General features: G+C 62.7%; 102 protein-coding genes, 3 tRNA genes and 1 riboswitch (2 of these 106 running past the window's edge). Of the genes, 51 read left to right on the plus strand and 54 right to left on the minus strand.

Annotation, left to right across the window (positions count from 1 at the left end):
• The 8 genes from VZC39_RS04035 to VZC39_RS04070 form a co-directional block, all read left to right on the plus strand.
• Positions 1-1427: the 3' portion of an N-acetylmuramoyl-L-alanine amidase gene (locus VZC39_RS04035; protein ID WP_434665902.1), read on the plus strand. Its footprint begins 97 nt before the window's first position; the window shows 1427 of its 1524 coding nt (coding positions 98-1524); its start codon lies off the left edge, out of view; its stop codon occupies positions 1425-1427.
• Positions 1428-1523: 96 nt separating this feature from the next.
• Positions 1524-3410, plus strand: a complete 1887-nt coding sequence (gene mutL / locus VZC39_RS04040) for a DNA mismatch repair endonuclease MutL (RefSeq protein WP_349921168.1) — start codon at positions 1524-1526, stop codon at positions 3408-3410.
• A 48-nt stretch (positions 3411-3458) separates the two neighbouring features.
• Complete coding sequence (miaA, locus tag VZC39_RS04045; RefSeq protein ID WP_349921169.1) at positions 3459-4391, plus strand: tRNA (adenosine(37)-N6)-dimethylallyltransferase MiaA; 933 nt, start codon at positions 3459-3461, stop codon at positions 4389-4391.
• Between the two features lie 73 nt (positions 4392-4464).
• Positions 4465-4728, plus strand: a complete 264-nt coding sequence (gene hfq / locus VZC39_RS04050; protein WP_011704864.1) for an RNA chaperone Hfq — start codon at positions 4465-4467, stop codon at positions 4726-4728.
• Between the two features lie 63 nt (positions 4729-4791).
• Positions 4792-6078 (plus strand): ribosome rescue GTPase HflX, encoded by a 1287-nt coding sequence (gene hflX, locus VZC39_RS04055; protein ID WP_349921170.1) that lies wholly within the window; start codon positions 4792-4794, stop codon positions 6076-6078.
• Positions 6079-6169: 91 nt separating this feature from the next.
• Positions 6170-7321 (plus strand): FtsH protease activity modulator HflK, encoded by a 1152-nt coding sequence (gene hflK, locus VZC39_RS04060; RefSeq protein WP_349921171.1) that lies wholly within the window; start codon positions 6170-6172, stop codon positions 7319-7321.
• 3 nt (positions 7322-7324) lie between these two features.
• On the plus strand, positions 7325-8209 hold the full coding sequence (gene hflC, locus VZC39_RS04065) for a protease modulator HflC (protein WP_349921172.1): 885 nt from the start codon (positions 7325-7327) through the stop codon (positions 8207-8209).
• A gap of 97 nt (positions 8210-8306) precedes the next feature.
• On the plus strand, positions 8307-8495 hold the full coding sequence (locus VZC39_RS04070) for a DUF2065 domain-containing protein (RefSeq protein ID WP_349921173.1): 189 nt from the start codon (positions 8307-8309) through the stop codon (positions 8493-8495).
• 84 nt (positions 8496-8579) lie between these two features.
• On the opposite strand, the gene ispB is transcribed toward VZC39_RS04070, so the two are convergent.
• Complete coding sequence (gene ispB / locus VZC39_RS04075; protein WP_349921174.1) at positions 8580-9551, minus strand: octaprenyl diphosphate synthase; 972 nt, start codon at positions 9549-9551, stop codon at positions 8580-8582.
• A 242-nt stretch (positions 9552-9793) separates the two neighbouring features.
• Here ispB and rplU point away from each other — a divergent pair, with 242 nt between their 5' ends.
• The 4 genes from rplU (at position 9794) to VZC39_RS04095 (ending at position 13518) form a co-directional block, all read left to right on the plus strand.
• Positions 9794-10105, plus strand: coding sequence for a 50S ribosomal protein L21 (rplU, locus tag VZC39_RS04080; RefSeq protein ID WP_005304210.1), 312 nt, complete (start codon positions 9794-9796; stop codon positions 10103-10105).
• 17 nt (positions 10106-10122) lie between these two features.
• Complete coding sequence (gene rpmA / locus VZC39_RS04085; protein ID WP_005911261.1) at positions 10123-10380, plus strand: 50S ribosomal protein L27; 258 nt, start codon at positions 10123-10125, stop codon at positions 10378-10380.
• Positions 10381-10569: 189 nt separating this feature from the next.
• The gene (cgtA, locus tag VZC39_RS04090; RefSeq protein ID WP_434665914.1) at positions 10570-11775 is read left to right on the plus strand and encodes an Obg family GTPase CgtA; all 1206 of its coding nucleotides are present in this window, start codon (positions 10570-10572) and stop codon (positions 11773-11775) included.
• 372 nt (positions 11776-12147) lie between these two features.
• Positions 12148-13518, plus strand: coding sequence for a YjiH family protein (locus VZC39_RS04095; RefSeq protein WP_434665916.1), 1371 nt, complete (start codon positions 12148-12150; stop codon positions 13516-13518).
• 132 nt (positions 13519-13650) lie between these two features.
• On the opposite strand, the gene VZC39_RS04100 is transcribed toward VZC39_RS04095, so the two are convergent.
• Together VZC39_RS04100 and VZC39_RS04105 are read right to left on the minus strand one after the other, a co-directional pair.
• Positions 13651-16575, minus strand: coding sequence for an HD domain-containing phosphohydrolase (locus VZC39_RS04100; RefSeq protein ID WP_434665919.1), 2925 nt, complete (start codon positions 16573-16575; stop codon positions 13651-13653).
• Positions 16576-16705: 130 nt separating this feature from the next.
• On the minus strand, positions 16706-17146 hold the full coding sequence (locus VZC39_RS04105) for a DUF1842 domain-containing protein (RefSeq protein WP_434665922.1): 441 nt from the start codon (positions 17144-17146) through the stop codon (positions 16706-16708).
• 312 nt (positions 17147-17458) lie between these two features.
• Here VZC39_RS04105 and VZC39_RS04110 point away from each other — a divergent pair, with 312 nt between their 5' ends.
• Positions 17459-18448: a luciferase-like monooxygenase gene (locus VZC39_RS04110; protein ID WP_434665925.1), complete on the plus strand. Its 990-nt coding sequence runs from the start codon at positions 17459-17461 to the stop codon at positions 18446-18448.
• Between the two features lie 128 nt (positions 18449-18576).
• A complete protein-coding gene (locus tag VZC39_RS04115; protein ID WP_434665928.1) occupies positions 18577-19062 on the plus strand; it encodes a 2TM domain-containing protein in 486 nt (161 codons plus the stop codon).
• 64 nt (positions 19063-19126) lie between these two features.
• Here the strand turns inward: VZC39_RS04115 and VZC39_RS04120 are convergent, their stop codons facing one another.
• The 6 genes from VZC39_RS04120 to lptD are packed head-to-tail and all read right to left on the minus strand — an operon-like array spanning position 19127 to position 25928.
• The gene (locus tag VZC39_RS04120; protein ID WP_434665931.1) at positions 19127-19948 is read right to left on the minus strand and encodes a symmetrical bis(5'-nucleosyl)-tetraphosphatase; all 822 of its coding nucleotides are present in this window, start codon (positions 19946-19948) and stop codon (positions 19127-19129) included.
• Positions 19949-19954: 6 nt separating this feature from the next.
• Positions 19955-20317 (minus strand): Co2+/Mg2+ efflux protein ApaG, encoded by a 363-nt coding sequence (gene apaG / locus VZC39_RS04125; protein ID WP_434665934.1) that lies wholly within the window; start codon positions 20315-20317, stop codon positions 19955-19957.
• A gap of 4 nt (positions 20318-20321) precedes the next feature.
• Entirely contained in the window at positions 20322-21134 is an 813-nt protein-coding gene (gene rsmA, locus VZC39_RS04130; RefSeq protein ID WP_349921183.1) for a 16S rRNA (adenine(1518)-N(6)/adenine(1519)-N(6))-dimethyltransferase RsmA, read from the minus strand.
• A gap of 1 nt (position 21135) precedes the next feature.
• Entirely contained in the window at positions 21136-22119 is a 984-nt protein-coding gene (gene pdxA / locus VZC39_RS04135) for a 4-hydroxythreonine-4-phosphate dehydrogenase PdxA (RefSeq protein ID WP_434668341.1), read from the minus strand.
• A gap of 50 nt (positions 22120-22169) precedes the next feature.
• Entirely contained in the window at positions 22170-23462 is a 1293-nt protein-coding gene (surA, locus tag VZC39_RS04140) for a peptidylprolyl isomerase SurA (protein WP_349921184.1), read from the minus strand.
• Positions 23463-23492: 30 nt separating this feature from the next.
• On the minus strand, positions 23493-25928 hold the full coding sequence (gene lptD / locus VZC39_RS04145) for an LPS assembly protein LptD (RefSeq protein ID WP_349921185.1): 2436 nt from the start codon (positions 25926-25928) through the stop codon (positions 23493-23495).
• A 174-nt stretch (positions 25929-26102) separates the two neighbouring features.
• On the opposite strand from lptD, the gene VZC39_RS04150 reads away from it, so the two are divergent.
• The 3 genes from VZC39_RS04150 to djlA are packed head-to-tail and all read left to right on the plus strand — an operon-like array spanning position 26103 to position 28621.
• Positions 26103-27110, plus strand: coding sequence for an aminoglycoside phosphotransferase family protein (locus tag VZC39_RS04150; RefSeq protein WP_434665938.1), 1008 nt, complete (start codon positions 26103-26105; stop codon positions 27108-27110).
• Complete coding sequence (gene murU, locus VZC39_RS04155) at positions 27107-27793, plus strand: N-acetylmuramate alpha-1-phosphate uridylyltransferase MurU (protein WP_434665940.1); 687 nt, start codon at positions 27107-27109, stop codon at positions 27791-27793. Before VZC39_RS04150 ends, murU begins: the two co-directional genes overlap by 4 nt.
• Before the next feature lie 3 nt (positions 27794-27796).
• Complete coding sequence (gene djlA / locus VZC39_RS04160) at positions 27797-28621, plus strand: co-chaperone DjlA (protein WP_434665943.1); 825 nt, start codon at positions 27797-27799, stop codon at positions 28619-28621.
• A 98-nt stretch (positions 28622-28719) separates the two neighbouring features.
• Here djlA and VZC39_RS04165 read toward each other — a convergent pair whose 3' ends face one another.
• From VZC39_RS04165 to VZC39_RS04190, 6 genes are all read right to left on the minus strand, one after another.
• Positions 28720-30063, minus strand: a complete 1344-nt coding sequence (locus VZC39_RS04165; protein ID WP_434665946.1) for an NCS2 family permease — start codon at positions 30061-30063, stop codon at positions 28720-28722.
• Positions 30064-30313: 250 nt separating this feature from the next.
• The gene (locus VZC39_RS04170; RefSeq protein WP_434665949.1) at positions 30314-30649 is read right to left on the minus strand and encodes a hypothetical protein; all 336 of its coding nucleotides are present in this window, start codon (positions 30647-30649) and stop codon (positions 30314-30316) included.
• A 186-nt stretch (positions 30650-30835) separates the two neighbouring features.
• Positions 30836-32503: an energy-dependent translational throttle protein EttA gene (ettA, locus tag VZC39_RS04175; protein ID WP_349921191.1), complete on the minus strand. Its 1668-nt coding sequence runs from the start codon at positions 32501-32503 to the stop codon at positions 30836-30838.
• A gap of 308 nt (positions 32504-32811) precedes the next feature.
• On the minus strand, positions 32812-33660 hold the full coding sequence (locus VZC39_RS04180; RefSeq protein WP_434665951.1) for a lytic transglycosylase domain-containing protein: 849 nt from the start codon (positions 33658-33660) through the stop codon (positions 32812-32814).
• Between the two features lie 425 nt (positions 33661-34085).
• A complete protein-coding gene (locus VZC39_RS04185; protein WP_434665953.1) occupies positions 34086-35084 on the minus strand; it encodes an NAD-dependent epimerase in 999 nt (332 codons plus the stop codon).
• On the minus strand, positions 35081-36460 hold the full coding sequence (locus VZC39_RS04190) for a UDP-glucose dehydrogenase family protein (protein ID WP_434665955.1): 1380 nt from the start codon (positions 36458-36460) through the stop codon (positions 35081-35083). The genes VZC39_RS04185 and VZC39_RS04190 overlap by 4 nt, the downstream gene beginning before the upstream one ends.
• A gap of 296 nt (positions 36461-36756) precedes the next feature.
• Between VZC39_RS04190 and VZC39_RS04195 the strand changes: the two genes are divergently transcribed.
• Entirely contained in the window at positions 36757-37365 is a 609-nt protein-coding gene (locus VZC39_RS04195) for a YitT family protein (RefSeq protein ID WP_434665958.1), read from the plus strand.
• A gap of 65 nt (positions 37366-37430) precedes the next feature.
• Here the strand turns inward: VZC39_RS04195 and VZC39_RS04200 are convergent, their stop codons facing one another.
• From VZC39_RS04200 to VZC39_RS04210, 3 genes are read right to left on the minus strand one after another with little or no spacing between them, the layout of a single operon-like run.
• Positions 37431-38225, minus strand: a complete 795-nt coding sequence (locus VZC39_RS04200; RefSeq protein ID WP_434665960.1) for a heme ABC transporter ATP-binding protein — start codon at positions 38223-38225, stop codon at positions 37431-37433.
• A 15-nt stretch (positions 38226-38240) separates the two neighbouring features.
• Entirely contained in the window at positions 38241-39272 is a 1032-nt protein-coding gene (locus VZC39_RS04205) for a FecCD family ABC transporter permease (protein ID WP_434665962.1), read from the minus strand.
• A complete protein-coding gene (locus VZC39_RS04210; protein ID WP_349921198.1) occupies positions 39269-40117 on the minus strand; it encodes a heme/hemin ABC transporter substrate-binding protein in 849 nt (282 codons plus the stop codon). The genes VZC39_RS04205 and VZC39_RS04210 overlap by 4 nt, the downstream gene beginning before the upstream one ends.
• A gap of 164 nt (positions 40118-40281) precedes the next feature.
• On the opposite strand from VZC39_RS04210, the gene hutX reads away from it, so the two are divergent.
• Together hutX and hutZ are read left to right on the plus strand one after the other, a co-directional pair.
• Positions 40282-40794, plus strand: coding sequence for a heme utilization cystosolic carrier protein HutX (hutX, locus tag VZC39_RS04215; protein WP_349921199.1), 513 nt, complete (start codon positions 40282-40284; stop codon positions 40792-40794).
• The gene (gene hutZ, locus VZC39_RS04220; protein ID WP_434665967.1) at positions 40791-41348 is read left to right on the plus strand and encodes a heme utilization protein HutZ; all 558 of its coding nucleotides are present in this window, start codon (positions 40791-40793) and stop codon (positions 41346-41348) included. The genes hutX and hutZ overlap by 4 nt, the downstream gene beginning before the upstream one ends.
• Positions 41349-41430: 82 nt before the next feature.
• On the opposite strand, the gene VZC39_RS04225 is transcribed toward hutZ, so the two are convergent.
• The 3 genes from VZC39_RS04225 to VZC39_RS04235 form a co-directional block, all read right to left on the minus strand.
• On the minus strand, positions 41431-41838 hold the full coding sequence (locus VZC39_RS04225; RefSeq protein ID WP_434665970.1) for a hypothetical protein: 408 nt from the start codon (positions 41836-41838) through the stop codon (positions 41431-41433).
• Between the two features lie 40 nt (positions 41839-41878).
• Positions 41879-42427: a cysteine hydrolase family protein gene (locus tag VZC39_RS04230; protein ID WP_349921202.1), complete on the minus strand. Its 549-nt coding sequence runs from the start codon at positions 42425-42427 to the stop codon at positions 41879-41881.
• Positions 42428-42593: 166 nt separating this feature from the next.
• A complete protein-coding gene (locus tag VZC39_RS04235; protein ID WP_434665974.1) occupies positions 42594-43559 on the minus strand; it encodes a ChaN family lipoprotein in 966 nt (321 codons plus the stop codon).
• Positions 43560-43749: 190 nt separating this feature from the next.
• Here VZC39_RS04235 and VZC39_RS04240 point away from each other — a divergent pair, with 190 nt between their 5' ends.
• The 4 genes from VZC39_RS04240 to VZC39_RS04255 all read left to right on the plus strand — a co-directional run bounded on the left by VZC39_RS04240 (position 43750) and on the right by VZC39_RS04255 (position 53792).
• The gene (locus VZC39_RS04240; protein ID WP_434665976.1) at positions 43750-45843 is read left to right on the plus strand and encodes a TonB-dependent hemoglobin/transferrin/lactoferrin family receptor; all 2094 of its coding nucleotides are present in this window, start codon (positions 43750-43752) and stop codon (positions 45841-45843) included.
• A 260-nt stretch (positions 45844-46103) separates the two neighbouring features.
• Positions 46104-47249 carry a 3-phenylpropionate MFS transporter gene (locus tag VZC39_RS04245; protein WP_434665979.1) on the plus strand — a complete coding sequence of 382 codons (1146 nt, stop codon included), beginning with the start codon at positions 46104-46106 and terminating at the stop codon, positions 47247-47249.
• A 66-nt stretch (positions 47250-47315) separates the two neighbouring features.
• Complete coding sequence (locus VZC39_RS04250) at positions 47316-50795, plus strand: hybrid sensor histidine kinase/response regulator (protein WP_434665981.1); 3480 nt, start codon at positions 47316-47318, stop codon at positions 50793-50795.
• A gap of 201 nt (positions 50796-50996) precedes the next feature.
• A riboswitch (cyclic di-GMP riboswitch) is annotated at positions 50997-51083 on the plus strand.
• 111 nt (positions 51084-51194) lie between these two features.
• Positions 51195-53792 (plus strand): glycosyl hydrolase family 18 protein, encoded by a 2598-nt coding sequence (locus VZC39_RS04255; RefSeq protein ID WP_434665984.1) that lies wholly within the window; start codon positions 51195-51197, stop codon positions 53790-53792.
• Positions 53793-53882: 90 nt separating this feature from the next.
• Here VZC39_RS04255 and VZC39_RS04260 read toward each other — a convergent pair whose 3' ends face one another.
• The gene (locus tag VZC39_RS04260) at positions 53883-54683 is read right to left on the minus strand and encodes a putative RNA methyltransferase (protein WP_434665987.1); all 801 of its coding nucleotides are present in this window, start codon (positions 54681-54683) and stop codon (positions 53883-53885) included.
• A gap of 122 nt (positions 54684-54805) precedes the next feature.
• Positions 54806-55444 carry a cAMP-activated global transcriptional regulator CRP gene (gene crp / locus VZC39_RS04265; RefSeq protein WP_010673237.1) on the minus strand — a complete coding sequence of 213 codons (639 nt, stop codon included), beginning with the start codon at positions 55442-55444 and terminating at the stop codon, positions 54806-54808.
• Between the two features lie 313 nt (positions 55445-55757).
• On the opposite strand from crp, the gene VZC39_RS04270 reads away from it, so the two are divergent.
• Both VZC39_RS04270 and VZC39_RS04275 read left to right on the plus strand, forming a co-directional pair.
• On the plus strand, positions 55758-56162 hold the full coding sequence (locus VZC39_RS04270) for an OsmC family protein (RefSeq protein ID WP_349921210.1): 405 nt from the start codon (positions 55758-55760) through the stop codon (positions 56160-56162).
• Between the two features lie 48 nt (positions 56163-56210).
• Positions 56211-56510, plus strand: coding sequence for a hypothetical protein (locus VZC39_RS04275; protein ID WP_349921211.1), 300 nt, complete (start codon positions 56211-56213; stop codon positions 56508-56510).
• Between the two features lie 61 nt (positions 56511-56571).
• Here VZC39_RS04275 and VZC39_RS04280 read toward each other — a convergent pair whose 3' ends face one another.
• The 3 genes from VZC39_RS04280 to VZC39_RS04290 form a co-directional block, all read right to left on the minus strand.
• Positions 56572-57102 (minus strand): DUF4136 domain-containing protein, encoded by a 531-nt coding sequence (locus VZC39_RS04280; RefSeq protein WP_434665993.1) that lies wholly within the window; start codon positions 57100-57102, stop codon positions 56572-56574.
• A gap of 15 nt (positions 57103-57117) precedes the next feature.
• Positions 57118-57987, minus strand: coding sequence for a phosphoribulokinase (locus VZC39_RS04285; RefSeq protein WP_349921213.1), 870 nt, complete (start codon positions 57985-57987; stop codon positions 57118-57120).
• Between the two features lie 198 nt (positions 57988-58185).
• Positions 58186-58428 (minus strand): YheU family protein, encoded by a 243-nt coding sequence (locus tag VZC39_RS04290; protein WP_349922375.1) that lies wholly within the window; start codon positions 58426-58428, stop codon positions 58186-58188.
• 83 nt (positions 58429-58511) lie between these two features.
• Here VZC39_RS04290 and VZC39_RS04295 point away from each other — a divergent pair, with 83 nt between their 5' ends.
• Positions 58512-59663: a membrane-associated sensor domain-containing protein gene (locus tag VZC39_RS04295; RefSeq protein ID WP_434665995.1), complete on the plus strand. Its 1152-nt coding sequence runs from the start codon at positions 58512-58514 to the stop codon at positions 59661-59663.
• Here VZC39_RS04295 and VZC39_RS04300 read toward each other — a convergent pair.
• The 3 genes from VZC39_RS04300 to VZC39_RS04310 all read right to left on the minus strand — a co-directional run bounded on the left by VZC39_RS04300 (position 59648) and on the right by VZC39_RS04310 (position 62375).
• A complete protein-coding gene (locus VZC39_RS04300) occupies positions 59648-60628 on the minus strand; it encodes a hydrolase (RefSeq protein ID WP_434665998.1) in 981 nt (326 codons plus the stop codon). The two genes, VZC39_RS04295 and VZC39_RS04300, sit on opposite strands and share 16 nt — an antisense overlap.
• Positions 60629-60682: 54 nt before the next feature.
• Positions 60683-61582: a chemotaxis protein gene (locus VZC39_RS04305; RefSeq protein ID WP_434666001.1), complete on the minus strand. Its 900-nt coding sequence runs from the start codon at positions 61580-61582 to the stop codon at positions 60683-60685.
• A 133-nt stretch (positions 61583-61715) separates the two neighbouring features.
• Positions 61716-62375, minus strand: coding sequence for a hypothetical protein (locus VZC39_RS04310; RefSeq protein ID WP_434666004.1), 660 nt, complete (start codon positions 62373-62375; stop codon positions 61716-61718).
• Between the two features lie 39 nt (positions 62376-62414).
• On the opposite strand from VZC39_RS04310, the gene VZC39_RS04315 reads away from it, so the two are divergent.
• Positions 62415-62621 carry a YheV family putative zinc ribbon protein gene (locus VZC39_RS04315; RefSeq protein ID WP_349921218.1) on the plus strand — a complete coding sequence of 69 codons (207 nt, stop codon included), beginning with the start codon at positions 62415-62417 and terminating at the stop codon, positions 62619-62621.
• Positions 62622-62842: 221 nt separating this feature from the next.
• Positions 62843-63478 (plus strand): FKBP-type peptidyl-prolyl cis-trans isomerase, encoded by a 636-nt coding sequence (locus VZC39_RS04320; protein ID WP_434666006.1) that lies wholly within the window; start codon positions 62843-62845, stop codon positions 63476-63478.
• A 68-nt stretch (positions 63479-63546) separates the two neighbouring features.
• On the opposite strand, the gene VZC39_RS04325 is transcribed toward VZC39_RS04320, so the two are convergent.
• Together VZC39_RS04325 and VZC39_RS04330 are read right to left on the minus strand one after the other, a co-directional pair.
• Complete coding sequence (locus tag VZC39_RS04325; RefSeq protein WP_349921220.1) at positions 63547-63762, minus strand: SlyX family protein; 216 nt, start codon at positions 63760-63762, stop codon at positions 63547-63549.
• Between the two features lie 14 nt (positions 63763-63776).
• The gene (locus tag VZC39_RS04330; RefSeq protein ID WP_434666009.1) at positions 63777-64745 is read right to left on the minus strand and encodes a WD40 repeat domain-containing protein; all 969 of its coding nucleotides are present in this window, start codon (positions 64743-64745) and stop codon (positions 63777-63779) included.
• A 119-nt stretch (positions 64746-64864) separates the two neighbouring features.
• On the opposite strand from VZC39_RS04330, the gene fkpA reads away from it, so the two are divergent.
• Positions 64865-65671, plus strand: a complete 807-nt coding sequence (fkpA, locus tag VZC39_RS04335; RefSeq protein ID WP_349921222.1) for an FKBP-type peptidyl-prolyl cis-trans isomerase — start codon at positions 64865-64867, stop codon at positions 65669-65671.
• 149 nt (positions 65672-65820) lie between these two features.
• Positions 65821-67224: a sigma-54-dependent transcriptional regulator gene (locus VZC39_RS04340; protein ID WP_434666012.1), complete on the plus strand. Its 1404-nt coding sequence runs from the start codon at positions 65821-65823 to the stop codon at positions 67222-67224.
• Positions 67225-67296: 72 nt separating this feature from the next.
• On the opposite strand, the gene VZC39_RS04345 is transcribed toward VZC39_RS04340, so the two are convergent.
• The 3 genes from VZC39_RS04345 to VZC39_RS04355 form a co-directional block, all read right to left on the minus strand.
• Positions 67297-68163 carry a tetratricopeptide repeat protein gene (locus VZC39_RS04345; protein WP_434666014.1) on the minus strand — a complete coding sequence of 289 codons (867 nt, stop codon included), beginning with the start codon at positions 68161-68163 and terminating at the stop codon, positions 67297-67299.
• A 113-nt stretch (positions 68164-68276) separates the two neighbouring features.
• Positions 68277-68612 (minus strand): hypothetical protein, encoded by a 336-nt coding sequence (locus VZC39_RS04350; protein ID WP_349921225.1) that lies wholly within the window; start codon positions 68610-68612, stop codon positions 68277-68279.
• Between the two features lie 113 nt (positions 68613-68725).
• Positions 68726-69064 (minus strand): DUF2956 domain-containing protein, encoded by a 339-nt coding sequence (locus tag VZC39_RS04355; RefSeq protein WP_349921226.1) that lies wholly within the window; start codon positions 69062-69064, stop codon positions 68726-68728.
• 257 nt (positions 69065-69321) lie between these two features.
• On the opposite strand from VZC39_RS04355, the gene ushA reads away from it, so the two are divergent.
• Entirely contained in the window at positions 69322-70992 is a 1671-nt protein-coding gene (gene ushA, locus VZC39_RS04360) for a bifunctional UDP-sugar hydrolase/5'-nucleotidase UshA (RefSeq protein WP_434666017.1), read from the plus strand.
• A 214-nt stretch (positions 70993-71206) separates the two neighbouring features.
• On the opposite strand, the gene VZC39_RS04365 is transcribed toward ushA, so the two are convergent.
• Positions 71207-72061 (minus strand): Tim44 domain-containing protein, encoded by an 855-nt coding sequence (locus VZC39_RS04365; RefSeq protein ID WP_349921228.1) that lies wholly within the window; start codon positions 72059-72061, stop codon positions 71207-71209.
• A 452-nt stretch (positions 72062-72513) separates the two neighbouring features.
• On the opposite strand from VZC39_RS04365, the gene dnaB reads away from it, so the two are divergent.
• Together dnaB and alr are read left to right on the plus strand one after the other, a co-directional pair.
• Complete coding sequence (gene dnaB / locus VZC39_RS04370; protein ID WP_349921229.1) at positions 72514-73908, plus strand: replicative DNA helicase; 1395 nt, start codon at positions 72514-72516, stop codon at positions 73906-73908.
• 141 nt (positions 73909-74049) lie between these two features.
• Entirely contained in the window at positions 74050-75123 is a 1074-nt protein-coding gene (gene alr, locus VZC39_RS04375; protein WP_434666021.1) for an alanine racemase, read from the plus strand.
• A 222-nt stretch (positions 75124-75345) separates the two neighbouring features.
• Here the strand turns inward: alr and putA are convergent, their stop codons facing one another.
• On the minus strand, positions 75346-79287 hold the full coding sequence (putA, locus tag VZC39_RS04380) for a trifunctional transcriptional regulator/proline dehydrogenase/L-glutamate gamma-semialdehyde dehydrogenase (protein WP_434666023.1): 3942 nt from the start codon (positions 79285-79287) through the stop codon (positions 75346-75348).
• Between the two features lie 357 nt (positions 79288-79644).
• On the opposite strand from putA, the gene VZC39_RS04385 reads away from it, so the two are divergent.
• Positions 79645-80967 (plus strand): MFS transporter, encoded by a 1323-nt coding sequence (locus VZC39_RS04385; RefSeq protein ID WP_349921232.1) that lies wholly within the window; start codon positions 79645-79647, stop codon positions 80965-80967.
• A 103-nt stretch (positions 80968-81070) separates the two neighbouring features.
• A complete protein-coding gene (locus VZC39_RS04390; protein WP_349921233.1) occupies positions 81071-81508 on the plus strand; it encodes a VOC family protein in 438 nt (145 codons plus the stop codon).
• A gap of 65 nt (positions 81509-81573) precedes the next feature.
• Here the strand turns inward: VZC39_RS04390 and fumC are convergent, their stop codons facing one another.
• Entirely contained in the window at positions 81574-82965 is a 1392-nt protein-coding gene (fumC, locus tag VZC39_RS04395) for a class II fumarate hydratase (protein ID WP_434666027.1), read from the minus strand.
• Between the two features lie 121 nt (positions 82966-83086).
• Between fumC and VZC39_RS04400 the strand changes: the two genes are divergently transcribed.
• Genes VZC39_RS04400 through VZC39_RS04410 form a run of 3 tightly spaced genes read left to right on the plus strand, consistent with a single transcriptional unit; the run spans position 83087 to position 86155 of the window.
• Positions 83087-83515 carry a MarR family winged helix-turn-helix transcriptional regulator gene (locus VZC39_RS04400; protein WP_434666030.1) on the plus strand — a complete coding sequence of 143 codons (429 nt, stop codon included), beginning with the start codon at positions 83087-83089 and terminating at the stop codon, positions 83513-83515.
• 35 nt (positions 83516-83550) lie between these two features.
• Entirely contained in the window at positions 83551-84612 is a 1062-nt protein-coding gene (locus VZC39_RS04405; protein ID WP_434666033.1) for an efflux RND transporter periplasmic adaptor subunit, read from the plus strand.
• A 7-nt stretch (positions 84613-84619) separates the two neighbouring features.
• Entirely contained in the window at positions 84620-86155 is a 1536-nt protein-coding gene (locus VZC39_RS04410; protein ID WP_434666035.1) for a DHA2 family efflux MFS transporter permease subunit, read from the plus strand.
• 118 nt (positions 86156-86273) lie between these two features.
• Here VZC39_RS04410 and pepE read toward each other — a convergent pair whose 3' ends face one another.
• From pepE to VZC39_RS04425, 3 genes are all read right to left on the minus strand, one after another.
• Complete coding sequence (pepE, locus tag VZC39_RS04415; protein WP_434666038.1) at positions 86274-87014, minus strand: dipeptidase PepE; 741 nt, start codon at positions 87012-87014, stop codon at positions 86274-86276.
• 149 nt (positions 87015-87163) lie between these two features.
• Positions 87164-87763: a response regulator transcription factor gene (locus VZC39_RS04420; protein ID WP_434666041.1), complete on the minus strand. Its 600-nt coding sequence runs from the start codon at positions 87761-87763 to the stop codon at positions 87164-87166.
• A 1-nt stretch (position 87764) separates the two neighbouring features.
• Entirely contained in the window at positions 87765-89591 is a 1827-nt protein-coding gene (locus VZC39_RS04425; protein WP_434666044.1) for a sensor histidine kinase, read from the minus strand.
• A gap of 271 nt (positions 89592-89862) precedes the next feature.
• On the opposite strand from VZC39_RS04425, the gene dsrO reads away from it, so the two are divergent.
• The 3 genes from dsrO to VZC39_RS04440 are packed head-to-tail and all read left to right on the plus strand — an operon-like array spanning position 89863 to position 94843.
• The gene (gene dsrO / locus VZC39_RS04430; protein ID WP_434666047.1) at positions 89863-90633 is read left to right on the plus strand and encodes a sulfate reduction electron transfer complex DsrMKJOP subunit DsrO; all 771 of its coding nucleotides are present in this window, start codon (positions 89863-89865) and stop codon (positions 90631-90633) included.
• Positions 90623-91735: an NrfD/PsrC family molybdoenzyme membrane anchor subunit gene (gene nrfD / locus VZC39_RS04435; protein WP_434666050.1), complete on the plus strand. Its 1113-nt coding sequence runs from the start codon at positions 90623-90625 to the stop codon at positions 91733-91735. Before dsrO ends, nrfD begins: the two co-directional genes overlap by 11 nt.
• On the plus strand, positions 91736-94843 hold the full coding sequence (locus VZC39_RS04440; protein ID WP_434666052.1) for a tetrathionate reductase subunit A: 3108 nt from the start codon (positions 91736-91738) through the stop codon (positions 94841-94843).
• 59 nt (positions 94844-94902) lie between these two features.
• Here the strand turns inward: VZC39_RS04440 and VZC39_RS04445 are convergent, their stop codons facing one another.
• The gene (locus VZC39_RS04445; RefSeq protein ID WP_434666055.1) at positions 94903-96276 is read right to left on the minus strand and encodes an endonuclease/exonuclease/phosphatase family protein; all 1374 of its coding nucleotides are present in this window, start codon (positions 96274-96276) and stop codon (positions 94903-94905) included.
• A gap of 195 nt (positions 96277-96471) precedes the next feature.
• Between VZC39_RS04445 and VZC39_RS04450 the strand changes: the two genes are divergently transcribed.
• A complete protein-coding gene (locus tag VZC39_RS04450; protein ID WP_434666057.1) occupies positions 96472-97320 on the plus strand; it encodes a patatin-like phospholipase family protein in 849 nt (282 codons plus the stop codon).
• Between the two features lie 31 nt (positions 97321-97351).
• Here the strand turns inward: VZC39_RS04450 and VZC39_RS04455 are convergent, their stop codons facing one another.
• From VZC39_RS04455 to VZC39_RS04475, 5 genes are all read right to left on the minus strand, one after another.
• Positions 97352-97639, minus strand: coding sequence for a hypothetical protein (locus VZC39_RS04455; protein ID WP_434666060.1), 288 nt, complete (start codon positions 97637-97639; stop codon positions 97352-97354).
• Between the two features lie 146 nt (positions 97640-97785).
• Positions 97786-97870, minus strand: a tRNA-Tyr gene (locus tag VZC39_RS04460).
• Between the two features lie 37 nt (positions 97871-97907).
• A tRNA-Tyr gene (locus tag VZC39_RS04465) sits at positions 97908-97992 on the minus strand.
• Positions 97993-98024: 32 nt separating this feature from the next.
• Positions 98025-98109: transfer RNA gene (locus VZC39_RS04470), tRNA-Tyr, on the minus strand.
• Positions 98110-98396: 287 nt separating this feature from the next.
• Entirely contained in the window at positions 98397-99485 is a 1089-nt protein-coding gene (locus VZC39_RS04475) for a ketoacyl-ACP synthase III (protein ID WP_349921248.1), read from the minus strand.
• A gap of 218 nt (positions 99486-99703) precedes the next feature.
• Between VZC39_RS04475 and VZC39_RS04480 the strand changes: the two genes are divergently transcribed.
• The 7 genes from VZC39_RS04480 to VZC39_RS04510 all read left to right on the plus strand — a co-directional run bounded on the left by VZC39_RS04480 (position 99704) and on the right by VZC39_RS04510 (position 105996).
• Positions 99704-100648, plus strand: a complete 945-nt coding sequence (locus VZC39_RS04480; protein ID WP_434666064.1) for a LysR family transcriptional regulator — start codon at positions 99704-99706, stop codon at positions 100646-100648.
• A 158-nt stretch (positions 100649-100806) separates the two neighbouring features.
• Positions 100807-101415 carry a LysE family translocator gene (locus VZC39_RS04485; protein ID WP_434666066.1) on the plus strand — a complete coding sequence of 203 codons (609 nt, stop codon included), beginning with the start codon at positions 100807-100809 and terminating at the stop codon, positions 101413-101415.
• A gap of 307 nt (positions 101416-101722) precedes the next feature.
• A complete protein-coding gene (locus VZC39_RS04490; protein WP_434668344.1) occupies positions 101723-103597 on the plus strand; it encodes a peptidase U32 family protein in 1875 nt (624 codons plus the stop codon).
• A 118-nt stretch (positions 103598-103715) separates the two neighbouring features.
• Positions 103716-104525 carry an alpha/beta fold hydrolase gene (locus VZC39_RS04495; protein WP_434666068.1) on the plus strand — a complete coding sequence of 270 codons (810 nt, stop codon included), beginning with the start codon at positions 103716-103718 and terminating at the stop codon, positions 104523-104525.
• Between the two features lie 68 nt (positions 104526-104593).
• Entirely contained in the window at positions 104594-104923 is a 330-nt protein-coding gene (locus tag VZC39_RS04500) for a DHCW motif cupin fold protein (RefSeq protein WP_349921252.1), read from the plus strand.
• 29 nt (positions 104924-104952) lie between these two features.
• Positions 104953-105201, plus strand: coding sequence for a DUF1272 domain-containing protein (locus tag VZC39_RS04505; RefSeq protein ID WP_434666071.1), 249 nt, complete (start codon positions 104953-104955; stop codon positions 105199-105201).
• A 129-nt stretch (positions 105202-105330) separates the two neighbouring features.
• Positions 105331-105996, plus strand: a complete 666-nt coding sequence (locus VZC39_RS04510) for a class I SAM-dependent methyltransferase (protein WP_349921254.1) — start codon at positions 105331-105333, stop codon at positions 105994-105996.
• A 94-nt stretch (positions 105997-106090) separates the two neighbouring features.
• Here VZC39_RS04510 and VZC39_RS04515 read toward each other — a convergent pair whose 3' ends face one another.
• The 7 genes from VZC39_RS04515 to VZC39_RS04545 form a co-directional block, all read right to left on the minus strand.
• Positions 106091-106510 carry a cupin domain-containing protein gene (locus VZC39_RS04515; RefSeq protein ID WP_349921255.1) on the minus strand — a complete coding sequence of 140 codons (420 nt, stop codon included), beginning with the start codon at positions 106508-106510 and terminating at the stop codon, positions 106091-106093.
• A 187-nt stretch (positions 106511-106697) separates the two neighbouring features.
• A complete protein-coding gene (locus tag VZC39_RS04520) occupies positions 106698-107174 on the minus strand; it encodes a methylated-DNA--[protein]-cysteine S-methyltransferase (RefSeq protein ID WP_349921256.1) in 477 nt (158 codons plus the stop codon).
• A 65-nt stretch (positions 107175-107239) separates the two neighbouring features.
• The gene (locus VZC39_RS04525; protein WP_434666076.1) at positions 107240-108694 is read right to left on the minus strand and encodes an AlkA N-terminal domain-containing protein; all 1455 of its coding nucleotides are present in this window, start codon (positions 108692-108694) and stop codon (positions 107240-107242) included.
• 184 nt (positions 108695-108878) lie between these two features.
• Complete coding sequence (locus VZC39_RS04530; protein ID WP_349921257.1) at positions 108879-110357, minus strand: carboxypeptidase M32; 1479 nt, start codon at positions 110355-110357, stop codon at positions 108879-108881.
• Between the two features lie 106 nt (positions 110358-110463).
• Entirely contained in the window at positions 110464-111045 is a 582-nt protein-coding gene (gene smrA / locus VZC39_RS04535; RefSeq protein ID WP_434666079.1) for a DNA endonuclease SmrA, read from the minus strand.
• 158 nt (positions 111046-111203) lie between these two features.
• Positions 111204-111353, minus strand: coding sequence for a DUF3149 domain-containing protein (locus tag VZC39_RS04540; RefSeq protein ID WP_434666082.1), 150 nt, complete (start codon positions 111351-111353; stop codon positions 111204-111206).
• A 157-nt stretch (positions 111354-111510) separates the two neighbouring features.
• The gene (locus tag VZC39_RS04545) at positions 111511-112398 is read right to left on the minus strand and encodes a TraB/GumN family protein (RefSeq protein ID WP_434666085.1); all 888 of its coding nucleotides are present in this window, start codon (positions 112396-112398) and stop codon (positions 111511-111513) included.
• Positions 112399-112484: 86 nt separating this feature from the next.
• Here VZC39_RS04545 and VZC39_RS04550 point away from each other — a divergent pair, with 86 nt between their 5' ends.
• Positions 112485-112817, plus strand: a complete 333-nt coding sequence (locus VZC39_RS04550; protein WP_434666088.1) for a DUF1904 family protein — start codon at positions 112485-112487, stop codon at positions 112815-112817.
• Between the two features lie 38 nt (positions 112818-112855).
• Here the strand turns inward: VZC39_RS04550 and VZC39_RS04555 are convergent, their stop codons facing one another.
• Positions 112856-113510 carry the 3' portion of an SDR family oxidoreductase gene (locus VZC39_RS04555; protein ID WP_349921262.1) on the minus strand. It continues 176 nt past the right edge of the window, so only the last 655 of its 831 coding nucleotides appear in the window; its start codon lies beyond the right edge, outside the window — the gene reads right to left on this strand; the stop codon is at positions 112856-112858.

The raw sequence follows: 113510 nt of genomic DNA on the forward strand, positions 1-113510 counted from the left end.
CCCGGGTGGTGCTCGACATGAGCAGCGCGCCCAATTTCAACTATTTCACCCTCTCGGGTCCGAGCCGGCTGGTGATCGACCTGAAAGGGGCGAGCAACGCCACCAATCTGGCGCGCATCGAAAACAAGAGCGAGCTGGTGCGCAAGATCCGCGAAAGCACGCCGGTCGACAAGGGCAGCCTGCGACTGGTGCTGGATCTCGGTACCGCCATCAAGCCGGTTGTGTTCCCGCTGGCCCCGGCGGGTCCCTATGGCCACCGTCTGGTCATCGATCTGCCCTATGAAGAGAAAGGCGCCGCCGCCGCGGCCCAGTCCAGCCCGGTGGGTGGCCACGGCAAGCCCATCGTCATCGCCATCGACCCCGGCCATGGCGGGGAGGATCCGGGCTCCATCGGCCCGCGCCGCACCTATGAGAAGCGGGTGACTCTCTCGGTCTCCCAGAAGCTGGCGGCCCTGATCGATCGGGAGCCCGGCATGCGTTCCGTGATGACCCGTCGTGGCGACTACTTCGTCGATCTGAACAAGCGCTCCGAGATCGCTCGCAAGGCCAAGGCCGATCTGCTGGTGTCGGTGCATGCGGACAGTTTCCACAACTCGACTCCGCGTGGTGCCTCCGTCTGGGTGCTGTCGACCAATCGCGCCAACCGCGAGATGGGCAGCTGGCTGGAGAAGCAGGAGAAGCAGGGGGAACTGCTGGGAGGCGTCGGCAAGGTATTGGCCGAGTCCGATCCCAATCCCTATCTGGCACAGACCTTCCTCGACCTCTCCATGGACAAGTCCAGGGCCGAGGGGTATGAGGTGAGCCGCCAGATCCTGCGCTCCATGGGCAAGGTAGCCCGACTGCACAAGAAGGCCCCGGAGCACGCCAGTCTGGCGGTGCTGAAGGCCCCCGACATCCCCTCAGTGCTGGTAGAGACGGGTTTCATCTCCAACCACGCGGAAGAGAAGCTGCTGGCCACCGCCAGCTATCAGGATCAGCTGGCCCGCGCCATCTTCGAGGGGATCCGCTCTTATTACCGCAGCCACCCGACCAAGGGCCCCATGCTGACCGGCAAGGGACAGAAGGCCGTAGTGGTCAGCCAGCCAGTGCAGCAAAAAACCGTGGCCGCGCCCCAGCAGCAGGTGGTCAACCGCATGCCGGCGACCAGCCGCAGCAGTGATGACGGTGCCCCGGTCAGCAGCGTGGGCAGCGCCTCGGGAGCCGGGGTGATCAAGCCTTATAAAGTCGCGGCCAAGGAGTCGAGTGTATCGGCCAGCAGCGCCCAGAGCATCGACAAGTCGAAGATGATCCGCCACGTGGTCACCCGTGGCCAGAGCCTCTCCCGCCTCGCCGAGAAGCACGGGGTGAGTCAGGCACGGCTGGTGGAGATCAACAAGTTGAAGTCACGGGATATCCAGATAGGTCAGGTGCTCTACATCCCCCGATGATACCCATCCGGGGGGGGCGTGATGCCTGCCTGCTGACGCCTTTGTCGTGGGGATGACCGCATTGGCATCCCCCAGATCCACTCTCAGGAGTCACCGATGCCGATCCGTATATTGCCCCCCATCCTGGCCAACCAGATTGCCGCAGGCGAGGTGGTGGAACGCCCCTCCTCTGTGGTGAAGGAGCTGGTGGAGAACAGCCTGGATGCAGGAGCGGACCGGATCGAAATAGACATCGACAAGGGGGGCGCCAAGCTCATCCGCATCCGTGACAACGGCGGCGGTGTGCCGAAGGACGAGCTGGTGCTGGCACTCTCCCGCCACGCCACCTCCAAGGTGGCGACCCTGGACGATCTGGAAGGGATCAACAGCCTCGGCTTTCGCGGGGAGGCGCTCGCCTCCATCAGCTCCGTTTCCCGTCTCACCCTGACCTCCCGCACTGCGGAGCAGAGCGAAGCCTGGCAGGCGGCGGCCGAGGGACGGGAAATGAACGTCACCATCAAGCCGGCGGCCCATCCGGTGGGCACGACGGTGGAGGTGGTGGATCTCTTCTTCAACACCCCGGCCCGGCGCAAGTTCATGCGCAGCGAGAAGACCGAGTTTGCCCACATCGATGAGCTGGTGCGCCGTATCGCCCTCTCCCGCTTCGATACCACCCTGATCCTGCGCCACAACGGCAAGGTGGTGCGCCAGTACAAGTGTGCCAACACGGTGCAAGAGCAGGAGCGGCGCCTCGCCGCCGTCTGCGGTACCCCCTTCATGCACCACGCCCTGGCGGTGGAGAGCGAGCACAGTGACGTACGACTCTGGGGCTGGCTGGCGACCCCGTCTGGTGCCAGGCCGCAGAACGATCTGCAATACACCTACGTCAACGGCCGCATGATGCGCGACAAGCTCATCAATCACGCCATCCGCCAGGCCTATGACGAGCTGCTGCCCCCGGATCGCTTCGCCGCCTACGTGCTCTATATCGAGCTGGACCCGCGCCAGGTGGACGTCAACGTGCACCCCGCCAAGCATGAGGTGCGCTTCCATCAGGCCCGCCTCATCCACGACTTCATCTTCCAGGCCCTGTTCAGTGCGCTGCATCGTGAGGCCGCAGCGGCAGATCCTGTTGATGCGCCGCTTGCAGGCAGTGAAATCGAATTGCCATCCGCGCCAAAAATAGAATATCCCGGTCAGGCGCCCCGCCCGGAGTGGTATGGTGCCGAGCACAGCTACCGGGCTCCTGCCTCCACAGCGCCAAGGTCGGTGAGTGAAGGGGGAGTGACGAGTGGCGGTGGTTATCAGCCGCCCGAATTACCTAGTGCTGAGGCCATGCGGGGCATGGGGGCCCTGCTCACGACCCTGCCCGTCGCGACGGACGGTCCGGCTCCTGCCCAGCCACCGGTGGGCAAGCTCCTCGACGCCGGAGGTTATCGTGCCCTGACCCTGGTGGAGCAGGCCTATCTGCTGCTGGAGCGTCAGGGGCAGTTGTTCCTGCTGTCCTTGGTGAGAGCGGAGCGTTTGCTGCTGCGTCACTGGCTGCTGGATGCCTGGGGTCAGGGGCTGGCGGCCCAGCCGTTGCTGCTGCCGGTCTCCTTCAAGCTGCCGAAAAACCTGATAGCCCTGGTGGAGCAGCAAGAACGTCTGCTCAAACGGGTAGGGCTGGAGTTGAAAAGCGGTGGGCGCGACACCATGATCCTGACTCGGGTGCCGGCCCTGTTGCGCCAGACCGATCTGGTGCGGCTCTTGCCCGAATTACTGCAGTTGATCGACAGTGGATCTGACAGTGATGGGGAGCAATTGGCTCAGGTAGTATGCCAATGGCTGGTGGAGCAGGGCATCAGCGCCGAAAAAATATATGATTTTTCAACGGCTAGTCGATTGCTGACGGAACTCGTTGCCGATTTCAGTGACCAACTGGCAGACATTCGCATGGTGCGCCCGCTTTCGCTGGCGACCGTGCTGGCAGAATTCGCACCGGACGGCGGCCAAGGACAGTGAACGACCCCGAGGTTGTTTCTTGTCGCAACTGGCCGGTGCCAGAGGAAGATGAACGTGGCTGAGTTGCCGACTGCAATTTTTTTGATGGGGCCGACGGCCTCCGGCAAGACGGATCTCGCCATCGAACTGTGCAAGGCCCTGCCCTGCGACATCATCAGCGTGGACTCCGCGCTCATCTATCGCGGCATGGATATCGGCACTGCCAAGCCGACGGCCGCCGAACTGGCGCTGTCGCCGCACCGCCTGATCGACATTCTCGATCCCGCGTTGAGTTATTCGGCGGCGGATTTTTGTCGTGATGCCTTGCGGGAGATGGGCGACATCGCCGAACGGGGTCGCATCCCGCTGCTGGTGGGGGGCACCATGCTCTATTTCAAGGCGCTGCTGGAAGGGCTTTCCCCCCTGCCGCCCGCGGATCCGGCCATCCGGGCCGACATCGAGGCACAGGCCGCCAGCCTCGGCTGGCAGGCGCTGCACGACGAACTGGTGCGCATCGACCCGGTGGCGGGGGCCCGCATTCACCCCAACGATCCGCAGCGGCTCAGTCGGGCGTTGGAGGTCTATCGCATCAGCGGCAAGACGCTCACCGAGCTGACCCAGGTTCAGGGGGAAGGGTTGCCCTATCGGGTGCACCAGTTTGCCATCGCGCCCTCCGATCGCGCCTTGCTGCACCAGCGCATCGAGCAGCGCTTCGATCTGATGCTGCAGAACGGCTTCGAGCAAGAGGTCAGGGGACTTTATGAGAGGGGGGATCTCACCCCGGATCTGCCTTCCATCCGCTGTGTTGGCTACCGCCAAATGTGGGACTACCTGATGGGGGAAGTCGGATATGATGAGATGCGTTATCGTGGCATCGTGGCCACCCGCCAATTGGCCAAGCGTCAGATGACCTGGTTGCGCGGCTGGTCTGATTTGACCTGGTTGGAATCTGGTGAGTCTGGCAATCTGGCAAGGGTCGTCACCCGTGCTGGTGCGGCTTGACACTCCCTGTATAATCAGGTTGTTATATTGATCTCCGGTGTTTAAAAAACAACAAACTATAAGGAAAAGAAAGATGGCTAAGGGGCAATCTCTCCAAGACCCGTTTTTGAATGCGCTGCGCCGTGAGCGGATTCCTGTTTCTATCTATTTGGTTAACGGCATCAAACTGCAGGGTCAGATCGAATCGTTTGACCAGTTTGTCATTTTGCTGAAAAACACCGTGAGCCAGATGGTTTACAAGCACGCCATTTCTACCGTGGTGCCGGCCCGTGCCGTCAACCATCATCAGCACGCCCCGGGCGCTGCCGGTGAAGAGCAGGGTGAAGCCGAGGCGTGATAGCTGGCGGCGAGCAGACTCGCCAACTCGGATTCATCGTGAAAACTGTTAAGGAGCAAGCGCTTGTTTGACCGTTATGAAGCTGGTGAACAGGCCGTTCTGGTACATGTCAACTTCAGTGATGAGGGTGAGCGGGAAGATCTGGAAGAGCTCAAGATGTTGGTGAGCTCGGCTGGTGTCAATGCGCTGGGGGTGATCACCACCAGTCGCAGTGCGCCCAGTGCCAAGTTTTTTGTCGGTAGTGGCAAGGCGGAAGAGATCGCGGACCAGGTGCAGATGCTGGATGCTGACGTGGTCATCTTCAACCATGCCCTGACCCCCGCCCAGGAGCGAAACCTGGAGCGTCTGTTCCAGTGCCGGGTGGTGGACAGAACCGGCCTGATCCTGGATATCTTCGCCCAGCGTGCCCGTACTCACGAAGGCAAGTTGCAGGTCGAACTGGCCCAATTGCGCCATCTTTCTACTCGTCTGGTCCGCGGCTGGACCCACCTTGAACGTCAGAAGGGGGGGATAGGCCTGCGCGGCCCGGGCGAAACCCAGCTTGAAACCGACCGACGCCTGCTGCGGGAACGCATCAAGGCGATTTTGCGTCGACTCGACAAGGTGGCGAAGCAGCGGGAGCAGGGGCGTCGTGCTCGCAACCGCAACGAAGTGCCGACGGTTTCTCTGGTTGGCTACACCAACGCCGGAAAATCCACTTTGTTCAACCAACTTACAGATGCCAGCGTGTATGCTGCCGACCAACTGTTCGCAACTCTGGACCCTACCCTGCGTAAATTGGTGATCCAGGATGTGGGTGATGTGATTTTGGCGGATACAGTTGGATTTATTCGACACTTGCCCCATGATCTGGTCGCGGCCTTCAAGGCGACGCTGCAGGAGACCCGCGAAGCGGATCTGCTGCTGCACGTGGTGGACTGTGCCGACGAGCAGATGCAGGAGAATGTCGATTCGGTACAGACCGTTCTGGCCGAGATCGAGGCGGATGACCGTCCCCAGCTGATGATCTGCAACAAGATCGACAAGCTGGCCGACAGACCCGCCGGTCTGGAACGGGATGAAGAAGGGCGCCCGGTACGGGTCTGGCTATCCGCCCAGACCGGGGAGGGCAGTGAATACCTGTTCCAGGCCCTGACCGAGTTGCTGGCCGGATCCATGGTCCATCACACCCTGCAATTACCCCCTTCGGCCGCCAGATTGCGCAGTGCGCTCTATCGGCTCAAGGGCATCGAGCAGGAAGGTTTCAGCGAGGAGGGGGATTTTGTCCTGGAGGTGCGCTTGCAAGTGGCCGACTGGAACCGCCTCATGAAGCAAGAAGGTGAGAGTTTACAACGCTTTATCAGACATTGATGAGTTCATGATGATGAGTGCCTAGCCGCCTCGTCATCCCTTGATGTTCGATAGAGATGATATCCATCCGCATGTATTAATGGAGACGCTGATGGCTTGGAATGAGCCTGGTAACAACGGCAAAGACCGTGACCCTTGGGGGAATAACGGCAAGAATCAGGGACCTCCTGATTTGGATGAGATGCTGCGCAAGGTGAGTCGCCGTTTCGGTGGCCTGCTGGGTGGCGGCAAGTCGGGTGGCGGTGATGTGGGCAAGTTTGGCCTCTCCATCGCCCTGGTGGTCGCCGTGGTGGTGTGGGTCGTCAGCGGCTTCTACACCGTTCGCGAGGCCGAGCGTGGCGTGGTGCTGCGCTTCGGGGAGTACTCCCACAATGTGGATCCCGGCCTGCGCTGGAAACCGACCTTCATCGACAAGGTGATCCCGGTGGATGTGGAGTCCGTGCGCTCCCTGCCCGCCTCCGGCTTCATGTTGACCCAGGACGAGAACGTGGTTCGGGTCGAGATGGACGTGCAGTATCGCGTGGTTGACCCTGAGCAGTACCTGTTCAGCGTGACCAATGCGGACGAAAGCCTGAGCCAGGCCACCGACAGCGCCCTGCGCTACGTGGTGGGTCACACCAAGATGGACGACGTGCTGACCACCGGTCGTGAGAAGGTGCGTCAGGAGACCTGGCAGGTGATCGATGGCATCATCGAGCCCTACCACATGGGTCTGCAGATCGTCGACGTCAACTTCCTGCCGGCGCGTCCGCCGGAAGAGGTGAAAGACGCCTTCGATGATGCCATCTCCGCCCAGGAAGATGAGCAGCGCTTCATTCGTGAAGCGGAAGCCTATGCCCGTGAAGTGGAGCCAAAGGCCCGTGGTCAGGTCAAGCGCCTGGAACAGGAAGCCGAAGGTTACAAGTCCCAGATCGTGCTGAAGGCCAAGGGTGAGGTCGCCCGTTTCAACGAGTTGCTGCCCCAGTATCAGGCCGCGCCCGAGCTGACCCGTGATCGTATCTACCTGGAAACCATGGAAGAGCTCTACCAGCAAACCAACAAGGTGGTGGTCGACATGCCGGCTGGCAACAACAGCATGATCTACCTGCCGCTGGACAAGTTGTCTGGCAAGGCGAATGCGGTGCAACCGGCTCGTCCGGCTGGCACTCCTGCGGTGGAGCCGGCCCAGCCGTCCAACGAAGGCGCCAACTCCACTCCGACCCCGCTGCGTGGCGGTGATCGTTTCAGCACAGGGAGAAACTAATAGATGAAGAAAATAGCTATTGGTGTCATCGCTGTGGCCGCCATGGTCTGCTTCTCTTCCGTCTTCATCGTCGATGAAGGGCAGAAAGGCATTGTCGTGCAGTTCGGCAAGGTGAAGCGCGTCGATTCCGGCGAGCCCCGTCTCTATGAGCCGGGCCTGCACTTCAAGGTGCCGCTCATCGACCAGGTGCGCAAGATGGATGCCCGTATCCAGACTCTGGAAGGCCAGGCGGATCGTTTCGTCACTTCCGAGAAGAAAGACCTCATCATCGACTCCTACGTGAAGTGGAAGATCGAGGACTTCTCCAAGTACTATCTGGCGACCGGTGGTGGCAACAAGATCCAGGCCGAAGACCTGCTCAAGCGCAAGATCAACAACGGTCTGCGTTCCGAGATCGGTAATCGCACCATCAAGGACATCGTCTCCGGTGAGCGTAGTACCGTGATGGAAGATGCACTGATGAAGATGGCGCGTTCCTCCGAGCTCGGCATCAAGGTGGTGGATGTGCGGATCAAGCAGATCAACCTACCGGTGGAAGTGTCCAACTCCATCTACCAGCGGATGCGTGCCGAACGGACCGCCGTTGCCCGTGAACACCGTTCACAGGGTCGCGAGCAGGCCGAGATCCTGCGTGCCGACATCGACCGCAAGGTGACCGTCATGATCGCCGACGCCGAGAGTAATGCGCGTCAGTTGCGAGGTGAAGGGGATGCCGAGGCCGCCAAGATCTATGCGGACAGCTACAAGAAGGATCCCGAATTCTTCAACTTCGTGCGCAGCATGGAGGCTTACCGCAAGAGCTTCGCCGGTGGCAACGACCTCATGGTCCTGAAACCGGACAGCGAGTTCTTCCGCTACCTCAAGTCGCCGCACGCTGGCAACCAGTAAGAGACGAACAATCGATACAAGGGCCTGATGATTCAGGCCCTTTTTATTTCAGCGGGATGAGCTCGCCGTGGCAGGCTCGTCCATAGGAGGAGAGAGAATGCTGACATCCATGCTGATGGGACTGGGGCTGCTCCTGCTGTTCGAGGGCCTGGGTCCCCTGCTGATGCCAAAGGCCTGGCAGCAGATGCTGAGGTTGATGAGCGATCAGCCTCCGGAACAGTTGCGCCGCATCGGCGGCTGTCTGGTGGTGGCGGGAGCCGTGATCCTCTGGGCACTGAGCCACTGAATGCCGTGAACCGGCTGGTCGATGCTCAGGTAACAGACAATAAAAAAGAGGCCCATGGCCTCTTTTTTATTGGATGAGAGCTTTTTAGGCGCTGCGCTGGACGGCCATCTCGGCCAGGGTGGCCAGGGCCTGCTTGTGCTCGGAGTCCGGCAGTATGGCAAGGGCTGCGATGGCCTTGTCGGCCTCTTCCCGGGCCCGCTGGCGGGAATACTCCAGTGCCCCGGTACGATCCAGAATGGCCAGGATCTGGTCCAGATGCTCCATGCCATTGCGGTGCTCGATGGCATCGCGTACCAGCTGGCGCTCCTCAGGCGTGCCTGCGGCCATGGCTCGCAGCAGCGGCAGGGTGGGCTTGCCCTCGGCCAGGTCGTCGCCGACATTCTTGCCCATCTCGTCGCTCTGGGAGCAGTAGTCCATCACATCGTCGATGATCTGGAAGGCGGTGCCGAGGTATTTGCCGTAATCCGTCATGGCCTGCTCGATGGCGGCGGGCTGATGGGTCAGCACGGCGGCGAGGCGGGTGGCGGCCTCGAACAGCTTGGCGGTCTTACAGTAGATGACCGTCATGTAGCTCTCTTCCGTGGTATCCGGATCGTTGCAGTTCATCAACTGCAACACTTCCCCCTCGGCGATGGTGTTGGTGGCATCCGACAAGATCTCCATCACCTTGAGGTTGGAGAGCTCGCTCATCATCTGGAAGGAGCGGCTGTAGAGATAATCGCCCACCAGCACGCTGGCGGCATTGCCATACAGGGCGTTGGCGGTCTCCCGGCCGCGGCGCAGATCGGACTCGTCGACCACGTCATCGTGCAGCAGGGTGGAGGTGTGAATGAATTCGATGATGGCGGCCAGTTTCAGGTGATCCTCACCCTCATAACCCAGTGCACGGGCGGCCATGACGGTCAGCATGGGGCGCATCCGTTTTCCGCCTGCACTGACAATGTAAAAACCCAGCTGGTTGATCAGGCTGACATCGGATTGGAGCCTGGCCAGGATCAGTTCATTGACCGCCGTCATGTCGGCGGCACAGAGCGCACGGATAGTCTGTTGGTCCATAAGTCTCGTAACGTGACGGCAGCATTTACTGCGTTTTTAGCAATGGCGGGGATTCTACACGATTTCACAATGGGTTACAGTTAAGCGTTTATTCACGGCGAGGGATATGCGCACAAAATAAACTTTTTGCTAAAATGGCCTTGCCTCGGCAAATCGTTCTGCGTAGAATGCCCGCCCATTGTTATAGGTTTTTGCGCGTGTCTGGCCTTGAGCAAAAGACACGCCTTTACGGAGTTAATCAAATGTACGCGGTATTCCAAAGCGGCGGAAAACAACACCGTGTGGCCGAAGGTCAAATCGTTCGTCTGGAAAAGCTGAACGTAGAGACTGGCGCTACCATCGACTTCAACGAAGTACTGATGGTTGCTGCAGGCGACACTTTTAAAGTAGGTGCTCCTTTCGTTGAAGGTGGCAAGGTTGTAGCTGAAGTTGTGGCTCACGGCCGTGGCGAGAAAGTGACTATCGTCAAGTTCCGTCGTCGTAAGCACCACCGTAAGCAAGCGGGCCACCGTCAGTGGTTCACTGAAGTCAAAATCACTGGCATCAGCGCTTAATTAGAGGAGTCCGATAGATGGCACACAAAAAAGCTGGCGGTTCATCCCGCAACGGTCGCGATTCTGAAGCTAAACGCCTGGGCGTTAAGCGTTTCGGCGGCGAAACAGTTCTGGCAGGCAGCATCATCGTTCGTCAGCGTGGCACCAAGTTCCACCCTGGCACCAACGTTGGCCTGGGCACCGACCACACTCTGTTCGCAACTGCGACCGGTAAAGTGCTGTTCGAAGTTAAAGGTCCGCAAAACCGTAAGTACGTCAGCATCGTTGCTGAGTAATTACGGACCGCAAGGATCCAAAGCCCCGCCAACAGGCGGGGCTTTTGTTTTTCTGATGAGTTTGACGAAAAAACGGCACGCGGCAGTGCTGGCGAAGACGGGCCCCATCGGCCAGATGCGTCTCGCCCGCGGGGGTCTGTACCACTATAATTGCGTATCGGTTTTTCGAATTGAAGGTGACGGTTACCTATGAAGTTTGTTGATGAAGTCCAGATTCGAGTCGATGCCGGTGACGGTGGTAACGGTTGTGTGAGCTTTCGCCGCGAGAAGTACATCCCGAACGGCGGCCCGGACGGCGGTGACGGTGGCGACGGTGGCGATGTCTATCTGATCGCCGACGAGAACCTGAATACCCTGATCGACTATCGCTTCGAGCGCTTCCACGCCGCCGAACGCGGCGAGAATGGCCAGAGCGCCAACTGTACCGGTCGCCGCGGCAAGGATCGTACCCTGCGCGTGCCGGTTGGTACCCGTGCCAGCGATGAAGACACCGGCGAACTGCTGGGGGATCTGACGACCCACGGCCAGAAGCTGCTGGTCGCCAAGGGCGGTTTCCACGGCCTTGGCAACACCCGCTTCAAGAGCTCGGTCAACCGTGCTCCGTACCAGAAGAGCAACGGCACCCCGGGCGAAGTGCGGACCCTGAAACTGGAGCTGCTGCTGCTGGCGGACGTCGGCATGCTGGGCCTGCCCAACGCCGGCAAGTCCACCTTCATTCGCGCCGTTTCCGCCGCTCGTCCCAAGGTGGCCGATTATCCCTTCACCACCCTGGTACCGAACCTCGGCGTGGTACGGGGTGAAAACTCCCGCTCCTTCGTCATCGCCGACATCCCGGGCCTGATCGAAGGGGCCGCAGAAGGCGCAGGCCTTGGCATCCGCTTCCTCAAGCACCTGGAACGTTGCCGCGTGCTGCTGCACCTGGTGGACATCTGCCCGGTGGATGGCTCGGATCCTGCCGACAATGCAGTGACCATCGTCCGCGAGCTGGAGAAATACAGCCCGGAGCTGGCGAGCAAGCCGCGCTGGCTGGTATTCAACAAGATGGACCTGATCCTGGAAGAAGAAGCCCAGGAAGTGATGGACAGAGTCAAGGCCGCCCTCAACCACGAAGGGCCGGTCTACGCCATCACCGCCATCACCAAGGAAGGGACCAAGAAAGTCTGCTACGACATCCTGGATCTGCTGGATACCATGCCCCGTCAGCTGGAGGCCGATGCCAAGGCTGCCATCGAGAAGGTGGAGTTCAAGTGGGACGATTACCACAAGAACCAGCTGGCCCAGGCCGAGGCGGAAGCACTGGCGGCCTCCAAGGCCTTCGACGACGCCCTGGATGACGACGATGACTGGGATGACGAAGACGACGACGGCGTCGAAGTCATCTACGTACGCGACTGATCATCACCTTGTCGCGACGAGACCGGAGCCTGGCAACAGGCTCCGGTTTTTTTATGGGAAGCTCGACGGGATCACCTTATAGATATATTTGCCATGCAGCTTCTTGCCTGTTGTTCGTGACAATTTATACTGCGCAGCTGAACTTAACCTTGTTGAAACAATATGCTAACTATTTTATGTTGAATCAATATGCATGACTGTTTTGGTTTGTTCTTATGGATGGTTTGTCTGTAATAATATTTATGCTTGAAATGATCCGTTAAAAGCTTGTTTGTGCATTTATTTGGGTTATTCTTGCGCCCGTTTGTCGGGCGAGGGCATGAATATGCAGGCGGCCTGGCTGAAGGAAAAGTCACAAGAAGGCTGTAAATCATGTTGGAAAAGACCCTGCAGGCGCCGGCGGTTCATACTCGCCGCAACCTGCTGATGTTCCTCATCCCGTCTCTCATCGGGATCCTGCTGTTTATGACCCCGGTCATCTATGATGGCAACGTTACCATCCCCGTCGCCGTGCTGGCGAAACTGGTGCAGGTCGTGTTCGCCGATCATCTGGTGGCCATGGTCAGTGCCATCATCACCACCACCATGCTGATGACCCTGGTCGCCTGGCTGTTCAAGCCGGCCATCCTGGTGCGTCGCCCCTTTCTCAACAGCTTGTTCAACGTCTCTCCATTCTGGGCCTGCGTGCGGGTGTTGGGTGGCATCTTCGTGCTGCTGACCTTCTTCGAGGCGGGGCCCGAGGTGCTGCGCTCCGGTGCGACCGGCGGCCTGGTGCTGCACGATCTGCTGCCGGTGCTGTTTTCGGTGTTCATCTTTGCGGGCTTGCTGCTGCCGCTGCTGCTGGACTTCGGTCTGCTGGAGTTCGTCGGTACCATGATGACCCGCATCATGCGGCCGGTATTCCGTCTGCCGGGTCGCTCGGCGGTGGACTGCTTCGCCTCCTGGCTCGGCGATGGCAGTGTCGGCATTCTGCTTACCAGCAAGCAGTATGAAGGCAAGTTCTACACCCAGCGGGAAGCCGCTGTCATCGGCACCACCTTCTCAGCGGTCTCCATCACCTTCTGTCTGGTGGTTATTTCCCAGGTGAAACTGGAGCACATGTTCGTGCCCTTCTACCTGACGGTCTGTCTGGCCGGTGTGGTGGCCGCCATCGTCGTGCCGCGTCTGCCGCCGCTCTCCTGGAAGAAGGATGTCTACAGCGATGGTGCCCCCCTGTGCCGCAAGCAGGAGGCCATTCCCCATCAGCACAGCGTGCTGAGCTATGGCTACCAGCGTGCGTTGACCAAGGCCGACAGCATGACGGATCTCGGCTCCGTGGCGCGGGAAGGGGTGAAGAATGCCCTGGACATGGTGTTTGGCGTGCTGCCGGTGGTGATGGCCATCGGTACCTGTGCCCTGATGCTGGCGGAGCATACCCCCGTGTTCAACTGGCTGGGGGCCCCCTTCGTGCCCTTGCTGGAACTGCTGCAACTGCCGGAGGCCGAGGCGGCCTCCAAGACCATCATGGTCGGCTTTGCGGACATGTTCATCCCGGCGGTGCTGGCCTCGACCATAGAGAGCGACATCACCCGCTTCGTCATTGCCGCCATGTCGGTCACCCAGCTCATCTACATGTCGGAAGTGGGCGCCCTGCTGCTCGGCAGCAAGATCCCGGTCAAGCTGTGGGAGCTGTTCGTCATCTTCCTGTTGCGCACCCTGGTAACCCTGCCGGTCATCGCCGGTGTGGCTCACCTGCTGTTCTAAGCGGCGCTCTGGCAACTCAAAACGGTCAACTCGGGTTGGCCGTTTTTTTATGGGCAAGATTGTGCTTCTCACCCGCTTGAACCTGCGGTTCTGTCTTGACCACAAGGCGCTCCCGGCTCCCAAGGTTTTTCCTTATGGCGACAGGTTGGATACCTTCGCGGAGCCGACACTGCCGGTAAGCAGAGCCTGGCACTGCGCCTCATCGAGCTGTGCCGGGGAGAGGAACTGCTCGGCATAGTCGCGCCAGACGCCGCTTTCGATGAAGAGGGTGAACAGCGCCGGATCGATGTGATGCTCCTCCACCATGCGCAGCATGATGGTGAGCGCCTCGGAGACCGTCTTGCCGGACTTGTAGGGGCGATCGCTGGCGGTCAGTGCCTCGAAGACGTCGGCGATGGCCATGATGCGGGCAGGAATGCTCATCTGTGATCCCTGCAACTGGCGCGGATAGCCCTTGCCGTCCATCCGCTCGTGATGACCACCGGCGATCTCCGGCACCTTGCGAAGGTGCTGGGGGAAGGGGAGGCGCTCTAGCATGCGGATGGTCTGGACGATGTGGTCGTTGATCTTGTAGCGCTCTTCCTCCGTGAGGGTGCCGCGGGAGATGGCGAGGTTGTAGCGCTCCCCCCGGTTATAGAGCTGGGGAGGCACCTTGACCTTGAAGCCCCAGGGATTGTGCTCGGCGAGCTTGTCTTGTTTGGGCCTGGGAATGAGATGTTCCGGCTTGTCTGCCAACAGGGACTCGAGGTGGGGCAGGGTGGGGGCTGCACCATCCGGATGGCGCTTCAGCTCCTCCCGGCTTACCCCCAGTCGGTCATCCAGGGTGCGCAGCCAGGTACGGCCGGCAATGGCATCCAGCCGTGCCAGCTTCTCTGGCGCCATCCATTCTCCCCCGAGGTTGCACTCGGCGACGAAGGCAAACTCCTCATCCAGGGTGGACCAGAGCGGGGCCACCGCGTCTTGGCACGCCTGCCGTTCTTGCGCTGGCAGGCGGGATGTCAGCGCCTCGATGTAAGCGTCACGTTTGAGCACTTCGAAGCGGGTGCGGATCTCGTGGATGCGATCGTAGATGGTCTCGAGCTTGGTGGCCTTGTCGACCACGAACTCGGGGGTGGTGACCTTGCCGCAGTCGTGCAGCCAGCTCGCGATATGGATAGCTTCCCACTCCTCTTCATTGAGCCGAAAGTCGGCAAACGGACCCTGCTGCTGGCTGCAGGCCGCCTGTGTCAGCATGCGGGTCAGTTCGGGCACGCGCTGGCAATGGCCACCGGTATAGGGACTCTTGGCATCGATGGCACCGGCGATGAGCTCGATGAACGCCTCCAGCAGCTGCTTCTGCTCTTCCAGCAGACGCTGGTTTTCGATGGCGGAGGCTGACATGCCAGCCAGTGCTTCGATAAGGCTGATGCGAGAGGCCAGCTCGGCGGCCGAGCATCGGGGCAGGATCAGCAGCAGGCAGCCGATCAGCTCCTGACGGTGGTTGTAGAGAGGCTCGGCCAGCAGCTGATGGGGGCCGGGAAAGGGGCCCCAGTCCGCCAGATATTGTTGCCAGTGCTCTTCATCCAGAGGCAGGCTGAGCCGCTCCGTATGATAGAGCCCGCCGAGCAGCGCCTCCTGCCAGCGTACCCGCTCGCAAGGGATCGGTTGCTGCTGCCAGAGGGCTTGTACCGCCGTCATCTGCTTGTCTTGGGCAAGATAGAGACAACCCCCTTCGGCCTGTGCCGCCGCCACCGTCTCGTGCAGGATGCGGTTGAGCAGGGAGTCGAAGCGGCGCTCGGCGGAGAGCGCCCGTCCCATGTTCATGAAGTTGCCGAGGGTCAACCGCATGCCTGACATGGTTCGGGCCAGATCGTCGATCTCCTGTATGGGGGTGTCGGGCACCTTGCGCTCGCTGAAGTCGAAGTGCTGGATAAGCTTTGCCTCCTGGGTCAATGCCAGCAGCGGCGCGGCGGTCTGTCTGGCCACCAGCCAGATGATGGGCAGCAGGAGCAGTAAGCCGGCCAGGGTCAAGATGAGGTTCTGCAGCGCCTCGTGACGGGCTTGCGCCGTCAACGCCTCCATCGGTGCCAGCAGGGCGATATAGAAGGGAGAGCCCTCCCCGAGAGGGGAGAGATTCACCAGCCAATCATTCTTGTCCGCTGTGGTCAGGGTGAAGGTCTGCTCGTCCGGGCCGTGCAGCAGAGTGGGATGGGTCGCTATCTGCTGCTGTAACAAGGTCAGCACGGGGGAAGCGAGCGCCGACAGCGTCGGCAGGCGGCTCAATTGATCGAAACTCGGCAGCCGCTTGGGATCGGCGGCCAGCAGAGTGCCCATCTCATCGAACAGCACCAGCTGGCAGTGGCTGGGCAGGGAGAGGCTGCCTATCTGGGCGGAGAGCCCCTCGACCCCCATGTCCAGCCCGATCACCGCCTGGCGATCGTCACTTTCCACCGCCAGCGTCATGCCGGGTTCCCGGGTGGTGAAGAAGAGATAGGGATGCGTCGCAATGATGCCGTTTTGCCAGCGGGCCTCCTTGTACCAGTCACGACTGCGAGGATCGAAGCTGTAGTCGGGCATGAGTCTGCGTTCGAGCAGATGCAGCCGCTTGTCGAAGTAGAGGAACTCACCCTGGCCCTGACTCAGGCTCTGTACCAGCAGGGTGCTGGCGGGCGGGGCCTGATCCAGCCGCTCCCTGGCACGTTTGGTCAGCTTGCGTACCAGGAAAAAGTCGCCGTTCTGGTAACCTGCATAGATGGCGCCATAGCTGCTGCTGTTGCCCAGTACCTCGGCGAGCTGCGGCAGATAAGTGAGGCGGGCCTCCAGATCGGGCATGGCTGCCAGTTGCCCGCTGCGCAGCAGGCTCAGGGACATGCGGGCCGGTCGTTCGTTCAGCTTGAGGGTCAGCGCCAGCTGTTCGCGATATTGCAGAAAGCTCTGGCGCTCGTGTTCCTGTCCCTGCTGCATGCCTTGCTGGTACTGCAACACAATGAGGAGTCCCCCCAGCAGGCTGAACAGCAGAATGAACAGGGTGGCGATATGCACATAGAAGGGCCGGCAGTTGAGCTTTGATTTTGTCATGGACGCATCCTTGTCCCACTCTCATCCATCGCCTTGGCGACTATTCAGTGTGTTCGAAGGATGACAAAAAACACAGTAGCTGACAGAAGAATATTCGAGGGAAAAAAGCGGCCCGCTGGGGCCGCCGGGATCAGGCCAGTACGGCGGCGGGCACCAGGGTGACGGGGGCGTCTTTCACCTCGTGCCACTTCTGCTGGTTATCCTGATATTTGTAGTTGGCGGTGCCGGACTTCCAGTCCTCGCTCAGCACCATGCGCAGCTCGAAGTTGGGCAGGATCACGGGGCCAATGCCCGCATGTTGCGGCCACTTGATGATGGGGTAGCCCTGGGCCGTCACCAGGATGTGGCACTGCTTGGGCATGACACACATGTAGGTGTATTGGCCCTTGACCTCCGAGGCCTGATCCAGCGGCGGATTGGTGGCCTGGGTCAGGTGGGCGACGCCGTTCAGGGTCTCACCCGGGGTATAGACGCTGAGGTTGAGGCGCAGCAGAGGGGCACCCGGTATGGCTTTCCCGATGTCGAAGGTGGCGAGGAAGAGGCCGGTTTTGGTATCAGTGGTCGCATTCATGCCTGTGTTCTCCGGTTGGTCGTGTTGAGAGTCCTGCCCACAACAGATGACGAGCCCACTGAGGGTAGTGCCGTGCGAAGCTGGTCGTTAGTGTATAAAGTGCCACTTGACGACAGCCTGAGACTGACATAAAGCAATATGAATTGTTTTAAAATTTAATAATAACAATTGGTTATATTCATCCCTTGATGCTGTCAGGGCTGCGTATCAGGTAACTCCGATCCCAGCTCCAGGGTGGTCTGGCATGGGTCATTGAGATATCTCATGCTACATTGCCCACAGCCTGTTGAACCCGACGCAATGGAGTGTCCCATGTCCGCCATCCCTTATTCCGTCCTCGATCTCGTTCCCGTCCCCGAAGGCACAGTCCCTGCCGACGCGTTTCGCCACTCCCTCGATCTGGCCCGCCATGCGGAACAGTGGGGCTATCATCGCTATTGGCTGGCGGAGCACCACAACATGCCGGGCATTGCCAGTGCCGCCACCTCGGTGCTGATCGGCCATCTGGCCGCTGGCACCCGTACACTGCGGCTGGGGGCTGGTGGCATCATGCTGCCGAACCACTCCCCCCTGGTGATTGCCGAGCAATTTGGCACGCTGGCTTCCCTCTATCCGGATCGCATCGATCTGGGGCTCGGGCGCGCGCCCGGTACCGATCAGCGCACCATGCAGGCCCTGCGTCGCCAGAAGAGCGGCGAGGTGGATGACTTCCCCGCCGATGTGCGCGAGCTGATGCATTACTTTGGTGACGAGGTAGGGGCTGTGCAGGCCGTTCCCGGTCAGGGGCTGCATGTCCCCATCTGGCTGCTGGGCTCCAGCCTCTACAGCGCCCAGCTGGCGGCGGCCATGGGGCTGCCGTTCGGCTTCGCCTCCCACTTCGCGCCCGGGTTGCTGTTGCAGGCCTTGGAGCTCTATCGTACCCAGTACCGCCCCTCTGCCCGTTGGCCCAAGCCCCACGCCGTGGTCTGCATCAATGTGATCGCGGCGGATACCGAGCGGGAGGCCCGCTTCCTGTTCACCACCTTGCAGCAGCAGTTCCTGCGGCTCTATCGCGGCGATGCGGGCAAGCTGCCCCTGCCGGTACAGGATCTGGGGGAGGAGTGGTCACCGCGAGAGTTGATGGCGATGGAGCAGACCCTGGCCCGCTCCCTGGTGGGTGACAGAGACAAGGTGCGCCACGGCTTGCAGGCGCTGCTGGCCGAGACCCGGGCGGACGAGCTGATGTTCAACGGTCCGATCGTCTCCCACGAGGCCAGATTGCACTCGTTCGAGATTGCGGCCGAGCTGATGCAGAGCCTCTGAGCCGTGGACGGAAATAACTATAACGTATTGATTTAGCACGATAGTCAGGTTGATGTCAGGGCTTTGTCGTGTCGCTGCCTTGCCCCTGTCCCTATGCTGGCCCTGTCCAATATCACGAGGAGCCGATGATGATAGTCAGGAAATTGAGATTGCAGCGGGGCTGGTCACAGGAGCAGTTGGCCACCCTGTCTGGTCTGAGTGTGCGCACCATACAGCGGATCGAACAGGGGCAGCAACCCGGACTGGAATCCCTCAAGGCCCTGGCCTCCGTCTTTGAGCTCGACGTGACTCAACTGCAGGAGAGCGAGATGAAAGGGCATGAGCTAGATGGTCAAGGTTTGGTGCATGTGGCGCGAGATGAGCGTGAGGCGATGAAGTTTGTCGAAGGGCTCAGGGGGTTCTACGGTCACCTCATCAGCTACGTGCTGGTGATAGGGGGACTGTTCATTATCAACTACCTGAGCAACCCGGATTACATCTGGGCCTGGTGGCCCATGCTGGGCTGGGGACTGGGGCTGATGTCCCATGCCATCAACCTGTTCCAGCCGTTCAAGATGTTCGGTCCCGAGTGGGAGCGGCGGCAGGTGGAGAAACGGCTGGGTCGTAAACTCTAACCTCTGCTGTTTCTATAAAAAACGGGCCCGGCAGCGATGCCGGGCCCGTCTTATTGGGAACGCTTCATTTGGCGTAAGCGGGGCAGGGGGTCGCTATCAGGGCGTCATCTTCGTAGCGCCACAGGGTAAGGCTGTTGCCCCAGACGCAACCGGTGTCCAGCCCCTTGATGTCATCCTTGCCGGTGGCACCCATCAGGGCTGCCCAGTGGCCGAACACCAGTGTGGGATCGTCTACATGGTGCTCCCGCTGCTCGAACCAGGGGCGCAGGCCAGGGGTCGATTCCGTCGGGCCCTTCTTACACTTGAAGTCGAGTCGCCCATCGAAGTAGCAGAAACGCATGCGGGTGAAGCTGTTGATGATGTAGCGGTAGCGCTCTATCCCCAGCAGGTTGTCATCCCAGCTGTCCGGTTGATCCCCGTACATGTTGTGCAGCAGCCATTGGTATTGATCCCCGCGCAGCAGACTCTCGACCTCGCGGGCGCAGTTGCGGGCGGTTCGGGCATCCCAGGCGGGGGAGAGGCCGGCATGGATCATCATGATGGGAAGATCGGGATGCTCCGCCAGCAGGGGGCGCTGGCGCAGCCACTCCAGCAGTTCGTCCCGATCCGGTGCCTCCATCAGGGATTGCAGCTTGTCTTTCTTCTTGAGCGGCGCCACCCCGTTGGCCACCGCCAACAGGTGCAGATCGTGGTTGCCAAGCACGGTGACGGCCCGGTTCCCCAGTGACTTGACGAAGCGCAGTGTGTTGAGCGAGTCCGGGCCGCGGGCGACCAGATCACCGCACAGCCAGAGGGTGTCGTTATCGGAGTCGAATTCGGCAAGATCCAGCAGACGGCGCAGATCGTCGTAGCAGCCTTGAATGTCGCCGACAAAACAGTTCGCCATGAAACCTCAGTTAATGATGTGGGGAACGGCCAGGGTGAAGGGAGGGATGGGAGCCTCGAACTGTTGTCCTGACTCGTCTTGCAGCAGGTAGCTGCCCTCCATTACGCCAAACGGAGTGGCGAGGGGGACGCCACTCTGGTAACTGAAGGTCTCACCGGGGGCGATGAAGGGTTGCTCACCGACCACCCCGGGGCCTTCCACTTCCTGCATCTTGCCATTGGCATCGGTGATGAGCCAGCGCCGGTGCAGCAGTTGCACGGTGCCCGGTCCCAGATTCTCTATCTCGATGAGATAGATAAAGTGGTAAGGATCCTGGGTGCCCGCCACATAGCTGGGGTGTGGGCGAACCGCTATCCGGGGCTTTGCCATGGGATCAGGCCTGCTGCTGATCGGCCAGCCAGTTGGCGATCATGACGAACTGCTCGAGGGAGAGGTTCTCCGGGCGCAGGTTGCCATCGATCCCAAGCTCAGTCAGCTGGGCGTCGGTGATGAAGTTGGAGAAGCTGTTGCGAATGGTCTTACGGCGCTGGCCGAAGCCCTCGGTGCAGACACGGTTCAGGCAGCGGATGTCTTTCGCCACATGGACGGGATTCTTGTGGGGGATGAGGCGCACCACGGCGGAGTCCACCTTGGGGGCGGGCTTGAAGGCACCCGGGCCCACTTCCAGCACGGGGACGACCTGGCAGTAGTACTGGGTCATCACGCTCAGGCGACCATAGGCCTTGCTGCCCGGACCGGCGGCCAGACGCAGCACCACTTCCTTTTGCAGCATGAAGTGCATATCTTCCACCCGATCGGCGAATTCGCAGAGGTGGAAGATGAGCGGTGTGGAGATGTTGTAGGGCAGGTTGCCGAAGATGCGAAGCGGCCCACGGCCTTCCCCCATCAGGGTGCCGAAGTCAAAGCGCATGGCATCGGCTTCGATGACGGTCAGCTTGTCTTTCAGCGTGGGATGCTCGCGCAGGCGGGCGGCCAAGTCGCGGTCCAGCTCGACTACCGTCATCTTGTCCATCTGGGCGGCGACCGGCTCGGTCAGCGCGGCCAGACCAGGCCCGATTTCCACCAGGTTCTGACCCGGTTGCGGGTTGATGGCGGCCACGATCTGGTCGATCACGTAGCTGTCATGCAAGAAGTTCTGACCGAAACGCTTACGGGCCGTGTGGCCCATGTGCACCTTACTGCTCATATTATTTTTTCTCTACCATCTGAATGGCGTGGTTAATCGCGGTGATCAGGCTGCCGGGATCGGCCAGGCCCTTGCCTGCCAGATCCAGCGCGGTGCCGTGATCCACCGAAGTGCGGATGAATGGGAGTCCCAGCGTGATATTGACCGAGTTGCCAAAGCCCTTGTATTTGAGCACGGGCAGTCCCTGGTCGTGGTACATGGCGAGTACCGCATCCGCATCCTTGAGGTATTTGTCCTGGAACAGGGTGTCGGCGGGCAAGGGGCCGACCAGATCGATCCCTTCCTGGCGCAAGGCGTCCAGGGCAGGCTCGATCACGTCTATTTCTTCCCGGCCCAGATGTCCCCCTTCCCCGGCATGGGGATTGAGGCCACAGACGTAGATCCTGGGCTGGGTGATGCCGAATTTGCATTTGAGGTCCGCATCCAGTATGCGGATCACCTTGCCGAGCCGATCCTCGGTGATGGCCTTGGCCACGTAGGCCAGCGGAATATGGGTGGTGGCGAGCGCCACCCTGAGCCCTTCAGTAGCCAGCAGCATCACCACATCGGCGGTGCCCGACTGCTGGGCGAAGAATTCGGTATGACCGCTGAAGGAGACCCCGGCCTGGTTGATGATCCCCTTGTGGACGGGCCCGGTCACCACGGCGTCGAATTCGCCGTTCAGATTGCCGTCACAGGCCCGCTGCAGGGTGTTCAGCACATAGGCGCCATTGCCCTCGTCGAGCTCGCCCGGTACCACGGGAGCGCCGAGGGGCAGGGGGCAGACGGTGAGCGTCCCCGCCCGCTGGGGACGGGCAGGAGCGCTGGCGTCATAGGGTTCGAGCACGACAGGCCGCCCGAGCAGGGCGGCACGGGCGTGCAGCAGGGCGGGATCGGCGATCACCACCAGCTGGTGGGGCCAATCCTGCTGGGCTATCTGCAGCACCAGATCCGGGCCTATCCCCGCCGGTTCACCCGGTGTGATGGCGAGGCGACGGCAGGGCATCTGCGTCTGGACTCGCCCTGGATGGCGGCTGTTCATCTGCTCATCACCCATTAATTGGGTTCGATCTGGATGTAGGCTTCGTCGCGCAGCTCGTCCAGCCAGGACTGGGACTCTTCGGTGAAGCGGCGGTTGAAGATGAGTTGATAGGCGCGCTGCTCCTGAGCCTTGCTGGTGGCGTCCTGACTGCGACGATCTTCCAGCTGGACGATGTGCCAGCCGTGGCTGGTGCGGAAGGGTTCGCTGATCTGGCCAGGCTGCAGGCGATTGACCATGTCGCGGAATTCCGGCACATAGACGTTGGGATCGGACCAGCCCAGTTCACCGCCCTGCACCGCAGAGCCCGGATCCTCGGAGTATTTCTCCGCCATGCTGGCGAAGCTGGCCTTGCCGCTCTTGATGTCGTGCAAGATACCGTCCAGGGTCCCCTTGGCCTTCTCCTCACTCAGGATGATGGAGGGCTTGATCAGGATGTGGCGAGCCTTCACCTCGGTCTGCATCACTTGCTGCTGACCCTTGGTGTCGAAGATCTTGACGATATGCAGGCCGGCGCCTGAGCGCAGCGGGCCGACGATGTCACCCTTGCTGGCCCCTTGTACCGCTTCGGCCATCAGGGTCGGCATCTCTTGCGGGCTCATCCAGCCCCAGTCTCCCCCTTCCAGGGCCTTGGGACCGTTGCTCTCGGCGATGGCGAGTTTGCGAAAATCCGCTCCCTCTTTCAGGGAGGCGAGGATGCGCTCGATCTTGGCCTTGGCGGCATTGAGCTGCTCGGCATTGGGATTGTCGGGCAGGGCGACCTGGATATGGCCGATGTGGTACTCGGTCTGCTGCTGGCCTTGCTTGCTCAGGGCCTCGACCACCTGCTTGACCTCCTGCTCGGAGATGTTGATGCGACGGCGAACCTGATTGCGGCGCACTTCGTTCATCAGGATCTCGCGGCGTACCTCTTCCCGGTACTGGGCATAGGTCAGGCCCTCACGCTCCAGCTGGGCGCGCAATTGCTCGAGGGTCATCTTGTTGTCGGCGGCGATGCTCTGGATGGCCTGCTCCAGCTGGGTGTCACTGATCTTGAGCCCCTGGCGATCCGCCAGCTGCAACTGCAGGCTCTCCTGGATCAGGCGATCCAGTGCCTGCTTGCGCAGGGTGGCGTCATCGGGCAGGGACTGGCCGCTCTCCTGGGCGGAGGCCTTGACCTTCTGGACCAGGGCTTCCTGCTGGCTGGCCAGCACCACGTCCTTGTTGACCACGGCAAGCACCTTGTCCACCAGCTCGGGGGCGGCGATGGCGCCCTGGCTCATGACTCCAAACAGGCCTGCGGTCAGCAGGGAAATCAACGTCTTCTTCATATCCATCTCTCAAGGCGTTTGCCAGACCGGTTATTGGTCTCGCAGGTTAAACGGACGAATGTAAGGCAGTGCTTCGGTATCCAGGGAGGTTCCCTTCGGACCTGTCCCTACGCTACCCAATCCCTTCATCTCGAATTGAATGCCCAGACTGCGCTCGGAGGTCGGCCTCATGTCCACGTTGTCCGGGGTGTTGACCCATTCCAGGTTGAAGTTGATGCTCCAGCAGCAGGAGTCATATTTCAGGCCCACCTTGCGGTCGGACTTCACGTTCTGGTTGAGCTCTTGGTAGTAACCACCATAGAGGTGCCACTGATCATTGAGCGGCGTGGTCAGCAACAGACCGATCTGGTTGAGGTCGGTGACCTCTCCCTTGTGTTCGAGGTCGTAGTTGGCATCGCGCACGAAGCGGTGGTTCAGCTGGCTGATCAGCTTCTCGTGGCGGTACTCCAGCGCGCTGTTGGCCGAGCTGATTTGGCTCTGGTCAAAATCATACTGCGCGCCAGCGTGGGCAAACCACTGCTCGTTGATCTTGGCGTCGCCCTCGAACGACAGCGGGGAGCGGTTGTTGGTGCTCGCCACATCGCTGGAGTAGAGCTTGACCCTGGGAGCCACGAAGTCGAAAGCTTGGGCAACGGCCAGCCGGATTCGTTCATCGCCAGCCGGATCATAAATGCGGCTAGTGAGACCGATGGAAAGGCGGTTGGAGTCGCTGATGCGATCCAGACCTGCGAAGCGGCGGTCGCTGAACAGGCTGTAGTAGTCCTGACGCATGGTCGTGGAGTCGTAGACCCCGATGTTGTCCTGATCCTTGTAGGGGACGTAGAGATACTGGAACTCGGGTTCCAGAGTCTGATTGGCGCCCTCTTTCCCGAACCACTGCTGCTCGCGCTCGAAGGTCATGCCCCCCTTGAGGCGGAATGAGGGCAGGACCCGGGTGATGTTCCCCTCCTCCAGGGTGACTCCCCCACCGTCTTGCGGCGTGAACCTGCTGGTGAAGGTGCTGCTCATGTTGTCAGGCACCGTCTGATCGTAACGGGTGTACATCAGCTTGTACTGGCTGTCGAGGAAGTAGCCCGCCTCATCGATGAGGGGGATGGTCAGGGTCGGGGCCGTGTAGAAGCGGGTGCCGGTGTAGGCTTCGCCCTGGTTCTGCTCGATGGCCTGATCGTTGTTGTAACCGAAGTTGGTGAGTTCGGTGTTCCAGGCCAGATCGTACCAGCTGCCCTGGTGGTAGTAGTTGTGGTTGATGCGGGGCATCAGCTCGTGGGGTTGCTGGGCGCTGGCCAGCAGGATCTGGTAGGTCCGCACCTCGGCATTGAGGTTCCAGTTCTGCTGGAAATAACCCGCCATCAGAGACTGCTGCAACTGGTTGTCGACCTGGGTCCCCACCTTGGGGGAGAAGTCGTTGAAGTAGTTGTAGTCCCGGTCCCGCACCTTGGTGTAGTCCACCGACACCCGCAGGGAATTATCCATGAACATGGAGGTATGACGGGCATTGAGCAGATAGCGATGACCATCTGACAGATGCTGGTTCAGGCTGTCGGTCTCGTCATACTGCTTGTCGTTGGCCAGGTTTTCGAAGTAGAGGCTGCCCACGTGGGCCGGATCCGGCATGTAGCGGAACTCGACCTGCTCCATCAGGCCCCGTCTGTCCATGAAGCGGGAGGTGATGGTGGCGTCGTAGTTGGGGGCAATGTTCCAGTAGAACGGCTGGGTGATGTCCATGCCGTTCTTGGAGCTCTGGGTATAACCCGGGTAGAGCAGGCCCGTCTTGCGCTCATCCTTGATGGGGAAGTTGATATAGGGGAAATAGAAGACCGGATAGTCATAGAGCCAGAGGCTGGCGTTCCAGGCTTCCCCGAACACTTCGGCCTGATCGATGTCGATGCTGCCCGCCTTCAGGGTCCAGGCCTCCTGGCCCGGTGGGCAGGTGGTGTACTGAGCCCCCTCCAGCACTATGTTCTGGTTGTCATTGGTCATGGTCACCTTCTCGGCGAAGCCGCGCACCGGTGAACCGTGAACCTGATACTTGCCCTCTTCCAGTTCGGAATCCTTGGTATCCAGATTGGATTTCAGGGTCTTGTCGCTGGTGACGGTGATCTGGCCATCGTTGTAGTAGATGTTGCCGATGGCGATGACATCCCGGCTCTTCTGATCGAGCTGAGCATAGTCAGAGTCAAACTTGCGCACCCCCTGACGGACCTTGACGTCCCCTTCATAGACGGCGGTGCCACCCTGTTTGGCTTCCAGGCGGTCCGCATCGACCTCGACCGGTTGGGCATTGGCATCCTGACCGGAGGCTGGCTTCTCTATCTTGGGCACATAGTCATAGCAGAGGCTGTCGAGAATGCCGGTAGCCGGCGGCGCGTTGATTGGCGCAGCCTGTACCGTGATCGGACTCAGTGCTGGAACAAGGCTGATAGTCAGGGCGATGGGACCAGAAGTGCCCAGTGTCCATTTTGTCATGTGAAAGGCTCGCACAATCCGTGGTAAAGACGGTTGAATCAGGGCATGCATTTTATGTCAGGATCCATCAAGTTGACATTGCATGTCATTGCTTTATGTTAGCCGGCAATGATAAAGCATTATTGCGGCCAGGGCTAACAGCCAAGAGCTGCTTTCCAATTTGGTCCCCGACTCATGCACGATCGCGATTCCCTGTTATTGCACTGGGCGCGCCGGATTTCCGGTGATGCCAACCTTCAATTGACCCTGATCTCCGGTGACGCCAGTTTTCGCCGCTATTTCCGTGGTGCCGGTCTGGTGTGGGTGGATGCTAATCCGAAAACCGAAAAAAATCATGAATTTGTTCGCAACGCCGCGGCCTTGAAAGCGAGCGGCCTGCTGGCGCCCGAGGTCAAGGGGGTGGACTACGAGCAGGGGTTGCTGGCGGTGACGGATCTCGGCGATACCCAGCTCATCACCTGCCTGAATGCCGATAACGTGCTGGCCTGGTATGACAAGGCCATTGCCCTGCTGCCGCAGCTTGGCGCAGTCGAGCTCTCTCTCGAGCCTTTCGATGCGGCCTTCATGGCCCGTGAGAACGCCATCTTCCCCGAATGGCTGCTGGGTCATCATCTGCAACTCGCCTTGAGCGAGGATGAGCAGCAGTTGCTGGATGACACCTTCACCTGCCTGACCGAGAACAACCTGGCCCAGCCCCAGGGGGTGATGCACCGGGACTTCCACAGCCGCAACCTGATGGTGTGTGGCGGTGACAGTCCCGCAACCAGCACCCTGGCCGTCATCGATTTCCAGGACATGGTCATCGGGCCGCTCAGCTACGATCTGGTCTCCCTGCTCAAAGACTGCTACGTGCGCTGGCCGGACGATGTCATCGAGCAAGGGATGCGCCATGGCTTCGACACCTTGAGCGAGGCTGGCGTGCTGGCGGGGATCGATTATGCCCGCTTCCGGCGCCAGGCCGATCTTACCGGCATGCAACGTCACCTGAAGGCGGCGGGCATCTTCACCCGCCTCTATCACAGGGACGGAAAATCCGGTTATCTGAAGGATATTCCACGCACACTGGGTTATGTGGTGGATGTTTGTCATCTGCACGGGGACACATACCCTGTGTTGTCCCGTTTCGGTGACTGGTTGCAGCGAAAAGTGCTGCCGGGCTTTGCTGCTGGAGCCCAGGCATGAAAGCGATGATCCTGGCCGCCGGTCGCGGCGAGCGGATGCGACCGCTGACGGACTCCCTGCCCAAGCCGCTGCTGGCGGTGGGGGGCAAGCCGCTCATCGTGCATCATATCGAGAAGCTCAAGGCTGCCGGGGTGACGAATCTGGTCATCAACCATGCCTGGCTTGGCCACGAGCTGGTGGCGGCGCTCGGGGATGGCAGCGCCTTCGGGGTCAGCATCCAGTGGTCGGCGGAAGAAACCGCACTGGAGACCGCCGGTGGCATAGTGCAGGCACTGCCATTGCTGGGGTCTGAGCCTTTTCTGGTGATCAACGGCGATACCTGGCTGGATCTGGATTACGGCACCCTGGTGAACCAGACGCTGGGGGAGGATCTCGCCCATCTCTGGCTGGTGCCCAATCCGCCCCAGCATCCTCACGGGGATTTTGCGCTGCAAGCCGGCCGGGTGCTGGACAGCCCGTCCCTCACTTTCAGCGGCATCGGCCTCTATCGTCCCGAGGCCTTCGGCCACCTGCCTGCCGGGGCTCGCAAGCTGGCCCCCCTGCTGCGGGAGTGGATGGCGGTGGGCCGGGTCGGTGGCAGCCAGCTCCCTGGCGAGTGGCGAGACATTGGCACCGTCGCGCGGCTGCGAGAGCTGGACGAACAGTTGCAAGGATGCAGCACTCAACACATCACGAGGTCTTGAACCATGCGTATTTGGGGTAAGGTGCTTGGCACCTTCTTCGGTTTTCTGCTCGGCAACATCTTTGGCGCCCTGCTTGGCCTCTGGTTAGGCCATCGTTTCGATCGGGGCATGGGCATGTCGTTCCGCCGTGCCCCCACCCAGCAACAGCAGGCGGTTTTCTTCCACGCCACCTTCGCCGTCATGGGCCACATCGCCAAGGCGAGCGGCCAAGTCACCGAGCAGGAGATCCGGGTTGCCTCCAACCTGATGGACAGGATGCGTCTCTCCGGTGAGCAGCGGGTGCGGGCCCAGGAGTCCTTCCGTCAGGGCAAGGAGAGCGGCTTCCCCCTGCGCGAGACCCTGGCCGAGTTCCGTCAGGCGAGCCAGGGCCAGCGTGACATCCTGCGCTTCTTCCTGGAAGTCCAACTGCAGGCGGCCTTCGCCGATGGCTGCGTGGAAGCCGACGAGCGGGCCATCTTGCAGACCATCGCCGACGAGCTGGGCTTCAGCCGCATCGAGCTGGCGCGGATCCTGGCCATGGCCGAGGCGCAGATGAACTTCTTCAAGCACGGTCAGGGCCAGTATCAGGGTGGGGGCCAGGGGCAGCAGTACCGCCAGGAGGCGCCATCCAAGGATCGGCTCAAGGATGCCTATCAGCTGCTCGGCGTCAGCGAGAGCGACAGCGATCAGGAGATCAAGCGGGCCTACCGCAAGGAGATGAGCAAGCACCATCCGGACAAGCTGGCCGCCAAGGGGTTGCCGCCGGAGATGATGGAGATGGCCAAGGAGAAGACCCAGGAGATCCAGCAGGCCTGGGAGTGGATCCGCGAGGCTCGCGGCATCCGCTGACACGCCAGAAAGAAGCTAGATGCAGTCATAAAAAATGCCCGTCGAGAGACGGGCATTTTTGTTGGCGGGGGGATTCAATCCCCGTCGAAGGGGGCGACTCAGTGCGCGTCGACCCAGACGAATTTGAGGATGAACAGCAGGGCGACGACCAGCACGCAGGGGTTGATCTCGCGCCAGCGGCCGGTGCCCGCCTTCATCACGCAGTAGGAGATGAAGCCCACGGCGATCCCCTCGGTGATGGAGAAGCTGAACGGCATCATGACGGCGGTCATGAAGGCCGGTACCGCCTCGGTCAGGTCTTCCCACTTCACCCGGGTGAGCTCGGAGCACATCAGCACGCCCACGTAGATGAGGGCGCCGGCGGCGGCATAAGCCGGCACCATGGCGGCGACGGGGGAGAAGAAGATGGCCAGCAGGAACAGCACGCCGACGACGATGGCGGTCAGACCGGTGCGACCACCCACGGCCACGCCGGAGCTGCTCTCGATATAGGCCGTCACGGAGGAGGTACCCATGAAGGCGCCACCTACCGAGCTCACGCTGTCCACTACCAGTGCCTGCTTCATGCGCGGGAAGTGACCCTTGTCATCCGCCAGCTTGGCGCGGTTGGTGACCCCGATCAGGGTGCCTGACGAGTCGAACAGGTTGACCAGCATGAAGGAGAAGATGATGCCGGCGAGGCTGATATCCAGGGAACCCATCAAATCCAGCTGACCGAACACTGGCGTGACGCTGGGCGGCATGGAGACGAAGCCCTTGAAGCTGACATCCCCAAACAGGAAGCCGAGCCCTGTGGTGACCACCATGGAGATGAGCACGGCGGAGTGCACGCCGCGGGCGGAGAAGATGCAGATCAGGAAGAAGCCGAGCAGTCCCAGCAGACAGGGCAGGGAGGTGAGATTGCCCACCGTCACCATGGTGGCGGGACTCGCCACCACGATGCCGGCGTTGTGCAGGCCGAGCAGGGCGATCAACAGGCCGATGCCGGCGGTGATGCCGACCCGCAGGGTGAGGGGGATGTTGGCGATGAGCCAGTAGCGCACCCGCAGCAGGGTGAGGATCAGGAGTCCCAGGGCGCCCCAGAAGATGGTGCCCATGCCGACCTGCCAGGAGTAGCCCATGCCGGCCACCACCACGAAGGCGAAGAAGGCGTTGAGGCCCATGGCGGGGGCCAGGGCGATGGGCAGATTGGCCAGCAGCCCCATCAGAATGCTGCCGATGCCGGCGATGAGGCAGGTGGTGACGAACACGGCCTGGGTGTCCATGCCCGCAGCGGAGAGGATCTGCGGGTTGACGAAGACGATGTAGACCATGGTCAGGAAGGTGGTGATCCCGGCGATGACCTCGGTGCGGGCCGTGGTGCCATGACTTTTCAGGGCGAACAGACGATCGAGCAATCCTTGCCCGGCCGCCGGGCTGGTGGCTTGATGTGGTTGATTCATGTTGGATTCCAATGGGTGACGTGAAATAAGCAGCAGGGGGGCAGACCCATCCATAGGGAGACTGACCCTGTCATTGGCGATTTCATCGCCAGACTCGTCCTGATACCGTGACAGCGCGCACATTTTTACACAGGCAGGCGCGTTTACAAACCCCGGATCTGCGAGGCGGATCAATGAATAGAGTAAAAATTCAAACGTTTGCTCTTGCGGCAGGAAAAATGAGTGTCGATAGAGACTTTCTTTGGGCGGATTAGAGAGTCTTGAAGTAACGCTCCACCAGTTGTGCCAGCAGGGCGTCGCTGCGCTCCTGCAGCAGACTCAAGGTCAGCCCCATGCGCTGCAGCACCAGACCGGCCTGCTCCTCGCTCAGTTTGCGCCCCTCGATGAAGAACTCCTGCTCCGGCAGCTGCTTGTCATGGCGCGGGAGCAGCACCCAGCTTATCCGCTCGGGCTCCAGAGTGGCGAAGATCCGGCTGGCGGCATTGCAGAACCTGTCGATGTGCGCCTTGCCGTCTGGCCCGAGGCAACCGGGTTCGATGCGGATCTGGATGTGAAGTCGCTTCGAGGTGTCTGTGGTGTGGGCCATGGCTAGCTATCGGTTGGGGGAGGCGGAGAGAGTGTAAGTCAAAAGGCAATAGAAAGGGGAGCCTGGGCTCCCCTTGTCACGGTGCAATCCCCTCGATGGGGGGAGGCACGGCATCGCTTGGCCAGCGGTCCGCCAGCCGTCTCGGGGGCGCTGCGGCGGCATGGCTGGCCGCACCAGCGCTTCCCTTTACTTGGCGATCCGCTTGTACTTGGCGCGATGCGGCTGAACGGCCTCGGCGCCATAGGTCTTCTTCTTCCACTCTTCGTATTCGGTGAAGTTGCCTTCGAAGAATTCGATCTTGCCCTCGTCCTGGTAGTCCAGGATGTGGGTGGCGATACGGTCGAGGAACCAGCGGTCGTGGGAGATGACCATGGCACAACCCGGGAACTCCAGCAGGGCGTTCTCGAGGGCGCGCAGGGTTTCGATGTCCAGATCGTTGGTCGGTTCATCCAGCAGCAAGACGTTTCCGCCAGTCTGCAGCAGCTTGGCCAGGTGCAGACGGCCACGCTCACCACCGGACAGTTCGCCGACGCGCTTTTGCTGATCCGAGCCCTTGAAGTTGAAGCGACCGATGTAGGCCCGGCTCGGGAACTCGTAGTTGCCGATGCGCAGGATGTCCTGACCGTCCGCGACTTCCTCGAACACCGTCTTTTTGTCGTTCATGGTGTCGCGGAACTGATCCACTGAGGCCAGCACCACGGTATCGCCCAGGGTGATGGCGCCGGAATCCGGCTGCTCCTGACCCGACATCATGCGGAACAGGGTGGACTTACCGGCCCCGTTAGGACCGATGATACCGACGATGGCCCCCTTCGGAATGGAGAAGGAGAGATCGTCGATCAGCAGCCGGTCACCGTAGGACTTGCGCAGGTTCGCCACTTCCACCACCTTGTCGCCGAGGCGGGGTCCAGGCGGAATGAACAGCTCGTTGGTCTCGTTGCGCTTCTGATAGTCGTTGGTGTTGAGCTCTTCGAAGCGTGCCATGCGAGCCTTGGACTTGGCCTGACGGCCCTTGGGGTTCTGGCGAACCCACTCCAGTTCTTTCTCGATGGACTTGCGACGGGCGGCTTCTGAGCTCGCTTCCTGGGCCAGACGGGCATCTTTTTGCTCCAGCCAGGAGGAGTAGTTGCCCTCCCAGGGGATGCCTTCGCCACGGTCCAGCTCCAGGATCCAGCCCGCCACGTTGTCGAGGAAGTAGCGGTCGTGGGTGATGGCGACGACGGTGCCTTCGTAGTCGTGCAGGAAGCGCTCGAGCCAGGCCACGGATTCCGCATCCAGGTGGTTGGTCGGCTCATCGAGCAGCAGCATGTCCGGCTTTTCCAGCAGCAGACGGCAGAGGGCAACCCGGCGACGTTCACCCCCGGAGAGGTGCTTGATCTGGGCATCCCAGGCCGGCAGGCGCAGGGCATCGGCCGCACGCTCCAGCTGGTTTTCCATGTTGTGGCCGCCCTGGGAGGCGATGATGGCCTCCAGCTCGCCCTGTTCGCGGGCCAGCTTGTCGAAATCAGCATCCGGATCCGCGTAGGCCGCATAGACCTCATCCAGGCGAGCCATGGCGCGTTTTACGTCGCCCACGGCCTCTTCAACCGCATCACGGACCGTCTGCTCGGGATCCAGTTTCGGCTCCTGGGGCAGGTAGCCTATCTTGATGCCGGGTTGCGGGCGGGCTTCCCCTTCGATCTCGGTATCCAGCCCGGCCATGATCCGCAGCAGGGTGGATTTACCGGCGCCGTTCAGACCCAAGACACCTATCTTGGCGCCCGGGAAGAAGGAGAGGGAGATGTTCTTGAGAATATGACGCTTGGGTGGCACGACCTTGCCGACCCTGTTCATGGTGTAAATAAATTGAGCCATTGGCTAATTCTCTTCCTTTTCAGCAACTTAATGATTATTCATTAACAAACTGATGGCGTGGTGGGGCCAGGTCGGCGCGGGCCAACCCGGTTCCAAAAAACTTGTCGATTGTAAACCAATGGGGAGGGGGCGGCAAAGCGGACAGCGGGAGCGGCCTCCCATCTGCGAAACCCTCTTGGCCGGGAGGGGATGGCCGCTGGGATGGGTCGACGCCTGCCCGGTCTGGGGGTCTGAGGGTTTCTTCATTCAGGTTGAATGGGGGATGTTCGGCACCCGCATCAACGGCTGCCATCAACCGGTGGTGAGCGTCAGCGTACCGATGCCTTGGTTTTCTTGGGCTGATCCTGCCCCGAGTAGTAGAGCACTCGCTGCACGTATTCCTGGGTTTCCTGATAGGGGGGCACACCTCCATAGCGGACCACGGCCTGCTCACCGGCGTTATAGGCGGCGCTGATCCTGATCCAGTCGGGGCCGAACTGCTTCTCCAGCCATTTCAGATAGATCATGGCGCCCCGGATGTTCTGCTCCGCATCGAACGGGCGCGTCACGCCGAACCTGGCTTGGGTCTCGGGGATGAGTTGCATCACCCCTTGCGCCTGTTTGGGGGAGACGGCGAGGCTGTTGAGATTGGACTCGGCGATGGCGATGGCCAGTGCCAGCTGGGGATCGACCCGGTGGCGCTTGGCGGCCTGCCGGATCATGCCGGCGAGTTTCTGCTTGCTCATGGACTGGCGGGTCAGATAGCCATCCTGATCGAAGGGGACGCCGGGGCGTACCCAGGGTGCGCCGCCCGAGCCGCCACCGACACCGCAGGTGCCGAGCGGGGCATTGCCCACCCGTTCGTTGTAATAGCGGGCTGCCTGCTGGTTGCCCAGGCGCATAGCCATGGCGAGATAGGTATTGGCCTGACGGGCGCTGCGGATCCCCTGTGGACCACGAGCCAGCAGGCGGCCGATGCGAAAATAGGCTTCTGGATTGCCGAGGCTGGCGGCGGTGCAGTAGTGGGCGATGGCCTGCCTCGGATTGCTGCGCTCCATGGCAGCCCCCTGGCGCAGGGCATTCATCGCCTTGGGAGCCTGGCGAAAGGTGTCGGCGTGGGTCGATGTGCTGGCCAGCAGGAGCAAGAGTCCCCAGCCCCAAGTGCAGAGTCTCTGCATGATGGATACCTCATTTCGTATCCGCAAGATATAGGTTCTGGATGGGCGGGTTGCCAGCCAAGCGTTGGAACATGTGGTTCTGTGCTGGCTTGAGAAAGATGAAAACGGTCTGGAACCTTTGGCTAGTGGAGCAAAACATTGGAGGGAAGGTCAAAGAAGGGGGGCTGGCTACCGGGTAGGAAGGACGTTGAGACTCGCCACAGCTATCTCTCTCCCGTCGCTGGCGGCCGACAGTGGGGAATATAATTCAACGCATTGTATTGATATGATTTAACGCTCTTCCATCCTCATGCTCATGGCGACCTCCCACGTTGAGCCAAAGGGGCAACATGGATGAACGCTTCAGTTGCGACAACCGTGGTGTTACCCCCCAAGGATGCGCAGAACCATTTGCCCCCTTCTTGCACAAGCAGGACTGTGGAGTGTCAGACCCCGTGGTACGCCCTGTACCAATGGACGAAACTCTCTACCCCTTCTCTCAATCCGACCCGGGGCCGATAGCCCGTCACCTCGAACAGGGTTTCGGTGTCGGCCCAGGTGGCGAGCACATCCCCCGGCTGCATGGGCAGCAGATTGCGGATGGCGGGTTTGCCGAGGGCCGATTCGATGGCCTCTACGAAGTCCAGCAGTCGCACCGGGTTGCCGTTGCCGATGTTCAGCAACCGGTAAGGGGCCGAGCTGGACTCCGTCTGCCCGCGCCAGGCCGGGTTCGCCTGGGGAGGGCGATCGGCGACGCGCACTATCCCCTCGACGATGTCGTCGATATGGGTGAAGTCCCGGCTGAGCTGACCCTGGTTGTAGATGTCGATGGGCTCATCGTTGAGGATGGCGCGCACGAACTTGAACAGGGCCATGTCGGGGCGCCCCCAGGGGCCGTAGACGGTGAAAAAGCGCAGCCCCGTGGTGGGCAGGCCGTAGAGGTGGGAGTAGGAGTGGGCCATCAGCTCGTTGGCCTTCTTGCTCGCCGCATAGAGGGAGACCGGATGATCCACCCCGTCCGAGGTCTTGAACGGCATCTGCTCATTGAGACCGTAGACGGAGCTCGAGGAGGCATAGATGAGGTGGCCGACCTCGTGTTGGCGGCACCCCTCCAGCACGGTGAGGGTGCCGGTGAGGTTGCTGTCGGCGTAGGCAAAGGGATTGTCCAGCGAATAGCGTACCCCCGCCTGGGCACCGAGGTGGATCACCCGATCGAATCGCTCCCGGGCAAAGAGGTCGGCGATGGCCAATCTGTCCGCAAGATCGATACGTTCGAAGCGAAAGCCGGGAAGGGGAAGGAGGCGCGTGAGGCGTGCCTCTTTCAGGCTCACCGCGTAGTAGTCATTCAGGTTGTCGATGCCGACCACCTGATGACAGTCGGCGCAAAGCCGCTTGACCACATGGAAGCCGATAAAACCGGCGGCGCCAGTGATCAGGTACTTCATTGCGTAGCCTCCAATCGGGGCTCTGGTTCCTGCCTAGCCGCTGGTTGCACATGGTGGCCGCGGCCGATGGCGTAGTAGGTAAAGCCGCGCTGGCGAAGGCGGGCCGGGTCATAGAGGTTGCGTCCGTCGAAGATGACGGCTTGCTTCAGGGTGCGCTGGATCAGCTCGAAATCGGGGGCGCGGAACTGCTGCCACTCGGTGCAGATGAACAGGGCGTCGGCACCCTTGAGGGCAGCCTCCTGGGTGCCGCACAAGGTCAGCTCGTCCCGCAGGTCATAGAGGCGCTGCGCCTCGTTCATGGCCTGGGGGTCGAACGCCTGCACCTTGCCGCCACCGGCCCAGATGGCCTCCATCAATACTCGGCTCGGTGCCTCTCGCATGTCGTCGGTATTGGGCTTGAAGGCGAGCCCCCAGAGGGCGAAGGTGTGCCCCGTCAGATCGGCACCAAAGTGCTGGTGCAACAACTCGATGAGTCTGTGTTTCTGACGATCGTTGACCCGCTCCACCGAGCGTAGCAGGGACGTGTCACAGCCCATCTCGGCTGCGGTGTGGATCAGTGCTCTCACATCCTTGGGGAAGCAGGAGCCGCCGTAGCCGCAGCCCGGATAGATGAAGTGGTAGCCGATGCGTGGATCCGCACCTATGCCCTTGCGCACCGCCTCTATGTCGGCCCCGAGCCGCTCCGCCAGTCCCGCCATCTCGTTCATGAAGGAGATTTTTGTCGCCAGCATGGCGTTGGCGGCGTACTTGGTCAGCTCGGCGCTGCGCGCGTCCATTTGGATGATGCGCCTGTGATTGCGGTTGAAGGGGGCGTAGAGCTCCTCCAGCAACGACATGGCGTGGGCGGAATCCGTGCCGATGATGATGCGATCCGGCCGCAGACAGTCGGCAACGGCGGCGCCTTCTTTGAGAAACTCCGGATTGGACACCACCGCCAGGGGGAAGTGAACGCCACGCTCGGTGAGGGCGGCCTCGATGTGCCGGCGCACCCGGTGGGCCGTACCGACCGGCACCGTGCTCTTGTTGACGACCACCTTGCCAGCCTGCATCAGGCGGCCTATGGTACCGGCCACCCTCAGCACCTGTTGCAGATCGGCGCTGCCGTCTTCACCGGGCGGAGTGCCCACCGCGATGAAGATGAGCTCGGCAAAGTCCACGCCTTTTACCACGTCCGTGGTGAAATGCAGGCGACCTGCCTGATGATTGGCCTGAACCATGGGTGAGAGGCCGGGTTCGAAAATGGGGATGATGCCCTCTTTCAGGCGCGCTATCTTGGCGGCATCCACGTCCACGCAGGTGACCTGATGGCCCATCTCGGCCAGCACGGCGGCCTGCACCAGACCCACATACCCAATCCCGAAGAGGGTGACCCTCATCCTTTGTTGCTCCACAGGCAGTTGAAAGGGAGGCATTTTAGAATGATTCGGCGTGACGAGCAGCGGAAACCGTCCGGTTTTTCAGTGAGGCTGCAGCCTGGGAAAGGATCCAGTGAGATATTTTGGTGCAAGGGTTGTAACGCATCCCTGACGCGCACCATTTTGGCGCATTCGATGACGCTATTGTGATCCGGCTCACTCAAATCGGACACTGTCCCCATAACGAAGCCCGGCACACCGGGCTCGCGCCCCCAAGGGGCAACCCACACTCTTTTACTTCGCTATGGACTTTGGTTATGGACAACAAACCCCGCTCGGCGCATCCGGTCTATGAGGATGTGCTTGCCCTGCTGACCGCGGCAGGCTTCATCTCCCTCGGTATCTTTCTGTTTCATCAGGTGGGTCTGCTCACCGGTGGCACCGCCGGTCTCGCGCTCCTGTTGCAGCAGGTGACGGGCCTGAGCTTCGGCCTGCTGTTCTTCACCATGAACCTGCCTTTTTACGCCCTGGCCTGGCTCAGGATGGGACCGCGCTTCACCCTCAACACCTTCGCATCGGTGGCAACCGTCTCCTTCATGACGGATCACCTCAACGCCGTGCTGCAGATCGGCAAGATCGAGCCCGTCTATGCGGCCCTCATCGGTGGCACCCTGATCGGCATGGGGCTGCTCATCATGTTTCGCCACAAGTCGAGCCTGGGGGGCTTCAACATCCTGGCACTCTTCATTCAGGACAAGTTCGGCATCCGCGCTGGCAAGCTGCAAATGGGGCTGGATTGCGCCATCGTCATCGCCTCCTTCTTCGTGGTCTCCCCCTGGCTGCTGGCCCTCTCCGTGGTGGCGGCCATCCTCTGTAACCTGGTGTTGACACTCAACCACAAGCCGGGGCGCTACCAGATAGCCTGAATGGATAGCCAAAAACAAGAAGAGCGCCCGATGGCGCTCTTCTTGTCTGCGATGAACAGCGGCGGCTACACCACCATGGGCAGGCCGGTATCGGGGTGATGCAGCACCTGGGCCGGATAGCCATACAACCGGGCGATAAGCTCCGGCGTGAGCACCTCGGCGGGGGCGCCATCCGCCATCAACCGTCCCTGTTCCAGCATCACCAGCCGATCGGCGTAGCGCGCCGCGAGGTTGAGATCGTGCAGCACCACCAGGACGGCGGTATGGCGACCGGCGAGGGCGCGGGCCATGGTTAGCAGCTGATGCTGATACTTGAGATCGAGCGCCGAGGTGGGCTCGTCCAGCAACAGGAGCCGGGGCTCCTGGGGTTCGTCGGGAGCTTGCCAGATCTGGGCCAGCACCCTGGCAAACTGCACCCGCTGGCGCTCCCCGCCCGACAGGCCGGGGTAGAGACGACCCGCCAGGTGTTCGACTCCGGCGTGGGTCATGGCGGCCTTGACTATCTCGTCCCGGCGGCTGCCCGGTTCGGTATGAGGCAGGCGGCCCATGGCCACCACCTCTTCACAGAGAAAGGGGAAGTTGAGGGACGAACTCTGGGGCAGCACACCGACCCTGTGGGCCAGCGCCGTGCTGCCCCAGGCCTGGCGTTCCCGACCAAACAGGGAGATGGCGCCGTCGTACTCCAGCTCCCCGGTCAGGCACTTGAGCAGCGAACTCTTGCCCGCACCGTTCGGGCCGAGCAGGGCGGTCAGGGTTCCCGATTGCAGGGTGAGGCTGAGCCTGTCGAGGATGAGGCGGCCACCCCGGCTGAGGCAGATATCCTGACAATCCAGCAGGGGTGAAGGGGCGGATCCGGGCAAGATGACGATCTCCTGTTACAGCGTCCGGCGGCTCTTGACCAAGAGCCAGATGAAGAAGGGCGCGCCGAGCAGGGCCGTGATGATACCCACTGGCAGCTCGGCAGGGGCCAGCAGTGTGCGGGCCAGCATGTCGGCCCCGAGCAGCAAAGCGGCCCCCAGCAGGGCGGAGAGGGGCAGCAGGCGCACGTGGTTGGGGCCGGCCAGCAGTCGCACCAGATGGGGGACCACCAGGCCGACGAAGCCAATCATGCCCGCGACGGCGACGGCGACCCCGACGCCGGCGGCGGTGAGCAGGATGAGGCGACGCTTGAGGGATTGCACGTTGACCCCCAGATGACGTGCCTCACCTTCTCCCAGCAGCAGGGCGTTGAGGGGATTGGCATCGCGCACGAATAGCAGCAACAGTATGACCAGCGTCGCCAGGGCCAGGGCCACATCCATGGGTTTGCCGGCGGCGAGAGACCCCATCTGCCACAGGCTGAGGTTGCGCAGCATCTGATCGTCGGCCAGATAAGTGAGCAGGCCAATCACCGCGCCAGAGAGGGCCGTGATGGCGACCCCGGCCAGCAGCATGATGGTGACCGAGGTACCCCCTTCACGGGTGCCCAGCAGATAGACCAGGGTGGTCGTCAGGGCACCGCCGAGGAAGGCGAGCAGGGGCAGCAGACCGAGGCCGAGCAGGGCCTGCAACTGCTGGCCCAGGGGGGCCAGCAGCACGATGGCGAGTGCCGCCCCCAGTGCCGCCCCGCCGGAGACCCCTATGATACCGGGATCGGCGAGGGGGTTGCGAAACAGCCCCTGCATGACGGCGCCGCAGAGACCGAGTATGCCCCCCACGGCGATGCACAGCAGGGTGCGTGGCAGGCGGATCTCTTGGATTATCAGCAGCTTGTGGGCTTCTATCCCGCTCTCCTTGCCGGCAAACAGGGCCTGCAGGCTCTCGCCGAGAGTCAGGGACATGGGGCCGGTTGCCAGGGATCCGACCAACAGCAGTGCCAGGGCACCGCCGGTGAGGGCGAGCAGCCAGGGCAGGGGCAGACGCATCATGAACCCTGCTGGATCCACTGGGCTATCTGGTTGGCCTGCTGCAGGGAGCGCAGGCTGAGACCCCCTTGCAGGGCGTGACCGTCGATGGCATGGATGGCTTTGTTCTTGCCCGCCGGGGTCGCGGTCAGAGCCGGCACCTGGCTCAGCACGCTGTCGACGTTCTGATATTGCTGCCAGTCACGGCCACTTACCAGTACCAGATCCGGCTGCATCTCGATGAGGGCCTCGGTGGAGACGGGCTTGTAGTCGTGCAGCTGGGCTACCGGGTTGACGCCGCCGGCCAGGGTGATCAGGGCGCTGGCAGTGGTGTTGCCACCGGCGATGCTGGTGGGCTGGCCTTTGTGCAGCAACAGGAAGGCGACCTTGAGGGGCTTGTTCTGCTTGGCCTGGGCCGCCAGCTTGTCACTCTGGCTGGCAATGTCGGCTTTCAGCTTGGTGCCCGCGGCCGGGTTGCCGAGCAGCTGGGACAGGGTGTCGATACGCTCGTTCAGATTGGCGAGGGTCGGGGCCGTGGCCATGACGTCGACCTTGACGCCGGCGCGGCGCAACTGTTCCAGGGTGGCGTTCGGGCCCATCTCGTCACTGCCCACCACCCGGGTGGGGGAGAGGCTCAGGATCCCCTCGGCGGCCAGGGCTCGGTGGTAGCCAACCTTGGGCAGGCTCTTGGGTTCGGGGCTGCTCACGTCGGTGGCGATGATGCTGGACTCGCCGCCCAGGGCCAGAATGAGTTCGGTGGTGGCCGGGCCGACGCTGACGATGCGTTCTTGTGCCATCGCAGGCAGGGTAGACAGGGAAAGAGTGGCGCAGCCGAGCAGGCTGAGTGCGAGGGCAAAACGACGGCCCATGCGAACCTCCGAAGGGTGAATGTAGTGTGGGATTGCCGCCGAGAATAGCAATCCCGCCATGAAATTGCACTGATAATAGTAGCGATTATCAATTGCGTTGCGAGGGCCGCTTTATTACAGTATCCGCCGCTAGACTGAGCGAGATAGCCAGATCAGGAGAACCGATGAGCATCGCACAACGCATTCATGAGCTGCTGGAGCAGGATCCCAGCGCCCATCCTTCCAGCATCGCCAGCCAGCTGGCGGTCAGCGAGTGGGAGGTGGTACGCCATCTGCCTGCCGAACTGATGACGCTGGTCCCGGGCGAGCAGGCGGAAGCCTTGCTGGCGGACCTGGCCAGCTGGGGCCCGGTGACCACCATCGTCGAGTCGGATGGTTCCATCTTCGAGGTGAAGGCTTCCTTCCCGAAAGGCAAGAGCGCCCGCGGCTACTACAACCTGATGGGCCGTGACGGCGAGATGCACGGTCACCTCAAGCTCGACAATGTGGTGGGCATCGCCCTGGTCAGCAAGCTGTTCATGGGCAAGGAAGGGCACTCCTTCCAGTTCTTCGGCCACAGCGGTCGCTGCATTTTCAAGGTCTATCTGGGTCGCGACGAGCAGCGTCAGCTGCTGCCCGAGCAGGTAGAGCGTTTCATGGCCCTGCGCCGTCAGTATCAAGAGGAAGTGAAAGCATGAGTGAACGTCAGGAACGTCTGCAGAACCGCCTGCAACCGGAGATCCGCGAGTTTCGTGACGGTTGCCGCACCCTGCAGCTCGCGACCGTGGATGCCGAAGGCAATCCCAACGCCAGCTACGCTCCCTTCGTGCTGCAGGAAGATGGCTACTATGTGCTGATCTCCGAGATCGCCCGTCACGCTCGCAATCTGCAACAGGTGCCCAAGGTGTCCCTGATGCTGATCGAGGACGAGACCGGTGCCCGCGAACTGTTCGCCCGCAAGCGCCTGACCTTCGATGCGGTCGCCGAAGTGGTCGCCCGGGATGACGTGCGCTGGGAAAAAGCCGTCGCCGCCCTGGAAGGGCGTTTCGGGGAGATAGTCAAAGGGCTCTCCAACCTGAAGGACTTCGTCCTGTTCCGTCTCAAGCCCGAGCAGGGCCTGTTCGTCAAGGGCTTCGGCCAGGCGTTCCGGGTCTCCGGCGACGAGCTGGTGGACTTCGTGCATCTGGTCGAGGGCCACAAGCGCATCGACAACGGTGCCGAGTTGACCAGAGAGACAGACGCCCCGGTCTGATGGGGTCTCACCGAGATGAACAACGGGCAGCCTGGGCTGCCCGTTTTGTTATGCGCTTTGTGACAACGGCGTTGCCATCCGCTCAGTCCTGCCAGGAGTCCCGGTTGGGGAAGGCGCTGCGATCGGCCTGGGTGGCGGTCTCGTTGCACTCGCCCCGGATCTTCCAGGAGGTCTGGCTCAGCACTATGTAGCCGCTGTGGCAGTATTTGCGCTCGTCCAGGGTCTGGGTCAGCTGCTCATCCTGCAAGGCCTGGCGTCGTTCCAGCAGGCTGCGATTATTGCGGCTGAGACGGCTGTCATCATCGTCTTGCAGGCGGCTCGGCAGAACGTCGAGGGGGGCGGCCTCGAAGGTGAAGCGCTTGCTCCCCTCCTCGTTGATATGGGTGCGAAACAGGGGGGGCGGGCCATCCTGGGTCGAACCCGTCAGACCGGCGCAAGCGGTGAGTGCCGGCAACAGCAGCACGCAGAGGGCGGCAGGCAATAGACGCACGAAAGACTCCATCAGGGAAGGGGGACAGGGGCGCAGCTTATCACGCCGGCACCGCCTGGGGAGGCGCCAGCAGCGCATCCGTGGTGAGCAGGGTCACGCTTCTGCCTTCTGGCAGGCTGAGGTGACGCCACATCCAGTGGTGGTGCTCGATGATCTGCTCCGCACTGAGATGGGGCCTGTCTGCCGTGGTGTGGGCGTCGGTGAGCACAGTCACCTCGAAGCCCTTGCCGGCGGCACTGCGCAGGGTGGTATCGACGCAAAAATCGGTGGCACAGCCGCAGATGAGCAGCCTGTCCACCGCCTGTTCCGCCAGCAGGAAGCCGAGTTCGGTCCCGAGGAAGCTGTCACAGGCACTCTTGCGCACCCGGCTCTCCCCCGCGGCCGGGGTCAGATCGGCATGGAGCTGCCAGCCGGGGCTGTGGAGTTCGAGTTCGGAGCCCGGCTCCTCGTGCTGCACATAGATGACACGCCCCGCCTGGGCCCGCACATGGTCTGCCAACCGGTTGACGTTGGCGATGACCTGAGCGTCCTGATGACGGGGCTGCTCGAACAACCCCTGCTGCATGTCGATGATCAGTAACACGTCCATATGGGTTCCTCAGAACCCGCCCGCCATTGCGCCACTACTGTGCTGATAAGCCACATATATCACCATAAAACCATCATTTATCAGCATGAAAATGAGGTTTTATGCGATTCAGCCTCTTGGCCATGGGCGTGTCGCCCCGGGCGGCGGGCAGGTTCCTGACTGGTTATCAGGGTTGCAGCCATTGGCTGCAGTCACGACTGCGGGATTGATGCAGTGCGCCCATATCTTGCTTCATTTCATCGGCATTTAGCCAGCGTTCCGGCAGTGGCGCGATGCGAACCCTGACATCGGCCGCGCGTCCGGCGGGGGCCTTGTCATCGGTTTGCGGCACGATCAGGGCCACCTTGAGGGCCGGGTTGCGGCTGGCGATGCGGCTGGCGATGCCGAGCCCCCCTTCCACATGGAAGTTGCCCGCGATGTGCATGATGCGCTGGCCCGGGTGCTTGGCGAGGTAGTTGACCATGCTCTCGGCCATGGTGTCGTCCCAGCTGGTCTGGGCGGCGAAGCGGCGGGCGTTGCTGTCGGCGTCCCCGTGGTGCATGGAGGCCATGAACTTCTGGCGGTAGCCATCGTCACCCAGGGTGAGGGTCTGGGCCAGCTGGCTGCGACGGCTGGCGGGCAGCTTATCCAGCCACTGGGGCCCTTCCTGGCCGACGCAGCTCACCAGCGGCTTGGGGGCGTTGGCGGCGATGACGGGCAGGTGCTGCGCCTTGGCAAATTCTACCAGGGGGCGATAGTCGCTCGGGTAGTTGGGCCAGGCGTGGCCCTCACGGATCAGCGCTGACTCGCCGATGCGGCCGGCCAGATAGGCATCCAGGGTGACCTGATCGGCCCGGGTGAACTGCTCCATGGAGAGCGCCAGTCCCCGGCCATCGACCCGGGAGCGCTCGGCCAGTCCCGCCAGCAGGCGCGCCTGCATCAGGTGTACGGCCGGGTGGCTGTGCAATTCCCCCACCAGCACGATGTCGGCATCGACCACCCTGTCCAGCGCCTGGGAGAGGCTGAGGGACGCATCGCTCTGCCCTTCGCTGAGCTGATAGTGATAGAGGGTGTGGGGCGCGGGCGCCTGCGGGGGAGTGGCACAGGCGGCCAGCAGCAGGGGCAGGGCGAGCAGGGGCAATCGTCGGATCATGGTATCTCACAAAGGCAGAGGCGCAGCACCAGACGATAACCGTATGGCGAGCAAGAGAAAACAGAGGGCGTTAGTGTAAAACCGAACTTGGACAAAAGAAAATGAGAATGATTCACTTTATTATTGATCTTTATTGATAGCTGAGTAATATGCCTTCTGCTTGATAATAATTCTCAATAAGGATTTTGCAGTGGCGCACAACAACACCCCATCATTGATTGCCCTCGCCGTGGCGGCTGGCCTGGTTTCCCCCGCTTTCGCCGCAGACAAGAAAGCTGATGAAGTCATGGTCGTCAGTGGCTCCCGGATGGAGCAGAAGCTGGAAGATGTCTCCGCTCCCATCGCCGTCATCACCTCTGAGCAGATCGAAGAGCAGGTCGTCACCAACGCGGCCGACCTGTTCCGCTACGAGCCAGGCGTGAGCGTGCAGGGCGGCGCGGGCGATGCCCAGACCTTCACCATTCGCGGCATGAGCGAAAACCGGGTCAAGGTCGTGCAGGATGGCGTGCGCCAGAACGATGCCTACAAGAACGGCGGTGTTGGTCAGACCTATTTCGACACCGACATGATCAAGCAGATTGAAGTGGCCAAGGGGCCGGCTTCCGCCGCTTACGGTTCCGATGCCCTGGGTGGCGTCATCGCCATCACCACCAAGGATGCGGAAGACTTCCTCAAGGGTCGTGACAGCTATCTGGATGCGACCACCGGCTACGCCTCCAGCAGCCACCAGAACATGGCGGGCTTCACCGGCGCCCTGCGCACCGGCGACTTCGAGAACCTGCTGCGCTACACCTGGCGCGATGGCGGTGTGACCCAGAACTACGATGGCGACAAGGACGAGTTCGACATCGTCAGCCAGGCCGTGCTGTTCAAGAGCAAGTGGAACTTCAGCGAGGATCAGTTCCTGAAGCTGACCGTCGACTATTTCACCGAAGGCCAGGATCCGGATGCCATCGACCTGAGCAAGACGAGCTCCGTCTTCAACCAGCCGATCACCGACAAGGACACCGACAACGTCTCCGTGGTGCTGGATCACGGCATAGCCCTGAACGCTGGCTGGGCCGATCGCATCGACAGCAAGGTCTACTATGCCCGCACCAAGCAGACCCTGGATCAGTACGCTTCCTCCAAGTACCCGGTCAACCCGCGCAACCCCTATGTGACCAAGAACTCCCTGGATCACAACGGCTTCGAGCAGGAGAGCCTGGGTGCCCAGGTGAAGTTCAGCAAGGCCCTCGACAACCAGCGTCTGGCCTGGGGTGTGGAGTATGAGCACACCGACAACGAGCGTACCCGCTTCAAGGCCCCGACCGTGCCGGGTGACTTCGTCGGCTACAGCGAGCTGAGCTTCCCGTCCACCACCAGCGAGCGCAGCGCCATCTGGGCCTTTGACGAGATCAAGTTCGGCGAGCGCTGGGTGCTGACCCCGGGCATGCGTTACGACTACTACAAGATGACCCCGGACGAAGATCCGGCCTACACCGGCGACAAGCTGCAGAAGGTCTCCGAAGGGGAGTTCTCACCCAAGCTGGGTCTGGTGTTCAAGGCACACGAGGCGGCCAACCTGTTCGCCCAGTACAGCCACGGCTTCAAGGCGCCCATGTATGACAACGCCTTCTCCACCCTGAACCACCAGGCATACGGCTACCGCATCGAGCCGAACCCGGATCTGAAGTCCGAGAGCAGTGACGGCATCGATCTGGGTGTGCGTGGCAGCGCCGGCGGCTTCAGCTACGAAGTGGCCACCTTCTACAACAAGTTTGACGACTTCATCGAGCTGGCTCAGGTCGGCACCGAAGGCCGCACCGCTGTTTACGAGTACCAGAACCTGGACAAGGCCACCACCAAGGGGGTCGAGGCCAAGGCGGATTACTGGTTGAACGATCTGGTCAACGTCTGGGGTAACCTAGCCTACATCGAAGGCAAGGACGGGGATGGCAACTACATCAACAGCCTGAGCCCGCTCAACGGCAGCGTGGGTCTGCGTCTGGAACAGCCGACCTGGAACATCAACACCGCCCTGCGCTTCGCCGATGACATGGACAAGGTACGCAAGGATGCCCGTGGCAACGACTACATCAAGAGCGCCGGCTGGGGTGTGGTTGACCTCTACGCCCAGTTCAAGCCCCTGCAGGATTTGCAGCTCAACGTCGGTGTATTCAACTTGTTCGACAAGGAGTACACCACCTACGAGAGCATGACGGGTCTGGCCGCGAGCAGCAGCACCGAGCACCTGAGCGAGCCGGGTCGCAACCTGAGCGCCCGCGTCAAGTACGTGTTCTGATTGCGCACACCGCAACAATGAAAAGGGGCCTGATGGCCCCTTTTTCATGCCCGGAGCTCAGGCTCGCACAGGGCGGGGCTGACGGCGCGGGAATCGGTCTGCCGGTCCCATCGATGAAATGGCCTGCCGATCCCTGGCTGAAGATGTTGAGACAAAGGCCCCATTTTGTTGATATTGATGAGGTTATCCCTCGGATCCCAGGGGATACCTGGGCCAGGATGGGGTATTCTCTATGCCCCTTGCGCCATTGCCGAGTCTCTATGCCCGCCTTCTCCTGGTTAGCCCTCTTCTTCGGGGCCTTCTATTTCGTCTATGGCGCCTACCTGCCGTTCTGGTCGCTCTGGCTGGAGGGGATAGGGGTGAGCGCCGAACAGATAGGTCTGCTGCTCGGTGCCGGCATGGCGATACGTTTTGCTGGCAATCTGCTGATCATGGGGCGGATCAAGGGGGCCGGGCAGCTGCTGCCGCTGATCCGTCTGCTCTGCCTCTTGAGTCTGCTGGCCTTCCTCGGATTCTATCTGAGTCACCATCTCTGGTGGCTGGTGGCGCTGACCCTGGTGGCAAACTTCATCTATCCGACCCTGATGCCGGTGGGGGAGGCGCTGGCAACCCGCATGGTGGTGCAGACCCACCTCGACTACGGCAAGGTGCGGCTGTGCGGCTCCTTCGCCTTCATCGTCGCCTCGACCCTGGTGGGGGCCCTGGTGGGCAACTTCGGTAGCGACTGGGTGTTGCACACCATGGCGGCGGGCCTGCTGCTGATGCTGGTGCTGAGTCTGCTGCCCCTCCATCCCGCGCCACAGGAGTTGGTGGGGGAGCGAGCCAGGGCCTCCCTGAGAGAGACCCTGAAGTCCGCCTCGGTGCGGCGCTTCCTGCTCATCACCGCCCTGCTGCAGGGCAGTCACGCCGCCTACTACGGTTTCAGCGCCATCTACTGGAAGGCCGAGGGCTACAGCGGCACCGTCATCGGCTACCTCTGGGCGCTGGGGGTGGTGGCGGAGATCTGCATGTTCGCCGCCGACAAGCGCTTCCTGCAGCGCTTCGGTGCCCAGAGCCTGTTTCTCATCGGTGCCATCGGCTGCGTGGTGCGCTGGGCCCTGCTCGGCGCCTCCAGCGAGATCGGTGTACTGGTGCTCGGCCAGTTGCTCCACGCGGTGACCTTCTGCGTCAGCCACCTGGGCGCCATCCGCTTCATGACCCGCCAACTGCCTCCCGAGCAGATGATCCCGGCCCAGGGGCTCTATGCGGCCCTCGGCCTCGGCATGGTGGTGGCGGCGCTGATGACCCTCTGCGGCGTGCTGTTCGAGCCCCTCGGTGGCGGCATCTTCTACCTCATGATATTGGTGGTGCTGCCGGTGTTCGTGTTGCGCCTGCGCGATGTGACCCCTGCCGGGAGCCAGCCATGATAGTCACTTCGTGGCGCGGCGGCTGGGTGGCGCCTCTCATCTATCTGGACAAGGGAGTCTGAGCAGATGCACCAAGGATGGTTGCTGATCGGGTTGTCGCTCGCCTATCTGGGCCTGCTGTTCCTCATCGCCTTCGTGGCGGACAAGAGCAAGCGCCGCCGCCTCAAGGGGCAGCCCCTGCTCTACAGCCTGTCGCTCGCGGTCTATTGCACCTCCTGGACCTTCTTCGGCACCGTGGGCCAGGCCAGCGAGTCCCCCTGGTCTCCCGTCCCCATCTACCTCGGCCCCATGCTGGTGTTCCTGTTCGGCTGGCGGCTCCTGGCCCGCCTCATCCTGGTGGCCAAGCGCGAGCACATCACCTCCATCGCCGACTTCATCGCCGCCCGCTACGGCAAGTCCCAGCGACTGGCCATGGTGATCACCCTGATCGCCGTGATGGGGATACTTCCCTACCTGGTGTTGCAGCTCAAGGCGATCGTCACCGGGCTGGATCTGCTGATGGCGAACTCGGTGCCGGCAGGACCCACTGGCAATACCGGGGAGTTGGCTCTGGGTGTCACTCTCATACTCGCCCTCTTCAGCATTTTGTTCGGCACCCGCAACCTGGATGCCACCGAACACCATCGCGGCATGGTGGTGGCCATCGCCTTCGAGTCCCTGGTCAAGCTGCTCGCCTTCATGGCGGTGGGGGGCTTCGCGCTCTGGCTCATCATCAGCGAGCCGAGCCAGAGCCGCTCTCTGGTCGCCAGCGACTTCATGGATGCCGTGGTGGATGTCTCCCCGGGCAGCCTGCTGGAGCTCGCCATCTATACGCTGGTAGCCATGTGCGCCGTCATCTGCCTGCCGCGCCAGTTCCATGTGACTGTGGTGGAGAACAACCAGGGTCAGGATCTGCACTGGGCGCGCTGGGTCTTCCCGCTCTATCTGTTCCTGATGGGGCTCTTCATCTGGCCTCTGGCCCTGGCGGGCAAGCAGTGGGTGGGGGCGGATCTGGGGTCTGACACCTATGTCATCAGTCTGCCCATGTCCCTGGGGTTCGACGGCATGGCGATGCTGGCCTTCCTCGGCGGTACTTCGGCGGCCACCGGCATGGTGATCGTCTGCACCATCGCCCTGGCCATCATGGTCAGCAACGATCTGGTGCTGCCGGTGTTGCTGCGCCGCTTCTGGCAGCAGGGGCGGGATGAGCGGCTGATGCGACTGCTGCTGCAGGTGCGCCGCGGCGTCATCCTGCTGATCCTGCTGGCGGCCTGGACCCTCTACCTCTGGCTCGGGGATCTCACCAGCCTCTCCCGCATCGGTTATCTGTCGTTCGGGGCCGTGGCCCAGTTTGCCCCGGCGCTGCTGCTCGGCCTCTATTGGCGTCATGGCAACCGCAAGGGGGTCTATCTCGGCCTCGGCCTCGGGGTCAGCCTCTGGTTCCTGACGTTGCTGGCGGAAAGCGGCCTGCTGGCGGGCTCCCCCCTGGAGGCCCTGCTGGCGCCGCCCAACTGGCCCGCATTCCGGGAGCTGAGCCTCGGGGCCTGGTGCATCTTCATCAGCCTCCTGCTCAACCTCATCGGCTATGTGGCGGGGTCCTTGCTGTCGCGGGCGGCGGTGAGCGAGCGATTGCAGGCGGCGAACTTCGTCGGCAAGCCGAGCCGGGATCAGGCGACCCTCTATCAGGCGCGGGTCTCGGTCAAGGAGCTGGAGATGCTGGCGGCCCGCTTCGTCGGCTCCAGCCGGGTCAAGCGGGCCTTCGGCCGTTTCGCCGGCGAACACGGCGGTACCCTGGCGCCCCAGATGCAGGCCTCTGCCGAACTTATCGCCCACACGGAGCGGCTGCTGGCCGGGGTGTTCGGTACCTCCTCGGCGCGGCTGGTACTGGCCTCCGCCCTGCAGGGGCGCAACATGCAGCTCGAGGAGATCGCCACCATAGTGGACGAGGCCTCGGACGTGTTTCGCTTCAACCGGGGCCTGCTGCAGGGGGCCATCGAGCACATGGGGCAGGGGATCTCGGTGGTGGACAGGGAGCTCAAGCTGGTGGCCTGGAACCGGCGCTATATCGAGCTGTTCCACTATCCACACGGCCTCATCCAGGTGGGGCGTTCCATCGAGGAGATCATTCGCTACAACGCCGAGCAGGGGCTGTGCGGCCCCGGTGAAATTGAAGCCCATGTGGCGCGCCGGGTTGCCTTCATGCAGCGGGGCAGCCCCCACGTCTCGGCCCGGGAGCGGCCGGATGGCCGGGTGATCGAGATGCAGGGCAACCCCATGCCGGCGGGGGGCTTCGTCATGACCTTCACCGACATCACCCCGTTTCGGGCGGCGGAGCGGGTGCTGCGGGAAGCGAATGAGCACCTGGAGGCGCGGGTGGCGGAGCGTACCCGCGAGCTGTCGGCGCTCAACAGCCAGCTGCTGCTGGTGAACCAGCAGGTGGAGCGGGCCAATCACTCCAAGAGCCGCTTCCTCGCGGCGGTGAGCCACGATCTCACCCAACCCCTCAATGCCGCCAAGCTGTTCACCTCCTCCCTGCTGGAGATGCTGCCGGGGGAGCAGGGAGTGGAGCAGAGGGCAGAGCAGATCCGGATCGCCCGCCACATCGACGATGCTCTGGGGGCGACCGAGGATCTCATCACGGATCTGCTGGACATCTCCCGGCTCGAAGCGGGCAAGTTCAAGGCGAAGAAACTGGACTTCGCTCTGAGGGACGTGTTCGACAACCTCAAGGCAGAGTTCGGGGTGCTGGCCCAGGCGGGGGACATCCAGTTCTCCGTGGTGGAGAGCGGGCTCGCGGTTCACAGCGACGTGCGCCTGCTGCGCCGGGTGCTGCAAAACTTCCTCACCAATGCGTTTCGCTACAACCCGGGGGGGCGGGTGCTGCTCGGCTGTCGCCGGCTCGGGAACAAGGTGCGCATCGAGGTGTGGGACAACGGTCCCGGCATCCCCTACGACAAGCAGGAGACCATCTTCGACGAATTCTCCCGCCTCGATCACTCCCGCACCGCCCGCGAGCAGGGGCTCGGCCTCGGACTCGCCATCGCCCGCGGCATCTCCCTGGTGCTGGGCCATCAGCTCTCGCTGCGCAGCTGGCCGGATGTGGGCTCGGTGTTTGCCATCACCCTCAATCTTGCGGCTCGCCCCGTGCAGCCACAACCGGTGGCAGCTCCTGTGGTGCGGGACAGCCAGTTGGAGGGGGTCAGGATCCTCTGCATCGACAACGAGGAGGATATCCTCACCGCCATGGCTTCCCTGCTGGGGCGTTGGGGTTGCGAGGTACGCTGTGCCCAGAGCCAGGCCCAGGCGGAGGATCTCATCGCCGGTGGCTTCCTGCCGCGGCTGGTGCTGTCGGATTATCACCTCGATGACGGCAAGACGGGGCTGCAGGCCCTGCACATGATCCGGCTGGCCCATGGCAATGGCATCGACGGCATCATCATCAGTGCGGATCGCAAGAGCGAGTTGCAGGCCCAGATCCGTGAACACGGTTATGGCTATATCAGCAAGCCGGTCAAACCCCTCAAGCTCAGGGCCCTGATGAACAGTCTGCTGCTACCCATTGCGTGACTGCATTCACAGAATCCATCTTTGATTGAACAGGGTGATAATGGTTATCAATCCAGACTATCGGCGACGTTGTTATCTTTTGGCGGCGTGATCGCAGCCAACTGTCAATAGTGAGTCCCTGCCACTGTCATATTTACTAGGTGGCGGGGCCATCTCCCTCATCTATAGTCACTCGGCGATTATTTTCGTCGCAAATCAAGTTGTGCAAAAAGGCAAACCGGGTGAAAGCCCGGGACGCAAAGCCTCCGGTCTAAGGGTCCGAGTACCTAAGATAGCGGGGCCACCACAGGTTGTATCGTCCATGGGGCCAAGCCATGGTGACGATGTTGTCTGCGTTACCTGTCAGGTTGCGTTGCCTTTTCGTTGTTCATACCAATAACGAAATAAGGAAGTTCAACTATGTTCAGTCCAAAACATTCCCTGCTGGCCTTGCTGGTCGGGGGGATCTGCTCTACCTCCGCCTTCGCTGCCGCCCCTGGTAAACCCACCATTGGGTCGGGGCCCACCAAGTTCGCCATCGTTGAAGTCGATCAGGCTGCCACCTCCTACAACAAGCTGGTCACCGTCCACAAGGATGGGGCCCCGGTCAGCGTGACCTGGAACCTCTGGTCCGGTGATGTGGGCCAGACCGCCAAGGTGCTGCTCGATGGCAAGGAAGTGTGGTCCGGCGCCGCCAGCGCGGCGGGTACCGCCAATTTCAAGGTCACCAAGGGTGGCCGCTACCAGATGCAGGTGGCCCTGTGCAACGCCGATGGCTGCACCCTCTCCGACAAGAAGGAGTTGATGGTCGCCGACACGGACGGCAGCCATCTGGTCCCCCTCAAGGCGCCGCTGCAAGAGAACAACAAGCCCTACGTCAACAAGTCCGGCAAGGTGGTGGGTGCCTACTACGTGGAGTGGGGCGTCTATGGTCGCAAGTTCACCGTGGACAAGGTCGCGGCCCAGAACCTGACCCATATCCTCTATGGCTTTACCCCCATCTGCGGCGGTAATGGCATCAACGACAGCCTGAAAGAGATCTCCGGCAGCTTCGAGGCGCTGCAGCGTGCGTGCGCCGGTCGTGAGGACTTCAAGGTCGCCATCCATGATCCCTGGGCAGCGATCCAGATGTCGCAAGGCAACCTCAGCGCCTGGGATGAGCCTTACAAGGGCAACTTCGGCAACCTGATGGCCCTCAAGCAGGCTTATCCAGACCTCAAGATCCTCCCTTCCGTGGGCGGCTGGACCCTGTCTGACCCCTTCTACTTCCTGGGGGACAAGACCAAGCGTGATACCTTCGTCGCCTCGGTCAAAGAGTTCCTGCAGACCTGGAAATTCTTCGATGGCGTGGATATCGACTGGGAGTTCCCGGGCGGTCAGGGCGCCAACCCCAGCCTGGGCGGCCCGGCTGACGGTGCCACCTATGTGGTGCTGATGAAAGAGCTGCGTGCCATGCTGGATGAACTGGAAGCCGAGACCGGCCGCCAGTATGAGCTGACGTCGGCCATCAGCGCCGGCGGCGACAAGATTGCCAAGGTCGACTATCAGGCAGCCCAGCAGTACATGGATTACATCTTCCTGATGAGCTACGACTTCAGCGGCGCCTTCGATCTGAAGAACCTGGCTCACCAGACCAACCTGTTTGCCTCCAACTGGGATCCTGCCACCAAGTACACCACCGACAAGGGCGTCAAGGCGCTGCTCGGCCAGGGGGTCACCCCGGGCAAGGTCGTGGTGGGGGCGGCCATGTATGGTCGTGGCTGGACCGGGGTCAATGGCTACTCGGCCGGCAACCCCTTCACCGGCACCGCCACCGGCCCCGTCAAGGGCACCTGGGAGAATGGTGTGGTGGATTATCGCGACATCGTCAACAACCGCATGGGCGCGGGCTGGGAACAGGGCTATGACGAGGTGGCCGAAGCGCCATACGTCTTCAAGGCCAGCACCGGCGATCTCATCAGCTTCGACAACGATCGTTCGGTCAAGGCCAAGGGGCAGTACGTGCTGGCTAACCAGCTCGGCGGTCTGTTCGCCTGGGAGATCGATGCGGACAACGGTGACATCCTCAATGCCATGCACGAGGGGCTCGGTCACGGTGAAGGCTCCACGCCGCCCGTCAACAAGCCACCGGTGGCCAACGCCGGCAGCGATCTGAGCGTCACCGGCCCGACCGAGGTGACCCTCAATGGTTCCGCTTCCCACGATCCCGAGAGCGGCGTGCTGACCTACGCCTGGAAGCAGGTCTCCGGCCCGCAGGTCTCCCTGCTCGACGCCACCCAGGCCAAGGCCCGTGTGGTGCTGGACGGCGTCAGTGCGGACATCAATCTGGTGTTCGAGCTGACGGTCACCGATGATCACAACCTCACGGCCAAGGATCAGGTGGTGGTGACCAACAAGGCGCCGCAGCCGAACCTGGCCCCTGTGGTCACAGTACCGGCCACCGCCACCGTGGAGTCCGGCAAGCAGGTGACCATCAAGGCCACCGCTTCGGATCCCAACGGCGATGCCCTGACCTATCAGTGGAGCCTGCCGGCGGGTCTGACCGCCACCGGTCAGAACAGTGCGACCCTGGTGGTCACGGGCCCGAGCGTCACCAGTGACACCGCCTATGACCTGACGCTGGTGGTGACCGATGGTGCCCTGGATGCCAGCGCCGCTACCCGTTTGACCGTCAAACCGGTCAGCACCGGTGGCGGCTGTGAGGCAACCGATCCGGATGCGGCAAACCATCCGGCCTGGAGCACCAGCACCGTCTACAACACCAATGACAAGGTGAGCCACAAGCAACTGGTGTGGCAGGCCAAGTACTGGACCCAGGGCAACGAGCCGAGCCAGACTGCGGATCAGTGGAAGCTGGTGAGCCCGGTGCAGCTTGGCTGGAATGCCGGTGTGGCCTACAACGCTGGGGAGTTCACCACCTATAACGGTCGCAAGTGGAAGGCGCAGTACTGGACCAAGGGCGACGAGCCCGGCAAGTCTGCCGTCTGGGTCGATCAGGGGGCAGCGAGCTGCAACTGATGACAGTGCATGAATGTGGCGATGTCTTCGGACTCGCCAGGTGATAGAAAAAAGGCCCTTTCGGGCCTTTTTTGATCTGAAGAGAATGGATCAGCGCGGTTTTTGCCACAGGCCGAGCAGCAGGTCCTGCTCCAGCTCGTCCGGCCCCTGATGGGTGAAGGCATGGCGCTGTTCGCCGCTGGCGCGCCAGCCGAGGCGGCTGGTCTCGAGGATGTGTTCCCGCAGGCTTTGATCCAGCCCGGTGGTGAACTGGCAGCGCTCCTTGGCCACGGGCTCCAGGCCCGCGAGGCTTGGCCAGCTGAGGGGATGCTCCATGCTCACCGGGTTGAGGCTGACTCTCAACTGCCACTGATGTCGTGGGCCCGGCTGCAGATAGAGCAGATAGCCGCCCGGTGTCAGCCAGTTGACCAGCAGCTCGGTCTTGACCTTGAGGTCGTTGACCAGCAGCACCTGGGCCGTGCCCGCCTGCAGCGGGGCACGGGCCGGATCGGCGATGACGAACTGGCCGTCTGGCTGGGCCTTGTTGGCGGCGAAGATGGCGTTCTTGGCCAGATCGAAGCCGCCGACATGCCAGCCCGGCAGTCGCTCCGCCAGGGCACGGCAGTAATAGCCTTCGCCACAGCCGAGGTGAATGAGTTCATGGGCGCCGAGAGGGGCCAGCATGGCCGCCATGGCTTCTATCACGGGCAACTGGTGGCCCTGCTCCAGATAGCGTCGCTTGGCGCGCAGCAGGGCTCGGCTGTCGCTGTCTTTCGGGTTCTTGGTGCCCGGGATGAGATCGAGATAGCCTTCCGGAGCCGGATCGAAATGATGCTTCTTGTCGCAATAGACGCCACGGGAGGCTTCATGAAGATGCAGGGCGCCGCGACAAAGGGGGCATTGAAGATGCATAAGTACTCGCTTGGTTGCAGCCAGGGAAAGGCGTTCGGGATTATAGGGGAGGCGATCAAAAAAGGCTGCCGTGGCAGCCTTTTTTATCCGGCGGCCCGTTGCAGGGCCGCCTGTGAACCCGCTTAGCGGGTACCGAACACCACTATGGTCTTGCCGTGGGCGGAGATGAGCTCCTGCTCTTCCAGCATCTTGAGGATGCGGCCGACGGTTTCGCGGGAGCAGCCGACGATCTGGCCTATCTCCTGACGGGTGATCTTGATCTGCATGCCATCCGGGTGGGTCATGGCATCCGGCTGTTTGGCCAGGTTCAGCAGGGTCTGGGCGATCCGGCCGGTCACATCCAGGAAGGCGAGGTTGCCGACCTTCTGGCTGGTGTGCTGCAGGCGCTTGGCCATCTGGCCGGAGAGGCGCATCAGGATGTCCGGATTGACCTGGATCAGCTGGCGGAATTTCTTGTAGGAGATCTCGGCGACTTCACAGGCGCCTTTGGCACGAACCCAGGCGGAACGCTCCGGATTCTCGTTCTCTTCAAACATGCCCATCTCGCCGAGGAAGTCACCCTGGTTCAGGTAGGAGAGGATCATCTCCTTGCCTTCATCATCCTTGATCAGGACGGCGACGGTACCCTTGACGATGTAATAGAGGGTTTCTGCCTTCTCGCCGGCGTGGATCAGGGTGCTCTTGGCGGGATACTTATGAATGTGGCAATGCGACAAGAACCACTCAAGGGTGGGATCGCTTTGCGGTTTGCCAATGATCATGAGACTTCCTCTGTAGTGTCATTTTTGTGGACTCGTGCGTCCGGGCAAGGTGCCATGCTTGCCATTCCTTGTATCGGGTCGCAGTAGAATAAGAGCCTTTGTCGGTGCTGACAAGGCTTCGGGGACTTTTGCGAGTCGCCTCTTGTTTCGTCCTGTTGCGTTGCCCCGGCCATTCTAGGCAAGAGACGGCAAGAAAATGTTGATTTCGATCTATTAGGCGGGAAGTTCGCGAGAATATGGGTATGTGCCACACGGCCCCTGCTTGAGGTATGCTATGGGCGTCAGAAACGTCGTCATTGAGAGGAAATGTGAGATGAAAGCCAAGGTCAGCTGGGTGGAAGGCATGAAGTTTGTGGGCGAGAGCGAGTCCGGTCATCAGGTGACCCTGGACGGCGCCAACCCGGGCGAGGGTGCCAGCCCGATGGAGATGATCCTGCTGGCGGTCGGTGGCTGCAGTTCCATCGACGTGGTCTCCATCCTGGAGAAGGCGCGTCAATCCGTGACCGCCTGCCATGTGGAGCTACAAGGGGAGCGTGCCGAGTCCGTGCCCCGGGTGTTCGAGAAGATCCATCTCAATTTCGTCGTCACCGGCAAGGGATTGGCCGAGAAACAGGTAGCCCGCGCGGTGGACTTGTCGATGGAAAAGTATTGTTCAGTTTCCCTGATGTTGGAAAAAGCCGTAGAAATTACTCATAGTTATCAAATCCTTGAGGCTTGATACGCGTAGCTCGATCTGCCGATAACACCATGACATAAGGAAATTACAATGAAGAAAATAATGATGTTGCTTCCCCTGTTTGGGCTGGCCGCCTGCAGCATGCCGCAGCCGACCCAGTATCAGTACAGCCAGTACCAGTGCGGGGAAGAGCTGCTGGCCATCACTTATGATGCCCAGGCCGACATGGTGCAATTCCCCTATGCCGGGGTCTATCACAAGCTGGGACGTATCGACTCTGCCAAGGAGTCCGCCAGTTATTCAGACGGCGTGACCACCTTCACCCACCAGGACAAGAACGCCACCCTGGTCAAGAATGGCGTGACCCTGCTCACCTGCGAGCTCAAGTAAGCGCTCGTCTGTCTGGTGTGTCAAAAGGCCCGCATCATGCGGGCCTTTGTGTTTCTGGGGGTTAGCGGGGCAGGGCGCCCAGCAGCTGGGCGGCTAGCTGCTGGCTGAGTTGACGCCGGCTGTCGTCGTCGATGGGCACGTCGCTGGCGAGCTGGATGGCGCTGCTCCATACCGTCTGCTGGCTCTGCCTGTCGAGCAGCAGTATGGCCAGGGTGCCTTTGCGGGCGTCACTCTTGGCCTGCAACCCCGGTGTCATGCCGAGGCGGGAGAAGATCTCCCCATCGCTCATGTCCTTGCTACCGACCACGCCGATGGCCACCCAGACATCGGCCTCATCGAGGGGAACGCTTCGCCAGCCTCGGTCATCGAGATCCTGGCTGACCGCCTGCTGTACCGGTTCCAGCCAGGGAGCCGCGCTGTTGCCCGCGTACTGGAACTGCTCGGCCAGCGCATAGCGCGGGGTCGCCCCGTAGCGCCAGCCATCGGCCGGACGCACTACCATGGTGCCGGTTTCCACCGTGGGGGCGGCAGGGCCGGTGCTGCAGCCACCCAGCAGGGCGGCCAGTGTCAATGAGAGAAGTGCGGCGCGCATCGTGAACTCCTTGGTTCAGGTGATCTTGCCGGTTTCGATCAGCTGCTGGATCAGGGGGCGCAGGATCAGCTCCATCGCGAAGCCCATCTTGCCCCCCGGCACCACTATGGTGTTCATCCTGGACATGAAGGCGCCGTCGATCATCGACAGCAGGTAGGGGAAGTCCACCTGCTTGATGCCTCGAAACCGTATCACCAGCATACTCTCGTCCAGACTCGGTATCACCTTGGCGCTGAAGGGGTTTGAGGTGTCGACTGTGGGGACCCGCTGGAAGTTGATGTGGGTGCGGGAGAATTGCGGTGTGATGAAGTTGATGTAGTCGTCCATGGAGCGGACGATGGAGTCGGTGACCGCCTCCCGGGAGTGACCGCGCTCCGAGGTATCGCGAATGAGTTTCTGGATCCACTCCAGGTTGACGATGGGCACCACGCCGATGAGGAAGTCCACATGGCGCGCCACGTTGTGCTCCTCCGTGACTACGCCGCCGTGCAGTCCCTCGTAGAACAGCAAGTCCGTCTCGCCGGGCAGCGCCTGCCAGGGGGTGAAGGTGCCCGGCATCTGGTTGAAGGGGACCGCCTCGTCGAAACTGTGCAGGTAACGACGATATTGGCCGCTGCCGTTCTGGCCATACTCCTGGAAGAAAGATTCCAGCAGGCCGAAGTCGTTGGCCTCGGGTCCGAAGTAGCTGATGTGGCGACCCTGCTCGCGGGCCTTGCGGATGGCGACGTCCATTTCGGGCCGGGTATAACGGTGAAAACTGTCCCCCTCCACCACGGCCGCGTTGTAACCCAGTTGGTGAAACATGGATCGGAAGGCGTTGGTGGAGGTGGAGGTGCCGGCACCGGACGAACCGGTAACCGCAATGATGGGATGCTTGGCCGACATAGAATTCTCTCTTCCTTGGGAGTCCCGTTATAAGGGGATGAGCAAAGTTCGGTCAAGTGTGTTCTGTGGTCGGCACAGGGCGAGATGGGGCTAAGGGATAGTATGAAACGCTGATTTTTTATGAGTGAGTTTCATAAAATTCCATACGGCATTTCATCTGCAGTTAATAAAGCTGCCGCTAATCTGGGGACTGATGCCTTATTCAGGCATCTCCTGGGCGTCGAAATGACGCAGGGACTCTAGAGGAACTATATTGATACTCTCATGGAGTTCGCTGTAGAGAATGACGGCACTACCTTGCTGCAGCTGTTTTCTGACATCATCGACCTTGTCAGCCAGGCTGACATCCTGTTCACCGTATTCGGTTCCCTCCTGCAGGACGAAATGTTCAATCAGGTTATTGAGGGTTTCCGGATCCAGTTCTTGCCAGGGGATTATCATGGTTTCATCTTCGGTCATGGATATGGGGACATTGTCTTTGTCTGGGCACGGAGCGCAAGCAGTTTGTCTGAGCGGGGCCCCCCATGCTGTCCGTTGAGCAGCGCCGACTCGCCAGTCACTTCGATCATCACCTGGATGACGCGCGTCTGCGGGCCCTGGACGGCGGGCTGCGCTGGTTCTGGGTGATCAACCTGATCGCCATCCTGTTCCTGCTGACGCGTTACTACATCTATTGGGATGCTCACCTGGCGGTCTCGGAATCCCTGCCCTGGTACTACGAGTGGCAGCTGATCGCCATGGGCGGGGCCAGCCTGCTGTTGCCCCTCGGCTGGCGCTGGCTCTCTCGTCAGCCGACGTCCGTCTGGCAGCCCTGCCTGTGGGGCCTCGCCCTGATGGGGGGGCTGGCCTGGGCCCTGGTGGGTTATTCCCTCTCCTTCGTGGATCTCAAGGCGGGTTTCAGCTTTGTCTTCAACATGATGAGCCTGCTGCTGCTGACCTCGCTCATCGCGTTTTATTGCGACAGGTGGCTGCTCTACTCCCTGGCGTTGCCCCCCTTGTTGTTTTTGATGATACGGGCGACCTGGAGCCCGGATCCCTTCGTGCTGGTGAACATCCTGGCCACGGTGATCCTGCTCATCGTGCTGGAGACCGGGCGCCGCATGCTCAATCGCTGGTTCGAACTGGCGGTGGAGCGCGAGCACGACAACCTGGTGCTGGCGCGCAAGATGGATGCCATGGCCAACAGCGATCCCCTGACCGGGGTGGCGAACCGGCGCTTCTTTGCCACCGTCAGCGAACAGGTGCTGAAGGAGGTGCAGGTGCAGCACGAGCGTCTGGCGCTGATCCTGCTGGATGTGGATTTCTTCAAGCGTTTCAACGACCGCTACGGCCATCAGCGGGGGGACGAGTGTCTGATCGCCGTGGCCGACTGCCTGAGCACCTCGTTGCGCGAGCCCACGGACGTGGTGGCTCGCTACGGGGGGGAGGAGTTCGTGATCCTGCTGTACGGGGCCGATGCGGCCGCCGCCGAGGCAGTGGCGAAACGGATAGCCGGCGAGCTCGCCCTCTGCGCCATTCCCCATGCCGACTCCAGCGTCTCCGAACAGGTGACCGCGAGCCAGGGCATTGCCCTGTGGCGCAGTGGGGAGAGCATAGACGAGCTATTGGTGCGGGCGGATGAGGCGCTCTATCGGGTCAAGGACGAGGGGCGAAACGGCTATCAGCTAGCCCCTTGAGTCTGCTCCTGCAGCCATAGGCTGATGCGCTCCTCCAGCCAGAAGCGGGGGCGCCAGGGGGTGCCGTGCAGAAAGCCGACATGCCCGCCCCGGCGGCTCAGTTCATAGCGTACATGGGGGGAGAGCTGTTCGGGTTTGGGGATCACGGCGCCGGTCATGAAGGGATCGTCGGCGGCGTGTATCACCAGGGTGGGAATGGGAATGCGCGCCAGCATGCCGAGCCCCGAGCAGCGCTGGTAATAGTGTTCCGCACTGTCAAAGCCGTGCAGCGGCGCCGTCACCTGTTCGTCGAACTCCCGCAGGGTGGCGATGCGCGCCACCTGCTCCGGTTGCCATGTGGCCTGGGCAGCTACCTGATGGCGGATCTTGCTCTGCAGATTCTCCCGCATGGTGCTCAGCAGGTAGCGCTGATAGACCCGTGAGAACCCCTGATTGACCCGATCGGCGCAGCTTGCCAGCAGGAGCGGGGCCGAGATCACCACGGCGGCGGTCAGCTCCCTCGGGCAGGCCCGCGCCAGCAGATTTACCAGCATGTTGCCCCCCAGCGAATAACCGATGGCCACCATGGGCTTGCCGGGGAAGCGTCGGCCCAGCTCGGCGATCAGCGCCTCGGCATCTTCGATGGCGCCGGAGTGGTAGGCTTGCAGCAATCGGTTCGGCTCGCCGCTGCACCCGCGAAAATGCATCAGGACGGCGTCATTCCCTTGCCGCTGCAGATGGGCAAAGAGCCCCTTGGCGTAGTGGGAGTGGATGCTCCCCTCCAGGCCATGGAACAGCACCAGCAGCGGTTTCGGACCCTGCTCGACGGCGCCGCTCCAGGCAAGATCGACAAAATCCCCGTCTGCCAGTTCAAACCGTTCGGGGGTGAAGCGGGCCGGCGCCCGGCGCAGCCACTTGGGCAAGATGGTCTGCAGATGGGGATTGCGGGCCCACCAGGGGGCGTGGAAGTGGCTTTCAATCAGCATATGGGCTCGTCGCAAAGAGGAAAGACGGCGGCGAGCCGGGGCCCGCCTCCGTCATCAGGCGGGCAGGCGGTCGTGGTGCTCGGCGCCGCGCAGCATGGCCTGGATCAGTTCATTGGCTTCAAACTTGGTCAGCGCCTCGTGGGCACCCACCTGATGGGCACGCTCCACGCTGATCTCGCTGGAGAGGGAGGTGTGCAAGATAATGTAGGCCTCCGCCAGCTTGGCCTCGCTCTGCACCTCGAAGGCCAGCTCATAGCCGTCGAGCCCCGGCATCTCGATGTCGCTCACCAGGATGTCGATGGGGCGGCCCTCGGCGGCCCTTGTCTGCATCAGGGTGAGGGCATCGCGACCGTTGGTGCAAACCTCGTAGGGGATGTTGATGTAATCCAGTGCCGCCATCAGCTGGCGGCGGGCGACGGCAGAGTCATCCACCAGTAGGATCCGCATCGGCTTGAGGCGCTCGCGCTGCACGTCGGTTAGCACCGGATAGAGGTGGCTGGGATCGTCCGGATAGACCCGGGAGAGGATCAGCTCCACATCCAGCAGCTGGATCAGCTGATCGCCCACCTTGGTGACTCCGGTCACGAACACGTTGTGGCCGAGGGAGGGAGGGGGCGGCTCTATGTCCCGCCAGTTGCACTCGGTGATCTTGTCGATGCCCCGCACCAGGAAGCCCACCAGGGTGCGGCGGCAATCCGTGATGATGATGAAGCACTGAGCCATCTCCTCCCGGGCGATGCGCCGATAACCCACAGCCATCGCCATGTCGATCACCGGGATCGTGGTGCCCCGCATGTTGGCGGCACCGAGCACGGTCGGGTGGGAGTGGGGCAGGGCGGTGAGCTGGGTATAGGGTACTATCTCCTTCACCTTGAGGGTGCCGATGGCGAAAGATTGCCGGGCCGAGAGGTGAAACAGCAACATGCCCTGGGATTGATTGGCCTTGCTCGTCATGGCGGATGTCCTGTTGGTCTAGACGGTGATGTTCAGCATAGGGTCTGCAAAGCAGATGACTCGTCTGTTATTAGCGACCGCTTGCCGTAAAACTGGATCCCTTTCCCCGGTTTTTCCGGGGGTAAGGGTCGGCTCAGCGCTGGGAGAGGGCCGCCAGAGGCTGGCCGAGCCAGCGCTGACAGGCATCGGCCAGCGCGGCTTCATCCTGGTAACCCAGCTTGTCCATTACCTGCGTCTGTTTGCTGCCACTTCTGAGCAGACGGGCGGCCTGCAGCAATTGCCATTGATCGCACAGGGATTGAGCATCCAGACCGGCGGCGGCAAAGAGGGACTCATCAGCGGAGCCACCCACCTGCAGGGACTGCCAGGCCGCCTGCAAGGGGGCATTGTCCTGAGCCATCAGGGGGGAGGCCATCAGCTCATCCTGTGCAACCCGCAGGCGGTGACCATAGGCCCCCTGCCAGTCGCGCGTGTTGTCCCAGTTGGCCAGATTGTCCAGCAGGGCATCCAGCAGCGGTGTGGCTTGCAGCCAGCCGGCCTGGGTTGGCTGTGCCACCCGTACCGAGCAGGTCAGCCTATCGTGCTGGCAACCCGCTAGGGGGGTGAAGGCGGCGAGGGCATCGCTGCAGAGCCAGAAGTGGCTGCCCGCCGTCAACAACCACTCCTGGGCGCCGAGCCTCAGCAGGGCCGCTCCCCGGGTTATCCGCAGCAGTTGGCCTAGCGGACTGCGCTTGCGGGCACCCATCTGCAGATGAGGAGTGGAAAAATGCTGATATTCGATGGCGTGATGCATGTGAAAACCCTGATATGATGCTGCCTGGAGGTAACAAAAATGGAAACCAGGCGTAAAAAACGCTTCATTGCCGGTGCAGTTTGTCCGGCGTGCGGCAAGATGGACACCATGATGCTGTATATGGAGCATGGAGTCGAGAAGGTGACCTGTGTCGACTGCGGGGACACCCAGGTGCAGACCCAGGCCGAGGTGGACAAGGCGACCCGTGGCGCCGAACAGGTCATCGGGGTGTTTCGTCCCGAATAAGGGCCGTCGGCATGGTGCCTGACCGGAGGGACAGGAGCCGCGACATCCACCAGCTATCGCCGCCCCCTCCGGCCAGCAGGCCAGCCCGTATATTCGGGGTCTGGTCAGTGGCGCTGTGGTCTGCTGGATTTTTCAGCGCGCCATGGCGGGGCAGATCATATGCTTGGCCACCTTTTTGAGGTATTCTGGCCCCGTTTTTTTCTATCCGCAGGATCCCTGACATGAAAGTAGCTCCCCTGAGCGTGGTTACGCTGGAATACACGGTCACCGACGAACACGGTGAAGTCATCGACACCACTGTCGGTAAAGAGCCTCTGGTGTATCTGCACGGTACCCGTTATCTGGTCGCCGGCCTCGAAGCCGAGCTGGAAGGCCGCAGCGTGGGCGAGGCATTCGAGGTCACCCTGACCCCGAGCCAGGCCTACGGCGAGTATGACGAGAACCTGGTGCAAGAAGTGCCGGGCGAGCTGTTCGACGGCATGGAAGTGTCTGAAGGGGATACCTTTGTTGCCGAGACCGACGATGGCCACCGCCCGGTGACCGTGGTCGAGGTCTCCGAAGAGTTCATCAAGGTAGATGGCAACCATCCGCTGGCCGGCGTGACCCTGGGCTTCAAGGTTGAAGTCAAGGACGTGCGTGCCGCCACGGCCGAAGAGCTGGCCCACGGCCATGTGCACGGTGCCGGTGGCTGCGGTCACGACCATGGCCACGATCACGACCATGATCACGATCATGGCGGCGGTTGCTGCGGTGGTGGTCATCACGGCCACGACCACGGTCATGATCACGGCGACGACCACGGTCACGGCGGTTGCTGCGGTGGTGGCGGTTGCGGTGGCAAGGGTCACCAGCACTGATCTGCCCTCTGGCATCATAAAAAAACCCGCTTCGTTGCGGGTTTTTTTATGGGCGACTGGCGCGGCACTCAGTAGTGCGGCGGCGGGGTCTCTTCCGCCATGCTGGCGATCTGGCTCGGTTGCACGCTCTGCAGCTTGTCGATCAACAGCTGGATCTGGTGTTTGAGCCGATCGAGCTCACGACCCTGGGTGGTCACCTCGTCATTGAGTTGCTCCACCGTGTATTCGGCATAGGCGAGACGGCTTTCCAGGGTCTCGAGGCGATCGTTAAGTTGCTGACTCATGGGCCTGTTGGTCCTTACTTGATAGTCCAGATTTCGGCCAGGCCACTGGAACTGGCGCTGACGAGGTGGCTATTGTCGCGCAAAGCCACGCCATAGACCACAGCGCTCGGCGGTTTCACCTTGGGATGGGGGGAGACGCGCCAGCTCTGCAGCTGGCTGCCATCGCTCACCCGCCACAGGGAGAGCTGACGGGAGGGGGCCCCCGTGATGAGCCATTGACCGTCGTTGGCAAAGCGCGCCGCGGTGTAGACCTCGAAGCGGTGGTCAAACTGCAGCCGGCTCTGCTCCTTGCCGGTCTTGAGATCCCAGATGCTGGCCTGGCGACTGTCGGCGGTGAAGGCAAAACGCCCACTGGGGTCAAGCCTTGCCATCACCACCCGGCCGCCGTGGTTGAAGCGCCACACCACCTGGCCGGTGCGGGTATCCCACAGGTAGGCGCTGTAGTCGTTGCCGCCGGTGAGGGCGTAGCGGCCGTTGGGGGAGAGATCCACCGTATTGACCTGCTCGCTGTGGCCGAGGAACTGCAAGCGGCGACCGGTGCGGGTATCCACCACTTCCGCCTTGCCATCTTCGCGCCCGATCAGCACCTGGGTGCCATCGGCCGAGAGCGCGGCGTCCCTCAGCCTGGATTCAGGAAGGGAGTAGTAGCCTTGGGACTGGCCATCTTGCAGCCGCCAGATGGCAAAGGTGTCCTGGGTGGCGGTGATGGCATGGCTGTCGTCCGGGGAGAAGCGGGTGAGGGTGACGAAGTTGTCCTGACTGTCGGACTGCCGCCAACGCCAGCGCTCCTGCCCCTTGTCGAGATCCCAGACCACAGTCCCCTGTCCGAGACTGGAGACCATGGCCTGTCGGCCATCGCTGGAGAGATCCGCACTCAGCAACCCCTGACTGGCGAGGGGGATCTGCTGGTCCGGGGATGAGCTCTGTTCGCAACCTGTCAGCATCAGACAAATACCGAAGAGATAAATGGCACTTTTGATCATTTTTCCTGTCTCATGCTTTCGTTACCTGCGATCAGGGCGTTAGTATAAGGCGCTTATCACTATAAACCTCTCATTTCATGAAGGAACCGAGAGCGGTATTTAGAGTTTTGGAGAAACTGATGAACAATTTTCTGAAGGTGTCCCTGCTGGCCGCGGCCGTTACCGTCGGCCTGACTGGTTGCCAAAAAGATGAAAAGCCGGCTGCCAACAATGCAGAGGTGAAGGCAGAAGCCAGCAAGCCAGCAGAGGCCCCCAAGGCTGAAGCCAAGAGCTTTGAAGAGCAATCCGGCTATGCGATCGGCCTCTCCATGGGTCGTTATATCGCCAATACCCTGGAGCGTCAGCAAGAGCTCGGCATCAAACTGGACAACACCGTCATCCTCAAAGGGGTGACCGACGGTCTGGGCAAAGAAGCCAGCATGACCGACGAGGAGATCCAGAAGGTTCTGCAAGAGTACGACGCCAAGATCAACGAGCTGACCAAGGCCAAGGCTGACAAGGATGCCGTGGACAACCTGAAGAAGGGCGAAGAGTACCTGACCGCCAACGCCAAGAAAGAGGGCGTGAAGAGCACCGAATCCGGCCTGCAATATCTGGTCGAGAAGATGGGTGACGGCGCCAAGCCCAAGGCCACCGACATCGTCAAGGTTCACTACACCGGTACCCTGACCGATGGCACCAAGTTCGACAGCTCCGTCGATCGCGGCGAGCCGGCGACCTTCCCGCTCAACCAGGTGATCCCGGGCTGGACCGAAGGCGTGCAACTGATGCCGGTCGGTTCCAAGTTCAAGTTCTTCCTGCCGTCCAAGCTGGCCTATGGCGAGCACGGTGCAGGTTCCATCCCGGCGAACGCCGTGCTGGTATTTGACGTCGAGCTGCTGGCTATCGAGAAGCCGGCTGCCGAAGCGGCGGATGCCAAGAAATAAGCAGCATGCTGCACAAAAACGGCTCCTCAGGGAGCCGTTTTTACTTTCAACTGGCAGCACCTGGCTTCAGAAAGCTGGCTGTCATGGCTTGAGTGTGTGGCTCATCGCCCGCAGAATAGACAACAAAATCAATCGCAAGGATGGATCCCGTGGCTGAAAGCAAACCTCGCGTCCTGTTGGTGGAAGATACCCGCAGTCTGGCGGTCGTCTATGAGCAGTATCTGGCCCAGGATGGCTATGAGGTACTGCTGGCCGATTGTGGCCAGCAGGCGCTGGCGCAACTGCTGGCGAGCCCCCCTCCCGTGGTATTGCTGGATCTGGAGCTGCCGGACATGTCCGGCATGGAGATACTGCAGCAGATCACCGAACAGCAACTGCCTTGCTCCGTGGTGGTGATCACCGCCCACGGGTCGGTGGACGTGGCGGTGGAGGCGATGCGCCTCGGGGCCTTCGATTTCCTGACCAAGCCGTTTGACGGCAAGCGGCTGTGCGCCACCGCCGGCAACGCCTTGAAGCACCAGCAGCTCAGTTCTCTGGTCGCCCAGTATCGGGAAAACTTCGAGCGCAGCTCCTTCGCCGGTTTCATCGGCGCCTCCATGCCCATGCAGGCGGTCTACCGCATCATAGAGAGTGCGGCGCCGAGCAAGGCGACCGTGTTCATCACCGGCGAGAGCGGCACCGGCAAGGAGGTGTGCGCCGAGGCCATCCATCAGTGCAGCCCGCGCCGGGAGCAACCCTTCATCGCGCTGAACTGTGCTGCCATCCCCCACGATCTGATGGAGAGCGAGATCTTCGGTCACGTGAAGGGTTCCTTTACCGGCGCCCAGGGGGATCGCAAGGGGGCGGCCAGTCTGGCGGACGGCGGTACCCTGTTTCTCGACGAGATCTGCGAGATGGATCTCGACCTGCAGAGCAAGCTGCTGCGCTTCATCCAGACCGGCACCTTGCAGCGGGTCGGCAGCGGCAAGCTGGAGACGGTGGATGTGCGTTTTGTCTGTGCCACCAACCGGGATCCCCTGGTGGAGGTGAAGGCGGGGCGTTTTCGGGAGGATCTGTATTACCGGCTGCACGTCATCCCCCTGAGCCTGCCCCCCCTGCGGGAGCGTGGTGAGGATATTCTGCTGCTGGCACGGGATCTTCTGCTGCGATATGCAAAAGAAGAGAACAAACGTTTCAAGGACTTCGATGCCGAGGCGGTGAGAGTGCTGCTGGACTATCCCTGGCCCGGCAACGTGCGCGAGCTGCAGAACGTGGTACGCAACATAGTGGTGCTCAACGACCGGGAGCTGGTGAGCCCGGAGATATTGCCGCCCCCCCTCAATGGCAGCCAGGGACGCATGGCGCCACTGTTGGCGGCAACGGCCACCGATTCTCCCGTTCAGGCAGCGAGCAGGGCTCCCATACGCCCCCTCTGGCTGGTGGAGAAGGAGACCATAGAGCAGGCCATCGCCAGCTGTGACGGCAACATCCCCAAGGCGGCGGCGCTGCTGGAGATCAGCCCCTCCACCATCTACCGCAAGAAGCAGGGATGGGAAGAGGCAGAGCGGGGCTAAGAGTGCTGTCTGCCATCTGGGTTGATGCGTGCGGGGCGGCCAATTGGCCACCCCGCTGCTCTTCTGGGGTCGCTAGAGTTTGCCCAGTGCCTTGAGCCTCGCCAGCCTCTCGGGCTCGTTGGCTTGCAGCCAGCCATCCTGTGACAGCAGGAACCAGGCTCTGGCGAAATACTCGGGGGCGGCCGGATCATCCAGAACCCGCGCATTTTCCCCCAGCTCTTCAAACAGATAACCATCCTCGGCGACGCTGGCGGCGCGCATGTCGGCCTGCAACTGGATAAGATCCCCCATCGCCTGCTCGTGCAGCCCCTGTGCCCGGGTGAGGCGTGCCAGACTCCAGCGGGCGATGAAGGCCTTGGCTGGATTGTCGTGCTGCTCGTGCCAGGCCAGGCATTTTTGCTGGCAGGCCCTGGCTTCATCCAGCTGCCCCAGTTCGAACAGGGTCCAGCCCTGATTGTTGTAAAGGCTCGGCAGCCAGCCCCGGGCTTGCTCGTCCTGGCTGCGCTCGGCCAGCGTCATCGCGAGCTGATGCCAGCGGCTCTGCTCCTCCAGCGGGGTTGTGATGGCCACCATATGGGCAGCGTCGATGGCCAGATGATCCTCACCCTGCTTGAGTCCAAGTTGCCAGGCCTGTTCAAACAGTGCTCGGGCACTGCCCTTGTCGCCAGCGGAATTGAACGTGCGGCCGCGCTCCAGCAGGGTGCGCAGGCGGGCCCGCGGGGTGGCATCGGTGAGACGGGGTGCTATCTCGTCAAGCAGCTGATGGGCTTTTTCAAATTGACGCCGCAGGGAGTGGGTGCGGGCTATCTGGGTGAGCAGTTCCAGTTCGCATTGAAGACTGGCGGCGCGGGCCTCGGGCAGCAGGGCCTGGAAGCGGCTGGCGGTGGCGGCGGGATCCTGATAATCCCACAGGGTCATGAAGTCGGGCGGGTTGGTCATCTGGCCTCCTGGCGAACATTTCTGCCACCAAGATGCCCGCAGGCCATTGTTTGTACAAGAGGCGCCCGTCACAGAGCGCCTCCTGATGAGTCATCGGCCGATCACGCCTTGCATCAATACACCATGGCCAGGCTCATCAGCATCAGGCCGAGGGCGGCGAAGGCCCCCTCCTTGATGGCCAGACGAGGCACCAGTGCCTTGGGCAGGGCCGGGAACAGGCTGAGGGCGAAGCCGAGCCCCGGCATCAGCCAATGGAAGCCCGGGCTGCGCTGGGCGGGATCGGCCGCGCCATTGATGACGATGAGCAGGATGAAGAGGGTGAAGGCGGGCAGGATAAACCAGCGGGCACTGCCGGCCGCGACGGCGCGCAGGGGCGAGATGCGGTAGAGCACCAGGGTGACGATGAACAGCACCAGGGGAGCCAATAGATAAAGCGGGGCCGGGTTCATGATAGAGCTTCTCCAGACGATGGGCGGCGAGTGTAATCAGGGTGGGTCAGGGATGACCAGCCTCCGAGCCCCGGGCTGTGAAGCCGATCCCAGGGCAAAGGTTTGCGGGTGGCTCAGCGCAGCCAGAGCCAGCCACAGGCGAAGGCGAGCCAGCTCAGCCCCAGCAGCACCCAGGGGAGGGGATGCTGGCGGCGGATCTCGATGATCTCGACCTCGCTTTCTTCCTCATGTTCGTCCTGTGGCTGCGACTTCGCCTTGGCCTGCAATTTCTTCTGGCGGCTGGCCTCGCGGGCGCGGGCCTTCATCTGCTTTTTGTATTCATCTATGCCCTTCTGGATCCCCTGTGCGATGAGCTGGGTCTGCTCCTTGGTCTGGCCCGGTTTCTGGTTGGCGCGGGCCAGTTTCATCGCCTCTTGCTGGGTCTCGGGGGAAATCTTGTCGTACTTGGCCATTCACGGCTCTCCTTGGCATCGATTGGCGGGAATTATGCCATAACCCTGGGTGGCAGGCTGCCATCCGGCCCGATGAAATGGTGCTGAGCCAGCTGAAGGCAGGGGGAAATATGTCGGTGGGAGAAGAGGTTGCGCGAAGGATCACATTTAGCACAATTTGTGAGTCGCTGATGAAAAACCGTCACATGTTGTTTGTTATATTACCGCCCGACCCGAGGCTGGGTCGTCCAATAACAAAATAACAAGGTGATATGGAAATGAATAATAAATTGGTCAAAGGAAGTATCGCACTGGCTGTGCTCGCCGCGCTGGGTGGGTGCAACTCCTCCCAAAATGAAAGTGTCGCCCCCTGCACTGAAAATGTCTGCAAACTCACCGTCCTGCATACCAACGATACCCACGGTCGCTTCTGGCACAACGACAAGGGTGAATACGGCATGGCGGCCCAGAAGACCCTGGTGGAGCGTCTGCGCGCCGACGCTAAGGCGGCGGGCAGCGAAGTGCTGGTGCTCTCCGGTGGTGACGTGAATACCGGGGTGCCGGAGTCTGACCTGCAGGATGCCGAGCCTGATTTCATGGCCATGAACAGCATCCGTTACGATGCCATGGCGGTGGGCAACCACGAGTTCGACAACCCCCTGAGCATCCTGGAAAAACAGCGTGAGTGGGCCAAGTTCCCCATGATCTCCGCCAACATCTATGACAAGGCCAGCGGCAAGCGCTACTTCGACCCCTACAAGGTGTTCAAGCTGGACAACGGCCTCAAGGTCGCCGTGCTGGGCCTGACCACGGAAGATACCGCCCAGCTGGTGGATCCCAACAACGTCCAGACCCTGGAATTCCGCGACCCGACCACGGAAGCGGCCAAACTGGGCCAGCAGATCCGTGCCGACAAGGAAGCGAACCTGGTCTTCGCCATCACCCACATGGGCCACTACGAGAATGGCCAGCACGGCAGCAACGCCCCGGGTGATGTGGAGATGGCGCGCGCGCTGCCGGCCGGCACCCTGGATGCCATCATCGGTGGCCACTCCCAGAACCCGGTCTGCATGGAGCCGGGCACCCCGGACAAGTACGCCGACTTCCAGCCGGGAGACGACTGCCAGCCGGATCAGCAGAACGGCACCTGGATCATGCAGGCCCACGAGTGGGGCAAGTATGTGGGGCGCGCCCAGTTTGACTACCAAAATGGCAAGCTGACCCTGACCAGCTACGAGCTTATTCCGGTCAACCTGAAGAACGCGGCCGGTGACTTCATTCAAGAAGAAATCACCAAGGATCCTGAGCTTTACAACACCTTGCTCTCCTATCAAGAGAAAGGGCAGCAGGAACTGGGTGTGGTCATCGGGTCTACCGACGGGGTACTGGACGGCGAGCGTGCCAATGTGCGCAACAAGCAGACCAACCTGGGTCGTCTCATCACCACCGCCACCGCCGAGAAGCTGAGCACCGACTTCGGTATCGTCAACTCAGGGGGCGTGCGTGCCTCCATCGCCGCCGGTGACATCAGCTACCGCGACGTGCTGACCGTGCACCCGTTCGGCAACACGGTTAACAAGGCGACCATGAGCGGCAGCGAGCTGGTGACCTACCTGGGTCAGGTGGCGACCAAGACGGTCAACACCGGCGGTTATGCCCAGTTCGGCGGCATCAACATGGCGGTGGATTGCCAGGCCAAGAGCGTGGCCATCACCAGCGTGGGTGGCAAGGCCTTCGATCCGGCTGCCACCTACAGCTTCTCCATCCCGAGCTTCAGCGCGGCCGGTGGCGATGGCTATCCGAAGATCAACACCATCAACGCCGGTCTGGTGGATGCCGGGGTGTTGAAGGAATATATCGAATCGAAGAAGACCATACAGGTGGCGGATTATCAGCCAGCCGGTGAAGTGAGCTATATCAACTCCACCTCGACCGACGGTTGCAAATAACGACCGCATTTTCTGACCATCATGTGAAAGAGGCAGCCCAGGCTGCCTCTTTTTATTTCCGCTTATCGCGAGTCTCCGCCATGGATATTACTCACGGTGCCCCCCTGGTTATTCACGGCACCTTGCCCATGCGCCAGCATGAGCAGGCGTAGAAATGAAGGCATGAAAAAGGCGACCCAGAGGTCGCCTTTTTATCTCTTCTGGATGGAGAGCCTTACAGCTGCTCGATCCCGACGATGTGCCAGGGAGCATTGTCCTTGGCCAGATCACGCTCGAGGTGCCACACCTCCTTGATGTCCTCCTCGACGTTCTCCTGGCGATCCATGTAGCGGCCGCTGAAGCGCACGCTGACCTGGGCCCAGTCGCTGCCGTAGTCGGCACGCACCAGCTGGGTGTCCACATACATGACTTCGGTATGCTGCTCACCGGTCAGTTCGGCGCGCTCGGCCTTGAGGTTCTCGTACAGTTCCGGGCTCACGTACTCGCGTACCTTCTCCAGATCGTTCTTGTTCCAGGCCTCTTGCAGGGTGCGGTAGTGATCACGGGCACCGGACAGGAAACCGTTCATGTCAAAGCCCGGCGGCAGACGGAAAGGCACGTCGCTGTCGGCAAAGCCGGTCGCCTGCGGGGCGCTGTGGCTCTGCTCAAACTGCTGCGGAGCCGCCTGGGGAGGCTGGTAGCCCGCATAGGCAGCCTGTGGCTGGGCGCTCGCCGCCTTGCTCTTGCGCAGGGCGCGGAACAGGAAGACGCCACCCAGGGCGAGCAGGGCGATCAGCAGCATGTCCATGCCTTGCAGACCTTCGAAGGCACCGCTACCCAGCAGATAGGCGAACAGGCCACCGGCCAGCAGGCCGCCCAGCAGACCACCCATCATGCCGCCCTTCTTGGGCGCCGCCGCCAGGGTCGGGTTCTTGCCGTTCACTGGTGCCGCAGCCGGTGCTGGCTGGGCCGGCGCCGTCTTGTAGCTCTTGCCAAAGGATTTGCCGCCGCCAAACTTCTTGGCTTCGGCGATGGGTGCCCCGAGGCCAATGGCCAGGATCACGGCAAACAGGGTCAGCATCTTTTTCATTTTGACTCTTTTCACTCTCATGTGGATGGGGGCATGCTCTGCTTGTGCAAGCTCAGCGAGGCGCATGGCAGGCTGCCTGTCCCTTTTTGTGTTGCAGCTTGCGACTATGATTACCATGTTTGGCATGAATTATTCATGAACGAATTGTCCCTGCCGGGACGGCAACAGGAGAAGCTGGATGAAAAACAGACGACCGAGCCGCAAAGAACGCAGACTGCGCAACAAGGCGAGAGCCAAGGGGCAGGATCAGACCCTGGTGTGGCCTTTTATCGTGCTATGACGCTGACCGGATCACCAGAACCCATGCGAACAGAGGATGCCAATCCGCCATGGCTTGACCCAGAGGAGGGGGGAAGATAGGCGGGCTCGTTGAATGACGCGCATTAGCGCTCGCGATGGCGGGGTTTCTTTTGTAAAATTCCCGTCCCCTTCCCGCTGCGGTTTTTATGTGTATGGCAGAGCAAGTGACGGCGAAAAAAGACGCCAAGACACAACAGCTGAAAGTTCCCCCCCACTCCTTTGAGGCCGAACAGTCCGTACTGGGCGGCCTGATGCTGGACAACGAAGCCTGGGATCGGGTGGCCGAGCGGGTGATCGACAAGGATTTCTACAGCCGTCCCCACCGCCTCATCTTCCAGGCCATGACCCGCCTCTCCAACGCGGGCAACCCCATCGATCTCATCACCCTGCAGGAGGAGCTGGAGCGCTCCGAGCAGCTGGAAGAGTCGGGCGGTTTTGCCTATCTGGTGGAGATCGCCAAGAACACCCCGAGCGCCGCCAACATCAACGCCTACGCCGAAATCGTGCGCGAGCGGGCCGTGGTGCGGGAGATGATCTCGGTCGCCAACGAGATCGTCGAGGCGGGCTACGAGCCCCAGGGCCGCACCTCGGGGGATCTGCTGGATCTCGCCGAGAGCAAGGTGTTCCAGATTGCCGAACAGCGCTCCAGCGCCAACGAGGGGCCGCAACCCCTGAACCTCATCCTGGAACAGACGGTCGACAAGATCGAAGAGCTGTTCAAGACCCCCCACAACGGGGTGACCGGGGTCTCCAGCGGTTACGGGGATCTGGACAAGATGACCGCGGGTCTGCAACGTTCGGACCTCATCATAGTCGCGGCCCGTCCCTCCATGGGCAAGACGACGTTCGCCATGAACCTGTGCGAGCACGCGGCGCTCACCGCCGACAAACCGGTGCTGATCTTCTCCCTCGAGATGCCCTCGGAGCAGATCATCATGCGTATGCTCGCCTCCGTGGGGCGCATCGATCAGACCAAGGTGCGGACAGGCCAGCTCGACGACGAGGACTGGGCCCGGCTCTCCTCCACCATGGGGCTCTTGCTCGAGAAGGGCAAGATGTACATCGACGACGCCTCCGGCCTGACCCCGACCGACGTGCGCTCCCGCGCCCGGCGCATCGCCCGCGAGCACGGCGGCCTGTCGATGATCATGATCGACTACCTGCAATTGATGCGGGTGCCAGCCCTGTCCGACAACCGGACCCTGGAGATCGGCGAGATCTCCCGCTCCCTCAAGGCCCTGGCGAAGGAGCTGCAGTGCCCGGTGGTGGCGCTCTCCCAGCTGAACCGAAGCCTGGAACAGCGGGCCGACAAGCGCCCGGTCAACTCGGATCTGCGGGAATCGGGCTCCATCGAGCAGGATGCCGACTTGATCATGTTCATCTACCGCGACGAGGTATATCACGACGACAGCCCCGACAAGGGGATCGCCGAGATCATCATCGGCAAGCAGCGTAACGGCCCCATAGGACGGGTGCGGCTGACCTTCCAGGGCCAGTTCTCCCGGTTCGACAACTATGCCGGCCCGGCGTTTGACGACGATTATTAAGCGGGAGCTAACCGCTCCCAGATGAGAAGACACAGTTTTCCCGGTTCGACAATTATGCCGGTCCGGCCTTAGACGATGACTATCAAGGGCGGGCACCCCGGTGCCAGGCGCCAGGCGCCACATGCCCTCAAGGGAAAACAGATGAAAGCGGCTATAGCCCAAATCGATACCCAGGCCCTGCGCCACAACCTCGCCGTGGTCAAGCGCCACGCCCCCTCCTGCAAGATCATCGCCGTGGTCAAGGCTAACGCCTATGGCCACGGTCTGCTGCCGGTCGCCCGCACCCTGGTGGATGCGGACGCCTACGCGGTGGCCCGTATCGAGGAGGCGCTGATGCTGCGCTCCTGCGCCGTGGTCAAGCCCATCGTGCTGCTGGAGGGCTTCTTCAGCGCCGCCGATTTGCCGGTGCTGGCGGCTAACAACCTGCAGACCGCCGTGCACACCTGGGAGCAACTCGAAGCCTTGGAGCAGGCCGAGCTGCCGGCCCCCGTGGTGGCCTGGCTCAAGCTCGACACCGGCATGCACCGGCTCGGGGTGCGGGCAGACGAGATGCCCTCCTTCATCGAGCGCCTGGGCCAATGCAAGAACGTGGTGCAGCCGTTCAACATCATGACCCACTTCAGCCGCTCCGATGAGCTGGAGCAGGTCACCACCCGCGAGCAGATCGATCTCTTCAGTCAGCTCACCGCCAACTTGGCCGGCGAGCGGGCCATGGCGAACTCGGCGGGCATCCTGGCTTGGCCCGATTCCCACTGCGACTGGGTGCGCCCGGGGGTCATCCTGTATGGCGTGTCGCCCTTCCCGGGGACCGTGGCGGCGGATTATGACCTCAAACCCGTGATGACCCTCAAAACACAACTTATTGCGGTGCGGGATCACAAGGCCGGTGAGCCGGTGGGCTACGGCGCGAACTGGGTGTCGGAGCGCGACACCCGGCTCGGGGTCATCGCCATCGGTTACGGCGACGGCTACCCGCGCATGGCCCCCAACGGTACGTCCGTGCTGGTCAACGGTCGCATCGTGCCCCTGGTGGGCCGGGTCTCCATGGACATGACCACGGTGGACCTGGGGCCCGGCGCCACCGACAAGGCCGGCGACGAGGCCGTGCTCTGGGGTGAGGGGCTGCCAGTGGAGCGGGTGGCCGAGGAGATAGGCACCATTCCTTATGAGCTCATCACCAAGCTGACGTCTCGTGTGTTTATGGAATACGTCTAGGCTATTCTCCCCATCCCATCCCATCCCATCCCGAACCCTTCTCCCGCGAGGGGGGAAGGGGCAGAGAGTGATAACAGCAGTTTTCTCTTCGCCTGAGGAGAGATAAAGCATAAAAAAGGCCGCCCTTATCGGGGTGGCCTTTTTTATGCTCTGGTGATGGCGGTGTCGATATGAAAAAGCCCCGCGTCAGCGGGGCTTGAGCTCTCAGGTTCTGTGCAGCGCTTAGCCGATGGTCATCAGGCTGGCGTTGCCACCGGCGGCGGCGGTGTTGACCGAGAGGGCGTGCTCGATGAGCAGGCGCTCCAGCGGAATGTCGGTCTCGCCACGGTGCAGGCCGTGCACCCCGACGATGGCGCCGGGACGAGCAGCGGCGAGCTTGCTCACCTCGCTCAGCTGATCCGAGTCACCGTGATGCAGCAGGGCATCGAAGGCGGTGTCGCCGTTGGCCCAGTCCGCCACCAGCTGGATGCGGCTGCGCACCTCGGCCGGCAGGCTGCCATGGAGGGTGCGGTGCAGGGCAACGTCCTGCCACAGCACCTCGGTCCCGACCGCCAGACAGGCCGCCAGCTGGGCCAGCAGATCCGCCTTGTCTTCGGCCAGACAGAGCACTCGCTCCCGCGGCAGCAGGCTATAGCTGTTGCGCTCGCCGGTGGGGCCGACCAGCAGCTGGGTGCGGCCGCTCTGGGCCAGCTCGCCGTAGCGATCGCACAGGGGCACCAGGGCCTTCTCCTGCTTGGCTGCCCAGTTGTGCAGGGCCTGCAGGGCGGGTTTGAGCGACTCGGCCTGCGGGGCGCCGCCGGCCTCCTGACGCAGCTGGTTGGCCACCGCATCGTCCGGACGAGTGGCCAGCAGGCGGTACATGTAGAGCGGGCCGCCCGCCTTGGGACCGGTGCCGGAGAGGCCTTCGCCACCGAAGGGTTGTACCCCGACCACGGCGCCGACGATGTTGCGGTTCACGTAGAGATTGCCGACCCGGGCGGTGTTCACCACCTGGGCGATGGTCTCGTCGATGCGGGTGTGCACCCCCAGGGTCAGGCCGTAGCCGCTGCCGTTGATTTGGCTGAGCAGCTCACCGAGCTTGGCCCGTGGGTAGCGCACCAGGTGCAGCACGGGGCCGAACACTTCGCGGCCGAGCTCATCCAGGCTGTCGAGTTCGATCAGGGTCGGCAGCACGAAGGTGCCGCGGCTGTAATCGGCGCCCTGGGCACGGGCGATCTGGTGCACCTTGCGACCCTTGTCGGTCATGGTCTTGATGTGTCGCTCGATGTTGGCCTTGGCCTCGACGTCGATCACCGGGCCGATATCGGTGGCGAGGTGCTCCGGGTTGCCGACCTTGTACTCGGCCATGGCGCCCTTGAGCATGCGGATCACCCGATCCGCCACGTCGTCCTGCACGCACAGCACCCGCAGGGCGGAGCAGCGCTGACCGGCGCTGTCGAATGCCGAGGAGATGACATCCATCACCACCTGCTCGGTGAGGGCGGAGGAGTCGACGATCATGGCGTTCTGGCCACCGGTCTCGGCGATGAGGGGGATGGTGCGACCCTGGGCGTCGAGGCGACCGGCCAGGTTGCGGGAGATGATCCCCGCCACCTCGGTGGAGCCGGTGAACATGACGCCGCGTACCCGCTCGTCGGCAATCAGCGCCGCACCCACGGTTTCACCGCGGCCCGGCAGCAGTTGCACCGCACCGGCGGGCACCCCGGCTTCCAGCAGGATGCGTACCGCCTGGGCGGCGATGAGGGGGGTTTGCTCGGCGGGCTTGGCCAGCACCGTATTGCCGGCGGCGAGCGCCGCACACACCTGGCCGCTGAAGATGGCGAGCGGGAAGTTCCAGGGGCTGATGCAGACCACGGGGCCAAGCGGCCTGTGGCTGTCGTTGGCGAAGTGGTTGCGGGCCTGGGCGGCGTAGTAGCGCAGGAAGTCTACCGCCTCGCGTACTTCGGCGATGGCGTTGCTGAAGGTCTTGCCGGATTCCCGCACCAGCAGGCCCATCAGGGGTTGCAGTTCGGATTCCATCAGATCGGCGGCGCGCTCCAGCACGGCGGCCCGTTCGGCAGGCGGGGTGGATTGCCAGATCTGGCCGCTGGCGAGCGCGCAGGAGAGCGCACTGTCCACCAGCTCGCCGTTGGCCTCGCTCACCTGACCGACGATGTCTCTGTGGTCCGCCGGGTTGATCACGGGCTGGAACTCGCCAGTCGCCTGGGTCTCACAACCCAGCATGGGCAGGGCTTGATAGCGGGTGTTGGTGCTGGCGAGCAGGGCGGCGGAGAGGGAGCCCAGGCGATGTTCATTCGCCAGATCCAGCCCTTCGGAGTTCGGACGCGCCTCGCCATAGAGTTCGCGGGGCAGGGGGATGCGCGGGTGCGGCAGGCCGAGGGCGCCTTCGCGGGCGGCCATCTGTTCGATCTGCTGCACCGGATCCTGTACCAGATCCGCCAGGGAGATGTTGTTGTCCGCGATGCGGTTGACGAAGGAGGTGTTGGCCCCGTTCTCCAGCAGACGGCGCACCAGGTAGGCGAGCAGGGTCTCATGGCTGCCGACCGGTGCATAGATGCGGCAGGGGCGGCCCAGTTTGCCGTCGGCAACCTTGCCGACCACCTGTTCATAGAGCGGCTCACCCATGCCGTGCAGGCACTGGAACTCGTACTGGCCAGGGTAGTAGTTTTTCCCGGCGAGCTGATAGATGGCCGACAGGGAGTGGGCGTTGTGGGTGGCGAACTGGGGATAGATGGACTCCGGCACCGCCAGCAGCTTGCGGGCGCAGGCCAGATAGGAGACATCGGTATAGGGCTTGCGGGTATAGACCGGATAGCCTTCCAGACCGTTGACCTGAGCCAGCTTGATCTCGCTGTCCCAGTAGGCACCCTTCACCAGGCGGATCATCAGGCGATGACGGCTGCGCTTGGCGAGATCGATGACGTAGTCGATCACATAGGGGCAGCGCTTCTGATAGGCCTGAATGACGAAACCGATACCGTTCCAGTCGGCAAGGGAAGGATCGAAACAGAGCTTCTCCAGCAGATCCAGCGAGATCTCCAGCCGATCGGCCTCCTCGGCGTCGATGTTGATGCCGATGTCGTACTGCTTGGCGAGCTGGGTCAGGGAGAGCAGGGTGGGGTAGAGCTCCTCCATCACCCGGTCGTACTGGGCACGGCTGTAGCGCGGGTGCAGGGCGGAGAGCTTGATGGAGATGCCCGGGCCCTCGTAGATGCCGCGGCCGTGGGAGGCCTTGCCGATGGCGTGGATGGCCTGCTCGTAGGAAGCCAGATAACGCTTGGCATCCTCCTCGGTCAGGGCCGCTTCCCCCAGCATGTCGTAGGAGTAGCGGAAGCCCTTGGTCTCCATGGTGCCGGCGTTGGCCAGTGCCTGGGCTATGGTCTCGCCGGTGACGAACTGCTCCCCCATCAGCCGCATGGCCATGTCGACCCCCTTGCGGATGAGCGGTTCGCCGCCCTTGCCGATCAGGCCCTTGAGGGAGGTGTTGAGGCCGGCCTCGTTATGGGTGGCCACCAGCTTGCCGGTGATGAGCAGGCCCCAGGAGGCGGCATTGACGAACAGGGAGGTGCTGTTGCCCAGATGCTGGCTCCAGTTGCCACCGCTGATCTTGTCGCGAATGAGGGCGTCACGGGTCGCCTTGTCCGGAATGCGCAGCAGCGCCTCCGCCAGACACATCAGGGCCACCCCTTCCTGGGAGGAGAGGGAGAACTCCTGCAGCAGCCCCTGCACCAGACCCTGACGGCCGCTGGCACTCTTCTGGTTGCGCAGCTTCTCGGCGATGCTCATGGCGAGCTTCTGGGTCGCCTCGGCCTTCTCTTTGGGCAGACGAGCCTGCTCCAACAGCATGGGCACGGCCTCGGTCTCGGGGCGGCGATAGGCGGAGGTAATGGCGGCGCGCAGCACGGATTGCGGCAGGATGCTCTCGGCAAACTCGAGGAAGACCTGGATCCCCTGCTCGGTCAGCGCCTCTACCGGCTCGTCCCCTGCGGCGGCGGCCAGCCCGGACTGCTCGGGCGGAGTCAGGCCGCGATCCAGCTGCTCCAGGTAGGTGAAGATCGCCTGCTTGATCAGCCAGTGGGGGGTGCGGTCCAGGGTCTGGGCGGCCTGCTTGAGTCGGTCGCGGGTCGCTTCGTCGAGTTTAACGCCAAGGGTGGTGGTGGCCATGGGACTTCCTGTGTCTAGAAGGTAACAATATTACCGGACGGTTAAATTTTGACGATAATGGTGCAACCAGGTGCAACCTTCAAGCAAGATTTTTTAATGGTTATGCTACAAGGTTTCGTTTGAGTGACGCCTTTAAGCGAGCCTGCTGGTGGAAAATGCTGTCTTGTTAGCATGTTAATCTGTTGAAACAGACTATTAACAACTTATATTGTGAATATTGTTAATGGTGCAACCGAGAGATGGATCTCGGTTGCATCTTTTTTTTGCCGCTGGCTAAGATGTGCAGCCTGGGTGCAACCGGTTCATGGATGTGGTGCACCGGGACTCGCTGACAACAAACTTCAAGGAACGAAGACAATGATGACTACACCCCTGGTGCAGCCACAGACGGCTGCGACCCGAAAACGGGCGCTGATCGCCAGTTTGACCGGCAGCTCCATCGAATGGTTCGACTACTTCCTCTACGGCACGGCCGCGGCCCTGGTGTTCAACAAGCTGTTCTTCCCGAACTTCGACCCCGTGGTCGGCTTGATGCTCTCCTATCTCTCCTTCTCCCTGACCTTCTTCATCCGTCCCATCGGCGGCGTGCTGTTCGCCCACATCGGCGATCGCATCGGCCGCAAGAAGACGCTGGTGCTCACCCTCTCCCTGATGGGGGGCGCCACCGTGCTGATCGGCTGTCTGCCCACCTATGAGCAGATCGGTGTCTGGGCCCCCATACTGCTCATCTCCCTGCGGGTGGTGCAGGGCATGGGGATCGGCGGTGAATGGGGCGGTGCCCTGCTGCTGGCTTATGAGTATGCCCCGCCCAAGCGCAAGGGGCTGTTTGGCAGCGTGCCCCAGGTGGGGGTGACCATCGGCATGCTGCTGGCGACCCTGGCGGTGAGCCTGATGGCCATGCTGCCGGAGGATCAGTTCCTCTCCTGGGGCTGGCGAGTGCCCTTCCTGCTGAGCGCGGGCCTGGTGTTCGTGGGTCTGTGGATCCGGCACGGGCTGGACGAGACTCCCGAGTTCAAGCAGGCCAAGGCCAGCGGCAACGTGGCCAAGGTGCCGCTGCTGGAGACCCTGCGTCACCACTGGCGGGAGGTGCTGATCGCCGCCGGTCTCAAGGTGGTGGAGACGGCCCCCTTCTACATCTTCTCCACCTTCGTGGTGAGCTATGCGGTCAACTCCCTGGCCTATGAGAAGGGGGTGGCGCTCCATGCGGTCATGCTGGGGGCCCTGGTGGCGACCTGCATGATCCCTCTGATGGGAGCTCTCTCCGACAAGGTGGGGCGCAAGGCGGTCTATATCGGCGGCATCCTGGCGCTGGCGCTCTTCATCGCCCCCTACTTCATGCTGCTGGACACCCGCACCGGCTGGGGCATCACCCTCGCGACCGTCATCGGCTTTGGCGTGCTCTGGGCGCCCATCACCGCCGTGCTGGGGACCCTCTCCTCCGAGATCTTCAGCACCCGGGTACGCTACACCGGCATCACCTTGGGTTATCAGCTGGGCGCCGCCCTGGCCGGTGGCACGGCGCCCCTCATCGCCACCTGGCTGCTGAGCCGCTATCAGGGAGATTGGCAGCCCGTCGCCCTCTACATGCTGGTGACCGTCGGCATCTCGCTGGTGGCCATTCTCGCCATCGGCAAGGGCCGGGGAGCGGCGCTGCCGGCCGGGGAAGTGGAGGCGGGTTAAGGTCTGGGTGTCGCCCCCTCACTGGGGGGGCGTGCAGGGGATGGGGCTCTTCTATGCTGATAGCTGGCCTGTGGGCCAGCCAATCGATGACAAGGAGAAAACCATGGCGCGTGTCAGTACCTATCTCAACTTCCCGCGGGAGACGGAAGCGGCGTTTCTGTTCTATCGCGAGGTGTTTGGCGGTGACTTCAACGGCCCCATCCACAGATTCAAGGACTCCCCCGGCTGCCCGGGCCAGCCAGCCCTGTCCGAGGCGGATGGGGAACTGGTGATGCACGTGGAGCTCGCCATCCTCGGCGGTCACGTGCTGATGGGGACCGATGCCCCCGCCAGCATGGGCTTCACCCTGGTGCAGGGCAACAACAGCTACCTCAACCTGGAGCCTGACAGCCGGGGTGAAACGGATCGGCTGTTCGCGGCTCTGGGGGCGGGGGGCAAGGTGGAAATGGCGCTGCAGGAGATGTTCTGGGGCGACTATTTCGGCTCCCTGGTGGACAAGTTCGGTACCCACTGGATGTTCAACTGCCAGAGCAAGACCTGATAACCGATCTGCAATGCAAAAGGGCGCCTAGGCGCCCTTTTTCTCTATTTCATCGATTCACAGCGCTATTTGCCGCGACCCACCATCTGGCCGGGCACCACCCAGGCATCGAACTGCTGGGCGGTGAGATGACCCGATGCGATGGCCGCCTCCCGCAGACTCAAGCCCTCATGGTGCGCCCGTTTGGCGATCTCGGCGGCCTTGTCATAGCCGATGTGGGGGTTCAGCGCCGTCACCAGCATCAGGGAGCGGGCCAGCAGCTCGTCGATGCGATCCCGGTTTGGACGGATGCCGACGGCGCAGTGTTCGGTGAAGCTCTTCATGCCATCCGCCAGCAGCCGCACGCTCTGCAGGAAGTTGTGGGCCATCATGGGCCTGAACACGTTCAGCTCGAAGTTGCCGCTGGCTCCGCCGATGTTGATGGCCACGTCGTTGCCCATCACCTGGGCGCAGAGCATGGTGAGGGCCTCGCTCTGGGTCGGGTTGACCTTGCCCGGCATGATGGAGGAACCGGGTTCGTTCTCGGGGATGAGGATCTCCCCGAGCCCGCTGCGGGGACCGCTCGCCAGCCAGCGCACGTCGTTGGCGATCTTCATCAAACTGGCCGCCAGGGTCTTGAGGGCGCCGTGGCCATGGACCAGGGCATCGCTCGCCGCCAGCGCCTCGAACTTGTTGGGGGCGCTGACCAGGGGCAGGCCGGTCTGGGTGGCGAGGGCGGCGGCGACCCCTTCGGCGAAGCCGGGCGGGCAGTTGAGGCCGGTGCCCACCGCGGTGCCGCCGAGGGCCAGCTCAGACAGATGGGGCAGGGCGGCGCGCAGGTGGTGCTCCCCCTGCTCCAGCTGGGCGACCCAGCCGGAGATCTCCTGACCCAGGGTAAGGGGGGTCGCATCCTGCAGGTGGGTGCGGCCTATCTTGACGATGTCGTCGAAGGCGCTCGCCTTGTCGGCCAGGGTCTCTTTCAGGGTGAGGAGGGCGGGCAACAGCTGGCCCGTGATGGCGGTGACGGCGGCCAGGTTCATGGCGCTCGGGAAGACGTCGTTGCTGGACTGGCTCTTGTTCACCTCGTCATTGGGATGCACCAGGCGATCTTCGCCCCTGGCGCCACCGAGCAGCTCGCTGGCGCGGTTCGCCAGCACCTCGTTGAGGTTCATGTTGGTCTGGGTGCCGGAGCCGGTCTGCCACACCATCAGGGGGAATTCCCCGCCGTGCAGGCCCGCGAGTACTTCGTCCGCCGCCGCCATGATGGCCTGGGCCTTGCGGGCTGGCAGCAGGCCAAGATCGTGGTTGACCCGGGCGCAGGCGGACTTGATGCGGGCGAGGGCATGAATGATCTCGATGGGTTGGCGCTCCCCGGAGATGTTGAAGTGGTGCAGGGAACGCTGGGTCTGGGCCCCCCACAGCCTGTCCGCCGGGACGGCTATCTCCCCGAGGCTGTCACGTTCCATCCTGATGCTCATGGCTCTTCTCCTGTCGGTGGGACTGATTCCCTAGCATGACCATAAAGGGTCGTCGAGGCCAGCTTGCATATATCCACCCCTTGTATATAATAAGTAAAGCTTACTATATGGATTGATTATTATGAGCAAACAACAGGACACCCTGGGCTTTCTGATCGCCGATGTGCAGCGCCTGATGCGCCGCCAGTTCCAGCTTCAGCTGGAGGGGAGTTGCGTGACCCTGGCACAGGCTCGGGCCCTGGTTCACATCGCTCGCAGTGAAGGGATCCGCCAGGTGGATCTCGCCGATCGGCTGGACATACAGCCCATCACGCTGGCCCGCCAGCTCGATCAGATGGCCGAGAACGGCCTGGTGGAACGACGCAGCGACCCCAACGACAGGCGGGCCCATCAACTCTATTTGACCCCGCAGGCGGATCCCTACCTGACCATGATCAGGCAGGCGTCCGACACTGTGATGCAAATGACCGTCAACGAGTTGGGGGAGGCACGGACTCAGCAGTTGTGCGACTCCCTCAAGACCCTGCGTGACGCGTTTTCCCACTCCTGATTTCTATTTTCACAGCATTTATGCGGAGTTTTCATATGACTGACGATACTTCACCCCAACTTACGGCAACCCCCAATCGTCGCCGGACCCGCCTGCTTCTGTTGGTGGTGGTGCCGGCTCTGGCCCTGCTCGGCGTCGGCGCCGTCTACATGATGGGTGGCCGCTACGTGGAGACCGACAACGCCTACGTGAAGGCCGACAAGGTGCCCATCAGTACCGAGGTGCTGGGGCGGGTCTCCAAGGTATATGTGAATGAGAACGAACAGGTGAAGGCCGGCCAGCTGATGTTCGAGCTGGATCCCGAGACCTTCCAGGTGGCCGTGACCAAGGCCGAGGCGGAATTGGCCAAGGTGCGCACCGATCTGGTGGCGCTGCAGACCAGCTATCGCGGTCAGCAGGCGGAGATAAGCGTGGCCAGCACCCGTCATGCCTATGCCCTGAAAGAGGAACACCGTCAGGCGGATCTGGTGGCCAAGCACTTCACCTCCACCGCCAACTATGACGATGCCCGCCAGCTCACCATCCAGACCGCCCAGCAACAGGTGGCGCTGGAAGAGGGGCTCAAGAAGATAGAGGCCTCCCTGAACGGGGACGTCAACCTGCCGGTTGAACAGCAACCCGCCTATCAGGAAGCCGCCGCCGAGCTTGCCAAGGCCAAGCTGGATCTCTCTCGTACCAAGATCTATGCCCCCGCCAACGGCATCGCCAGCCAGCTGCCCAAGCCGGGTCAGTACAGCATCGTCGGCATGACCGTCATGATGCTGGTGGAGACAGACACTCCCTGGGTTGAAGCGAACTTCACCGAGACCGAGCTGACCCATGTGCAGCCGGGTCAGGAGGTGGAGATCAGCCTGGATACCTACCCGGATGCCCGTTGGCACGGGGTGGTGGAGAGCCTGAGCCCGGCCACGGGGTCCGAGTTCTCGGTGATCCCGGCCCAGAATGCGACCGGCAACTGGGTCAAGATTGCCCAGCGGGTGGCGGTGCGGATCAAGCTGGACGGGACGGCGGGTCAGCCCACCCTGCGCGCGGGTCTGAGCGCCATCACCAAGATAGACACCGGCCACAAACGCAGCCTGCTGGGCTGGTCATTCTGAGGTTGATATGACGACGCAAAGCCATCAGGGAGACGATCAGAGCTCCCGACGTGGCTTCATCACCCTCTCGGTGATGTTGGCCACCATCATGCAGGCGCTGGACACCACCATCGCCAACGTAGCCCTGCCCCATATGCAGGGGGCCATGGGGGCAACCCAGGATCAGATCTCCTGGGTGCTGACCTCCTACATAGTCGCGGCGGCCATCTTCATGCCGCTCACCGGTTTCATCTCGGCGCGGATAGGGCGCAAGAAGCTGTTCATGTGGTCGGTGGCGGGTTTCACCGTCGCCTCCATGCTGTGCGGGGCGGCCCAGAGCCTGGATCAGATCGTGCTGTTCCGCCTGTTGCAGGGGATCTTCGGCGCCAGTCTGGTGCCCCTCTCCCAGGCGGTCCTGCTCGATACCTACCCGCCGGAGAAACATGGCTCCGCCATGGCGCTCTGGGGGATCGGTGTCATGGTCGGTCCCATTCTGGGGCCGTCGCTCGGGGGCTGGCTTACCGAGTATTACAACTGGCGCTGGGTGTTCTACATCAACCTGCCGTTTGGTCTGCTGGCCTGGTTCGGTCTCGCCGCTTTCATCGAGGAGACCAAGATAGATGCGAGTCGCCGCTTCGATCTGCTGGGCTTTGCCCTGCTCAGCATCGGCATCGGGGCGTTGCAGATGGCCCTTGACCGGGGGGAATCCCAGAACTGGTTCGCGAGCCCCGAGATAGTCATCGAGACCATCATGACGGTGATGGCGTTCTATCTGTTCGTGGTGCACATCTTCACCCACAAGCATCCCTACATAGAGCCGGCCCTGTTCAGGGATCGCAACTTCAGCGTCGGGCTGGTGTTCATCTTCATCGTCGGCATCATTCTGCTGGCGACCATGACCCTGCTGCCTCCCTTCATGCAGGGGTTGATGGGCTATCCGGTCATCGACGTGGGTTATCTGCTCGCCCCGCGGGGGGTTGGTACCATGTTCGCCATGATGCTGGTGGGCCGTCTCTCCGGGCGGGTGGATGTGCGTTATCTCATCCTGCTTGGGCTGCTCCTCACCAGCTTCTCCATGTGGGAGATGACCCTGTTCAACACCGACATCAGCAGCTGGGACATAGTGCGAACCGGCATAGTGCAGGGGCTGGGGCTCGGCTTCATCTTCGTGCCGCTTTCCACCGTCACCTTCGCCACCCTGTCTCCCCGTTTCCGCAATGAGGGAACGGCGCTGTTCAGCCTGGTGCGTAACATCGGCAGCAGTATCGGCATCTCCGTGGTCATCGCCTATCTGGCCCAGCGCACCCAGATGAACCACGAGGTATTCGCCTCCTACATCAACCCGTTCAACATGGCGCTGCATCAGAGCGGGGAGATCGCCAAGCTGGATACGGTCAAGGGACTGGTGGAGATGAACGGGGTCGTGACCCGTCAGGCCAGCCTGCTCGCCTATCTGCAGGACTTCCGGCTGATGATGTGGGTGACTCTGTGTGCCATTCCGCTGGTGCTGCTGCTCAAGGCGCCCAAGCCCGGGGCCGAAAAGCAGGAGATGATCCTGGAATAAGGGGCCAGGCTTTGCTCAGCCTTGCTTTGCAGGGAACGGTAAAAAAGAGGGATGGCCTTGGCCATCCCTCTTTTTATGGGTGATTCACCGGGACGTGCCGGGTGAGTTGACCGCCGGGTCACACCTTGGGGGTGAAGGGGGTCAGCGTGGCCAGGGGGGTGGCGTCCATGAATTCCTGGGGGGTCTCCCCGTGTTTGAAGATCTTGAAGCCCTGACCGCGGGCGCTCCAGTACTCGATGGTGTCGCCGCTGCTCTCGCCGCTAATCTGCAGCAGGCTGGCTTCGCGCAGGGCCACCACGTGCTCGCTCGGGTTGATGGCACAGAACTCGGCGAGGCGCTCGTCCCGGGTCTCCCCCATATGGCCGCTGATGCTGGCATCCAGATAGTGGGGGTTGATCTGCTGGGGGAAGAGGCCGAGGGCCGGCAGCACGGCGGCGTTGCACACCGGCATGTCGTTGGTGGTGCGGATGCTCGGGGTCGCCACGTTGCAACCGGCGCTCCAGCCCACATAGGGCACGCCGCGCTCGCGCACCGCGCGCTGGATGGGCACCACCAGACCGTACTCGTGCAGTTTCTGGTTCAGACGCCAGGTGTTGCCACCGCTGATGAAGATGGCGTCGGCCTGCTGGATGGCATCCACGGGATCGTCGAAGTGGTGAATGCTGATGGCTTCCACCCCCAGGCTCTCGGTGAGCTCATTGGCGCGGGCATCCCAGTCGCTGCGGATCACCGCATAGGGGATGAGCAGGATGCGCTTGACCTGTTTGCGGGCGAGCACGTTTTGCACCCGCTCGCGGGCCCAGCCGAGCAGGCCCGGGAATTCGGTGGCTTTACCATTGCTCAGAAGAAGCAGTTCCATAATGACTCCTCGATGACGAAAAGGCGCAGGGCCTGGGCCCTGATATAAGGCAGAGAGGCACTCTACCCCCATCGGGAGGGGAAGTGTGTGATCTTATCGCGCTTTGTGTCCGCTTATTGACTGTCCGGTCAGTTTTTCGCCGTTCCGGATCAGCTGACATCGGCGTAGAGCAGCATCAGCTCGGCCATGGAATCCACCTCCAGCCGCTTCATCAGGCTGGCGCGGCACACCTCCACGGTCCGTACCGAGATGCAGAGCTCGCTCGCTATCTGCTGATTCTTCTGACCCCTGGCGATGAGTTGCAGCAGCTGGTGTTCGCGAGGGGTGAGGCGCTGGTAGGCGCAGAGGTGGGCAAGGCGTCTTGCCGCCACCTCGCTGGCCTGCCAGGCGTGCTCGATGGCCGCCAGCAGGGGGGCGAGCTGCACCGGTTTTTGCAGGAAGTCGACCGCCCCCTGCTTGAGGGACGCCACCGCCAGGGGCACATCCCCGTGGCCGGTGAGAAACAGGATGGCGATGGGGCTCTGGGCCGCGTTGAGCCGCTGCTGCACCTCGGGGCCGGAGAGCCCAGGCATGCGGCAATCCAGGATAAGGCAGGCGGGTTGGCGCACGTCCACCTCGGCAAGGAAGCGCGCGCCATCGTCAAAGCAGATCGGCGCGAAATCGCAGCCTTCCAGCATAAAGCGCAGGGCGTCGAGCACCCCCTGATCGTCATCGACCAGGTAGAGGGGGTGGCGGGATGGGGATGGCATATCAGTTCCTTGTGCAGGGTGGGGCGGGCAGCAGCACCCGGGCGAGGCAGCCACGGGGGCTCAGGTTGCTCAAGGTGAGCCGACCGCGATGGCACTCGACCACATCCCGGCAGATGGCGAGGCCAAGCCCCATGCCATCGGCCTTGCTGCTGTAAAACGGCTGCTGCCACTGCTCTTCGGGCGTGGCGAGGCCGGGGCCGTTGTCCCGCACCTCGAGGCGCAGTCGCTCCCGCTCGAAGGCGACAAGCAGCGCAACCCCGGGGGCCTCTCCTGTCAGCTCGGGGCGGGCTTGCGCCGCGCTCTCGGCGCCGTTCTTGACCAGGTTCACCAGCAACTGCTCCATGCCGGTTGCATCCAGCAGCAGCAATCTCGGCTCTCCCTGCCAGCTCAGGGAGAGGGCGACCCCGAGGGGGGCCAGCAGTTGCTCCAGCAGGGGGCGTAGCTGTTCCACCAGGGCCTGCAGATCCGTGGGCGCGGGCTGGTGGGGCTGCTTCTGCCAGCGGGATCTCAGCCGTCCTATGGTCTGGCTGATGCGCTGGGTCTGCTGGCCGATCTGCTCAAGGGCCTGGGTCAGGGGGAGGGTCAGAGCGTGTTCCTGCTCCTGTCTGGCGAGGCGCAGCAGGGCGCCCTGGCTGTAGCTGGCGATGGCGGTCAGGGGCTGATTGATCTCGTGGGCCATGGTGGCGCCGAGTTCACCGAGCTGGGCCAGGCGGCGCGCCTGCTCGAGCTGGCGTACCTTGTCATCGAGCTGGCGGCCCTGCTCGTCGAGCCGCTGGCGGGCACGGTTCAAGCGGCGCTGGCTGCGGTTGAACAGGTGTTGCAGCAGCAGGTGGTGGCCGCCGAGCAGCAGCACCATGAGCAGGGCCCCCCAGCCCCACTGCTGATGCTGACGCAGCCAGTGCCAGGCTCCCTGCCACCAAGGTGTCTGCAGGGGGTGGCGATCCAGATCCCTGAGCAGGCGATCGATGGCGAGCGGGCTGGCGGGCACAGTCCAGCCCGCGGAGTCGGCGGCGCGGGCGGCCTCGCTCTGTGCGGGCAGTGCGAACAGGGCGCGGGTGACCGCCAGCGCGAGCTCGGGGGCGGCCTGTGCCGTGCTCGCCATGGACCAGTTGGGATAGAGCCGGGTCGAGCTTTGGCAGCCAAAGTCCGCGGGGGCCTTGTTGTCCAGTACCCGAAAATCCTGCCCATCGATGCGGCCCTCCCGCACCATGCGCTCGAGCTGGCAGACCGGCACGATGGCGGCGGCCACGGCCTCGCGCTGCAATTGGGTGATCAAGCTGTCCAACGGGAATCCGGTGAAATTTATCTCTGAGAAGAACTCATCTATCCGCACACCCTGCTGATGGGCCTCGAAACGGTAGGCGAGATAACCACCGAAGGCCTCTTTTGATACGGCCGCCACCTTCTCGTCCTTGAGATCCCGCCAGTGGCGGTAGGGGGCGTCGGAGCGCACCACCAGGGCTGCACCGATGACCAGGTTGTCCCCGCCGTGGGGGCTTTTGAGCGTGGCGAGCCAGGCCAGCGGATACTGGCGCGACAGGCTGACCAGCTGGCCCGGGTTGGTGATGACAAAATCGAGCCGCTCGTCGGCGATGGCCTCTGCCAGGGGAGTGAGAGCGAGGGGGGCGAGTTCGAATCGCCGGCCCGGCATGGATTGAGCGAGCCAGTCCAGCAGCGGTTGCCACTGCCGGCGGGAGTGTTCCTCACCCCGGGTCGCCAGCACCCCGATCCGCACCGGCTCGGCGGTGGCTGGCTCGCCGGCCTGCGCGGGCGCCGCCATCCACTGCGCAGCCAGAACCAGCCAGGCCAGCAGGCGGAGCAGGCTCATGAGGCGAGGCCTATGGGCATGAGAATAAGGACGATCAGGGAGTCAGACATAGGCGGGCAGTCTATCACCGGGCGTACCGAACGGGGCCGCCCGGCGGGGGGACAATGGGGGGCACGTCACAGTTCGCACCCTGGCCCGGCGCTTTTCTTGCGCTGGATCAAGGGGGGGCTCGCTATGTGGAAAACCACAATAGAGACGCATTTTTCTGCCGGGGACAATGGCCTCATTCCCACGCTTGTCCGGCGTGGCAAGCCAGCAGAAGGAAGCATTTATGGAGCCCAGCAAGCGCCGGTTGTTATCCGGCATTGCCGCCATCACCGCCGGTGCGGCCCTGATCCCCGTTACCCAGGTTCATGCCCAGAGCGCCCGACCGGCCATCGGTCGCGGCGATCCCGGCAAGCGTTACGGCATGTTGATCGATTTGCGCCGCTGCGTCGGCTGCCAGGCCTGCACCGTGGCCTGCACCATGGAGAACCAGCCCCCCCTCGGCCAGTTTCGCACCACGGTCAGCCAGTACGAGGTGAGCGACGTGGCAGTCCTGGAGGCCCCCGCCTCTCTGTTCATGTTGCCAAGGCTCTGCAACCACTGCGCCGAGCCAGCCTGTCTCGATGTCTGCCCCACCGGGGCCACCTTCCAGCGAGCCGACGGCATCGTCGTGGTCAACAACGACTGGTGCGTCGCCTGCGGCTACTGCGTGCAGGCCTGCCCCTACGACGCCCGCTTCATCAACCACGAGACCCACGCCGCCGACAAATGTACCTTCTGCGCCCACCGGCTGGAGGCGGGTCTGCTGCCGGCCTGTGTGGAGAGCTGCGTCGGCGAGGCGCGCATCATCGGGAACTTGAACGATCCGGGCAGCCAGATCAGCCGTTTGCTGCGCGAGCATGAATCCGCCCTCAAGGTGCTCAAACCCGAGGCCCATACCCAGCCGCGGGTCTTCTACCTCGGTATGGATGAGGCCTTCGTCAGCAAGGTCGACGGCAACCCGGCCCTGCGCACCCTGCTGACCGACGATGGCAAGGAGATAGCCCATGACCATTAACGAACTGCTGGCGCCGGATCAGCCCATCACCTGGCTGCCCTGGGCGGTGCAATATTTCTTCTTGATTGGCCTCGCCTACGGGGCCCTCTGGCTGGGGGCGTTTGAGCTGTGGCGCAAGGCACCGGACGCCCGGCTGCAGACCCTGGCCGCCGTGCTGATGATGGGGGCAGGGCTGGTGGCTCCCATCGCCCTGACCGCAGATCTGCATCAGCCGGCGCGGGCCTGGCACTTCTACGCCCAGACCCGCTTCAGCTCCATCATGTGGTACGGCGCTTACCTGCTGCCCCTGTTCAGCCTGCTCAGCATGGTGCTGGGCTGGCTGCTGCTAAGACCGGCGCTGGCGGGGCGGGGCCTGGGGGACGACGCCATCGCCCGTCTCGCCCGGCTGCTCTGCCTGGGCTCCTGGTCAGGGGAACGTTGGCTCAAGCCACTCTCCCTGCTGGCGGCCCTGAGCGGCCTCAGCATCGCGCTCTACACCGGCCTTGAGACCATGGCGGTCGCGGCGCGTCCGCTCTGGCACACCCCCTGGCTGCCCTGGCTGCTGGTCATCAGCGCCCTGCTGGGAGCCCAGGGGGCCCTGCTGCTGCTCAACCGGCTGCTGATGGGCTGGCGCGGGCAGACCGAGGCAACGCTGCTGCGCCAAAGCCGCTGGACCCTGGCCCTGCTCGCCCTCTCCCTGCTGGGGTGGGCCCTGTTTGGCGGCGCGTCGGCGGCGGAAGCGCGGGCCCTCTACCGGCTCGATCCCAGCTGGCGCCTGGCGGCCCGCTGGCTGCTGCTGACTCTGATGGGGCTCGGCGCCCTGATGCTGGTGGGAAGGGGCTCTCACCGAGCGCAACCCTGGCGGCTGTGGGGGCTGGCCCTGCTTGTCTTGCACCTGGTGTGGGGGCTGCGCTGGCTGGTGCTCATCCAGGGGCAGCTCGCCCCCAAGTACGGGGCCGGGGTCTACCTCTATCAGATCGACTGGGGCCCGCAGGGGATGCTCGGGATCCTCGGCACCTTCGGCCTGTTGCTGGCCCTGCTGGTGGCGCTCTCCGAGCTGGTTCACCCCTCTCTTTCCCCCACCACTGACACCACTCCTCCATCCGCACGCGAGGCACACTAGATGGATCACAGCAAACGCAAGTTTCTCAAGGGCGCCGCCATCGCCGGGGGCACAGGGCTCTTCGTGGCCGGATACAGCGAGACCATAGAGCAGGTGGCAAAGGGGGTGGCCACCGGCAGTGCGGGCAAGCCGACCCGGGATCCCATCCACGGCAACTCCCTTGCGGTGGAGTTCAGGGTCGATGAGCGAGGGGAGCTGCACCCCAACCCGGACCAGCGCCTCGCCAACACCATGTGCCTGGGCTGCTGGACCCTGTGCGGGGTGCGGGCTCGCATCGACAACGAGAGCGACAAGATAGTGCGCATCGTCGGCAACCCCTATCACCCGCTCTCCGCCCGTCACCACATCGATTTCCAGACGCCCATCAAACAGGGGCTGCTTGGCACAAGCGGCTATCAGGAAGGGGGGCTGGAGGGGCGATCCACCGCCTGTGCCCGGGGCAATGCCATGCTCGAACAGCTCGACAGCCCGCACCGGGTCACCCGCTGCCTCAAGCGGGTGGGGCCCCGTGGCAGCGGTCGCTGGCAGAGCATCCCCTTCGAGCAGCTGGTGGCCGAGGTGGTGGAGGGGGGCGATCTGTTCGGCGAGGGGAAGGTTGAGGGGTTGAGGGCCATCCGCCACCTCGACGCACCGCTGGATCCCTTGAACCCGGAATACGGCCCCAGGGCGAACCAGCTGCTGGTGAGCAACGCCTCGGACGAGGGGCGGGATCACTTCATCAAGCGCTTCACCTTCAATAGTTTCGGCACCCGCAACTTCGCGAATCACGGTGCCTATTGCGGCCTGTCGTTCCGGGTCGGCGCCGGCGCCCTGCTGGACGATCTGGAGAAGAACGCCCACCTCAAGCCGGATTGGGACGAGAGCGATTTCCTGCTGTTCATGGGCACCTCGCCCCAGCAGTCCGGCAACCCCTTCAAGCGCCAGTCCCGCCAGCTGGCGGCGAACCGGGCGCGGGTGGGCAAGCCATTCTCCTATGTGGTGGTGGCGCCGAGCCTGCCCAATACGGTCAACATGCCGTCCGCCCCTACCAACCGCTGGCTGCCCATCAAGCCCGCCACCGACTCGGCCCTGGCGATGGCCATGCTGCGCTGGATCATCGACAACCAGCGCTACGCCGAGGCGTTCCTGGCGGCCCCCCATGCCGAGGCCGCCGAGCGGGCCGGTTATCGCGGCTTTTGCAATGCCAGCCATCTGGTTATCAGCGATAAATCCCACCCACGCTTCGGCCAGATGCTGCGCTCAAGCGATCTCGGTCTGCCCTTCGAGGGTGAGGCTTATGGGGAGGGGGACGCCGTGCTGGTGATCGATGGGGGCAGCGGTGCCCTGCTGTCCGCCGGTCAGTGCGAGCGAGCCAGTCTTTGGGTGGATCGCCGAATTACAGCCCCAAGTGGCGAGCTGGCGGTCAAGAGCAGCTTCCAGCTGCTGGCCGAGTCGTGCCGGGAGATGAGCCTTGCACAGTACAGCGCCGAGTGCGCCGTGCCGGTGGCCGATATCGAGGCGCTGGCGCGGGAGTTCACCAGCCACGGTACCCGGGCGGCGGTGGTCTCCCATGGTGGCACCATGAGCGCCAACGGCTTCTACTCGGCCTGGGCCATCATGATGCTCAACGCCATGATAGGAAACCTCAACGCCCGGGGCGGCGCCGTGGCGAGCGGCGGCAAGTTCGACCCCTTCGGGGCCGGGCCCCGCTACGATCTGGCGAGCTTCCCGGGCATGGTCAAACCCGCCGGCGTCTTCCTGTCCCGCTCCAAATTCCCTTACGAGAAAACCTCGGAATATCGGCGCAAGCGGGAGGCGGGGCAGAACCCCTATCCGGCCCGGGAGCCCTGGTTCCCCATCTCGGGTCCCTTGCTTGGCGAGCATCTGACCGCGGCGGTGAACGGCTATCCCTATCGGCTCAAGGCCTGGATCAACCACATGGGCAACCCCCTCTACGGTCAGGCGGGGCTCGCCAAGGCCATCGGGGAAGAGCTCAAGGATCCCAAGGTGCTGCCGCTCTTTATCAGCATCGACAGCTTCATCAACGAATCTTCGGCGCTGTCGGACTACATAGTGCCGGACACCCTCACCTACGAGTCCTGGGGCTGGGCCAGTGCCTGGCACGGGGTCATGACCAAGGTCTCCACCGGGCGCTGGCCCGTGGTGGAACCGCGCGTCACCAAGACGGCGGAGGGGGATCCGGTCTGCATGGAGTCTTTCCTGATCGCGGTGTCCAAGCGCCTCGGCTTGCCGGGCTTTGGCGAGGGGGTGGTCAAGGGGGCGGATGGCAAGCTGCACGGCCTGAACCGGGCGGCGGATTTCTCCCTCTATGGCGCGGCGAACGTGGCCTACCTCGGTCAGCCGGTACCCGCCATCGGCCCAGAGGATCTTGCCTGGTCCGGGGTGGAGCGGATCCTGCCGGTGCTGAACGCCACCCTGAGCCAGGAGGAGGCGAGCCGCGCCGCCTACCTCTTCGCCCGGGGTGGGCGCTTCGAACCCGTAGCCAAGGGGCGGGATGCATCGGGTCAGCCGAGCAAGCGCTGGCCCAAGCCCCTGATGCTCTGGAACCCGGAGGTGGGCAGCCGTCGCCACAGCCAGAGCGGCCAGTTCTTGAGCGGCACCCCGCGCTTCTTCCGCCCCCAGCTGGCGGATGGCACGCCGCTCAATGAGGCGTTCAAGCCCGCCCAGTGGCCCCTGCTGCTCACCAGTTACAAGTCTCACACCATGAGCTCCATGAGCATTGGTTCGGATCGCCTGCGCCAGGTACATCCCAGCAACCGGGTGCGACTCAACGAGCAGACGGCGGCGCGTCTTGGCATCGAGAGCGGGGACAGGGTGCGGGTCAGCACCCCGGATGGCAGCGTCATCGGGGTGGCGGAGTGCGTGGCCGGGGTACAGGCGAATGCCATCGCCATCGAACACGGCTTCGGTCACAAGGAGCTGGGAGCAAAGGCGCACTGGGTCGATGGCGAGGAGGTGGCGGCCAGCCCCTTGCGCGGGGCCGGGGTCAATCTGAACGACTTGGCGGTGCTGGATCCCAGCCGTCACGGTCGCTACCCCCTGGTGGACTGGGCCATCGGCTCCTCGGCCCGCCAGGGGCTGCCCGCCCGGGTCGACAAGCTGGTGTAGCGCCAGAGACAAAAAGCGGGGCCATCGTGGCCCCGCTTTTTATTGCATGCTTGCGAACATCAGTTGTCCAGTTCGAAATCCACCCACACCAGACGGTGATCCGAGCTGACCCCCTTGGCGATGCCGAGCTGTGCGTCATACACCAGGTGGTAGCCTGGCTCGAAGCTGGCGGGCCAGAACACGCCCGAGGCCACCGCGTTGAGGTTGGCGGAGGGGATCAGGTGATCGAGCTGCAGGCCGCTGCTGCTGGTGATGCGTTCCGGCGTGGTTCTGTTGTTGTTGCGCTTGCACTGGTCCGGCTGGCTGGCGAGGCACTCGGGGCCCCCCTGGCTCACCGGGATCAGGGCGCCGTTGGTGACCGCCTGATTGACCAGTTCATGGTTGTGCAGATCCTGGATGGCGCTCAGATCCCCGTCACCGAGTTGGGGATCGGCATTGAGATCCCCGGCGATGACGAAGCTGGCGCCGGCGGGCAGGCCACCTGCCTTGCCCGCGTCATCCACCATGTAGCTGGCGGTCTCCACATAGTCCTGCCAGAAGGCCACCTCGGCTCTGTTGTGCTTGACGTTGTGGCGCGCCGCGTTGCCGAAGATGGGTGGGGTCGGGTGGGAGATGAGGAAGTGGATCACCTGCTCCCCCTTGGCGGTCTTGACCCGCACCGGCACGTCCGCGTGGTTCTTGGAGGAGAGGGGGAACAGCTCCCAGGCGGCTGCGTCATACCAGGGCTCGCCGCACTGGCGGCCGGCCGGGATCGGCGCCTTGGCGTTGTTGCAGTCGTCGATGACGGGGTTGACTTCGCCCGGCATGTCCTTCCACTTGAAGTGCTGGAAGGTGCGGATCTGCTTGGTGTCGATGGGGTATTTCGACATCACGGCGAAGGCGTACTGGCCGTGGTAGTTGCCAAAGCCCCAGGCGTCGTCCGGCCCGCTGCTGACCTTGCCGTCCAGGTTGAGATCCTGGCCGCTCATCAGGCCGGTGTTGGTGGCAAAGTTCTGCATCACCGGGTAGCTGATGGCCTGCACCTCGGCGTGTTGCGGATGGGCGAGGTAGTTGCTGTTGAACGCCTGCAGATCGGCGCTGCTCTCCCCCTTGCCGTCGTTGTCGAACTCGTTGAGCAGGAAGACGTCCGGCCGGGTACGCTGGATGATCTCGGCGATATTGCGGATCTGCTGCACGTTCTTGGCGCGGGTAGTCTCGGCCTGGCCGAGGCTGCCATCACCGCTCTGGTAGCGAGCGAGCAGGGCATCCTGGGCGGCGCGGTCCAGCGCCAGCTCGGCGCTCAGCATGCCGGCCGCGGTGCGGTCGAAGGAGAGGTTGAAGGTGGCGAAGCGAACCATGGTATCCGGGGCCTCTGAGTCGTTCTGGCTGTTACAGCCTGCCAGCATTCCTAAGGAAATGGCAGCGGCGAGCAGGGTTTTGTTGATGTTTTTCATTGTAATATTCCGTAGCATCAAGATGTTATGCCTCAGTAGGGTCAAGTGAGGCGCGGCCATTATAGGGATCCAGTCCGGAGGCTGGGCTCTGAATGAGCCAAAATGTGTCTCCATTCACAAAGTGACGGCTTGTTTGGTGGTGAATGAGACAGCGTGCCCGGTTTCAGGGGGTTGAACGGCAGAGGGAGGGGAGAGATGAGTCGGCAGCAAACGGCCCTGGTGGTCGAGGGGGGCGCCATGCGCGGCATCTTTGCCGCCGGGGTGCTGGACGCCTTCCTGGCGAAGGGGGAGACGGGCTTCGATCACTGCATCGGGGTGTCGGCGGGGGCGGTCAATCTGGCGGCCTATCTCGCGGGGCAGCGGGGGCGCAATCACAGGGTCATCACGGATTATTCCTGTCGCCCCGAATTCATCAATTTCGGCAAGTTTGTACGCGGCGGCCACTGGCTGGATCTCGACTGGCTGTGGGAGATCACCATTCGCGAGATCAGGCTGGATCTCGCCCACTTTGCCGAGAGCACCGTGCCGCTGACCGTGGTGACGACCCGGGTATCGGACGGACAGGCGGCCTACCTCAGGGGAAGTGCAGAGGCGCTGGAGCAGCAGATCAAGGCCTCCTGCTCGGTGCCGCTCGCCTATCGGGACTTCGTGCGCATCGCGGGGGAGGCCATGACGGATGGCGGGGTGGCGGACTCCATCCCGGTGCGCCATGCCTACGAACAGGGGGCGCGGGACATCACAGTGGTGCTCTCCCGCCCCCTCGGCTATCGCAAGCAGGCGCCGCGTTTGCCCGCCCTGCACCGTTATCTGCTGCGCCAGACCCCGGCCCTGGCCGAGGCGAGCCTCTCGCGCCATCACAGCTACAACGCGGCCATCGACTTTATCCGGGAGCCGCCGGCGGATTGCCAGATCCACGTCATCGTGCCTCCCGCAGGCTTTCGGGTCGGCCGCATGACAACGGACAAGGACAGGCTGGAGCAGGGTTATCAGATGGGTTGGCAGGCGGGATTGGCCTATCTGGCCGGGAAGGGGGCAGCCCGCTAGGGCAGACGGGGGCGTTGGCCGCTGCCTGGGCCTAGTTTGCCACCTGACGGCGGGCATTATTCATCTGATGAATGTTGTCATCAGGTACATGCATCAAATGAATAGCCTGACCGAGCCAATGCCAGTCCAGGGGTGGATTGCCGGCCTTGAAGCGCTGATAGGCTTGCCCCTGGCGGACGGTCAGAAACAGGGTGGCGGGCAGGCCGAGGCGATTGTGATAGCGCACCATCACCTCCCCCTGATAGGTGGAGAGGCGCTGTTGCAGTTGAAGCAGGTTCAGCCCGTGCTCCTGTCCCGTTTCATCCCAGATTGCAAACATATGAGGCGGCTCCTTGCCATGAATGGCCCACTGTTTACAAAATGTGCTATCGGGGCAATTGTCAGATCTGACAGTGCCATCTGAAATCAGTGCTGTGCGGAGGGCAGAAAAGCGAAAACCCGGCCTGAGCCGGGTTTTCTGAAGGATGGTGGAGGGAGAAGGATTCGAACCTTCGAAGGCAGAGCCGTCAGATTTACAGTCTGATCCCTTTGGCCGCTCGGGAACCCCTCCACGGGGTATTGCTATTTTTGGCCTGCTATCAGGAAGATGGTGGAGGGAGAAGGATTCGAACCTTCGAAGGCAGAGCCGTCAGATTTACAGTCTGATCCCTTTGGCCGCTCGGGAACCCCTCCACGGGGTATTTTCCTGATTGTTCGCACTTGAATGGTGGAGGGAGAAGGATTCGAACCTTCGAAGGCAGAGCCGTCAGATTTACAGTCTGATCCCTTTGGCCGCTCGGGAACCCCTCCCCAAGTGCGAGGCCGCATACTATCAGATCCCGCCCTGTTGTGAACCCCCAAGACCCAATCTGACGAGAAAAAATTACTGTTTGCTCATTTTTTGATATCTCTCGCTCAAAATTCACGCTTTTCAATGACTTTTCTCTCCTGGGATAGGGTCGCCACCTCCCGGCGCGGCGGCGATTCGTGAAGAGAGGCAGAAGAGCGCAGGGCCAGCGAGGTGCAGAATCAAGGTAACAACGCAAAAGCGATGAAGGAGCCCAGAGGCTCCTTCATGGATTGAGGGTGGTTCGCGCTCACTCTTCTTGCGCGCGGGCCTGCCGGCACCCCTCGACCGCCTGGGCGATCAGCTCAAGGGCGCTCTGCTCGCAGGGGGGCAGCGCCTCGTCGCACCGGCCGATGGGGGTGACGCGATCTCCCCACTTGATGAGGGCGGCGCCCCAGGTCAGACCGGCCCCGAAGGCGGCGCTCAGCAGATAGCTGTTCGGCTTGACCCGGCCCTGCTCCAGCGCCTCGCACAGGGCGATGGGCACGGTGGCGGCGGAGGTGTTGCCGTACTGCTCGATGTTGACCATCACCTTCTCCATGGGGGCGTCCATGCGCTTGGCCAGGGTCTCGATGATGCGCACATTGGCCTGGTGCGGGACGATGAGGTCGATCTGCTCGGGGGTAATGCCCGCCTGGGTCAGCACCGTGCTCGTGGCTTCCCCCATGCCGCGCACGGCGCGCTTGAAGATCTCCTGCCCCTCGAAGTTGAAGGTGAACAAGCCGTCGATGTCGGCAAAGCGCACCCGGTCGGTGCCGAAGTTCGGCACGTGCAGGATCTCCCGGGCCTCGCCGTCGCAGCCGATCTTGTTGGCGATGAGGCCGGATTCCTGCTCGCTCGCCTCGATCACCACGGCGCCCGCTCCGTCACCAAACAGCACGGCGGTGTCGCGCTTGGCCCAGTCCAGCAACTGGGTGAGACGCTCGGCGCCGATCACCAGCACCTTGCTCATCATGCCGGTTTGCACCAGGGAGGTGGCCACCGAGAGGGCATAGACGAAACCGGTGCAGGCGGCGTTGAGATCGAACACCGCCGCCTTGTGGGCGCCGAGGGCCTGCTGCACCGCGGAGGCGCCGTTCGGGATCAGGGTGCCCGGGGTGGCGGTGGCGAGAATGATGCCGTCGAGATGAGCGGCATCGAGGCCGGCGCAGGCGAGGGCACGGCGCCCGGCCAGGGTGGCGAGAGCCTGGGTGCTGACGTGGGAGACCCGGCGCGCCTTGATGCCGGTGCGGGGATAGATCCACTCGTCCGAGGTATCCATGATGGTGCTGAGATCGTCGTTGGTCAGCACGCTGGGGGGCAGGCATTTGCCCCAGCCGGTGATATTGGCGTAGGTCATCTTGTGATCGCTTGTCGTGGCGGGCCCGCAGGCACAGATGACGAAATTATGCCGCACGGGCCCAGCAGTGTCATCTGGCTGTCATGCCGGCGGTGGGCGATGTGGTGGGGTGAGGCTGGCAAGAGGATGATTTTGCTTAAATAAGCTGTTGGCCTTGCCGTAAGATGGCGTTTTCGGTCCCTGGTGTCAGGCCAGGGCCCCCGCGTCGAGGTGATCCCGTGCACAAAGCGAATCTCAACCTGTTGCCCACCCTCAAGGTGTTGCTGGAGACCCGCAACATCAGCCGGGCGGCGGAGCTGTTGCACCTGAGCCAGCCCTCCATCAGCAAGCAGCTGACCCAGCTGCGTGCCGAATTTGGCGACGAGCTGCTGGTGCGCGAAGGCCAGCGCTGGCTGCTGACCCCGCGGGCCGAGAGCCTGGCGGCTCAGCTTGCAGATTCCCTCGGTGCCCTGGACAGGCTCTATGAGGCCCCCCGGTTTGAACCCGAGCGCTGCGAGCGGGTGTTTCGTCTCGCCTCCTCTGACTACGTGGCCCAGCATATCCTGCCGGATATCTGCGCGGCGCTGGCCAGGGCCGCTCCCCAGGCGGCCCTTGAATATAGCCTGTGGGACAAGCGCCAACTGCCGCAGTTGTGGCAATCCGAGCTGGATCTGGTCTCCACCATCACGGATCTGGTGCCGGATCAGATCCGGGGCCTGCATCAGGGGGAGGATAGATTGGTGATGTTGATGGGGGGCCAGCATCCCCTGTCCGGTACCACCCCATCTCTGGCGGAGTACCTCGCCTGGCCCCATCTGCAGGTAAGCGGCGGCGGCGACAAGGACAGCCCGGTGGAGCGGGTGCTGGGGCCACAGGGGCTCTCCCGCCGCTGGTTTGCCCGGGTGCCCTTCTTCCAGGCGGCGGTGGAGGTGCTGCTGCGCACCGACTGCCTGATGACCACCCCGGCCCACATCGCCTGGCAACTCGCCAGGGAGCACGCTCTCAGTTTTTGCGATCTCCCCTTTGCCACCCGTCCCCAGCAGTACCACCTGCTGTGGCACCAGCGCCATCATCAGGATCCGGCCCACCGCTGGTTCCGGGAGCTGGCCTATCCCTTCCTGCGGGATCACCTGCAACATACCGTCGACGAGAGCCGCAAGACCCTGGGCAGGGGCCGTTTCTGACGGCAGCAGTTGATTGTTCTTTACAGTTTCACGCTTCAGTTATTTATTCTGAGTCATAGTCATGGGCTATGAGATCTATTCATAACTTTCACTTCTTGCATGATGATGCCCCCCTTACCCTGAGGGCCGGTATTGATCTTCATTCAAGAGAGGCAGTGATGGAATTCACGAGTTGGTTGGCGCTGGCGGCGGTCTGTTTCATGGGGGCCATCAGCCCGGGCCCGAGTCTGGCGCTGATCATCCGCAACACGGTGCAGGGCGGGCAGGGACACGGGGTGGTCACGGCCCTCGGCCACGGGCTCGGGGTCGGCATCTATGCGCTGATCACGGCGCTGGGCCTCTCCGTGCTTATCACCCAAACCCCGCTCTTGTTTGACATCATTCGCTACGTCGGTGCCGCCTTCCTCGCCTGGCTCGGCATCAAGGCATTGCTCGCCAAACCTGCCAGCGGATCCGTGGAAGAGGACGCCCACGCAGTGCGTGGTCGCCAGGGGGTCTTCGAGGGCTTCATGGTCGCCTTTCTGAACCCCCAGCTCGCCATCTTCTTCATCGCCCTGTTCAGCCAGTTCGTCCATGCGGACACCGGCTGGTGGGAAGGCGGCATCATGATGCTCACCGCCGGCGGTATCGATGCAATCTGGTACGTGCTGGTGGCTCTGGTGCTCTCTCGTGGTCCCGTGCTGGCCTGGCTCAAGGCAAAGTCTTTCGTCATCGACAAGGTCAGCGGCCTGGTGCTGCTGGGGTTGGCGCTGAAGGTGATGATCTGACGCGCTCCCGCGGTCGATCCAGTGGCTGGCCTGGCTCAAGGCAAAGTCCTTCGTCATCGACAAGGTCAGCGGCCTGGTACTGCTGGGGCTGGCGCTGAAGGTGGTGATCTGAGCACAATCCAGCCTGTGCAGTCAGCGTAATCTCGCAGCGCCCTTCTCCCCTCGCGGGAGAAGGGCTGGGGATGAGGGGAGCTGACATGGGGCTGATCCAATCCTGCATTCTGCGGTGATCTTAAGCGGGATCAAGGCAGGGAGGGGGCGCAGTCGCTAGAGTGGCGGCCATTTGCAGCCCTTCGAACCGGACGCCATGCACGATCAGACCCATCATAACCGCCTGGAGCTGCTGGCCCCGGCCAAGAACCTCGCCTACGGCATCGAGGCCATCAACCATGGCGCCGATGCCGTCTACATGGGGGGCCCCGCCTTCGGCGCCCGCAGCGCCGCCGGCAATTCCCTCGAAGACATAGAGGCGCTGGCGCGCCACGCCCACCGCTTCGGTGCCCAGGTGTTCGTCGCCTTCAACACCCTGTTGCACGACCACGAGCTGGAGCAGGCCAGGCGTCTCACCCACCAGATCTACGAAGCCGGTGCCGATGCGCTCATCGTGCAGGACATGGGGCTGCTGGCGCTGGACCTCCCCCCCATCGCCCTGCACGCCAGCACCCAGACCGACAACCGCACCCCGGAGAAGGTGAAATTCCTGCAGGATGTGGGGTTCTCCCAGGTGGTGCTGGCCCGTGAGCTGTCGCTGGAGCAGATCCGCGCCATCAGCGCCCAGACCTCGGTTCAGCTGGAGTTCTTCATCCACGGGGCCCTGTGTGTCTCCTACAGCGGTCAGTGCAACATCAGCCATGCCCGCACCGGCCGCAGCGCGAACCGGGGGGAGTGTGCCCAGCTCTGCCGGCTGCCCTGCTCCCTGCAAAAGCCGGATGGGGAGGTGCTGGTGGAAAACAGCCACCTGCTCTCTTTGAAAGACATGGATCAGAGCGCGAACCTGGAGGCGCTGATCGAGGCGGGCATTCGCTCCTTCAAGATAGAGGGACGGCTCAAGGGGCTGGATTACGTCAAAAACGTCACCGCCTGGTATCGCCAGAAGCTGGACGCCATCCTGGACAAGCGCCCGGATCTGGTGGCGAGCTCCGCCGGTCGCTGCAGTTATGGCTTCACGCCGGATCCGAAGAAGAGCTTCAACCGGGGGGCCACCGATTACTTCCTCCACGGTCGCCAGCCGGATATCGACTCCCCCCGCAGCCCGAAATACCTGGGGGAACCTCTGGGCCGGGTCACTCGCGTCAGCAAGGAAGGGATAGAGATAGACGGGCGCCCATTGGATAGTCGGGGACTCATCCTCAACAATGGCGACGGTCTCGGTTTCTTCAAGCCGGGGGGCGAGCTGATGGGGATGCGCCTCAACAAGGTGGCAAGCAAGGGCGGGAGTAAGCAGTTGCTCCTCTCCGAAACCATGGCTGGGCTCAAGGTGGGCACCGAGATCTACCGCAACCACGACCAGGTATTCAGCAAGCTGCTGGAAAAACCGAGCAGCGATCGTCGCATCCGGGTGGACATGCACTTGTCCGAGTGCGAGCAAGGGGTACGACTCACGTTGGTCGACGAGCAGGGCATCGAGGCCAGCGTGACGCTCGTCTGCGACAAACGGCCTGCCGACAATCCGGAGCGGGCGCTGCAACAGGCACGGGACCAGCTCGCCAAGCTTGGCAACACCCTGTTTGTGGCCCGCAAGGTGGAGTTGGTGTTCACCAACCCCCTGTTCCTTGCCGCGTCCATGCTCAACGGCCTGCGCCGGGACGGCATAGCGGCGCTGGAGGCAGCGCGCCTCATCGCCTACCAGCGCCCGGAGCGGCGCATCCCGCTGTGGGACGTCACCTATCCCCAGCACCGGCTCTCCTACCTTGGCAACGTGCTGAACAAAGCCGCCGAGGACTTTTTCCGCGAGCACGGGGTGGAGCGCATCGCCCCCGCCTATGAGGCGAACAAGGAGGAGGGAGAAGTGGTGTTGATGATCACCAAGCACTGCATCCGCTACAGCCAGAACCTCTGCCCCAAGGAGGTAGCGGGCCTCAAACCCGAGCCACTGGAGCTGAAGATAGGCAAGGACAGTTTCCGCCTGCGCTTTGACTGCAAACGCTGCGAGATGCAGGTGATGGGCAGCCTGAAACGCTAGGCTTGCGCCTGGCGGCGGGAGAGGGCATGTTGGGGGCTCCGATGAGGGGCTGGCTGGCGCAGGATGCGCGGGCAACGGGCTAACCCTCCTCACCCCATCCCGAGCCAGGATATGCGATATGGAAGTCGAAGAAAGCGCGGCGCTGAGCGTCGCGGATAGCTTTGTCAGCGTCCCGGGTGGACGCCTCTTCGTGCGCCAATGGCGTCCCGCCGGTACAGGCCACTCCCCGCTGATCCTGTTGCACGATTCCCTCGGTTCCGTGGCCCAGTGGCGGGACTTTCCCGCCACCCTGGCGACCCGCCTGCAGCGCCCCGTCATCGCCTACGATCGCCTCGGCTTCGGCCAATCCTCGCCACAAACTGAGCCCGCCAAGCCGGGCTTTATCGACGATGAGGCCCGTTTCTATCTGCCCACCCTCATCAAGGCCCTCGGCCTTGGCCACTACCTGCTGTTCGGCCACAGTGTGGGGGGCGCCATGGCGCTGGCCGCCGCCTCCCGACCCAGCAGTGGCTGCCTTGCCGTGATCAGCGAGTCTACGCAGGCCTTCGTGGAGGAGCGCACTTTGGATGGAATACGGGTGGCCAAGCAAGGCTTCGAAGACGAGGCGCAGTTGGTGCGCCTCACAAGATGGCATGGCGAGCGGGCCCGCTGGGTGCTGGATGCCTGGACGGGGGTCTGGCTCAGCCCGGCGTTTCGCCACTGGTCCCTCGCGCCGCGTCTCGCCGATGTCCATTGTCCCGTGCTCGCCATCCACGGCGAGAAAGATGAATTCGGCTCGGCCGCCTTTCCCCGCGCCATCGCGGGCGGGGTGAGCGGGGCGGCGCAGATGGCGCTGCTGCCCGATTGCGGCCATGTGCCTCATCGGGAGCGGGAGGCCGAGGTGCTCGATTTGGTGGAGACATTCTTGAGCAGGCATCGCATCGGCTGATCATCGTCCTTCGGGCGCCGGGATGGCGTCCTGGTTATTTAGAAAATTCACTCGACACAGGATCTTCCATGGAAATCAACAATCTGCCGTTTTGCACCACGAACTGGGCCGAGATCCCGCCCACTGAACACCTGGGGGAGAAGGGGACTGCCCGCTGGCACACCCAGCATTTTGGCCCCATGCGGGTGCGGATGGTGGAGTACTCCCCCGGCTATCTGGCGGATCACTGGTGCAGCAAGGGCCACGTACTGTTCTGTCTGGAAGGGGAGCTGCACACCGAGCTGGAAGATGGCCGCGTCTTCACCCTGAGCGCCGGGATGAGCTATCAGGTGGCGGACAACGCCGAGCCTCACCGCTCCTTCACCGAGCGGGGTGCCCGCCTCTTTATCGTCGACTGACCCTTTTCCCATTGATCGAGAGGTTGCCCATGCTGGAACTCAGACCGAACTGCGAGTGTTGTGACAAGGACTTGCCCGCCGGCAGCAGTGAAGCGCTTATCTGCTCCTTCGAGTGCACCTTCTGCAGCGATTGCAACGAGCGCTACCTACACCAAAGCTGCCCGAACTGCGGCGGCGAGCTGGTGAGGCGCCCCCGCCGCCCCGCCGGGAAACTCGTGGCCAACCCTCCTTCCAGCAAGCGGGTATTCAACCCGGCGCTGCGGGAGCAAAACAGCTAACTCCTTTGCCTGCGCTGTGAAGCCCTACGGGACGACAAGCAGGCATGGCGCGTCGTGGCCACCCCAAACAGGGCTTTACCTTCTCCCGGCTAGAGCCCTTATCACAGGGGCTCAACCAAGGAGCGCGAGATGGCGGAACGATTTGAAGGGGCGGGGGCGCTGGCCTATGACCAGCGCATTCCCTTGTTGGTGCCGGGTTATGAGCTGCTGCATCAATTGAGTGCTGCCCAGCTGATGGCAAGGCTCGGGGAGGAGGCGCGGGTGCTGCTGGTGGGAGTGGGCACCGGCAGCGAGCTGCTGCTGCTTGGCAAGCTCTGCCCCCGGTGGCACTTTGTCGCCCAGGACATCTCGGCGGACATGCTGGCCCAGGCGCGTCAGCGGGCCGACGAGGCCGGGATGGGAGAGCGAGTTAGGTGGCTTTTGGGGGCGTTACCCACTGCCTCACAACATTTCGACGCCGCACTCTGTCTGTTGGTGCTTCATTTTCTGGATGAAAACTCTAAGTCATCGCTGCTTGTTGATATCTCCCGCCATCTCAAGGTCGGCTCCCCGCTGCTGTTGGCGGATCTGATGACGGCTGCGGAGCCAATGGAGCGCGCCGTCATGGGACAGCAGGCGCGGCTAGGGGGTCTGCCACTGGCGGCCAGCGAGCGCATGATGCAGCGTCTCGCCGACGATTTTATTCCCCTCGATGAGGGGCAGTTGCAGCGGTTGCTGCAAGGGGCGGGTTTCAGCGCGGGGCAGCGTTACTTTCAGGCGCTCGGCTTTCACGGCTGGCTGGCAACCCGGCGCTGAGGCGGGCATCAAGTTCGGCTGGGGCAGCCAGGACGAGGAAATAGAGATGGCGGAGTCCGGCGGGCCCCGAGGGAGCCCGCCGCCGTTCACACGTTTATTTATCCATCACCACATTCCAGGGGCCATCCGCCTGGATGAAGAACACCGCCGGCTCCTTGCCCTCAACCTTGGCGACATGGGGCGCCTTGTCGGTCAGGGCGAAGTAGTCGCCGGGGCCGAGGCGGTGCGCCTTGCCTCCTGCCGTCAGGATGATGGCTCCCGACACCAGGGTCACATAGTGATCCGCATCGTGGTGATGATTGGGGGTCACCAGCCCGACCGGGTATTTCAGGAAGAAGCGGCTCGGCCCGCTGGCCATGTCACCGGACACCGGTGCGGCGGCGATGCCGTTGCCCATCTCCTTCCACTTGAGATCGGCCTGGGTCATCACCATGGTGTCGGCGCTGGCCCAAGAGGGGGCGCCGACCACCAGCAGCATTGACAGCGAGAGGACGACTGCATGCATGAATTTCATCTGCTCTCTCCTTTGCGTGTTGAACAAGCTGTTCGAGACGGGGGAGGTCATCCCGACCTCACCCCTTCAAGCATAGGGCTGAGCCCGCATCAACACCTGCTGCCGCACTGCCACCGCCCACTTCACGCTGTTTCGCCCTTGTCACGGGTCAGCAGGCCTGATGGGGAGCCCGGCTCAGGGGGCTTGTTCAGCACGGGATGCCTTCGAGTTTCAGCAGCGCCTGCTTGATGGGCAGGCCGCCGGCGTAACCGGTCAGGCTGCCGTTCTGGCCGATCACCCTATGGCAGGGGACGATGATCGACAGCGGGTTGCGGCCATTGGCGGCGCCCACCGCCCGGCTCGCACTCGGCTTGCCGATGGCGATCGCTATCTCGCCGTAACTGCGGGTCTCGCCGTAGGGGATGTCGCACAGTGCCTGCCACACGGCGCGTTGAAACGCGGTGCCCTGGGCGGCCAGCGGCAGGGTGAAGCGTTGCAGCCTGCCCGCGAAGTAGTCCCGAAACTCGGCCAGATAGGGAGCCAGCGCCTCGCTGTCCTGCTGCCACCCGGGTTGCGTGGGCAGGGGGCGCAGGCCGTCCACGAAATCCACGTGGCGAAGGCCGGTCTCGTCGATGGCGACCAGCAACGGGCCGCAGGCGGTGTCCAGAAAGTCGTAGCGGATCATGATGTTGTCTCCTCGGTTTGCTGTGATGTTTCGGCCTGGGTCAGCCGCTCGGGCCGCTCGCCCGCTTACTCGCCCAGGGCATAGGCATGCCACAGCCAGCTTGCGGCATAGGCGCGCCAGGGTTGCCAGGCGCGGCTCAAGGTTTCCACCTCCCTGACCGGCAGTTTCACACCGCCCCCGAGCGCCTTTTGCAGCACCAGATCCGAGGCGGGGAAGGCGTCCGGATCCTGCCCGGTGCGCAGGCGCCAGTACGCAACGGTCCAGGGGCCTATGCCCGGCAGCGCGAGCAGTTGCTCATCACTCGCCCTGGCCAGGGTGATGGCGCCGCTCGCGAGCGCCCCGGCCAGCCCTTGCAGCGTCCTGATCCGGCTGCCCGGCATGCCGATGCCATCGAGATCGAGGGCGCACAGCTGGGCCGGGGTTGGCAGGGTACTGGTGCCGAACTGCGCCAGGGTGCGCGCCACCAGCCGTCCCATGATGGTGATGGCGCCCTTGACCGACACCTGCTGACCGACGATGGCGCGCAGCATCACCTCGTACTCATCCCAGCCCCCCGGCAGGCGCACGCCGGGCCAGCGCGCCAGCAGCGGCGCGAGGTGCGGATCCTGACCGAGCCGCTCGCCGATCCGCGCCATGTCCGCATCGAGATCCCACATGCGCCGCACCCGATACAGGATGTCCGGTAGCGCCCCCGGCGGCAGACCCCGCAGGGTCAGTCGCAGCTGGTTGCCCACCCCGGGCTCGATACGGATCCACCCCTCCTGCTCACCGATCCGGTGACGCCGCTCATAGCCCTGCTCGTCCACCCGCTCCAGCCCCGGGATGGCGCGCAGCCGATAGAACGCCAGCATGGCCTGCACATCGAACGGTGGCCGATAGGGCAGTTGCAGGGTGAGCGCCGGTCCCGGCTCCTGCGCCGGACGTGCGCCCTCCTGCTTGCGCAAGGCGCTAGGGGAGAGGCCATAGGCGTGGCTCCACGCATCGTTGAAACGGCGGATGCTCGCAAAACCGGCCGCGAACGCGATGTCGGTGACGGGCAGCGGCGTCTCCGTCAGCAGCCGCTTGGCGAGCAGCAGGCGGCGCGTCTGCTCCACCTGTTTCGGCGAGGCGCCGAGGTACTGCTCGAACTGACGCCTCAGGGTGCGCTCCGTGATGCCCGCCTCGGCCGCGAGCGTCCCGAGCGTGCTGTCCGCAAGTTCGCCGCGCTCGATGCGCGAGAGCACCCGGCTGACGAGCTCTGGCAGATCCCCTCCCTGCGCCGGGGCCAGCTCGGGCCGACAGCGCAGACAGGGGCGCAGGCCGTACTGCTCGGCGGCGGCGGCGAAGCGAAAGTAGTGCACGTTGTGCTTGTGGGGGGCGCGCGCCGGGCAGATGGGACGGCAATAGATGCCGGTGGAGAGCACGCCGGTGAAGAAGCGGCCGTCGAAGCGCGCATCCCGGGCGAGGCGGGCGGCGTGACACTGCTCGCGGGTGAGGCCGGGGACTATCTCGTCCTGTTCGCTTGGATGCTCGATTTGCATGGTGACAACTCCAGAGGCTCTGTTCATGCCCTGAGACTAAGCGGGGAGGCGGGGGCTGACTAGCCAAAAACGGACAGGGATAGGAAAAATAATCGGCGGCGGGCTCCCGCGGGAAAGCGGGATAAAAAACGGCGCCCTCGGTCGGGGCGCCGTTGTTGCATCTGGGCAAAGGTTATTTCAGATGCTACTTCAGATAACGCTGCTCCAGATGCTGGCGCAGCCACTGTGGATTCAACGCCTCGCCGGTCGCGCGTCGCACGAGTTCGTCCGTGTCGTGCAGGCTAGCTTGTGACCAGATGTGACGACCGAGCCACGCGAAGATCTCCGGCAGACGGCCCGCACTGATCAGCGCGCCCATGTCGCCGAGTTCCCGCTCCAGCGCGAAGCGCAGTTGCGCCGCGTACATGGCGCCGAGCGTGTAGCTCGGGAAGTAGCCAAACGACCCGTCCGTCCAGTGAATGTCCTGCATGCAGCCATTCTGGTAGTTGCCCTTGGTCGACAGGCCGAGCCACTGCTGCATTTTCATGTCCCACAGCTCGGGGATGTCCGCCACCTCGATGCGCCCTTCCATCAGATCGCGCTCCAGCTCGTAGCGCAGGATGACGTGCGCCGGGTAGGTCACCTCGTCCGCATCGACCCGGATAAAGCCGGGCTCGACGCGGTTGTACAGCTTCACGAGGTTCGCGGGATCGAGTGCCGGTTGATCGCCAAAGTGGGCGCGGATGCGTGGCGCTATCAGCGACAGGAACGCCGGGGAGTGGCCGAGCTGCATCTCGCAGAACAGGCTCTGGCTCTCGTGAATACCCATGGAGCGCGCCTCGGCGACCGGCTGGCCGAGCAGGTCGCGCGGCAGCCCCTGCTCGTAACGGGCGTGCCCCGTCTCGTGCACTATGCCCATCAGGCTGGAGACGAATTCGCCCTCGTTGTAGCGCGTGGTGATGCGCACGTCCGTCGGCACACCGCCGCAGAACGGGTGGCTGCTCACGTCGAGTCGGCCGTGGGCGAAATCGAAGCCGAGCAGTCCCATCACCTCCTGGCCGAGCGCCTGCTGAGTCGGGATGGGGAAGGGGCCTTGCGGGATCAACAGGGTGTCGCGCTTCTGCTGTTCGCTCACGCGCTGGATGAGATCGGGCAGCCAGCTCGTCAGATCGCCGAAGATGCCGTCCAGCCGCGCGCTGGTCATGCCGGGCTCATACAGCGCCAGCATGGCGTCGTAGGGGCGCAGATCCAGCGCCTCGGCGCGCAAGGTCGCGACCTCCCGCGACAGCTTCACCACCTCCTTGAGATTCGGGGCAAAACCGGCCCAGTCATTCTCCTTGCGCTGGCGGCGCCAGGCGTGTTCGCACTTGCTGCCGGCCAAGGAGAGCGCCTCCACCAGCTCCCCCGGCAGCAGGCTCGCATCCTGCCAGTGGCGCTTGATCTCAGCGAGGTTCGCGCGCTGGGTCGCATCCAGGTTCTCGCTCTCTGCCTTGGCTATCCAGTCGCCGAGCTCGGGAGCGGTGCGCTTTTGGTGCATGAGCACGCCAAGTTCCGCCATGGCTTCGGCCCGCGCCTCGTTGCCCCCTTCCGGCATCATGGCGGCCTGATCCCAGCCGCAGATGGCGGAGAGATGGGAGAGTCGGTGCAGCTGTTGCTGATGTTTTTCAAGCTTTTGATATGACATGGGATTGTCCTTGTTATCGTCCCTGAGAGTATGCACCCCGTACCTGGCATGATCGGGGCGTCATGATGCTAGCACCGGCGTCGGGTGCCTTGCCACTTTCGGGATCTCAGGGCAGGCGCTTCTGGTGGCGCTCGCGGTTCTCGGCCTTCTTGCGCTCGCTCTTTCGCAGCAGCACATAGAGGGCGCCACTGCCGCCGTGGCGGCGTTCGGCGCTGTGCATGGCCATGACCGCCGGCAGTTGCGGCAGCCAGGCGCTGACATGGCTCTTGAGCATGGCGCGCGGGGTGCTGCGCTCCCCCTTGCCGTGCAGGATCAGCAGGCAGCGGATGTCCCGCACCTCGCAATCGGCGATAAATTGCGCCAGGGCGGTACGTGCTTCGTTGAGGGTCTTCTGGTGCAGATCCAGGCTGGCCTGCAGCTCGTATTTGCCGAGCCGCAGCTTCTTGTAGACCCCCTCCTGCACGCCGTCGCGCTTGAAGCCGACGATTTCGTGGGGATCCAGCAGCGTGATGGCCTCCATGCTGAGCATGTCCTGGGGTAGCGGGCCTGCGCTGGCGGCCTGGCGGCGCGCGAGCTGAGCCTCGGTCGGGGCGCTGTCGCCGCGTTGAGGTGCTATCTGGTCGCTGCGAAGGGGTCGCACATCGGCGACCTCCTGCAGGAAGAGTGAGTATTCGTCGTCATGTGGCACGGCAGGCTCCCCCCATGAAAATGAGGAGACATTATAACGGGCCCTGCCCCCGCTTAGAATGGCCGTCCGCTAAGGCGGCCAAGGCTGATGGGGAGGGCGCACGGGTCTGGTCGCGCTTTGCCTGGCAGGTTGGGGGCATCACCCGCATGGAGAAGAGGCTATTGCTCCTCCGTCGGTGGCTTGGCGTGCATCACCTTGTAGATGAAGTAGACGGCATAGGCGCTGATCAGCAGGAAGGTGCCGATAATCACCAGCATGGACATCAGTCCCACGCTGTTGCCGAACATCAGGTTCATCCAGAATTCCATCACATCCACTCCTGTCATCCCTTGGTGACAGGCATGATAAATACCTCTTTGGGTGGAGTAGGATGATCCCGATCAAGTCCCGCCGTGGTTATTTAATCAGCAGCGGGTTTTGTGAGCGGCCTCCCACTCAGGGGGAGGGAAGGCCGCGAGAGGAGGGCTACTGGACCGCAGGCAGGGTTGGCTCGGTGAGGGGTGTGATGCGCCAGCCTTGCTGCTCCAGCAGGGCCAGCAGTCCCTGTTCGCCGTAAAGATGCAGGGCCCCTACCACGATAAAGCTTTCGTTTGGCAGGGTCGGCCACTTCGCCACCCAGTTGCGGTTGCGTTCCGCCAGCAGGGTCTGCTCCAGCCAGGCCTGCAGCTTGGGCGGTGCCATCTCCTCTTTCAGCAGGTTGATCAGGGTCGCCTGATCGCCGTTTTGCCAGGCGCTCATCACCTCGCCAAAGCCCTTCTCGAGCTCCGGCAGCTCATCCAGGGTGCTCTCCAGCATCAGAGTCTGGTTGTCACCGACGCTGGCGAGATAACCGAGCTGCTCCAGCAGGGTCTCCAGGCCGACGATGGGCTTGCCCCCCTCGCTTGCCCGTTTGGCGAAGTGCTGATCCACCCCGTATTCCCCGCTGAATCCGGTGCGCTCAAGGGCTGCCTGGGTCAGGGTGATGGCCGCAAACCAGGGACGCAGCGGGGTCAGGATGGCTTCATTGAGACCGTTTTGACCGGCGGCGATCAGGGTGCGCCGGTAGAGGTCGATGGGCAGATGATCCTTGAGGGTCTTGCCGTCGACAAGCCGGGTGATGGCCCCCATCTCCTGCCACTGCTCCTTGCTGACATGGGTCATGTCGACCTCCATCACCAGGGCTCGGCTCTGTTGCCAGGCCCGCTCCACGGGATCCGGCAGTGGATAGAGGGAGGGCTTGCCCGCGTGGATGGAGCCCAGCAGCCAGTGTTGTTCACTGCCTTTCTCGATGCGATAGAAAGCCGGATCGGCGAGGGCCTGCAGCGGCAGCAGCAGGCAGACCAGGAAGGAGAACAGCGGTCGATGGAATCTCATGGGGCTCCTTGTATGAACGGGTGACTTGGCTTCATGGCAATAAACCCTATGATAAGTCCTCATTCGTCACAGCCAAGAGGTTTCCCATGCCCCACCTTCGTTTTCGGGCAGTTTCTGTCGACACCCTGCAACGGATCAGCACGCCCTTGCTGGCGGATCTCTGCGCCCTCACCGGCGGCAAGCCGGAGTTTGTCACCCTGGAGTGCGTACCGAGCCAATGGGTGCGAAACGGTCAGCCGGAGGCGGGTTTCCCCTTCGTGGAGCTGGTCTGGTTCGAACGGCCCCAGGAGATGCAGGATGCCGCCGCGACCCTCATCACCCGTCATCTGAAAGCGGTGCTCGGGGAGGAGACCTATGTGGTGGTGCAGGTGCTGCCCATAGTTCCAAGCCAGTACTACAGCAACGGTCAGCACTACTGAGTGATGAGGGGGATCGGGCTATCGGCCCAATCCCTGTGTCAGGCGGATTTTATCAGGAGTCTGTCCAGCCAGCGGCTTGGCAGCAGGCGGCGCAGCACGGTGAACAGCCTGGTCGGGAAGGTGACGGGGTAGCGGTGCTTGGGCCGCTTGCTGGTGAGCGCGTGGATGAGCGGCGGCAGGCAGGCTTCGCTTGGCAGGGTGAAGCCGCGGGCTCCGCCCTCGCGCTCCAGCCGGCTCAGGGTCTGCTGGTAAGCGGCGCTGTGACGACTGGTGTCGGGATCGATGTGGCGCAGGAAGGCGGCGCGGGCATTGGCGCGAAAACGGGTGTCGATGGGCCCGGGTTCTATCAGGCTGACCTGTACCCCGGTGCCGGCGAGTTCGAGGCGCAGGGTGTCGGTATAGCCCTCGAGGGCAAACTTGCTGGCGTTGTAGGCGCCGCGATACTTCATGGCTACCAGACCGAGCACCGAGCTGTTTTGCACGATGCGCCCCTCTCCCGCCGCCAGCATGGCGGGCAGCACTTCGCGAATGAGCTGATGCCAGCCAAACAGATTGGTGTTGAACTGCTCTCTCAGCGCCGCCGTGGGCAGATCTTCCAGTGCCCCCGGCTGACCGTAGGCCCCGTTGTTGAACAGGCCATAAAGGCGACCACCAGCCAGGGCCAGCGCCTCGGCCGCCCCCTGGGTGATGCTG

The organism is Aeromonas sp. NJAU223 (assembly GCF_051125555.1).
GTDB lineage: Bacteria > Pseudomonadota > Gammaproteobacteria > Enterobacterales > Aeromonadaceae > Aeromonas > Aeromonas veronii_G.

Coding starts and splice junctions, on each gene's coding strand:
- rpmA (WP_005911261.1), top strand. CDS start 10,123: ATGGCACACAAAAAAGCTGGCGGTTCATCCCGCAACGGTCGCGATTCT.
- nrfD (WP_434666050.1), top strand. CDS start 90,623: ATGACCATTAACGAACTGCTGGCGCCGGATCAGCCCATCACCTGGCTG.
- murU (WP_434665940.1), top strand. CDS start 27,107: ATGAAAGCGATGATCCTGGCCGCCGGTCGCGGCGAGCGGATGCGACCG.
- ispB (WP_349921174.1), bottom strand. CDS start 9,551: ATGGACCAACAGACTATCCGTGCGCTCTGTGCCGCCGACATGACGGCG.
- pepE (WP_434666038.1), bottom strand. CDS start 87,014: ATGGAACTGCTTCTTCTGAGCAATGGTAAAGCCACCGAATTCCCGGGC.
- mutL (WP_349921168.1), top strand. CDS start 1,524: ATGCCGATCCGTATATTGCCCCCCATCCTGGCCAACCAGATTGCCGCA.
- VZC39_RS04110 (WP_434665925.1), top strand. CDS start 17,459: ATGTCCGCCATCCCTTATTCCGTCCTCGATCTCGTTCCCGTCCCCGAA.
- VZC39_RS04275 (WP_349921211.1), top strand. CDS start 56,211: ATGAAGAAAATAATGATGTTGCTTCCCCTGTTTGGGCTGGCCGCCTGC.
- hflK (WP_349921171.1), top strand. CDS start 6,170: ATGGCTTGGAATGAGCCTGGTAACAACGGCAAAGACCGTGACCCTTGG.
- VZC39_RS04505 (WP_434666071.1), top strand. CDS start 104,953: ATGCTGGAACTCAGACCGAACTGCGAGTGTTGTGACAAGGACTTGCCC.
- VZC39_RS04475 (WP_349921248.1), bottom strand. CDS start 99,485: ATGACCTACGCCAATATCACCGGCTGGGGCAAATGCCTGCCCCCCAGC.
- VZC39_RS04355 (WP_349921226.1), bottom strand. CDS start 69,064: ATGGCCAAGTACGACAAGATTTCCCCCGAGACCCAGCAAGAGGCGATG.
- VZC39_RS04205 (WP_434665962.1), bottom strand. CDS start 39,272: ATGATGCGTCTGCCCCTGCCCTGGCTGCTCGCCCTCACCGGCGGTGCC.
- VZC39_RS04295 (WP_434665995.1), top strand. CDS start 58,512: ATGCTGTCCGTTGAGCAGCGCCGACTCGCCAGTCACTTCGATCATCAC.
- fkpA (WP_349921222.1), top strand. CDS start 64,865: ATGAACAATTTTCTGAAGGTGTCCCTGCTGGCCGCGGCCGTTACCGTC.
- VZC39_RS04325 (WP_349921220.1), bottom strand. CDS start 63,762: ATGAGTCAGCAACTTAACGATCGCCTCGAGACCCTGGAAAGCCGTCTC.
- surA (WP_349921184.1), bottom strand. CDS start 23,462: ATGAAGAAGACGTTGATTTCCCTGCTGACCGCAGGCCTGTTTGGAGTC.
- VZC39_RS04170 (WP_434665949.1), bottom strand. CDS start 30,649: ATGGCCCACACCACAGACACCTCGAAGCGACTTCACATCCAGATCCGC.
- VZC39_RS04365 (WP_349921228.1), bottom strand. CDS start 72,061: ATGAAAAAGATGCTGACCCTGTTTGCCGTGATCCTGGCCATTGGCCTC.
- VZC39_RS04180 (WP_434665951.1), bottom strand. CDS start 33,660: ATGCAGAGACTCTGCACTTGGGGCTGGGGACTCTTGCTCCTGCTGGCC.
- VZC39_RS04525 (WP_434666076.1), bottom strand. CDS start 108,694: ATGCAAATCGAGCATCCAAGCGAACAGGACGAGATAGTCCCCGGCCTC.
- VZC39_RS04165 (WP_434665946.1), bottom strand. CDS start 30,063: ATGAATCAACCACATCAAGCCACCAGCCCGGCGGCCGGGCAAGGATTG.
- VZC39_RS04510 (WP_349921254.1), top strand. CDS start 105,331: ATGGCGGAACGATTTGAAGGGGCGGGGGCGCTGGCCTATGACCAGCGC.
- VZC39_RS04260 (WP_434665987.1), bottom strand. CDS start 54,683: ATGCATCTTCAATGCCCCCTTTGTCGCGGCGCCCTGCATCTTCATGAA.
- rsmA (WP_349921183.1), bottom strand. CDS start 21,134: ATGAGCAGTAAGGTGCACATGGGCCACACGGCCCGTAAGCGTTTCGGT.
- VZC39_RS04315 (WP_349921218.1), top strand. CDS start 62,415: ATGGAAACCAGGCGTAAAAAACGCTTCATTGCCGGTGCAGTTTGTCCG.
- VZC39_RS04235 (WP_434665974.1), bottom strand. CDS start 43,559: ATGATCCGACGATTGCCCCTGCTCGCCCTGCCCCTGCTGCTGGCCGCC.
- fumC (WP_434666027.1), bottom strand. CDS start 82,965: ATGAGCATCAGGATGGAACGTGACAGCCTCGGGGAGATAGCCGTCCCG.
- VZC39_RS04195 (WP_434665958.1), top strand. CDS start 36,757: ATGGACAACAAACCCCGCTCGGCGCATCCGGTCTATGAGGATGTGCTT.
- alr (WP_434666021.1), top strand. CDS start 74,050: ATGAAAGCGGCTATAGCCCAAATCGATACCCAGGCCCTGCGCCACAAC.
- dnaB (WP_349921229.1), top strand. CDS start 72,514: ATGGCAGAGCAAGTGACGGCGAAAAAAGACGCCAAGACACAACAGCTG.
- VZC39_RS04405 (WP_434666033.1), top strand. CDS start 83,551: ATGACTGACGATACTTCACCCCAACTTACGGCAACCCCCAATCGTCGC.
- VZC39_RS04495 (WP_434666068.1), top strand. CDS start 103,716: ATGGAAGTCGAAGAAAGCGCGGCGCTGAGCGTCGCGGATAGCTTTGTC.
- VZC39_RS04445 (WP_434666055.1), bottom strand. CDS start 96,276: ATGAAAAACATCAACAAAACCCTGCTCGCCGCTGCCATTTCCTTAGGA.
- dsrO (WP_434666047.1), top strand. CDS start 89,863: ATGGAGCCCAGCAAGCGCCGGTTGTTATCCGGCATTGCCGCCATCACC.
- VZC39_RS04385 (WP_349921232.1), top strand. CDS start 79,645: ATGATGACTACACCCCTGGTGCAGCCACAGACGGCTGCGACCCGAAAA.
- VZC39_RS04305 (WP_434666001.1), bottom strand. CDS start 61,582: ATGACGAGCAAGGCCAATCAATCCCAGGGCATGTTGCTGTTTCACCTC.
- VZC39_RS04280 (WP_434665993.1), bottom strand. CDS start 57,102: ATGCGCGCCGCACTTCTCTCATTGACACTGGCCGCCCTGCTGGGTGGC.
- VZC39_RS04390 (WP_349921233.1), top strand. CDS start 81,071: ATGGCGCGTGTCAGTACCTATCTCAACTTCCCGCGGGAGACGGAAGCG.
- djlA (WP_434665943.1), top strand. CDS start 27,797: ATGCGTATTTGGGGTAAGGTGCTTGGCACCTTCTTCGGTTTTCTGCTC.
- VZC39_RS04070 (WP_349921173.1), top strand. CDS start 8,307: ATGCTGACATCCATGCTGATGGGACTGGGGCTGCTCCTGCTGTTCGAG.
- VZC39_RS04100 (WP_434665919.1), bottom strand. CDS start 16,575: ATGACAAAATCAAAGCTCAACTGCCGGCCCTTCTATGTGCATATCGCC.
- VZC39_RS04245 (WP_434665979.1), top strand. CDS start 46,104: ATGCCCGCCTTCTCCTGGTTAGCCCTCTTCTTCGGGGCCTTCTATTTC.
- miaA (WP_349921169.1), top strand. CDS start 3,459: ATGAACGTGGCTGAGTTGCCGACTGCAATTTTTTTGATGGGGCCGACG.
- VZC39_RS04550 (WP_434666088.1), top strand. CDS start 112,485: ATGCCCCACCTTCGTTTTCGGGCAGTTTCTGTCGACACCCTGCAACGG.
- VZC39_RS04115 (WP_434665928.1), top strand. CDS start 18,577: ATGATAGTCAGGAAATTGAGATTGCAGCGGGGCTGGTCACAGGAGCAG.
- VZC39_RS04290 (WP_349922375.1), bottom strand. CDS start 58,428: ATGATAATCCCCTGGCAAGAACTGGATCCGGAAACCCTCAATAACCTG.
- VZC39_RS04485 (WP_434666066.1), top strand. CDS start 100,807: ATGGAATTCACGAGTTGGTTGGCGCTGGCGGCGGTCTGTTTCATGGGG.
- pdxA (WP_434668341.1), bottom strand. CDS start 22,119: ATGCCCTGCCGTCGCCTCGCCATCACACCGGGTGAACCGGCGGGGATA.
- cgtA (WP_434665914.1), top strand. CDS start 10,570: ATGAAGTTTGTTGATGAAGTCCAGATTCGAGTCGATGCCGGTGACGGT.
- VZC39_RS04520 (WP_349921256.1), bottom strand. CDS start 107,174: ATGATCCGCTACGACTTTCTGGACACCGCCTGCGGCCCGTTGCTGGTC.
- VZC39_RS04455 (WP_434666060.1), bottom strand. CDS start 97,639: ATGTTTGCAATCTGGGATGAAACGGGACAGGAGCACGGGCTGAACCTG.
- hutX (WP_349921199.1), top strand. CDS start 40,282: ATGAGCATCGCACAACGCATTCATGAGCTGCTGGAGCAGGATCCCAGC.
- putA (WP_434666023.1), bottom strand. CDS start 79,287: ATGGCCACCACCACCCTTGGCGTTAAACTCGACGAAGCGACCCGCGAC.
- hfq (WP_011704864.1), top strand. CDS start 4,465: ATGGCTAAGGGGCAATCTCTCCAAGACCCGTTTTTGAATGCGCTGCGC.
- VZC39_RS04095 (WP_434665916.1), top strand. CDS start 12,148: ATGTTGGAAAAGACCCTGCAGGCGCCGGCGGTTCATACTCGCCGCAAC.
- lptD (WP_349921185.1), bottom strand. CDS start 25,928: ATGACAAAATGGACACTGGGCACTTCTGGTCCCATCGCCCTGACTATC.
- hutZ (WP_434665967.1), top strand. CDS start 40,791: ATGAGTGAACGTCAGGAACGTCTGCAGAACCGCCTGCAACCGGAGATC.
- VZC39_RS04120 (WP_434665931.1), bottom strand. CDS start 19,948: ATGGCGAACTGTTTTGTCGGCGACATTCAAGGCTGCTACGACGATCTG.
- VZC39_RS04515 (WP_349921255.1), bottom strand. CDS start 106,510: ATGAAATTCATGCATGCAGTCGTCCTCTCGCTGTCAATGCTGCTGGTG.
- VZC39_RS04540 (WP_434666082.1), bottom strand. CDS start 111,353: ATGGAATTCTGGATGAACCTGATGTTCGGCAACAGCGTGGGACTGATG.
- VZC39_RS04270 (WP_349921210.1), top strand. CDS start 55,758: ATGAAAGCCAAGGTCAGCTGGGTGGAAGGCATGAAGTTTGTGGGCGAG.
- VZC39_RS04310 (WP_434666004.1), bottom strand. CDS start 62,375: ATGCATCACGCCATCGAATATCAGCATTTTTCCACTCCTCATCTGCAG.
- ushA (WP_434666017.1), top strand. CDS start 69,322: ATGAATAATAAATTGGTCAAAGGAAGTATCGCACTGGCTGTGCTCGCC.
- VZC39_RS04410 (WP_434666035.1), top strand. CDS start 84,620: ATGACGACGCAAAGCCATCAGGGAGACGATCAGAGCTCCCGACGTGGC.
- rplU (WP_005304210.1), top strand. CDS start 9,794: ATGTACGCGGTATTCCAAAGCGGCGGAAAACAACACCGTGTGGCCGAA.
- VZC39_RS04420 (WP_434666041.1), bottom strand. CDS start 87,763: ATGCCATCCCCATCCCGCCACCCCCTCTACCTGGTCGATGACGATCAG.
- VZC39_RS04285 (WP_349921213.1), bottom strand. CDS start 57,987: ATGTCGGCCAAGCATCCCATCATTGCGGTTACCGGTTCGTCCGGTGCC.
- VZC39_RS04350 (WP_349921225.1), bottom strand. CDS start 68,612: ATGAACCCGGCCCCGCTTTATCTATTGGCTCCCCTGGTGCTGTTCATC.
- VZC39_RS04150 (WP_434665938.1), top strand. CDS start 26,103: ATGCACGATCGCGATTCCCTGTTATTGCACTGGGCGCGCCGGATTTCC.
- VZC39_RS04255 (WP_434665984.1), top strand. CDS start 51,195: ATGTTCAGTCCAAAACATTCCCTGCTGGCCTTGCTGGTCGGGGGGATC.
- VZC39_RS04250 (WP_434665981.1), top strand. CDS start 47,316: ATGCACCAAGGATGGTTGCTGATCGGGTTGTCGCTCGCCTATCTGGGC.
- ettA (WP_349921191.1), bottom strand. CDS start 32,503: ATGGCTCAATTTATTTACACCATGAACAGGGTCGGCAAGGTCGTGCCA.
- VZC39_RS04345 (WP_434666014.1), bottom strand. CDS start 68,163: ATGACCAACCCGCCCGACTTCATGACCCTGTGGGATTATCAGGATCCC.
- VZC39_RS04440 (WP_434666052.1), top strand. CDS start 91,736: ATGGATCACAGCAAACGCAAGTTTCTCAAGGGCGCCGCCATCGCCGGG.
- VZC39_RS04320 (WP_434666006.1), top strand. CDS start 62,843: ATGAAAGTAGCTCCCCTGAGCGTGGTTACGCTGGAATACACGGTCACC.
- VZC39_RS04425 (WP_434666044.1), bottom strand. CDS start 89,591: ATGAGCCTGCTCCGCCTGCTGGCCTGGCTGGTTCTGGCTGCGCAGTGG.
- crp (WP_010673237.1), bottom strand. CDS start 55,444: ATGATCATTGGCAAACCGCAAAGCGATCCCACCCTTGAGTGGTTCTTG.
- VZC39_RS04210 (WP_349921198.1), bottom strand. CDS start 40,117: ATGGGCCGTCGTTTTGCCCTCGCACTCAGCCTGCTCGGCTGCGCCACT.
- hflC (WP_349921172.1), top strand. CDS start 7,325: ATGAAGAAAATAGCTATTGGTGTCATCGCTGTGGCCGCCATGGTCTGC.
- apaG (WP_434665934.1), bottom strand. CDS start 20,317: ATGGCAAAGCCCCGGATAGCGGTTCGCCCACACCCCAGCTATGTGGCG.
- VZC39_RS04530 (WP_349921257.1), bottom strand. CDS start 110,357: ATGTCATATCAAAAGCTTGAAAAACATCAGCAACAGCTGCACCGACTC.
- VZC39_RS04190 (WP_434665955.1), bottom strand. CDS start 36,460: ATGAGGGTCACCCTCTTCGGGATTGGGTATGTGGGTCTGGTGCAGGCC.
- VZC39_RS04400 (WP_434666030.1), top strand. CDS start 83,087: ATGAGCAAACAACAGGACACCCTGGGCTTTCTGATCGCCGATGTGCAG.
- VZC39_RS04490 (WP_434668344.1), top strand. CDS start 101,723: ATGCACGATCAGACCCATCATAACCGCCTGGAGCTGCTGGCCCCGGCC.
- VZC39_RS04450 (WP_434666057.1), top strand. CDS start 96,472: ATGAGTCGGCAGCAAACGGCCCTGGTGGTCGAGGGGGGCGCCATGCGC.
- VZC39_RS04300 (WP_434665998.1), bottom strand. CDS start 60,628: ATGCTGATTGAAAGCCACTTCCACGCCCCCTGGTGGGCCCGCAATCCC.
- VZC39_RS04545 (WP_434666085.1), bottom strand. CDS start 112,398: ATGAGATTCCATCGACCGCTGTTCTCCTTCCTGGTCTGCCTGCTGCTG.
- VZC39_RS04230 (WP_349921202.1), bottom strand. CDS start 42,427: ATGGACGTGTTACTGATCATCGACATGCAGCAGGGGTTGTTCGAGCAG.
- VZC39_RS04105 (WP_434665922.1), bottom strand. CDS start 17,146: ATGAATGCGACCACTGATACCAAAACCGGCCTCTTCCTCGCCACCTTC.
- VZC39_RS04330 (WP_434666009.1), bottom strand. CDS start 64,745: ATGATCAAAAGTGCCATTTATCTCTTCGGTATTTGTCTGATGCTGACA.
- VZC39_RS04500 (WP_349921252.1), top strand. CDS start 104,594: ATGGAAATCAACAATCTGCCGTTTTGCACCACGAACTGGGCCGAGATC.
- VZC39_RS04185 (WP_434665953.1), bottom strand. CDS start 35,084: ATGAAGTACCTGATCACTGGCGCCGCCGGTTTTATCGGCTTCCATGTG.